Below are 115,343 nucleotides of genomic sequence, written 5' to 3' on the forward strand. Positions count from 1 at the left end.
CCTCTGGAGACCCGCGCTCACGCGTGTGACCCGCGCTCACGTCAGCGCACCGCGCTGGCACTACGGGAAGACGTCACTTGGGTTGACCCTGGAAACGCAGAACGCCCCTCGCGGTGGGCGAGGGGCGTTCGCGGTGAAGCTGGCGGAGAATGGGGGATTCGAACCCCCGAGGGCGTTAACCCAACACGCTTTCCAAGCGTGCGCCATAGGCCACTAGGCGAATTCTCCATGGCTGTTTGTGAAAAACGGCCAGATAGCAGCATACCTGGTTCCCGGACCGCCGCGCGCCACCCTGCCCCGCCGCCGCGCTCCGAGCCCGGCCGAGTACGAACGCCCGCGGTCGGACATCGGCTCGAGGCGCCGCTCGCGTCAGCTCGCAGCAGGCGGCCGCCAGTCCACACGTTGATCACGCCGCAGCACGAGCGACCGGGGGAGGACTGCCGCGAGCACGCGTTCGAGCGGCTGACTCGACGACCGCAGGGCCGCCTTCGCCTCAGCCAACGCTGCGTCGACCGAACCGGCGCTCGCCGCACCACCAGCGCTCGGCGCATAGCTCTCCCGCTCGACCGCCGCCACGAGCCGGTCGACGGCCGGCGACTCGATCCGGAACTGGCCGCGCAGCCGCGACGCGAACCCACGTGGTGACTCCGCCGACGTCACGGGGAAGCCGAGGTCGCGCGCGGTGTCGAGGAACTCCGCCCAGGCCCAGCCCGCCGAGGTCCCCTCGGCGAGTGCACGCCGACGCCCGACCGCACGCCGGAGACCCCGGGCGATCGACGGGGTGGCGAGCAGCATCAGCGCGCCGAGCAGGATCGCGAGCGGGACGAGGGCCGCGGTGAAGGCCCCACCGGACCGGGTCGAGGTCGGTCCGCCGAGCGCGTCCGCGGTGGGGGTGGGCGTCGACGCCGCGGTCGGAGCCGGACGGCTGTCGGGACTCACCGATCCGCTGCCGGGCGTCGCCGTGCTCGCGTCGCTGAACTGCGTCACGACCCCACGGCTGGCCGTCGGCTCGAAGGGTACCCAGCCCACACCCTCGAAGTACAGCTCCGGCCAGGCGTGCAACTGGTCCGAGGTGACGATGTAGGTGTCGCGGTTCGCCGGGGTGTTGTCGATCGTCGTGCCCGGCAGGTACCCGATGGCGATGCGCGCGGGGATGCCGAGGACGCGCGACATCACGGCCATCGCGGACGAGAAGTGGATGCAGTAGCCGGCCTTGCGCTCCAGGAATGTCGCGATGACCTCGGCTCCGCTGCCGTCGAAGCCCTCCTCGACGGGTGCCGACTCCGAGTACTCGAAGGTGCTGCGGAAGTAGCGCTGCAGGGCGATCGCGCGGTCGTAGTCGGTGGAGGCGGTCGCCGTGACGTCCGCAGCGGTGTCACGGATGATCTGCGGCAGGTCGTCGGGCAGCTCGAGGTACGGGGCGGCTGACGCCGGGTCGGCGACCGGCGGGACGTCGCGCATCTGCTGTGCGGTCGGCAGGATCGCGGTGCTCGTCGCCGTGTACGTCTGCCCGCGGGTGGATCCACGCTCCGCCATCGCCGTCAGCCCGGCGGCCTCGAACCGCCAGTCGCCGCGGAGCCCGTCGACCTTCTGCGTCGGGTACGGCAGCGGGAGCCACGGGCTCGACAGCGAGTCCACCGTGACCGTCGTCTCGAAGGTCTCCACCGGGATCGCCTCGCTGAGCCCGGCCGGCGCGGGGAAGGCGTCGAGCGTGTTGCCGTCGTTGTAGCCCGAATTGTCCGGTCCCCAGACCGTACCCGTGAAGTCGCGGAGGTCGGTGACCTTGAGGTAGGGGGCGTCGTCGGCGGTGGTCGTGTACTCGAGTGCAGTCGTGTTCGCGGGGCGCCGCAGACTCTGGCCGAGCGAGATGAGCGGGTTGATGCCGTTCACGAACGGACCGCTGCCACGGGCGCCGGCGGTCACGTCCCGGACGGCGAGGTCGGGCAGCACGGCCGGTGTGAGGAGGGCGACGACCACGGCCACGGCACTGACCAGGACGGCCGGGCCGAGGCCTCCGAAGCGACCGGCACCGGTCATCGCCGACGGGCCGGCGCCGCGTCCATCGCCGGCGGCCCTGGCCGAGGCGGATGCTCGCAGCAGCTCCCGGCGCCGGACGTCCTCACGGAGCAGCCAGAGGAAGGAGAGTGCGACGAACGCGAACACCCAGGGATCGAGGGGAAACGACACGGCGACCGTCGGCCCGGCGTACACGGCGAAGACCAGGACGGCCGCGAGCACCGGCGCGTGCCGGCCGAGCACGAGCCACGCGACCGCCAGCGCGACGAGGCCGCCGCCTGCGGCCATGACGAAGACCACGCCAGCGTCGGTGTCGAGCGGGGCCGAGCCGTCGTGGAAGGTCTGGAACCCGGCGTCACGCAACCGTTCGAAGGCGCCGAGCGTCGTCGGGGTCGGGGCGATGCCGATGATCGCCGTCTCACTGGCGAAGAACAGCGTGATCGTCAGCAGCCATGCGACGCCGGCGCCGAGCCACACGAACACCGCCGGCAATCTCGTGCGCCGGAGGAGGATCGCCGTGGCGAGGACGATCGCGATGACGAGGTTCGTGACGAACCACCAGTCGAGCGCGTCGAGCACCCGCCCGAATCCGAGGCCACCCGTCGCGAGGAGGAGGAAGGCGGCGAGGCCCAGACGCAGGTCGCCGACGTTCGCGGTGTCGCGTGGGTCGTCCCGGCGCCCGCCGGCGCTTCCCGACCACGACCCGCCGCTGGTTCCGCCACGGGACGGGCGTCGGGGGTTCGACGAGCCGGCACCAGGACGGACGGCCGAGGGCACCCCTCCGCGAGACGGCACACGGCCACGGGCGGCGGCCGCCGCGCGGCGTTCCTCAGCGACGGACATACGCACCTCCGGCACCCCGGCGGCCGCCCTGGCCGCCCCGACCACCACGGCCGGCCGACTGCGGAGCCAGCGTGGTGGTCGCCGGACCGCTCGTACCGGACCACAGCGCCTGGAACGATGCGCCGCGCTCGCCGACGTGGCAGCGCCAGCCCGCGGACTCCAGGAGCTCGATGGACCGACGCCGCGCGCCGGCCGGGAGGAGTGCGACGGGGAGTGGTGACAGGTGCGCGACCGCGGTCAGCTCGCCGAGGTCGCCCTCCTCGACGTCGCCGAGGATCGCGATGACCGGTTGCGACCGGCGCGCGGCGATGACGGGTGAGAGGTCGAGGAACCGATCGGGCCGGACCGACGGACGCAGGAGGGCCAGGTCGAGCAGGGCGGCGTCGAGGTCGTCCTCCTCGAGGTGCTGTCCGCCGCGGGCGAGTGCGTCGCCCATGTCGCCCACCGGACTGGACCGCAGTCCACCAGCCGCGGATCTCGCACTGATCTCGCGTGAGAGCTCCTCGGTGCCGGCACCGACCAGGTTGACCCGGTAGTCGGCGTCGACGAGGTGGGCGGTGATCGACGCCGCCAGCGACACGGCCTGCTCGAACGCCGGCAGGTACGACGGATCGTCGTCAGGCCAGGCCCAGTGGGCTGCGGCGGTGTCGAGGAGGACGGTCGCCTCGGGGTCGTTGCGCTGCTCCTCCTGCCGCACCATCAGCTCACCGTGGTGCGCGCTCGCCCGCCAGTGCAGTCGGCGGATCGCGTCCCCCGGCAGGTAGGGACGGGCGATGATGTCGTCCTCGCCGGCGCCGACGTGCAGCGACGACGGGCGCGTGGAACCGTCGCGGCTGGCCGTGAGCGCGGGGATCTCCGGCAGGACCACGACCTCCGGCAGGACGACGACCGCATGCGTCCCGCCCACGTCGCGACGACGGACGACGAGTCCGAACGGGTCGCTCACGGTCAGCCCGAGCGGGCCGAGGTCGTGTTGTCCTCGACGCAGCGCCGTCACGGTGTACTCGGCCGTCCGACGGCGCGATCCGATGCCCGCGACGCCGGTACTCGGCAGGGTCCCCTCGGCGCTGCCGGCGAGCCCGGCCGGCACGCGGTCCTTCCACTCCGTGTGGACGTGGGGGAGCGCGCTCGTCTCGGCGATCGTGACCTCGACGGAGATCCGGCCGCCGACCGCGACGAGGTCGGGCCGGGTGGTGCGATCGACCCGGAGCGACGGCCGCTCGAGGTAGACCGCGCCGAAACTGGCGGCGACGAGCGCGACGAGCAGGCCGGCCGCTGCGAGCAACTCCGGCGAGCCGATCCCGCGCGCGAAGATCAGGCACATGCCGGCCGCGATGAGCACGCCGACCGCGCGTCTCGTCAACGGCACGCGACGCTTCATGGGCTCAGGACCTCCGGTGCCGGATCACGGCGATCCGGCGGTCGCGGTGCGGGGCCATCGGATCAGGACCTCAGCTCGGTGCGTCCGGAGTGCGGCACGGGTGTCCGCTCCAGCAGCTCGACGAGCACCTCGGAGACCGCCTGGACGCCTGAGCGGTCGTGGGCGCTCACCGCGCGGCGGGTGGGGATGAGCCGGTGGGCGAGGACCGGTGCGAGCAGCTGGTCGATGTCGTCGGGCAGGACGAACTCGCGGCCGTCGAGCGCGGCGAGCACCTTGGCCGCGCGGACGAGCTGCAGGGTGGCGCGCGGGCTCGCGCCGAGCCGGAGTTCGGGGTGCACGCGGGTCGCCTGCACGAGCGAGACGCAGTACTGCTCGACGATCGGCGACACGAAGACACCGCGGGCCCAGGCGATGAGGCGCTCGACGTCGCCGCGTGAAGCGACCGGTCCGATGGTGTCGAGCGGGTTGACCGTGTCACGCTGGCGGAGCATCGCGAGTTCCGCTGACGCGTCGGGGTATCCCATCGAGATACGCGCCATGAACCGGTCGCGTTGGGCCTCCGGCAGGGCGTAGGTGCCCTCCATCTCGAGCGGGTTCTGCGTGGCGACGACCGTGAACGGCGACGGGAGGGCGTGCGTCTCGCCGTCGACCGTGACCTGACGCTCCTCCATCGATTCGAGCAGCGCCGACTGGGTCTTCGGCGAGGAGCGGTTGATCTCGTCGGCGATGACGATGTTCGCGAACACCGCTCCGGGCTTGAACTCGAACTCGCGGTCGACCTGGTTGAAGATCGAGACGCCGGTGACGTCCGACGGGAGCAGATCGGGCGTGAACTGGATGCGGCGGACGGTACTGCCGACGGAAGCGGCGAGGGCCTTCGCGAGGACCGTCTTGCCGACGCCGGGGACGTCCTCGATGAGCAGGTGACCCTCGGCGAGCATCACGATGAGGGCCATGCGGGCAGCGAACGGCTTGCCGTCGAGGACGCGCTCGACGTTGTCGAGGATGCGCTCGGCCAGTACCTGGAACTCCTCGGCGTTCAGCGCTGGCTTCAGCTCGGCGACGGTGTCCCGCGGGGCGCGGCTGGTGTTGCTCTGCTCGGTCATGGTCGGCTCCTGCGGTCGTGGTCGAGCATGCGCTTGAACAGCAGCGCGACGATGGTGGCGAAGCCGATCGTGATGAGGGTCGGGGCGAGCGCTCCGAGGAACTGCATCCAGAGGTAGTTGTCGGTCGGGCCGCTGTCGCCGACGAACCCGCGGTAGAGCAGGGTGAACGACTGCCACAGCCCCACACCGCCGCCGAGCGTGAGGACGACACCGACGATCCAGAGGACCCGTTCCCAGACGACGGCGCGGACCCGGTGGGCCTCGGCGGCGTCGAGGTACTCGTCGTACCGCTCCTGGTCGAGCTGGGTCTGCTGCGCGTCGGGACCCGCCACCCCAGGCTGATCGGCGGCCGCGGCGGTATCGCCGGTCCGGGCTTCAAACGGGTGGACGCGACGGTCGGTCTGTGAGGGCATGCCTCGGGACGGCTGGGCGCGCGGGCCGTCGTCGAACCGGTCGTCGGTCGGCGGGCGGACGGGGCGGCCGTCGGTGGGCGGCTGGATGAGCTGCGGGGCGATCTCCTCGAGCGAGGCGAGGTGGCTGCGGCGGCCGGTGTCGGAGGCGTTCGGGCGCGTGCCCTCGTCGGTGTGTCCGCGCTGGAACGCGGGGTCGTAGCGTTGGTCCATCATCGGCCTCCGTCGCGCTGCGTACATCGTCCGGGCCGGAACCCGTTGCCCGATCCTAAGACTGATAACGAACAGGTAACACCCCTGGACGTGTCGCCCACAGGAACTCCATATGTGCGCCAGGTTGCGCGCACACGATGCCGGTGCGGGTCAGGGAACTCTTCGGAGCCGTCGTGGGCATCGGTTGTGTGGACCCGAGCACTGAGCACGTACCCGGTCGGTGAGACGTTTTCCGGTCCCTGAAACCCTCTCCGGTCCCTGAAACCCTCTCCGGTCCCTGAGCTTGTCGAAGGGTGGGGTGTCCCGTGTGCACTTCGACAGGCTCAGTGACCGGTGTTCGTTGCCCGTCCCCGCTCAGGGACCGGACTGACTTACAGTGCCGCGAGCGCCTCGCGGATCGGGGTCTCGCCGCCGATGACCTCGAACTGGGTGCGGGACGCCGCGCCCGACTCGATGAGCGCGAACAGCACGGCGGCGACGTCGGCGCGTGGGATCGAGCCGCGGTCGGTGGTCGTCGCAGCGGTGATCGTGCCGGTCGGTGCGTCGTCCGTCAGGCCGCCCGGACGGACGATCGTCCAGTCGAGGTCGCGCCCGCGGAGGTCGGCGTCGGCCTCGGACTTCGCCCGCAGGTAGACCTGGAACACGTCGTCCGACTCCGGGTCGAAGTCGTCGGTGCTCATCGCCGACACCATGAGGTAGCGGGGGACCTTGGCGAGCTCGGCCGCCTCGGCGAGGAGGATGGCGCCGTCGCGGTCGAGGGTCAGCTTGCGGTCGGCGCCGCTGTTCGGCCCGGCTCCCGCCGCGAACACGACGACGTCGGCTCCGGCGAGTTCGTCGGCCAGTTCGGCTGCCGAGGAGTGCTCGAGGTCGAGGACGATGGCTCGGGAACCGATGCCCTGGAGTTCGCCGACCTGTTCGGGGTTGCGGATGATGCCGGCGGGGGAGTGTCCTGCTTCGGCGAGCAGTCGCTGCAGGTGCAGGGCGATCTGTCCGTGTCCTCCGGCGATGACGACGTCGGTCATGTGAGTCCTCTCGTTCGATGCGGTCCCGATCGGTGCGCCGTCCGTTCGTGGGGACGGTGGTCGATCGGTGGTCTGGATCCAGTGGTCCCAGATCCGCCAGTCAACGCCTCAACCGGTGCGTACGCAACCCGGTCGCGGCTCGGGTACACTGGGTGACGGCTCCCCGCGTGGCGCCATCCAGGCCAACTCCCCCAGGGCGGAAACGCAGCAAGGGTAACCGGGCTCTGGCGGGTGCGCGGGGAGTCTTTTCGTGCCCGCGGTGCCTGCTCCCGCTCCCTGCCCGCCCGCACCGCAGCAGGACATCCGCCCCACAGCAGGACATCCGGCGCCGCTTCCTCCTGCTCTCGCGCCGATCTCCTGCGCTCGCGCCCGTCCGCCAGAGCGCCACGACATTGTGCGCTTACCCAGCCCCCGCAGAGCCCGCCCCCGTAGGCTGGAAACCGTGGCGCGAAGCATTTACATCATCTCTGCCGAAGGACACTCCGGGAAGTCGACGGTGGCCCTCGGGGTCCTCGACACCCTGAGCCATCAGATCGAGCGGATCGGGGTGTTCCGCCCCATCGCACGGTCCACGACGAAACCCGACTACGTGCTGCAGCTGCTGCTCGAGCACGACGGCGTCGACCTCGCCTACGAGGACTGCATCGGCGTCAGCTACGACGACGTGCACACCGATCCCGAGGCGGCGCTCTCGCGCATCGTCCAGCGGTACAAGCACATCGAGGCGCAGTGCGACGCGGTCGTCATCCTCGGTTCCGACTACACCGACGTCGGCAGCCCGACGGAGCTCGGCTACAACGCGCGGATCGCCACCAACCTCGGCGCGCCCGTCCTGCTCGTGCTCGGCGGCCGCGCCGGCCAGGGTGCGGGGGAGCAGCTCGGCCAGTCCGTCGCCCGCACGCCCGACGACATGCGCAACATCGCCGAACTCGCGCTGGGCGAGCTCGCCGACGCCCACGCCCAGTTGCTCGCGGTCGTCGCGAACCGCGCCGATCCCGACAAGCTCCTCGAGATCACCGCAGCGATCAGCGACGCCATCCACCCGAACGGTTCCGCGAACGGTTCCGTCGTCGCCCCGGCCGGCCACGCCGCCGGTGCTGCGATGGTCCCCGTCTGGGCCATCCCTGAAGACACCTTCCTCATCGCCCCGACCATGGACAGCATCCTCGAGGCCGTCGACGGCACCCTCGTGAAGGGCAGCGAGGAGCTGCTCACCCGCGAGGCGCTCGGCGTCGTCGTGGCGGGCATGTCCATGGTGAACGTGCTCCCGCGCATCACCGAGGGATCCGTCATCGTGATCCCGGCCGACCGCACCGAAGTGCTGCTCGCCGCACTCATGGCCAACGCCTCCGGCACGTTCCCGTCGATCGCGGGCATCGTGCTCAACGGCGGGTTCCCGTTGCCCGAGGTCGTGGAGGAGCTCATCTCCGGTCTCGGCGAGATCCCGCCGATCGTCAGTACCGACCTCGGCACCTACGACACTGCGGTCCGCGTCATGAACACCCGTGGCCGTCTCGCCGCCGACTCGCAGCGCAAGTACGACACCGCGCTCGCGCTGTTCGAGCAGAACGTCGACGCACCGCTCCTGCTCGAGCTGCTCAACGTGGCGCGCGCCGACGTCGTGACGCCCCTCATGTTCGAGTACGGGCTGCTGGAGCGCGCGCGGTCGAACCGCAAGCACATCGTGCTGCCGGAGGGCGACGACGACCGCATCCTCCGCGCGGCCGGCACTCTGCTCGCTCGCGAGGTCGCCGACCTCACCATCCTCGGTGAGGAGATCGAGGTGCGCTCGCGGGCCATCGAGCTCGGCATCGACCTCAGCAAGGCGACCATCGTCAGCCCCTTCGACGCGGTGCTGCGCCTCAAGTTCGCGGAGGAGTACGCCAGGTTGCGGGCCCACAAGGGCGTCACGATCGACATGGCGAGCGACGCCGTCACCGACGTCTCCTACTTCGGCACGATGATGGTGCACCTCGGGCTCGCCGACGGCATGGTCTCGGGCGCCGCCCACACGACGGCGCACACCATCCGGCCGTCGTTCGAGATCATCAAGACGAAGCCCGGTGTCTCCGTGGTGTCGAGCGTGTTCCTCATGGCGCTCGCCGACCGCGTGCTCGTCTACGGCGACTGCGCGGTGAACCCCGACCCGACCGACGCCCAGCTCGCCGACATCGCGATCTCCTCGGCCGAGACGGCGGAGCAGTTCGGGATCGAGCAGCGCATCGCGATGCTGTCGTACTCCACCGGTGACTCGGGTGCGGGCGCCGATGTCGAGAAGGTCCGCTCAGCGACCCGGCAGGTGCGCGAGCGTCGGCCCGACCTTCTCGTCGAAGGTCCGATCCAGTACGACGCCGCTGCCGATGCCGCGGTGGCCGCGACGAAGATGCCCGACTCGCAGGTCGCCGGCCGCGCGACGGTGTTCATCTTCCCCGACCTCAACACCGGCAACAACACGTACAAGGCGGTGCAGCGTTCCGCGGGTGCCGTCGCGATCGGTCCGGTGCTGCAGGGGCTCAACAAGCCGATCAACGACCTGTCGCGCGGCGCGCTCGTGCAGGACATCGTCAACACCGTCGCGATCACCGCCATCCAGGCGCAGGAACAGGAATAGGTCCAGACACACATGCCCACCGTCCTCGTGGTGAACTCCGGTTCCTCGTCGTTCAAGTACCAGCTCATCGATGTCGAGACGGAGCGGACGCTCGCCAGCGGACTCGTCGAACGCATCGGCGACGCGACGGGTGCCGCCGAGCACCGGTCCTACCTCCCGGACGCCGCGGGTGCGACGACGCCGCCCATCGAGGAGCGCTGGGTCATCGAGCGTGAGATCCCCGACCACACGGCCGGGTTCCGGGTCATGCTCGATGCGTTCGCCGAGCACGGGCCGTCACTCGACGAGCATGCGCCGATCGCGGTCGGCCACCGGGTGGTGCACGGTGGGAAGCGCTTCTTCGAGCCGACCGTGGTGACGGACCTCGTGAAGATCAACATCGAGGACATCTCCGAGCTGGCGCCGCTGCACAACCCGGCGAACCTGCAGGGCATCAACGCGGCGCAGGTCGCGTTCCCCGACGTCCCGCACGTGGCGGTGTTCGACACGGCGTTCCACCAGACCATCCCGGCCGCGGCGTACACCTACGCGATCGATGCGGAACTCGCCGCGAAGCATCGCGTGCGTCGGTACGGCTTCCACGGCACCTCGCACAAGTTCGTGTCGGAGGCGGCTGCGGCGTTCCTCGATCGCCCGCTCGGCGAGCTGAAGCAGATCGTCTTCCACCTCGGCAACGGCGCGTCGGCGTGCGCGATCGACGGCGGCCGCTCGGTCGACACCTCGATGGGCATGACGCCCCTCGAAGGACTCGTCATGGGCACGCGCTCCGGCGACCTCGACCCCGCGGTGCTGTTCCACCTGCATCGCAAGGCGGGGCTCGGGTTCGACGAGCTCGACACGCTGCTCAACCGCCGCAGTGGTCTGCTGGGGCTGTCGGGTACCGGAGACATGCGCGACGTCACCGAGTCCGCGTCGAAGGGCGACGAAGCGGCGCAGCTCGCGCTCGACGTGACCGTCCATCGCCTACGGCACTACCTCGGGGCGTACCTCGCGGTCCTCGGTGGTCTCGACGTGGTGGTGTTCACCGCCGGTGTCGGTGAGAACGCACCGCTGATCCGTGCGGGTGCGGTGCAGGGGCTCGAGGGGCTCGGCATCATGCTCGACGAGGACCGCAACGCCGAGCGTGCGCGTGGCATCCGGGTGATCTCGACGGACGATTCCCCCGTGACCGTCCTCGTCGTCCCCACGAACGAGGAACTCGAGATCGCCCGTCAGACGGTCGCCGCCCTGGCGTAGCTATGAGTCGCCGACCCTTCGGTCCCTGAGCACCTCTGCCGGTCCCTGAGCACCTCTGCCGGTCCCTGAGCTTGTCGAAGGGCCCACGGGCGACCTGTCCGATCGGGGTTCCCCTGCGCGCACTTCGACAGGCTCAGCGACCGATGCCGCTGCTCGGACCCGCTCCGGCCCTGAGCACCTCTGCCGGTCCCTGAGCACCTCTGCCGGTCCCTGAGCACCTCTGCCGGTCCCTGAGCTTGTCGAAGGGCCCACGGGCGACCCTTGCTCCCATGTCCCCTCTGCGGAGGACAAAAGAATGAGTGGTTCCCCCTATTAACTTTCCCTGAGAATCCGCTTAGTCTCAGAAAACCAACAGGTACGTCGCGCCTGTCGGACCCCTAGACGAAAGTACTCACCTCAGTGAATTTGAAGACGTCACGCCGCACTGCGGCTCTCGCCACCGGCCTCGCAGTTGTCGCCGGATCCACCCTCCTCATCGCCGGACCCGCGTCCGCTGCGGAGATCCAGGTCACCGCAGACCAGATCGCTCCGGATGAGACGAACTACGCCGGCTGGCACGAGGGTGTCGCCACGCCTGGTGCCCCGGCCGTCCTGAGCGACACCGGTCTCACCATGACCGGTGACTCGCAGATCATCTACGGCTTCAACAACGACGGCGGTGTCCCGGTCGCTGCTGGCGGCTTCCTCGAGGCAGCGGCGAGCATCAGCTACGCGTCTGTCGAAGACGACCTGTACTTCCAGATCCCCGTTTTCGCCGACGGCACTTCCGACACCTTCACAACGCTGCGTCCTGTGGCGCCGGGTGTCGAGAACCTCGGTGGCGACTGGGTCGTCAGCCAGGACGTTCCGGGTCTCGCGACCGACGCGACCTACACGCCTGCAGAGCTCAGCGAAGCGCTCGGCGACTTCAACCTGCTCGCGTTCGGTGTCTTCGCCAACGCCGGCACGGTCGACACGCTGCAGTCGGTGACCTTCGGTGCTGACACGTACAACTTCGCCGCTCCGGTCGTCGCTCCGGTCTTCAACCCGGCGGTCTCCGTCGACCCCGACACGATCTACTTCTCCGACGTCCGCCCCGGCGGCGCCGGCTTCAGCGTGACCGTCACGGGCTTCACCCCGGGCGACACCCTGTCGTTCGCAGTGACCGACCCGAACGGTGAGATCTTCGGTTCCGCCGACGGCGCCAACACGGTCATCGCTGACGAGACCGGTGGCTTCGCAGCTTCGGGCCTCACCCTGCAGGGCGAGGGTATCCAGGTCGGTACCTACACGTTCACCGTGACCGACACCGCTGGCAACGCCCGCGCTGACTCCATCGCCGTCATCGCCGACCCGGTCGCCGCTGGCGCCCCGGCCGTCCCGACGCTGGCTGACACCGGTTCGGACTCGGGTGTCCTCGTCGGTGGCGCTGCCGCGCTGCTCCTCCTCGGTGCTGCCGGCATGCTGTTCGCAGCTGCTCGCCGCAAGGGCGCGCAGGTCACGGCCTAGTCTCAACCTTCGAAGCCCCGTCCTCGACTCCGGTCGAGGGCGGGGCTTCGTGCTGTCGTGGGGGCGTTCACACGTCGACAGGCTCAGTGACCGATAGCCCCCGTTCCCTGAGCTTGTCGAAGGGAAAGGTTTCTCGTGTGCATTTCGACAGGCTCAATGACCGGGTCTCCGGCCCCTGAGCCTGTCGAACCCGGTTCGTGCCCCGCGGGGGAGGAAGGCGGAGCGGCAGCTCCATTGCTGCACTCCGCCCGATCGCATGTGCCGGGACCGCTTGGCCCAGGCCATGCGCGCCGGCCATTTGCGCGTTCGGGTAACGAAAATGACCGGAACCCATACTTCGGAGCACCCCGCAGACCGGTTTGGGTCGGAATCGACGCCCGGACCCGGACCCGGAGCACCATGGAGTCGTCAGGCAGCGCGCAGCCTCGGCTTGCCGCCGCGTCGTGGAATGCGATGCGGATCGATGTGCGCGGGCGGGATGAACCAGGGCACGTGGTCGCGCACGATGACCTCCCACCCGTCGTTGTGGATGCGATGGTGATGGAAGCTGCAGAGCAGGATGCCGTTGGACAGGTCGGTCGGTCCGCCTCGTGACCACCAGACGAGGTGATGGGCCTCGGTATACGACGGTGGATGGGTACAGCCGGTCCAGGCGCAGCCGCCATCGCGCTCGGCGAGGGCCATCTTCTGCCCCTTGGTGAACAATCGTGTGCCAACTCCGAGATCGAGCACCTGGGACGGCCCGCCGAGCACCATGGGGATGATCCGGCCATCGGCCGCCATGCACCGTGCGGTGCCGGCGGAGATCGGTTCGGAGACGCCGTCGATGTAGGCCTTGCCGTCGGACCACTGGCCGTCATCGGCCAGATCGGGTTCGTCCATGCGGATGATGAGGGAGACGGGCGCGAGTTCCATGACCGCCGACTCGCAACCTGCGGCGTGACGGAAGACCCCGACGAGGGCTTCCACCCGGCGTTCGTCCATCGTGCGGGTGTCTGGCATCTCTGCGGCCGGAACGTAGGCGTCGTCGAGGGGATCCGCGGAGGGCAGCTCACTGCTGGTCACTGCCGCCGCGGCCGCTTCATCGGAGGGATCGACGAACCGGACCTGCCGCAGCTGCTTACCGACGACGGCGTCCATCGTCGCGCGGACCCATCCCGCGGCTTCGGGCGCGAGGAAGGCGCGGAGCTCGGTCATGCCGTCGGGGAGTTCGCGGAGCGTGCAGCGCTGCTGCTTCCGGAGCGCGATCTCGCGCGGCACGGGGCCGTCTTGGTCGAGGCTGGTGCGGACGAGCTTGGCGAGGCTGCTGACCTCGGCGAGCGGCGCGCCGTCGCAGTGCTCGATGCCGGCGCTGACGGTGCGGTGGATGCGCGCGTCGTCGACACCGGAGCCCACCAGCCGCAGTTCGCGCAGCAGGATGCCCGCGCCCTCGACGCTGAGTGCGGACCGGACGAAGCCGGACGGGGTGGTCGCTTCGTCGTGGTCGACCGTGCACGTCGGGTTGTCGCCTTCGGACAGCGGCAGGCAGGGGGCGGCGGCGGCGGGCCGGGGTTCGATGGCTGCGGCGATCTCGGGGCGGTCGCATTCGATGACGTCGCCGGTGAGGGCGCGCTTGGGGGTGATCGCCTGGGCGACCGAGGTGATCGTGGCGGCGCGTCCGCGCGGGATGCGCCACCGTTCCGAGAGCATGACGGCCGGCGTCGCATACCCGTGGCTGCGGGCCAACGGGTCGTGGCCGACGATGCCGCCGCGGGAACGCTCCGACACCGAGCCCATGACGCGCGCGGCCAGGACCTCGACCACGTGCTGCACGGCACCCAGCTGGTCGAGGACGCGGACCACGCCCGCGTCGTTCATGCCGGTGAGCTGCTCGATGGCGTCGTCGCCTGGTCGGATCGGGTCGAGCGCGCCCGACCACGTGCGGAGGAGCTCGGACACCGTCTCGCTCAGCGTGCCCAAGGGGTCGGTGGAGACCGGACCGAGGGGAACGCGTGGGCTGCTGGACATGGGACCATCCAAACATGAGCCACTGACATTCGAACCGAGACCGATTCTCGCGCTGATCTGGGATATTTAGCCAACATCTGTTGCGCGCGAGTGCCTCTCCAGGCCCTGCGAGCGGTGCGGGACTTCTCGCCTGGCCCGCGTACACTCTCCATATGCGCCCCCTCTCCGTCCGCGAGCGCGACCTCCTGGTCGCCATGGTCGCCCGTGGCACGGAGGACGGTGTTGATCGGGTGATCGCCGCCTCCGATCGGGAACGGTGGGCGGGACAACTCGCAGACATCTCGGTCCACGGGACGTGCGGTTGCGGCACCTGTCCCTCGATCGACCTTGTCCCTGAGAGCGACGACCGGCCCTCCACGGCGCGACAGACCGTCCTCGAAGCGAGTACCTCGACCGCGAGCCTGCTCCTCTTCATCGAGGGCGATTGTCTGACGTACCTGGAACTCGCCCCGTGGGGCGATGAGCCGATCACCGAGTTCCCGCTGGTGGCAGACGTCGAGTTCTGAGGTCGCACCTCGACGGGGGTCGCCGCCCTTCGACAAGCTTCAGGGACCGGGAAAGGTACTCAGAGACCGGGTGGGGTGCGCAGGGATCGGGAGGGGTGCTCGGGGACCGGGAAGGGTGCGCCGGGACCGGGTGGGGTGCGCAGGGATCGGGAGGGGTGCTCGGGGCCGGGAGCGGTGCTCAGGTACCGGGAGGGGTGCTCGGGGACCGGGAGCGGTGCTCGGGGACCGGGGAGGTGCTCGCGGCCGGGAGCGGTCCGTGGGGCCGGAGCGTTCGCATCCGTCTCAATCCGGAACGGTCCCTGAGCTTGTCGAAGGGCACCACCGCCCCGCTCAGTCCCGCGTGCCGAACAACCCTTCGCCGTGCTTCGTCAGCACCTCGTAGGCGTCGGCGTAGTTGTCCGGCAGCGGGGCGCCGGGTTCGTACTTCGCGAGGAGGATCCCGATGAGTCCGAGTGCCGGCGGCGGGAGTGGTCGCTTGCGGTCCTTGTCCTTGTCGGCACGGGCGTTCGCCTCGGGGTTGGGCGGCACGTAGGCGGGTGTCACCGTCGGCCACAGCACCGGTTGCCGTGGCGAGGTGAGGTTCACGGCGTTGAAGATGCTCGTGGCGGTGCGGTCGCGTTCGGTCAGCGGGTCGAGTCCGTGCAGTTCGGCGAGGGTCTTCATGAGTGAGCCGTGATGCATCTCCTCGTTGATGACGCTGCCGGCCTTCGTGTATGCGGAGATGACGATGGTCGGCACCCGCAGTCCGAGGCGGTCGAAGGTGAAGCCCATCTCGCCAGCCTCCGGCTCGCCTGACGGCGGGGTCGCCTTGGGTGGTGCGACGTGGTCGTAGATGCCGCCGTGTTCGTCGAAGGTGACGAGCATGACCGTGTTCATCGCGTTCGAGCCGGTGGTCGACGCCCCGTGCTTGATCGCCGTGTAGACCTCGCCGAGGAGTTGCTCGCCGGCGCGCATGTCGGAGTAGGCGGAGTCGAGCTCCGGGTCGACGTCGTCTCGGCTCGGGTTGTCGGGACGGACGACCGGCGGGTGCATGTCGTTGTGGTCGAACACCATGCGTGGTTCGACGAAGGCGTAGTCGGGCAGGCTGCCGTTCGCCGAGTCCTCGTGGAACTGCTCCATGCTGCGGAAGTTGCTCTTCCAGTACTGCTCGATCGACGGTGCGCTCAGGAGGCCGGTGAGGGAGACGACCTGTTGGGCGTCGTAGTAGACGCGCCAGGTCTTGCCGGCCTCCTCGAGGCGGTTGAACACGGTGGGGACGGCCGGTGCGCTCAGCCATTTGCCGATGCCGTCGCCCTCGATGTTGGTGACGTACCCGTGGGAGGTGCTCGCGTGGAAGAAGGAGCGGTTGCAGAAGGTCTGGGAGGGGACCGCCGCGTACCAGTGGTCGTAGACGCCGAAGTTCCTGGCGAGCGTGGACAGCACCGGCAGCATCTCGGGGGAGAAGCCGCCCATCACGGTGGAGTACTCCTCGGGCGTCGGCTTGCGTCCGCGTGCGAGCGTGGAGTTGACGATGTAGTCCTTGACGAAGCCGTCGTTCTTGGGGGAGGAGGTATCGGCCGGAAGGTTCCACGGTGGTTGCAGCGGATTGCGGAGGTCGCCGTTGCTCTCGGGGTCGATGGTGCCGAAGAGCTGCGTGTTGACGTGCGGGTAGAACTCGCCGGGGTCCGGGTCGGGCTGGGCCATGATCTGGTCGGTAGGGCCCGTGTAGACGTGGGCGGGGACGGCTTCGCCGGACTCACCGGGGTTGCTGTAGTCGCCCTGGGCGAGGCCGTCGAAGGTCTGGCCGGCCGGTTCGCCTCCGGCTGGGTACAGCCATCCGAGCATGTGGTCGAACGAGCGGTTCTCGAACATCACGACGACGACGTGGTCGAAGCCCGGTTCGCTGCGCTTGTGGAGCGGCGTGAAGCCGTAGTCCTCCTGCGGGTTGGACGCGGTGGCGGCTGCGATGCCCCCGGCGACCGCTCCTCCCGCTGCCAGCCCGGCGACGCCGAAGCCTGCGGCGCGGAAGAAGTCGCGGCGGGAGGTTGGGCGTGTGGGGTGGGGAGTGGCGTCGCCGGTCGGGCTCTGCTGACCCTCATGCTCACTCATCGACGCCTCCTCTTTCGATCCCAGCCCGACGCCCGCACTGGGGCGTCGCTCATGTGTTAAGACAGCGTAGGCGTGCGCACGTCCCGGAGCAGCGGGTGATGGGGGTTTCTGCGACACCCTTGCCGGACGTCATGCCCGCTTGTACTCGTGCACCCGCGCGCCGAAGAACGACGACATCACGCCGAGGCCGTTCATCAGTCGGTTGAACGATCGGGCGTGGAGACCTCGGACGCGGACCAGATCGATCACACTGAATGCGAGTCCGCTGACCGCCAGGTATCCGCCCTGCGCGAAGGTGATGGCGGCTCCACGTTTCGTCACGCCGATCCTCGCGAGGACGACCCCGTTCCGGAACGCGCGACGTGACACCCACCGGAGCGTCATGCGATCGGACGGTACCGGCTCGAAGACCTTTGCCGGTCGACAGAACTCGATGGTGATGCCTTCGCGGAGCAGATCGGCGAAAAGACGGGCGTCGCTGCCTCCGGTCGACGAGAAGGAACGGTCGAACCGCGGCGAACCTGCCCGTTTCCAGTCACTCCGCTTCAGCAGGGTGTTGTTGGTGGCCGCCGCCGTCAGGACCTCTCGATCCTCGTGGAACGGTCGCTGCATGAACTCGCCGCGGGTGACCCAGCGCGGAGTTCCGGCCGGGAAGATCGAGATGACGGGTCCCGTGAGTACTCCTGCGGAAGAGCGTTCCGCGGCACCGGCGAGTTCGGGGTACCAGCCGGGACCGACGTACTCGTCGTCGTCAACGAAGATGATCGCGTCGTAGCCTCTGTCCGCCTCATCGAAGACGTCCAACGACCGGTTCCGGGCTTCCGCAATGCCCGGCTGGGACTCGAGCACGTAGCGGACGTCTGGAAACCCCTGCACGGTCGCCTCTGCTGATCCTGCGGGATCATTGTCGACGACCAGGACGTCCATGGTGTGGTGGGACTTGTTGGACGGATCCATGAGCGAGTCGAGGAGGACGCGGAGGTCGTCCGGTCGACGGAAGCTGGCGATGGCGACGAGGGCGTGCATGGGGCCGTCCTAGGGTGTCGTGGGATGGGTCGAGCCGGAGGACCGTCGGGGGCCGGACCAGAGATCCAGTGGGAAAGCGTCGATCAACGGCTGCGCGTCCCAGGCCAACGGGTCAGGTGCCTGCGCGAGTGCTTCACGCAGATCGTGCGTCACCGGGAACGAATCCCGGCCGGTGCCGCCGTAGTAGTCCTCGTACTTGAACATCGATTCGGCGGCGGGGGCGATCAGTGTGGCCGGGATGCCCAGGCTCTCGGCCACGACGAGGCCATGGAGGGACGACCCGACGACACGCTCGCTCTGGGCGATCCGCTCGAGGATGCCAACCAGGTCTCCGGTCGGGTCGATCGTCGCCGGATGGGACGCCCACACCGGGTGATCATGCAGGTTCGGCACGATCGTCAGCGCGTGCGCCTTCTTCACGGAGAGTGCCGGGAGGTGGTCGAAGACGCGCGGTACCAGCAAACCGGGGTCGCCGAACACCCGCTCGGGTTCGAGGCCGCGAGCTTCGAGGAAGTCGAACGTCCTCGGCCCGCGGACCGCGCGGATGTCGAGCCTGTTGAAGGTGTGCTTCGATTCCGGCATCTTCCCGTTGACGCCAGTACCCCAGACGGTGTCGCCATCGTGTGCGAAATGCAGGATCGACCCGACGGCGACGAGGCGCTTGCCATCCTGCGGGAGTGCACGCAGCGTCGACTGATCTCCGACGCCTTGTTCGAGCAGGCGCCGGACGATGACTGGGCCGAGCAGGTCGCCGAAGTTGTTGCGACGCCGTCCGATGGGTAGCCGCGCTCCGATCCGTCCTGAGAATCGCGGCACGAACGGGTTCCAGTGTTCGACAGCGACGCCGTAGATGTTCTCCGTCACCATGCGCGGACCTCCCGGTACACCTTGGCGTGCGATTGGGCGATCAGCGACCACTCGCGGGACGACATGTCGATGCTGCCCATGAAGCCGTCGTCGGGGAGCTCCGCGACGGCTGCCGCGAGGGCGGCGCTCGTGAGTTCGCCGTCGAAGAGCTTCACGACATCGCTGCCGAATTCGGTCTGCAGGTCGCGGGTGATCGGATTCGCAGGAATGAGGACCGGGGTGTCGAGCGACAGCGCGAGCAGCACGGCGCCGCTGTTGTGCATGTTCTTATACGGGAGGACGACGAGCCTGGCGCGAGCGATCGCCGCCGCCAGGTCGGCATCCGGCACATATCGGAAGTCCGGCTCGATCCTGGGATCGTCGGCGATGAGCTGTTGAAGCGCTATGGAGACGCCCGACGGATCAGGCTTCCCGAGGATCCGCAGACGGAAGTGGCTGAGCGCTTCGGCGCCGGAGAACGCTGCGGCCAGGCTGTCGACGCCTTTGTACGACCGGACGAGCCCGAAGTAGAGGAGCTCAGGCGCGCCCGTTTCCGTGAGTGCCGGCACGCGATACCAATCGCGGTAGTGACCATGCGGGATCACCTGTCCTCGCGAACCCTCCGGCAGCGGTGTGTGCGCGTTCATCGTGATCCACGCGTCGGTCGCCCGATCGAAGGCGCTCAAGATGAGTCGCTCACCAGGCCACCCGGATTCGTGAGGAGCGAGGTTGTGTGCCGTGCGCACGATCCGCGTCCGCCTGATTCGCAGCCTCAGGAGGAGCAGCAGGCTGAGCATCAGTGAGGTCGCACGACGAATGCGGCTGGGCCCACGTGTCACCGCCTCCGGCCAGTGGATGTGGAACACGTCGTAGCGGGCGGTGAGCGCCCGGGGCCAGGAGAAGAATTCGACGGAGACCGTCGGGTCCGCTCGCAGGGCGTTGACCAACATCGTGACGAAGGGGTTGATCTTCGTCGCCGATTCGCGGACCGACAGGAGCACCGTCGTGACGTCTTGGGGCGAGCCGGACGGTGCCGGGCGCCCCTTCCTGCTATCGGGCAAGTCGGTACGAGTCCTTCATCGTGACGCGGCTGTCGACGCGGGGTGCACTGCCGATCAGGCCGAAGAGGGTCGCGGCCAGTACCGCGATGAGGAGGTAGAGCACGAGGCCCTGAGGGAACAGGAAGATCCGCCACATCTCGGCGAGTCCGTAGGCGACGACCGCCCCGGCCACGATGACGAGGGAACGGAATCGCGACGCATACCCGGCGAGCATGCTGGCGAGGAACACGGTCGCCAGAACATAGGCGAGTCCCCACCAGCCATAGTCGGCGTAGGTGTCCGCGAATGCGGAGTTCGTCGTGAGGTTCGGCGCGACCTGGACGAAGCTGTCGAACGACCCGTAGGAGCCGAATCGTTCCGGCCGCAGGAACGTCGGTACGACGATGGCCGCCGCCGACACCACGTCCACAGGTTTGGTGAATCCCCCGTTGGCGATGCCGTCCGCGACACCGAGAGACGCCTGGAACGGTGCTCCAAGGTACGCGGCCACCTGATAGAAGTTCATCGACACCGGATCCGTGATCCCGAGGTTCTCGTAGAAGCCGGCGTTGCGGTAGTAGTTGAATGCGACGAGGGCACCGAAGACCGCTGCACCGGCGATCGCCAGCGGTACCGTCTTGAACTTGATGTCGCGTCTCAGCGTGATCACGATGAAGATCAGCACGACGACGGCCATGATGAATGACAAGCGGCTCGAAAACAGAGCGCTCATGACGAGCAGGAGTACGTTCCAGATGGCCAGGCTCGCGCGTCCGTGCCGGAACCGCCACACGTAGAGCGCGACTGGAGCCGAGATAGCCGCGGTATAGCGGAGCGTCGCGATTCCCGCGGACCCACCGATGGACTCTTTCAGCTGGTTTCCCTGCGTCGCGGAGAGCGCGTCAAAGATGTTCGTCTGCTGCTGGACCAAGTACACGGAGTAGAGCACGCCGATCGTCGCGAACACCGTCAGCACGATCGAGAATCGTCGATCGAATCGCTCAGTGCTCGACGCCTCCACGATGCGCTCGCTCGGACCAGCCATGATGCCGAGACGGAATCCGGTCCAGACAAGAAACGCTGCGACCAGGTAGAAGCAGACGAGCAGGGTCCATCCCTCGAAGGAACCTTCCGCCCGCTGATCGAATCCGCGGAGCTGGTTCGACGTCCCGGGCACCGACCAGACGAGCGCGCTGACGATGACCGGGGCGAGAAGATAGAAGAGCGGGTTCGTGAGCAGTCGCTTGATCACGCCGGCCTCCTTCCTCACGCTGTCGGACACGGCTCCCGGCAACGCTACTGCACGCGTGTCGGTTGAGCGGTGGGCGGTCGGAATCCTCGATGCTGTCGTGGTCATGCGGCCCCGCCCGTTGCGAACCCGATGAGCGTGCGCGCCTTCTCCGACCACCCTGCCGCGGCTGCTGCCGCGCTTCCCGGGAGATTCGGGCTGGCGGACGCCGTGGCCACATGTATGGCGTCGGCCGCGCTGCGCGAGCGACCGTAGGAGACCACGCCCGTGTCCGGATCGTCGGTCAGTACGTCGGTCTCCCGGGTCACCACGGCTAGGCCCGATGCGAGGTATTCGTACAGCTTCATGGGACTCCGTCCGCGGTTCACTGGGGCATCCGACAGCGGGAGGAGTCCGATGCGCGCGTGTCGCAGGATCAGTGGGATGTCGTCGTAGCTGACCGGCCCGCGGAGCAGGACGTTTGCGGGCAAGGACTCAGGTGCAGCCTGGCCTGGTCCGAAGATGTCGAAGGTCCACTCCGGCAGGCGGAGTGCCATTTCCCGCACCGCGTTCCAGTCGAAACGGTCGTCAAGGGCCCCGATGTACACGGCGCGGTCCTCACGCACATCGTCCTCGGTGAGGATGAAGCGCTCGAGCTCGACCCCGTTCGGTAGGACGAGCGACGGCGTGGACGCAGGGACTCCCAGCGCTGTGAGCACCGCGCCTGACGTCGCCACCACACGATCGGCTGCCGCGACCGCTGCTCGCTGGAGTCTGGCCTTCACGCCATGCTCGTAGAGGTCCGTGGGGCGGTAGACGACGGTGGTCGCCAGCCGACGTAGCTCGTTGGACCAGAGTGTGGGCTGGTCCACGAACACGAGGTCGATGCTGGACGTTCGGAACGCCCTGGTGAAGATCGGCGCGAACGAGAGCGGTCCGATGCCGGCGGGTAGGAGGGTGCGCGGCACGAGGTGCATGACGCCGTCAGCGTCCGTCACGATTCCACGGCGAGAGGCCTCGTCTCGGGTCGGTTCTCCCCGCCTGAGGACCCGATGGACGAGCGACACCGGGGTGGACAGGTGCAGCACGCGGTGGCCGAAGCGAGCCAGCTCTCGTGCGAGGTGATGGCTGCCGACCCGGAACGTGCCGGAGGTGTCGGTGTGGCTGACGAACGCGATGGTCAGGGTCTCGGCCATCACTGACCCATCAACGTGCGTGACACGATCTCACCCGTGCGGTCCCAGCTGTACGTCGCCGCGAGCGACGTGGCGCGCGGCTGCTCAGAGAGCACAGTGTCCATCGCCTTCCCCCACGCGACATCGTCATGCGCGTCACCGACCGGGAACCCCTGTCCGCTCGAGATCTCCGCGATCGACTCGCAGCCCTCCCAGAAGATCACCGGGGTTCCGCAGGCGATGCTCTCGACCGCAGGAAGGCCGAAGCCTTCGACCAACGACGGGAAGACCGTGGCGACTGCACCGCGGTAGAGGTCGGCGAGCTCCGGGTCGGTCAGGCCACTCCGCACTTCCACGCGGTCTGCCACGCCGAGTTCGCCTGCACGACGCTCGGCGCCCTCACGGTCGTTCATGACGACGACGAGTTTCGCTTCGGGAACACGAGCCAAGGCGCGGAACACCACATCGACGTTCTTATGCGCCCGCAGATTGCCGACGTAGAGGAAATAGGGAGCGGAGTCTTGAGCAGTTGATGAATCGTCCGGGTGGAACGCCTCCGACAGTCCGTTGCCAGCGTTGACCACTCGGACGCGATCGTCGTCGACCCACTCCTCGATCGCGCGCTTCGACGTCTCCGACACGGTCAGCACCAGTCTGTTCCTGCGGATGATCGGGCGCAGGACAGCCGAATAGTGCGCGAGGTACACGGCACGACGATTGGTCGTCGGATGCAGATGGATCAGATCGTGGACGGTCACCACCTGTGGTGAGCGTGCGAGGAAGCCGTTGTACCCGGGGGAGTAGATCGCCTCGCCGCCGGGTGTCCGTCGCACGCGAAGGAAGTCCTGCGGATCGGACGGCTTGCCGCCCACCTCGAGCGGCGACCACTCGACGCTCAACCGCGGGAGTACCTCGGACGCGTAACGACCGATGCCGTGGACGCCGCTCCACCTGGTGTCGGCAAGGATCATGAGGCGAGGGTCCGATCGGTTCCGTCAGTGTGGGCGGCATGACCGACCCAGCCGGTGAGCTTGGTGGCGAACGCGGCGGAACCGAACAGAGCGTTGACGCGCTCCTGAGCCGGTGCCATGTCGACGAGCAGGGCGCGCTCGACCGCCTGGCGTAGCGTCGCGTCATCGAGCGCATCGACGACGACACCGCCGTCGATGGCGAGCACGCTCTCGGACGCGCCACCTTCGGACAACACGAGCGCGGGCGTACCGAGTGCCATCGCCTCGACGGGCATGATGCCGAAGTCCTCGACGGCCGCGAACACCAGGAGCGACGCCGCCTGGTAGAGCGCGAAGAGCAGCTCGTCGCTCGGCCTCGTCGTGATGATGACCGGCACCGTCGCGGCGTCTGCGAGTGCTTGCAACTCGGCGTGCTGCGGCCCGGCACCGGCAAGCACGACCGGCAGACCGGCGAGTTCGCCGGCGCGGATGGCGACGTCGAGTCGCTTGTAGTCGACGAAGCGGGAGGCGCCGAGGATGTACTCGGACGGCAGCGTCGAGAACAGGTAGGCGTCCTCGGCGCTCAGGCGTTCAGCCCAGGACGGCACGCTCTGGAGGTACTCGACGCGCACCGGCGGATGGATGACCTCGGCTTCGACGCCCCACGAGCGTTCCATCCGCTGGCGGATGTAGTCGCTGTTGGCGGCGAACGTCGCGCCGTCCTGCGCGCGCTTGCGGTCGACTCGACGGAGTGCGGGCGCGAGTGCGCGGGCAGCGACGTTACCGCCACGGACGTCCAGCTCGGGGGCCCAGAGGTATCGGGCAGGCGTGTGGACGTACACGAACCGCTGCGGTCCGTCGGCAGGCTGTCGCCCGCCGGCGTGATGCGCGAACGCATGCGAGCTGATGAGGACGAAGTCGGCGGCGGAGACGTCGGTCCTGGCCCAGGTGGCCGGCATGAACGGGAGCGCGGCCGCTTTGCTCTTCCGCAGGGGTGTGCGGGCGATCCAGGATTCGCTCACGGTGTGGCCGGGGAAGCGATCGGGTGCGTTGCTCCACAGGCAGTGGATGTCGGCGTCGGGATAAGCGGCGGCCATCGCATCGACGACGTTCTCGGAGCCGCCGTGCCGCTCGATCCACTCGTGGATGATCAGCCCCGGCATCAGTGGGCTTCCTTGCCCGGAGCCACAACGGCCCGGATCGTCCGCCAGAGGATGATGACGTCGCCCATGAGCGACCAGTTCTCGACGTAATACAGGTCCAGGCGGATCGCGTCCTCCCAGCTGAGTGCCGAGCGACCGCTGACCTGCCAGAGGCCCGTCATGCCAGGCTGCACGATGAGGCGACGCTTCGCCGCGGAGTCGTAGAGCGCGACCTCGCCCTCGCGCTGCGGGCGCGGACCGACCAGGCTCATGTCGCCGCGGAAGACGTTGATGAGCTGGGGGAACTCGTCAAGCGAGAACTTCCGCAAGGTGGCGCCGACGCGGGTCAAGCGTGGGTCGTTCTGCACCTTGAACAGCGGGCGGTCGCTGGTTCCCTGCTGAGCGAGCAGTGCAGCGAGTTCAGCGTCGGCGTTCACCCGCATGGAGCGGAACTTCAGCATGTTGAACGGTTCGCCGTTGAGGCCGATGCGCTCCTGGCGATACAGGACCGGGCCGGGGCTGGTGATTTTCACCAGGAGAGCGACCACCAGCAGGATGGGCGAGGCGACGAGCAGGATGAGTCCGGAACCGAGGATGTCGAATGCGCGCTTGGAGAAGCGCTTGCGACCCTCGTAGCGAGGCGTCTCCACGTGGATGAGCGGCAGGCCGGCCACTGGGCGGGTGTGAATGCGCGGGCCACCGACGTCGGTGAGGCTCGGCGCAACGATGAGGTGCTGGCGCCCCGGTTCGAGACTCCAGCTCAACTCGCGGACACGCACCGGCGTCAACTCGTCCGAGCTGGTGATGATGACCGTATCGGCCCGAGTCGCTGCGAGCGCCTCGATCACGGTGTCGACCGTTCCTGACACGGGGATGCCGGTGTCGCCGAGCGTTCCTCCGACCTTGCCCGTCGGGACGCAGGCACCGACCACTCGATAGCCGGCGTCCGTGTTGCGGGTGAGTTCTTTGGCGATGTGCTCGGCCGAATCAGCCGATCCCACGAGCAGCACCAGCGACGCATAGCGGCCGTGGGCGCGCTGCACGGACAGCCACTGGCGCCACATCCACCGTGAAAGCAGCAGGACCAGGATCCCCAGGGGAAAAGCGAGCAGGAAGTATCCGCGTGCGAGATCGAGCTTCACGAGGAACGCGATGATCGCGATGATGCCGAAGAGGCGGATACTCGCGTCGGCGATGAGCCGGTACTCCGCGTTCCCACTCCCGACCACTCGGTACTCCCGAGTGCCGAAGATGCGAAGCGTCACGAGCCAGGCGACGATGAGGGTGATCGAGATGACGGTGTAGTTCACGACAACGCGTGTCATGTCGAAACCGACCGAGGTCGTCTCCTGATCGAAGTCGAACCAGAACAGCTGGGTGCCGAAGACGATCCAGATGAGGACGATCGCATCGGTGACCGCGAGACGACGAGCGTAGACCCGGCGCCAATCGCGCGCGACAGCGCGAGCTGGGTCGGGGGGAGTGCTCGCAGGCGTCGTTGGCAGCGGCACGGAAGGCTGCGACAGCATGCGGTCTCCGTGGTGGAACGCGTAATTACTACGGGTGACGAGGGAAGAGCTTGGTGGTTCGATACGCGGATGTATCGGGACTGCTGCTGAGACTATCGGTGAAGATGCGCAACATCTGTCCTCCTTTTTGCGGGTGACCCCCGGATTGGTGACAAATGTAGGGATAACCCTAGCCCCAGGTGACGCCGCCGTCGCCCGAACGGAGAACGGTGTCGCCGACCCACAACCAGGCTCCAGTCCCGGCGATCGCGAGTGCGGCGGGCGCTGTGACGTCGGCGCCTTCGGCACAACCGACCAGAGATGCGTTCGCGAACGGAGCAGGGATGCCCGTCGTCGCAAGTGCACCAAGGCCGTTGCAGCCGGGCACGCCTCTGGCGACGAACATCAGTCGATCTCCCTCGGTGGCGAGGCCATGCACTCCGGCATAGGGCGTCGCCCCCCACGTTCCCGCGGCGGGATTCCACTCGGCGAGGACGGCGGCGCAGGCGGCCACGGTCCGTGTAGACGTCGAGCTGAGCACGTCCACTGCCGGGCAGGGCAGGCCGACACCCTGACCCGAGACGACGGCAGCGCTATCGTCCGGCGTCAGGTAGCCGACTTCGCCCGGCAACGCGGCATCAGGCGCCCAGGTGTCGCCGGCGTCCTCTGAGGAGAAGCCACCGACCGCGCAAGCGTCGCCGGTGGCTCCGATGATCTCGAGCTCCCCGTCCTCGCCAGTCGTGAGGGCGAGCACCTGGCGAAGGTCAAACGCGTTCGTCGCCAGTGGAGCCCAGCTCGCGCCGGCGTCGACACTCCGCTCGACGACAGCCGACGTGGACGCGCACGCGCCGGCTGTGGCGCGCCACAGCGTCTGGCCATCGATGGTGGTGATGAAACGCTTGCCGTCGACCGCCGTGGCGTCCGTCGGCTCGGCCGAGCCCCCAGGTGACGGCGCGGGCTGGGGCGTCGAGTTGAAGGTGACGAGGGGGCGCGGCGTACGATCGGCCGTCGGCGCCCGGTTGGCCGTGAGAGCGAGCCCGACGAGGATCACGTCGACGATGAGGAAGAGTGCGAGTCCGACGAGGACGAGGACCCGCTGACTGGAACTCAGCGAGTCGCGCCATCGTGGCCGAGCCGGAGCTGACCGATAGGTGGAACGTCCGCGCTTGGTGCTCATCGGCGGTCACCGGACCGCGCCAGGTGCGTGACGATGACCTCGATGAGCGCGTCGATCTGCGCCCCGACCCGTTCGTAGGTTTCGGCGCTGCGACGGTAGGGGTCCTCGATGTCGTCGTCGTCGGCGTTCGCGGGCGGTGGGACGAGACCGCGTTCCGCGGCCACCTCGGCGGCGAGCTCCCAGAGATCGGCGGCGGGCTCGGTCTCCGCGACCAAGCGAGCGAACTGCGGAACAGTGAACGTCACTCGTGAGGCGCGGGGGAGGAGACGGGCGACATCGCTCCGGTGCTCCCGCGTCGCAGTGAGGATGAGATCCGCGTCCGCGACGATGTCCCGATCCAGCTGCCGTGCGACGTGGCCGCTCGGATCTCCGCCGAACCGACGCGACTGCTCGACGACTTCAGGCGGCATGACGAGTTCGGGCTGCGCTCCCGTCCCGGCGCTCGACACGCGGATGAGGTGGCCACCCGCGGTGACGCCGGCAGCATCGAGCCGTGCCTTCAGGAGCTGTGCACCGAGCGCCGACCGGCAGATGTTCCCGGTGCAGACGAACAGCACGGAGAACGGACGGGTGTCCGCCGTCGTGGCGTCGGTCACGCCTTCACGTCCTCGGTGTACCCGTAACCGGCACCGTAGCCGTAACGTGCGTATCCGTAGGCGTCCGGGCCCTTGGTCGGGACCATCGTCATGACCAGACCGGCGACCGAGGCGTTCACGTGCACGAGCGCCTCAAGCGCACCCTTCAGCTGGTTCTTGTGGGTGCGTCCTGCGGCGACGACCACCAGTGCGCCGCCGGTGTGGCGAGCCAGCAGAGCACCATCCGTGACGGGCAGGAGTGGCGGCGCGTCGATGAGCACGTAGTCGAACTGCTTCTCGAGACCGGAGATGAGCTTCTGCATGACGCTCGAGCCGAGGAGCTCGCTCGGGTTCGGCGGGATCGCGCCGGCAGGGAGGACGGTGAGCGCACCGCGACCCCATGGCTGCATGGTGTCCTCGAGCGTCGCGCGACGGATGAGGACGTCGCTGAGGCCGACGGCCCCTTCAATGTCGAAATAAGTCGCGAGCTTGGGTCGACGGAGGTCGGCGTCGATGATGATGACGCGGTGGCCGGCGTCCGACAGAGCAATCGCGAGGTTCGCCGCCGTCGTGCTCTTGCCCTCGCTCTGGATCGATGAGGTGACGACGTAGCTGCGCGGCTGGTCGGTCACATCGAGGAACTGGAGGTTGGTCCGCAGGCTGCGGAAGGATTCGGCGCGCGGGCTCTTCGGATCGGCTTGGACGATCAGTGGGCGCTGCTTCGCCTTCGGGTCGAAGGCGATGCCGCCCATCAGCGGGATGTCGGTCACGGACTCGACATCACGCTCATTGCGGATGCGGGTGTCGAGCGTGGTGCGGAGGACCGCGAATGCCACTCCCAACGCCACGCCGAGGAGCGTTCCCATGGCCAGGTTCAGCGGGACGTTGGGGCTGCCTGGCTGGGTCGGGACGTTGGCCTCCTGCACCCGCGTGAGCTTCACCGGGCTGGAACCACCGTCCTCCGAGCTCTCGATCTTCGCGACGACTCCCGTGAGGCTCTCCGCGGTGGTGTTCGCGAGTTCGGCGGCGAGCACCGGATCCGCATTGGTCGCAGTGATCTGGATGATCGTGGTGTCCGCCGTCGAGGTAGCGGATACCTGCCCGGCCAGCTGGCCCGCGGTCATGTCGAGTTCGAGCGCCGCGATGACGGGCTGCAGAACGATAGGCGTACTCACGAGGTTGACGTAGGTCTTCACCCGCTGCTGCGAGTACGTGTTCCCCTGGGTCAGCTCGGACAGACTGTCGGTCGCCTGCGTCGAGACGAAGACCTTTGCCGACGAGCTGTATTCCGGCGTCCGCGACAGCGAGTACAGGGCGGAAGCGGCCAACCCCGTCAGCGCGAGCGCGAGGATGAGGACCCAGTACTTGCGGAGGATACGGAGATAGTCACTGAGCTCCACGCGGTGGCTTCCGTTCGATGAGGAGGAGAGCGGTTCACCCTGCTACCAAGGCGTGCCCCGAACAGGGCGTTGGGAGCCATGCTGCCACAAACCGACGCCTGTTCCCGAGCGACCGTGTCATGTGCGCGGCCGATTGCCGTAGTTTGCTCTCGTGACGATCCCAGACGAGACCACGCCGCGCGACGATCAACAGACGGCGCGGACGCGTCTCGTCATCGCGACGATCGGACTCGTCGCGACCGCCGTGATCGCGCTGGGGTTCCCAGGCGGAGTGCGGATCGTCGGGCCGTTCTCGCCGCTCGGTGGCTACCTACTCGTGTGGCTTCCACTCGTGCTGGCCTTCGTCATCGTCCTACTCGTCCCCAGTCTGCGCCCGACGGCTCCGACCGCTGTCCGGTGGACCATTCGCCCCATCGACCTTCTCTGGGGTGCGGCTGCCGGCCTCCTCCTGAGGATCATCGTGAGCTCGCTCGAGGTCCTCTCCTATGGCGGGCTTCCTGCCACAGCTGGGAACACTGTCCCCCTCGCGACCGCTGACGACGTGGTGTACGTCGTCGTCGCGTTGCTCTCGGTGATCCTCGTCGCGCCGGTGATCGAGGAGACCTTCTTCCGCGGACTCGTCCTCCCGTCGATCATCGGAATGCTCCGCGGCGGGCGATGGATCGCCGTCGCGATCAGTGCGTTGCTCTTCGCCGTCCTGCATCTCCTCGCCGTCACCACCGTCGCCCAGGCGATCGTCGTCGGGGTCGGAACCCTGCTCGTCGGGCTGGGCGCGGGAAGCCTCGCGGTCCTGACCGGTCGGCTCGGGCCCGCGATCGTGGCGCATGTCGTGTTCAATGCGTCGATCCTGGCGCTCGGTCTGTCCGCCGTAACCGGCGGCACCGGCGTCGTGATTGAATAACCCCCATGCCGGCACCCGAATCCGACAATCGTCGTTCGCCTTCCTCAAGCCCGTCGCGAACCTCCTCCAGGGGGTCCGGAAGCCGGGGAGCCACGAGCGCGCGCTCCCGCGCTCGACGACGGGAGAATGCGGACCCCGAGCGGCTGCGTGCTCGACGCCGGAGGACCGCACTCATCGTCTCCGGTGTGCTCGTGCTCTTGTTGGCGGCCGTCGCGTGGATCGGTGTACGCGCATTCCTCGCCAAGGGGGAGCTGGAAGCGGCGGTGCCTTTGGCCCAGCAGGTCCGCGAGCAAGTGCTCGGCGGAGACGCAGCTGCTGCGGGCAAGACCGCTCGTGAGCTCGCATCCCATGCGAGGGAGGCTGCCGCGCTGACGAGCGACCCGATCTGGCGCGCCGCCGAGATCGTGCCGTGGATCGGGCCGAACCTCGCCGCCGTCCGGAACTTGGCGGGCGCGACCGATGAGGTTGCAGTCGGAGCGATCGCTCCGCTGGTGAACCTCTCCGGATCGCTTCGCCCCGATCTGTTCAAGCCTGTTGACGGTGCGGTGCCGCTGCAGCCGATGATCGATGCTCAGCAGGACGTCCGCTCGGCCGACGATGCTCTCGAGGGCGCGGCCAAGCGCGTCCGAGGGATCGACCAGGCCAGCCTCATCAGCCAGGTGTCGTCGGCAGTCGACCAGCTCGGGCCGGTCCTCACCGAGACCGCCGACACGGTTGATGCGGCGCGACGCGCGATCGACCTGCTGCCGACGATGCTCGGCGCCGACGGGCCCCGCAACTACCTGATCATGTTCCAGAACCCGGCCGAGCCGCGTGCGAGCGGCGGCAACCCTGGCGCCCTGGCCCTGATCGGCACGGACGGGGGCCGCATCTCGCTCCTGCAGCAGGCGACATCAGGCGATTTCCCGCGGTTTCCAGAGCCAGTCCTGCCGCTGTCGACAGAGACCGCAGGGATCTACGGCAACATCACCGGCCGCTTCATCCAGGACGTCACGCTGACACCTCGGTTCGACGTGTCCGCAGAGCTTGCGGCGGAGATGTGGTCCCAACGCTTCGGGACCCGCGTCGATGGCGTGCTCAGCGTCGACCCGGTCGCCCTGGGATACCTGCTCGCGGCGACGGGACCGATCGACCTTCCCTCGGGTGATCAGCTCACGACCGAGAATGCCGCGGATCTCCTGCTGAACCAGGTGTACCAGCGCTACCCCGCCGGCGCCGAGCAGGATGCCTTCTTCGCGGCAGCGTCGGCATCGGTCTTCGACCGCATCTCGACCGGCAACTTCGACGCCACGAAGCTGGTGGCGGCACTCGCCAAGTCGGGCGACGAGCGACGGGTTCTGGTGTGGAACGCCGCTGAAGCGGAGCAGGTGCTCCTGGCCGGAACCACGTTGACCGACATGCTCCCGACCGAGGAGCAGCGGGCGGACGCCTTCGGCGTGTACATCAACGACACGACCGGCAGCAAGATGGGCTACTACCTCGATGTGGAGACCCAGAGCGGCCGAGCACAGTGCGGCGCCGGAGGACAGGTCTTGGGTTTGCGTCTGAAGATTACGAACACGGCTCCGGCCGACGCCGCAACCTCGCTGAGTGACTACATCACCGGTGGCGGCCTCTATGGCGTCACGCCTGGCAACTTCAACTTCAAGGTCGCGGTCTACTCTCCTCCAGGGGCGTACACCGAGGGAATCCAGCGCGATGGCGCGGATCTCCCGGTCCAACCAGCACTCGACGGCGATTTCCCACTGTCCCAGTTCCGACTCGAACTGGCGCCTGGTGAAAGCACGACGATCGACGTGGCGGTGTCGACATCCGGCGTGTCGAAACAACCTTTTGTCGTCTCGACCCCCAAACTTCATCTTTCTGAAACACAACAACTGGCGGTCACCTGCAAATTTGCCGTACAGTGATGCGTGTTGTCGGGTTTGAGCCGTTTTCGGGGGGTATCAGCGCCGGCGCAATATTCTTCGTCGCAACGCCGCTGGTTGCGACGGTAGCTACAGCTATGCCAGTACTGCACTGATCAACGACCAGTCTCCAAGGGGAACCCACATGCTCAAGAAAATCACCGCGGTCTTCGCGCTGGCCCTCGCTGGCCTGTTCATCGCCCCGGTCGCAGCGAACGCTTCGTACGTTCCCGGCGCCGACATCGTCGTCACCGGCGACGTCACCCCCGGCGGCACCTTCGTCGTGACCTTCACGGACGGCGCGTTCCAGCCGAACGAGGACGTCTCGCTCGCCCTGACCGGTGAGAACGCAACCGGCGCCACGCTCGCAGCCGTCGACACCAAGACGCTCGTCAAGACCGCCTCGGCCACCGGCTCGGTCTCCCTGACCGTCACGCTGCCCACCAACGCGACCGGCACCTACACGGTCACCGGAACCGGCCTCTCCTCGCAGATCATCGGCACCACCACCGTCACGGTGAAGGCTGCTGCTGCAGGTGGTGGCTCCGGCAACGGCGGCCTCGCCGACACCGGTTTCAACACCCCGGCCTTCCTCGTGTGGGGTGCTGCCGGCGCAGTCGTCCTCGGCGCAGCGCTCATCGCGGTCTTCGTGATGATCCGCCGCCAGCGCGCAGGCGTCGCAGCGTAACCACGACCTCTGGTCACAACCAACGAGCGGTCGGTGCTTCGGCACCGACCGCTCGTTCGTGTATGCCCCTGGGCGAATCGCCGCCGATGACGCGCGGACCAACGTCGTGGGGCCAGGCGATCCATGGCTCGCTGACTTCCCAGACCGGGATCGAGGCGCCTCTTGGGTCGTCTCACGCACCTTGAGGGGCGGAGCGCGACCTGTGGTCGCCTGCGTGCACTTCGAAGCCGTCGGCCGGCCGCTCTCTGAGACCTTCACCGGAGCACGCAGCTTGGCCTTCGTTGACTGCTGAGCACGAGGAGCGATGGTCTCGTCGATCGGATGCGGTCGAGGCGCACGAGAGCGGGCGCCGTGCGATCGGCACGTGTGCTCGATGAGCATTGCTGCGGGCTACCGTGAAGGTGACCTAGCGTCCGCGCGCCTCCCCGTCCGAAGGACTTCGCTTCAGCGAGCCGAGCTGTTCTCGGTCACTCGGCTGTGCGCGGGCGGTTCAGGAGACGTCTGACGATCGGACCGATGATCTGCCGGAGTACCGTTCGGTTCTCCGGTCCGGCGAACAACCAGACCAGCAGCGCGTACAGCAGCGACGCCACGATCCCGAGCGGCACAGCGAAGGTCCAGAACGCGTGGTCCCCACGCGCCCAGTCAGTCTGCTGGAGGAACGCCACCCCGACCACGATCGGAACCATCGCCGCGACACACCGGAACACCTGAGCGAGGTAGCGTCCGACGGGGAGGCCGATGAGCTTGTGCAGGATGTGGATTCGCACGGGCCAGGTGACGATCCGGGACCAACGGGACAGCGCGACCCCCCAGATGCCGAGCGGAACCAGGGCGAAGACGAGGGCCACGCCGACGATGTTCTGGAGGACGGCGACCCACAGTGCGACGTCCGCACGTCCGATAGCGAGGAACGCGCTTCGGTCGAAGTACATGACCGCTCCGAAGGCCCAGCCGCAGGCGAGGATCCACATCAGTGGAACCGTCTGGTCCCACCCCGGGCCGAACGCGAACGGAACGATCTGCACGGCGAACACCGCCACGAGCCCGAAGATCGGCACCCCGATGGCCGCGGACGCGAACGTCATCTGCAGGAAAATCCGGTTCAGTCGCGGCAGGTCGTCCTGGACTTTCGAGAAGGTGGTCAGCGTGACGCGGGACATGACCGTGGTGACGAGTTCGATGAGGATGGTGCCGATCCGCTGCGCGAGATAGTAGTAACCGAGGACCTCCGTGCTGAAGAACGCGCCCACGATCAGCTTGTCGATGTTCTGTTGCACAGCGTCCAGCAGCCCGATGCCGATGATCCGCAGCCCCATCGACCACATGGCCCGGAGCGATGTGAACGAGAACTCGAGACTCGGCCGCCACGAGGTCGCCGTCCAGAGGATCAGGACGGACGCCGCGCTCGTGACCAGGGTCTGAGCGACCAGTGCCCAGACGCCGCCTCCGCTGAAGGCGATGATCACCGCGACGGCGGCCCCGCAGATCGCGCCGCCGACCTGACGGATCGCCAGCGACTTGAAACCGAAGGAACGCTCCAGCAGGGCAGCCGGCACCTGCGCCAGAGACGAGACCGGAAGGCTGAGGCCGAGGACCCGCAGGACATCGACCAACTGGGGCTCGCCGAAGAGGCCTGCGAGAAGGGGAGCGGTGAAGAACAGCGCCGCGTACAGGAGGAGGCTGAGCGTGACCGACGTCCAGAACGCGGTCGACGTGTCCTTCTCTCCGAGCTCCTTCTTCTGCACCAGGACGGTGACGAAACCCGACTCCACGAAGACCTGCAGGATGGCGATGACCACCGTGGCCATCGACACCAGGCCGAAGTCGGCCGGGGAGAGGAGGCGCGTCAGAACCGCGATGACCACCAGGGTCAGGACGCGGGAACTCCACCGTTCCAGGACGATCCAGCCGATCGACTGGGTCGCCTTCTTCCGGAGACCGTCGCTTTCGCCTTCGCTCATCGTTTCAGCGCACGGACCAGTCGGTGGGCCACGCGGCCGCCGAGTCTCCTGACATCGTCGAAGACCGCCAGCGGGCCGAACGCGGACCACCAGGTCGACAGACGACCGCGGGACGGGGTGATGGCGAACTCGCGGATCATTCGAGCATCGAGCGGACGGGCGATGCCGGAGAGCGACTTGCCCGAGTGGTTCTCGCCGGTGTCCACGTGGTAGACCGCGCCGGGGTAGGGGAGGGGTTGGAGCGGATGACCGTGCTCCCGGTACCAGGATTCGGCGTTCCGGTGTGCTCCCATGATCTCCGAGAGTCGTTCCCCGTAGGCGTCGGCGATGTCCTCCTGAGACGCTTGCTCGGTCAGCTCGGCCGGTACTCCATAGGCCGCGAACGGCACGATGAAACACGTCCCGCACGTGCGGTTGAAGTCGGATCGGGCGACATACGCGTTGCGTGCCCGCGAGTACATCCATCCGTCGTGGATGACCCAGCCGCCGTGATCGGGATTCGCTTCGACCGTTGCGGCCAGGTCACGGTGGACGAAGTCGTCTGCATCGAAGATCATCACGTGGGTCGGATCGTGCCGTGCTGCGGCGATGAGACCGATTCCGAGCTTCGTCCCTTTGTCCCAGACGAAGGGTGCACGGGCGGTCTGAGCGCCGGTGGCAGGAGCCGGCGCTGCGAACTCGACCTGCACGAACTCGGTGCGCGCGGGGAGTTCGAACTGCGGACGCCGGTTGCCGACGATGACGACGACATACTCGTCCGAGGTCTGTTGCGTGATCGACCGGAGCGTCTCCTGCAACAGGAGTTCGACCCGTGCGTAGTCGACGGAGTTCTGCGGATGGCGCAGCGTGGTGATGAACGCGAGCATCAGCGGGTCGTCAGCTGCTGGACGATGGCCCGCGCCTCGGTCGTGTCGACGGCGTAGTTCGCGGTGGAGAATCGACCGGTGTAGTCGTCGAACACGGCGCCTATCTTGCGGTAGTTGTTGTCGAGTGCGACGTGGGGGATCCCGAGGAGCAGCGCCAGCACGTGCGCGTGCAGGCGGTCGACGACGACGACGTCGGCGGCCGCGTACCACCGGAGGGCGCCCGTGATGTTGATCTCGTTCAGTGACACGATCAGACGCTTGACCAGCCACTGCGGCAGCGTCGGCGTCCAGTGGAGTTTCCGACGGACACGGATGAGGAACTGGTGGAGTTTCATGACCCGACGGGCGACTCGGTAGCGGACGGCGAGCCAGCCTTCGCTGTGCCAATCGGTACTCGTGACGTGCAGGCCTGCGCCCCAGTCGTCGTCGACGTCGTGGAGCCCCGACATGGCCTCCTTGTCCTGGCGCGCGATGACCAGCAGATCGTGGCCACGTGCCGTGCGACGCACGTGTGGCGGATCGAACCCGAGAGCCATGTCCTGGCAGAAGACGGGCCGCAACGAGGGCAGCTGCTTCGCCGCTCGTTCCATGGAGAGTGAGTCGCGCAGCAGGAGGTGGAAGTCGGGATGCTTCCCGATGATCTCGTCTGCTTGAGCCGCGCGGGTTTCGGAAGCGAAGAAGATCGACTGGGACAGCTGCACGATCCGGTACTCGGGGAGCTTTTGGACGATGCGTTCGCGGTGATTCTGATGACCGGTCCACAGATCTCCGAAGTTGCCGCCACCGTGCAGGAGCACCACCCCCGACGGCATCGCTTTGCGCAGCGCCTCGGGATCGAACGAGGCGATGTCCGACACGTATCTGATCCGTAGACCGAGGCGACGGAAGTACGCCATCTCGCCGGCCCAGATGAGCGAGTCTCCGACATTGGTCTGGTTTGGAGCATCGAGCAGGGCCACATCGACGACATTCCCGATGGCGGCGCGGAGCGTGTCTTCCGTCGAAGCCCGCAGCGACCGCAGGTACTCGGAATCGGGGTGGCTCAGTCGCACGCTTTCCTCGTTTCGATGTCGTGACATCCGCGTGCGCGCCTGCTGCAGTCGATGAGCTGGTCCTCGACTGGGAGTCGCGGACGCTGCGATGCTGTCCCCTGGACGGGGCTGTTCCTTGCGGATGGAGACCCTCGCGATCATCCTACTGATAAGCCGTCAGACGTTGAACATCGCCGCGGGCACCGCGCGGAATGGTGCAGGGGCGTCGCCGAAGGTACTGCCCGGCGTCCGTGTCGGGCAGGGCGCAGCCGACCCGACCTGACAGACTCTCCCCACCAAACGTCAAGCTCCGCCTCACGGAAACGGCCATCACATGACCAACCTCAACGTCTGGTGCCTCAGCGGCCTCGGCAACCGTGTCCGGTCCCTCCTCGGTGCGCGGGAACTCTGCGAACGCCACGGCTGGGGGTTCTCCTACACCTGGGACGACCACTCCGCCGCGCTCTCCGCAGAGCTGGACGACCTGTGGGAACAGGATTTCGAGCGGACGTCGAGGACCGCGGCGACGCTCCGACGGTTGCCGCGACGAGACTTCCTCTCGGGTGACCAGCGGACCTGGCCGAGCGGCACCGAGGAACGGCGGTGGATCGACCTCAAGACCGGTGACTACATCGTCGACCGGGACGGTGAGCGGTTGGACTGGGGCAAGCAGCTCCGGGCGCTGCGGCCGTCCGCCGCGGTCGTGCAGCGGCTGCGGTCGGCGTCCGACGAGATGGGGACGCAGGAGTACGTCGGTGTGATGATCCGAGCGCACGAGGCTTCACACCCGAAGACCAAGGAGTTCTCCCCGGTCTCCTGGTACGAGCGTCGGATGCGCGAGCTGCTGGAAGCCAGGCCGAGCCTGCGCTTCTACCTCTCGTGCGACGTCCCTGAGGTCGCCGAAGCGCTCGTCGCACGCTTCCCTTCAGGCATGACCCAGCAGGACAAAGGTGGATACAACACCACGGTCGGGACGCAGGCCGCCGTGGCCGACGTCTACATGCTCGCCGCCTCGTCGGGGATCCTGCGACCGTTCTGGTCGAGCTTCACGACCATGTCGAGCGAACTCGCCGACCGGGCGTTGTTGCTCGAGGATTCGCAGTCGGACGAGACGCTGACGACGAAGACCCTGGTCCCCAGGGCCCCGGACGTCCTGCGGCCCTGGGAGCGCGAGCGGACCTGAGCCATCCCGGACGGCCTCCGGCCGCCGTTTCGTCGTTCCCGAACCCTACGCGTCGTCGCTCGGGTGGTCGGGGTCCTCTTCCTGGTTGAAGTTCGAGGCGTCGGGGTCGTGACCGACCGCGAGGCCGTCCTCGCTGTTGGGGATGGTCTGGTTCTCGCCCAGGCCGCCCGGCTTCGGCGTTCCCTCGCTGCTGTTCTGGTCGGTGTCGTTCGTGTCGTTCGTCATGGAGACAGATTAAGAGGTACGCGAGCGCGCGTGAGCAGGCTTGACAGGGTGCCTGGGCGACGGTTCTTGGCCCTTCGACAGGCTCAGGGACCGGGAGGAGGGCTCAAGGACCGAGGTTCGTGCGGAAAATGGACAGTCCGGGACATACCTCCCTTCCGGGGGACAGGTGGTGGGCAATACAGTTCCAGCAGCCTGGGTCCGGTCGTCGGACCCTCCACGACCGAAACGAGCATCATGGCTACGACCGCTGGTACCAAGACCGCCCCCACGCCGATCGTCATCTCCTTCTGGCTGTGGGTCGTCTCCGCCGTCCTCTCCGTCATCTCCGGCGTCACCGCCGCGATGTCGGCCGGAACCGTCGCCGAGGCCGCAGCCGAACAGTCGGCCTCGGGAGGCGTGCTCTCCTCGAGCGTGCTCCTGATCTCGACCGCCGTCGGCGCGTTCATCGTCGGCGCACTCCACGTGCTGTTCGCCTTCTTCATGCTCCGGGGTCGCAACTGGGCTCGGATCGTCCTCACCGTGGTCGGCATCCTCTCCGTCCTCGGCTCGATCACCGGGCTGATCGCCCTCAACCCGCTCTCCTTCATCTTCGTCATCGTGACCGTCGTCGCGATCGTCCAGATGTACGTGCCGGCAGCACGCGAGTACTTCGCCGCGAACAAGCGATGAGCGACCACTCCGCTGCACCGGCGGAGACCGCCCTGCGCCCGGGCTCGCGCCAGGAACGTGCCGAAGCCCGCCGCGCCGAGGCGCGCCTGCCCTACGCACCCTCGCCTGACACCCGGTGGGGTACCCCGACCGCGCTGGTGACCTTCGTCGCGATCATCGCGCTCCTCGTCGTCGTCGAACTCGCGCGGACCTTCGGCGTCCTGTCCGGCGAGGTCGGCACGATGATCATGTGGATCATCTTCGACGGCGGCATCCTCGTCGCCCTCGCGATCGTCTGCCGCACCTGGGGAAGCGGGTCCTGGGCGAAGGACTTCGGACTCCGCTTCCGCTGGTTCGACGTGTTCATCGGGCTCGGTTCCGCCGTCGGCATCCAGCTGATCGGCGGCATGATCGGCCAGTTCGTCATCGCCCTCACCGGCGAGACGCCCAAGTCGAACATCGCCCCGCCGTCGCCAGAGCTCGTCTGGGTGCTGGTGAACACCGTGTTCGTCACCGCGATCGTCGCCCCGTTCTGCGAGGAAGCGCTCTTCCGCGGGCTCCTGCTCCGCGGATTCCGGAACACGATCCTCCGCGGACGGACGACGAACGGCGTGCGCCGAGGTGCGGCGACGCCCTCGACCGCCCGACGTCGCACCGCGGCCATCGTCTCGGTGGGAGCGAGCGCACTGATCTTCGCCATCGTCCACCTCTATGAGGGCTGGGGCAGCCCGGTCACCATGGTGACGCTCGGACTCACCATCCTCGTGCTCGGCACGGTGAACGGTGTCTACGCCGCGTCGACCCGACGCCTCGGACCAGGCATCTGGACGCACGTGTGGTTCAACACCTTCACGGTGCTGCTGACGCTGGCACGCAGCGGCAGCTGAACCCGGGCACCGGTCCCGGGGCGAAGCGGGGAGCCCGTGGGCCCTTCGACAGGCTCAGGGACCGGCAGGGGCTCAGGGAGCCGCGGAGGCTCAGGGACCGGCGGAGGCTCAGGGACCGGCGGAGGCTCAGGGACAGGCGGGGACCGGCGGGTCAGGAGGCGGCGGGGCGGACGCGGCGCTCGTAGGCGGCGTCGGCCGCGAGGACCGCACGCACCCGGGCCAGGTCGAACTTCGGGTTGCGATCGAAGTCGTAGATGCCGTTCTGCTCCTGGAACGTGTCGGTGAGCTGCGTGTAGCAGTAGCCGAACATGTTCTCGTCGTCGGTCAGCACCCGGACGAGCCCCGCGAAGCGCTCATGGAACTCCTCGACCGACGCCACCCGCGCGCCATAGCCCCAGGAGTCACCACCGGTGTCCGCCGCCGCGAGCTCCGCGTTCCACCAGATACCGCCGAACTCCGAAACGAAGAACGGCTGCCCCTCGTACGGCAGGGAGATGGTGCGGCCGTCCTCGAGGTTCGTGAACGGCTCACCGTCTGCGATCCCACCCTGCTCGACGGCGAACGCCGCCGGGTCCTGCTCGTAGGAGTGCGCATCCCACACGTCCGTCTCCCGTACCCGGTGCGCGTAGCCCGAGGCGTCGATCACCGGGCGACTCGGGTCGATCAGCTTCGTCGCGAGGAACATGCCGCGCGTGACGTCGTCGAGGACGGTCACGCGGTCGTGCAGCGTCTGGTGCGTCTCGTTCAAGGGGCACCAGCCGATGATCGACGGATGGTTGACGTCGCGCTTCAATGCCTCGATCCACTGCGTGATGAACGACGCCGTCGGGCCCTGGTTGTGACCGACCGTGCCCGCGCCAGATACGCCCCAGTCGCCGAACTCGCCCCACACCAGATACCCGAGCCGGTCCGCGTGATAGAGGTACCGCTCCTCGAACACCTTCTGGTGGAGCCGCGCACCGTTGAACCCGGCGTCCAGCCCGAGCGTGATGTCGGCCACGAGCGCGTCGTCGTCCGGCGCGGTCATGAGTGAGGACGGCCAGTACCCCTGGTCGAGCACGAGCCGCTGGAAGACGTGCTCGCCGTTGATCAGCACCGCGGTGCCGTCGATCGCGATACTCCGCAGCCCGGCGTAGCTCGAGACGCGGTCGGTGACGTCGCCCGCACCATCGCGGATCTCGATGTCGAGGGTATAGAGGAACGGGTCGGCGGGACTCCATAGACGCTGCTGGTCCGCCGGGACCTCGAGCCGCACCGACGGCGACATCGTCGAGCCGAGCTGCGCGGTCTCGCTCGCGACGACGACATCGCCGGCGGAAAGGGTCACCGTCGCGGTCGCACCGGCGGCGTTGCGACTGGGGATGAGCGTGCAGTCGAAGCGCGCGGCGACCGCATCGGGGACCACCGTGAACCGACGCAGGTGCAGCTCGTCGACGGCCTCCACCCAGACCGTCTGCCAAATCCCCGTCGTGCGGGTGTAGTAGCAGTCGGTGTTGCCGTACCAGGTCGCCTGCTTCCCACCGGCCTTCGGCTCGTGACGGGTGTCGCGGGCGCGAACCACGATCTCCAGCTCCTGGCCCGGCTCGACCGCGCCGAGCGGCACGCGGATCGGCGTGAAGCCACCCCGATGCCGCATCGCCTCGACCCCGTCGACCCACACGGTCGTGTCGTGGTCGACGGCACCGAAGTGCAGCACGCCGTGCTTCCCCTGCCAGCCGGCCGGCACCGTGAACCGCGTGCGGTACCAGACGGCCTCCATGAAGTCGGTGTGCTCCACGCCTGACGCGGCCGACTCCGGCGCGAACGGGACGAGGATGCGGTCGGTCAGCTCGCGGCCGAGGAGCCCGCGCTCGAGCCCGCTGTCGCCAGCATCGATCTCGAACTCCCACAGGCCGTTGAGGTTGACCCAGCCATCACGGACGAGCTGCGGCCGGGGGTACTCCGGGCGCGGCTGCGGCGTGGAGTCGGCGCGGCCGCTCGGCAGCGGGGCGGGGAAGAGGAGAGGGTGCGTCATGGGTGTCGTTCCGATGCGTCGTGATGGGTGGAGGTGTCGTCGGGGCCCTTCGACAAGCTCAGGGACCGGGGGTGGGGCTCAGAGACCGAGGGCGGTTAGGCCCTTCGACAGGCTCAGGGACCGGGGGTGGGGCTCAGGGACCGGGAGCGAGCTCAGGGGTCGAGGGGGCTGAGCCTGTCGAAGGGCGGGGAGTTGCTACCGGGCGTCGTCGACGGCCTTCGTCAGCTCGGCGACGAAGGCTTCAGCGGCCTCCTTGGGCGTCGTCTTGCCGAACTGGACGTCCTGGTTGTAGCGGCCGAGGATCTTCTCGCTGTCGCCGCCACCGACGGGCGTGATCGCCGGCGGGGTGCCGGACTCCTCGCGCGCGGCGTCGACCACGCCGGCCACGATGCGGTCCGTCGGCGTCAGGTCGGGGTCGATCGCCTTCTGGAAGTCTGGGTTCGCGGGCATGCCGCGCTCGGTGCCGAATAGCTTCGCGACCTCGGTGTCCGTCGTGAGGAAGTCCACCAGCAACGCCGCCTCAGCGGGGTGCTCGGACTTCGACGAGACCGACCAGTACATCGACGGCTTCAGGTACTGGAATCCCTTGGATGAGTCCTTCGCCGCCGGGAACGGCAGCAGGTCGAGCTGGTGGTCGGGCGCAGCGGCCTGGAAGGCGGTGAGCACCGACGACGGCTGGAAGGTCATCGCGACCTTGCCCGTACTCATGTCCATGAGGTCGATCGCCACACCGTTGCCCTCGGCCAGCTGCGAGGCGCTCGGGGCCGCGCCGCTCTCGATCTGGTCGAGCGCGTACTGCCAGTAGCTCTCGACGACCTCGGGCTTCAGGATGACCTTGCCGTCCTTGTCGTAGATGTCGTTGCCGTGCTGCCGGGCCCACAGGGTGAGGGTCGGCATGTCGCCGCCGAAGGGGGACATCCCGTGGACGGCACCGCCCGAGGCTTCGGTCACCTGCAGGGCGACCTCGTTGAGCTCGTCCCAGGTCCAGGTCGTCGCGTCGGGTAGCTGGATCCCGTACTGCTCGAAGATGGACCGGTTGACCATGAGACCGACGGTGCCGACACCGATCGGCACGCCGTACAGCTCGTCCTTCACCTTGCCCTGGTCGAGCACCTCGGCACTGAGGTCGGAGGTGTCGAGGAACTCGTCGAGCGCACCGAGGTCGGCGAGGGCACCGCGCTGGGCGTACGAGGCGAGGTAGAGCTGGTCGAACTGCATGACGTCGGGGGCGTCTCCGCCGGCGACCGTGGTGGCGAGCTTGTCCCAGTAGCCGCCCCACTCGGTGGACTGACCCTTCACGGTGATGTTCGGGTACTTCTTCTCGAAGAGGTCGATGGCCGCGCGGGTGCGCTCGTCGCGGGCCGTGGCACCCCACCAGTTGAAGGTGATGGTGACGTCCTCGTCGCTGAGGGCCGCGTCGCCGTTCCCACCGCCGACGGCGCAGCCGCTGAGGGCGAGCGCCGAGATGGCGGTTGCGGCTGCGAAGCCGAGGAGACGGGACCGGGATCGTGGTTGGCGTTGCATGATGCTCCTTTGCATGGGTGGATCGGTTGGGAGGGGCTCAGCTCGCGGCGCTGATCGCCGTACGGAGTTCGTCGATGTAGGCCTTCGCGGCCTCGGCCGTGGTCTTCCTGCCGAACTGGACGTCCTGGTTGTAGCGGGCGAGCATGGACTCCGCGTCCTCGGCACCGACCGGCGTGATGCCGGGTGCATCGCCCGACAGTGCGGTCGCGGACTCGATCGCATCGGCGACGATCTGATCGCCGGGCGTGAGGTCCGGCGCTACCGCCTCCTGGAAGGTGGGTGTGGCCGGCATGCCGCGCTCCGTGCCGAACAGTTTGGCGACGGCCGGCTCCGACGTCAGGAAGTCGATGAGCAGCGCCGCCTCGGCAGGGTGCTCGGACTGCGACGAGACCGTCCAGTACATGGACGGGCGGACGTACATGTAGCCGTCCGTCGCGTCCGCATCCGCCGGGATGGGGACGAGGTCGAAGGCGCTGTCGGGCGCGGCGGCCTGGTACGCGGTGACGAGCGCGGACGGCGCGAAGGTGAACGCGGTCTTCCCCGTCGCGATGTCGGAGAGGTCGAGCGCCGAACCGGCCTGCTCGGCCAGTTGCGATGCGGTCGGTGCGGCACCGCTGTCGATCTGCGCGAGCGCGTAGTCCCAGTAGTCGGTGAGGACCGACTCCTCCAGGATGAGCTCGCCCTCGGTGTCGTAGACGTCGTTACCGTGCTGCCTGGCCCACAGGGTGAGCGTCGGCATGTCCCCGCCGAAGGGGGTGATGCCGTGCACCGCGCCACCGGATGCTTCCGTCACGGCGAGTGCCGTCGCCGTGAGGTCGTCCCAGGTCCACGTCGTGGGATCGGGGAGGTCGACGCCGTACTGCGCGAGGACGCTCGTGTTCACGAGGACGCCCGTCGACCCCACGCCGGCCGGGACGCCGTGCAGCTTGCCGTCGACCCTGCCCTGATCGAGGAGCGGCTCGGGGAACTCCGAAGTGTCGAGGACGTCGGCGTACTCGTCGACATCGGCGAGTGCTCCGCGCTGCGCGTAGGAGGAGAGGTGCGTCTGGTCGAACTGCATCACGTCGGGTGCGTTGCCGCCGGCGGCGGTCGTGGCGAGCTTGTCCCAATACCCACCCCACTCGGTGGACTGGGGCTTCACCGTGATGTTCGGGTACTGCTCCTCGAAGAGGTCGATCGTAGCGCGCGTGCGCTCATCGCGCGCACTCGCGCCCCACCACGCGAACGAGATGGTGACGTCCTCGTCGCTGAGGGACGCGTCGCCGTTCCCCCCGCCCACGGCGCAGCCGGTGAGGGCGAGCGCGGAGACGGCGGTGGCGGCCGTGAAGCCGAGGATGCGGGAGCGGGACCGTGGGTGGCGTCGCATGGTTCTCCTTCGAGAGGGATGGAACGGATTGGGGATGGGCCCTTCGACAGGCTCGGGGACCAAGTGCAGCTCGGGGGCTATTTGCCTCCGGTGGTCGCGATGCCTCGCAGGAGGAAGCGCTGACCGAACAGGAAGGCGAGGAACACCGGCAACAGGGTGACGACGCTCATGGCGAAGAGGGCGCCGTAGTCCGATTGCGACTGGGTGTCGACGAACGATCGCAAGGCGACCGACGAGGTGTACTTGTCGGGGTCCGTCACGAAGATCAGCTGGCCGAAGAAGTCGTTCCACGTCCAGATGAAGGTGAAGATCGCCGTCGTCGCGAGAGCCGGGGTCATGAGCGGGAGCATGATCTGCACGAAGATCCGCAGGTGGCCGGCTCCGTCGATGCGCGCCGCTTCGTCGAGCTCCCGGGGGATGCCGCGGATGAACTGCACCATGAGGAAGATGAAGAACGCGTCCGTCGCGAGGAACTTCGGCACGATGAGCGGCAGGTAGGTGTTGATCCAGTCGAGCTGAGCGAAGATGACGTACTGCGGGATGATCAGCACGTGGATCGGCAACATCATCGTGAGCAGCATCGCCGCGAAGGCGAAGCGCTTGAACCGGAACCGCAGCCGGGCGAAGCCGTACGCGGCGAGCGAGCAGGTGAGCAGGTTGCCGATGATCGACCCGACGACCACGATCGCCGAGTTCGCCAGGTAGCTGCCGAACGGTTGCGCCAGAGCGTTCCAGCCGTTCGTGTAGTTCGACGCCTCGAAGGTGTCGAGCACGAGGCCCGGGTTGTCGAAGATGTACCCGTTCGGGCGGAGTGACGACACCACCATCCACAGCACGGGGTAGAGCATCAGCAGCCCGAGCAGGATCAACAGCGCGTGCTTGCCGATGCTCGAGATCCGCTGACGGCGCAGGAGCTTGGCGCGTTGTGCGTCGCCCCGCTCGCGACGGGCTGCCGCATCGGGCGAGAGGCCGTCCTCGGACGAGGGGCGGGTCTTGAGATCAGTCATCGTAGAACACCCAATACTTCGAGGCCCAGAAGTTGATGGCCGTGGCGGCGGCGATGATGATGAGCAGGAGCCACGCGATCGCCGACGCGTACCCCATCTGGAAGCTGCCGAAGCCCTTCTGGTACAGGTAGAGCGTGATGAACAGCGTCGAGTCGGACGGCCCGCCCGATCCGTTCGACACCACGTAGGCCTGCGTGAACGACTGGAACGCGCCGATGATGCCGAGCACGAGGTTGAAGAAGATGATCGGGCTGAGCAGCGGAAGCGTGATCGACCGGAACTGCGTCCACCGCCCGGCACCGTCCGTCGACGCCGCCTCGTAGTACTGCCGCGGGATCTGGCGGAGCCCGGCGAGGAAGATCACCATCGGAGCACCGAACGTCCACACGTGCAGGATGATCAGCGTCGAGAGCGCGGTGTCGGGTTCCGAGATCCAACCGGGGCCCTGGATACCGAAGACGGCGAGCAAGGCGTTGACGAGGCCGCTCGAACCGAAGACGAGGCGCCAGAGGACGGCGATCGCGACGCTGCCGCCGAGCAGTGACGGCAGGTACAGCACCGACCGGTAGAACGAGAGTCCGCGCAGGCCGCGGTCCAGGAGGACCGCGATCGCCAGGGCGACCATGAGCTGCAACGGCACCGAGACCAGGACGTAGGTGATGGTCACCCCGAGGGACTGGTGCAGGCGGGGGTCCTCGACCATCCGCTGCGCATTCTCCAGCCCGGTGAAGTTCGGGTTCTGGAGGAGGTTGTAGTCGGTGAACGACAGGTAGAGCGAGACGAGCACCGGCCCGAGCGTGATGACGAGGAAGCCGACGATCCAGGGGCCCAGGAAGAGGAGCGCCGCGCGGTTGTCGCGGAACTCGGAGGCGTCGCGATGCTTGATCGCCCCCTTCGGCGTCCGCAGCGCGCGCAGCTCGTTGAGCGCGCTCATGAGGCGGCTCGGGTGATGGGTGGTGGGCTCTCGAACATGCTGCGCATCTCCTTCGACTCGCTGCGACCGTGCTGACAGGGAGACACGCTAACCGCTTGTGCTACGTAGCACAAGACGGATTTGGAAATCGGTTTCCGTTGGTATCCGGCGGTCGTGGAGTCGGTACGCTTGCGTCAGTACCGGCGCACGGTGGAGCGCGCGCGACCGACGGGGAGGCACGGATGGCAGTGACCGCACGGGATGTCGCGCAGGCGGCCGGCGTCTCCCAGCGCACGGTGTCGGACGTCGTGAACCTGCCGGGACGGGTCGGTGCCGAAACCCGAAAACGCGTGCAGGCGGTCATCGACGAGCTCGGCTATCGGCCCAATCCGCACGCGAGAGGACTCCGGAACAACCGCAGCGGACTCATCGCTCTCGTCGTCCCCGAGCTCGACGTTCCGTACTTCTCCGACCTGGCCCGCTGCCTCATCCCCGAACTCACGAAGCGCTCGCTCACCCTTGTCGTCGACCAGACGAACGGCGACCCTGAACGCGAGCGCGCCGTGCTCACCGGGGGAGCGGTGTCCTCGACCTTCGACGGCGTGCTGCTCAACGCGCTCAACCTCACGGCCGCCGACGTCGAAGCAGCCGCCGCGACCCAGCCGATCGTCCTGCTCGGCGAGCGCGACTACGGCGCAAGTGCTGACCACGTCGCCATCGACGGGACCGAGGCGGCCTACCTGGCGACCAGGCACCTGATTGAACGGGGATGCACCCGCATCGGCGCCATCGGTCGGCAGGCCCATTCCACGGGCACCGCGAAGCAGCGCGTGGACGGGTTCACGAGGGCGATGCACGAGGCCGGACTCGACCCGAACCGGTATATGGCCGAAGGGGAATACGATCGCGCGAGCGGAGCGGCGGTCATGGGGCGCATGCTCGACGCCGGCGATCCTCCCGACGGCGTGTTCTGCTTCAACGACCTCATGGCGCTCGGCGCGATGCGTGCCGCGTGGGATCGCGGCGTCGACATCCCGCGCGACCTGGCGGTGGTCGGCTTCGACGACATCGAGGACGGCCGGTACGCGATGCGGTCACTGACGACGGTGGCGCCAGACAAGGAGGCGATCGCCCGCGAGGCGGTCGCGATGCTCGTCGAACGCGTGGCCGGGCACGTCGGCCCGGGTCGGCGGGTGCGCGCGGGCTTCGAGCTCGTCGTGCGGGAGTCGTCGGCCGGGTGATGCGGCGGGCTCGCTACGGGACGACCGCGCAGGCGCCGTTCGTTCCGAGCGCGTTCGAGGTGCCGCTCACGACCCGGTACGGCGAGGACCAGCTCGTGGACGGCATGGTGAGTCGGGCTCCGATGTAGACGTTGGAGCCGAGGAGACCTCCGAGCAGTCCGAGGCTGAATGTCGAGGTGACCGTCGTGGTGCCACTCGTCGAGGTCGGTGTGATGACCGAGTTGGGGGTGAAGGATGCGTTCGCCGAGTAGGCGTAATTGATCGTGTACCCCGCCGGGATCGTGTAGACGACGGTGTAGGAGGAGAGCAGTCCGACGGCGTTCGGATTGAAGGTGCAACTCGAGAACGTCGGCGTCGGCACGGTGGCCGCGGTGAAGCTGCCCGTCCCGAATTCGGGATCGGCCCATGCCGCGTCGACCGGCGCCGGTGCGGGGTGCGCGAGGAGGAGTCCCATCGCGACGGCGACTGTCGCGGCGGTCTGGCGGTGCCACGGGAGGACACGGCCGCCGTCCTCACCCCGCTGTCGCATCATCGGCCCGCAGGATCGCCGTGGTCCTCGCGGAGCGCGAGTGCTGACGCAGCGCGCCGAACCACGCGCCGACGAGACCGATCAGGATCGCGCCCGCAGCCGTCCACACGGCGAACTCGATGCTCGCGCCGGTGCGGGGGAGCGTGGTGATCGGGCCGGGCGAGACCGACACGTCGTCGCCGATGCCCTCGGCCGTGACCGTGAGGGCGACCGAGGCGTCCACCACGGCTGCACCGGACGGCATCCGGACGTCGAACTTCAGCCACCACGCCTCCGAGCTGCGCATCGAGAGGACCGCACGCTCCACGCCGTCGACGGGCACCGCCATCTCGTCGAACAGGTGGGTGACGGTGCCGAGGCAGCCGGCCGCGGTCCAGCGGACGGAGCAGGCGTCGACCACCATGACGAGCCCGAGTTCCGATGAGCCGGAGCCGACCATGGACACGTCGATGGAGCCCGGTGTGGCTTCGGGCTTGGTGCTGATGCCCACCTCCCAAGGCGTCGACCGACCGGGGGTGAGGGACCGCATGGCCGACGGGTCGCCGATCGAGGTGAGGACGACCGCCTCACCGGCGATGACGTCAACCATCGGTTCGGCGTGCGCGGGAGCTGCGCCGCCGATCGCGAGACCGGCTCCGAGGAGCAGGGCGACCGGTGAGCAGCGGAGCGCGGCGTGGCGGGCCGGTCGCGGTCCGGTTCCGTCGGCGCCCGCCGTCGAGGAGCGGCGTCGGGAAGCCGCGCGACCGCCGCCACCCGTTCCTCCCGAGCCACCTGGCGGGCGCCTGCGGTCGGAGCGCGGCCAGAACGCCCACATGACGAGGGCCGAACAGCTGAGCGTCAATCCGGCCAGGACCCACGGGTTGGACAGCCACACGACGAGGTACGCGAGCCCTGGCACCGAGGCGAGCACGATGCGGACCGTCGAGACGGTGTATGGCTCGGGGTCCTCCGACAGGTTCGCGTCTCCCTGCATGGTGATCGTCCGCTGTGGGCCTGCGGTGTCGACACCGCCGGTCACCGAGGTGACGCGGTGGGTGACCGGCAGCTGACCAGCGCGATCCACCGTCACCACATCGCCGACCGCGATGTCGGACGCAGGGATCTCGCGGACGAGCGCGAGTGAGCCGGTGGGGATCGTCGGGTTCATGGAACCGGTCTTGAACATGATGAGGGTGATGTTGAAGCAGGTCGCGAGGATGACGAGCACGATGCAGACCACCCCGCCGACGGCGGCGAGGTTCAGCAGGGTGCTGCCGACGATCGACGCCACCGAGCGGCGGGGGTGCTGCCGCTCGGTGGCGTCGATCGCTTCCGTGGAGGGTCGGGTCACGGTGCTCCGATCAGGAACTGGAGGTGCTGGTGATCTGCCACGTCGCCGACGCCGTCCCGCCCTGGAAGCTGGAGGCGGTGCCGGCCTTCACCCGCACGTCGAAGCAGAAGCGCACGGTGGAGTTGCCCGCCGCGGTGAGCGCGCCGGTCGCGGTCGGCGGAGCCGTGCCCGTCGAGAGCGACGCGGTGTACGCGGGGACGGTCGCCGAGGTGAACGCGGCGGCGTTGCACGCCGTGCCCGCCGCCGTCGTGACCACGCGGTACTCGAGCTGCGGCAGGAGGGTGCCCGTCGCAGCCGAGACCGCGGACAGCGCCGCCGTCCCGCCGATGTTCGTCGCGGCGGTCGTGCGGATGTCGATGTAGGCGAACTGGGAGAGCCCTGGCGACATGGCGGTGGCGTTGAAGACCAGCGTGGCGGGGTTCGCCGCCTCGTGCGCTGCCCAGGTCGACGACGAGGTCTGCGACTCCACGGCGAAGGTGCTCGCCGCGAAGGTCGCCGTTCCGAACTCGTCGTCGCTCCAGGCCGCGAGGGTGAGCGAGGTGCCGACTCCCAGCACGAGCGCTGCTGCGAGGGCCGCTCTGGCCTTCGTGTATCGCGACGCGCCCCGTCGTCGATCGGTGCGGTGGTGTCTGCCTGCCGCCGGCGTGTGCCGTCCCATGATCGCCGTCCCGCCGCGGGTTACGGCAGCGGGGTGGTGGACTCGGCCGCGAACTCCCAGACCACGGTGCCGCTCGGCGATGACTGCGGCAGTGTCGCGGCCGGGGTGACCTCGAAGCAGAGGAACACGGGCGTGGTGACGGCGCCGAGCGTGAAGATGTCCGCTGCCGTGCTCGACGTCGTGGCGGCATCCGTCACGAGCGGGTCGCCGGCGGCGAAGCTCGCGGCGTCGCAGCCGAAGGTGGTGGTCTCCACGACGGAGTAGCTGAGCGAGGAGGCGATGGCGGCGCCACTCGTGGCGGTGATGTCGACCGTGCCGGCGTACGTCGACGCGGCGGTCAGCTGGACGGCGAAGCCGGCGTAGACGGGCTCCTCGGGTGCCAGGTTGTCGGCTTCGACCGCGAAGGTGAGCGGGGCGGCCGCAGCCTCGGTCGGGTGCTCGGTGAACGCGGTGCCGTCCGTGCTGCCTTCGATACCGAACCCACCACCGGCGAAGATCCCGGTCGCGAACTCGGAGTCGTTCCAGGCAGCGAGCGTGATGGCCGCACCGACGCCGAGCACCAGGCCGCCGGCGAGGATCGCCTTCGCCCGCTTGCTGCGCTGGCCGCGGACGGGCGCGTCGGTGCCGGTGGCCGCTGAGGCCTCGGTGCTGGTGTCGATGGTCATGGAAGCCCCCTGGAGTCCGCCGGTGACGGCTCGCGTCACCACAGGTGTCGGGCGTGCGGAGACGACCTCCGCGCGTCTCACGACACCCTCAGGACGATAGGCAGCAGGCTGACGGTTGTAACCAGTAGTGGGGTACTGGGATCGCCGGACGCTACCGAGAAAACTGCTGAACCGCGCTGCGTCGCCCGCTCAGGGGATCAGGCCTGACGCTGCGAGGACTGCGCGACCAGGCGGCCGAGGTCGCGCCGTCTCCCCGCGCCCAGCTTCGTCCGTGCTTGGAGCACGTGCGACTCGACGGTGCGGACGCTGAGGAAGAGCCGCGTCGCGATCTCCTGATTGCTCAGTCCTTGCGCGATGAGCAGGGCGACCTCCAGCTCCCGCCGGGTGAGGGCGCTCAGGTCGGCTGCGGCGGCCTCCTGGCCGGTGTCCGTCTGTCCGCGGGAGAGGTAGGCCAGGGGTGCGTGCGTCGAGTGCGGCTCGACCGGGACGGTGTGCTCGACCGGCGCGGTCTCCTCGGTCGTCTCCGCCCGGTAGGTGGCGAACACGGGCGACGGAGACACGACCGAGGTCCATCGGGCCTCCGTATCCGCAGCGGCGCCTGGCGTGGGACCCACGAGTTCTGCGGCCCGCTCCGCGCAACGGCGGGCGTGCTGCAGTCGCCCCTGGGCGTCGTGGAGTCGTTCTGCGAGCAGATGGGCCCCGATCGCCCGATGCCGCGCTCCGACCTCCTCGAGCGAACAGGCGGCCTCCTCGGCGCGGCTCGCGTCGCCGGCGGCGCCGGCCTCGAGGAGCAGCATGAGCGACGCCTGCAGGGGCGTGAGCTCCTGCGATCGGGCGTCCACGACCCAGGACAGGGTCTCGGACAGGTCGGCGCCGGCCGCGGCGGCCAGGCTGGCGGAGTAGATCCGCTGGGTCAGCGGCTTCCGGATGTCCTGCGCGAGCCGGCGCAGGTGTTCCCGTGCCTCCAGGACGCGACCGCCTGCCATCAGCAGGCCGAAGTCGGCGATGTCCGCCAGGTAGGAGAGGACCGTGGAGGCTGCGATGAGGCGTTCGTCCTCGGCAGCTCGCCGTTCCATCGCCTCCTCGAGCTCGCCGGTCTGAGCAAGAGCGCCGACGAGGAGCAGAGCGGTCTGCGTGTGCACCTCGGGCGGAACGGTCGAGTCGAGGAGCCGCTCGACGACCCGGAGGTCGGCCACGGTGCGGTCCGGGCGGCCGTCGAAGAACGCCAACTGGGCTCCGAGGATCCCGACGATGCACTGGTCCGTCGTCGCCAGGCGCCCGGTTCCGCGCTCGGCGCGAGCGACGAACTCGTCGATGTAGCGCGCGAAGCCGGCCCAGGAGAGTCCGGTGAGCAGGCGGATGGTGCCGGCCGACAGGACGTACATGGCGCTCGCGTCGCGCAGGGCGTGCGACAACGGCCGCGCGGCGCTGTAGGGCACCGACCGGTAGACGGCGTCACCCAGCTGGAGCAGCTCCCGCAGCTCGGACGGTGGCAGCCTGAGGCCGAGCCTGGTCACGAGCGCAGCGGCGGCATACAGTCGCGAGGACTGCGCGGCGTCGACGTCGCGCAGGACCTTCCAGAAGACGGCATCGCTCTCGGACGGACCCTGCCGATCCTGGTCGCGCCAGGTCTCGACCATCAGGATCCGCTGGGACAGCACGCGGCTGTGCTCCTCCTGCTCCGTCAGCTCCTGCGCGCAGGTGCGTTCGGACCAGCGGTCGAGGGTCGCCCGCCAACTCAAGACCTCCGCCTGCATGTCCTCGTCGGAATCGGCCGCGGGATCGACTTCGAGGACCCGCTGAGCCCCGTCACCGTCGCCCAGCATGGCGAGCGACCGTGACCACTGGAGCGCCGCTGCCACGGACGGGCGCCAGGTGTACGCGCGTTCGGCGAGCAGACGACCGTCCTCGGCGAGGCCGGAGACGTTCGCGACGTGCGCCGCCTCGAGGAAGGTGCGGGCCATCGTGAGGGACTCGAACCCCTCGTCCAGCTCGGTGTGCGGAGCCGTCAGCCAGTACCGGCCGAGGATGAAGGACTCGTTCGGCGTGAGACGGGCACCGCCACGCAGGTCCGAGATGAGCGTCCGCTGGACGCGGTCGTGGCGGTGCAGTCGTCCGCTGTGGCGCCACTCCGCGAGTGCCGACCACGCGTGCAGTTCGTCGGCGACGATGCGGTCCTGGCCTGAGCCGTCGTGCCGCGCGAGTCCGAGCCGGAGGAGCGCGTGCAACTGGTGCTCGCCGAGCAGGCGGATCGCGCGCGAGTAGGGGACCGGGCCGAGCTTCGCCAACATGACCAAGGCGTACCGGCCCTCGTCCTCGAGCCGGGAGAGCTGGGGTTCCGTGAGGTCGTGCACTCGCGGTGAGACCCCCGCGACCCCGAGCGAGAGGATGCTGCGCGGCAGGTAGAACTCCCCACCCGTCTCGAGCGCGTCCTTGGTGAGCTCATGCACGAGCCGTGGCGAGCCGTTGCTCAACCGCACGATGACGGCCTTGGCCATGTCGTCGAGGACCGCGTCGTCGGCGGCTTCGTCCACCATCGCCGAGGCTTCGAACCCGTCGAGCGCCGGGAGGTCGATCCGTGTGAGCGACCCGGTCCGCCAGACGGCGAGGAGCCGATCGGCGGACTCGTCGCCGCGCCCCTGCAGTCCGGCGAGCTCCTGCTCCAGCGTCACCAGGGCGACCTGCTCACGCGACCGCGAGAGTTCGATGATGTCGGCGAGGCTCGCCGGGTGGAGGTTCGCCCCGTCGTCGACGATGAAGACGGCACCGCTCGGTACCGTGCGCCAGTCGCTCAGCGTGTGCGAGGCGTCCCGTGACGCACCCGACACGTGGATGACCGGGCGTCCGTCCTCGTGCATCCGACGTCCGATCGCGTCCGCGGTGAAGGTCTTGCCGTAGCCGTGTGGTCCGACGAGGAGCGTGCTGGTCCGGTTCGCGATGAGCGCCGTCATCCGGGCGATCGCGGCCGCTCGACCGCTCGGTTGGGCGGGAGCGCGGGTGGCGGATTGGCGGAACTCGCCGGAGCGACGGGTGGGCGACGCGGCGGACCGCGCGCCGCCACTGAACCGATGCGCACCCGGGTTCATGGGATGACCTGCTCGGCCGACCTCGGATGTGGCTTTCGCTCCACTGCCGTCGCAACCGGTTCTTCCATATCGCAGCCCCCTCAAGCTCCGTCAGGACGACGGGATCCGCATCACTAGGGACGCTGCGAATACTCCGTCGGATGCCCCATTATCCGTAATCCCTGAGTGCTCCCGCAGCCCTAAGAGAGCGTTCTCAGTAGAAACTACGCACCCCAGTCGGGGGTAAACCCCCGGCCAGTGCGGGTTATCTCTCAACCGTCATCGATGACATGGCACGGATGGATCCGATTGCACTGGAGCCCCGCTACCGATGATGCGTCGGAGGGTCTCCGGGACCGATCGAAACCCGGCGTCGCGCGGCGCCGCAGCGCACTGCGGAGGCCAGTACCGGTTTTCCATCCGGCACTACGGAGGTTGGGGTCCCTCCTCTGGGGGACAGGGAAGCCCGCCCATAGATTGGCCGGGATCGACGCCAGTCGCGGGTTCGCCCGTGCACCGAAGAAAGGGTTCCACCGTGGGGGAACAGCAGCGAAGCATCCTCGGCCGAGGCCGTGCGTGGAAGGTCGCGGCCATGGCCGTGGTCGGCACGGTCATCGCCATGGGATCGACGACGGCGGCCACAGCGGCCCCGTCCGACGTGTCCGACGGCTTCGGCCGCTTCCTCGGTGGACAGGCGGCCGGGATCAACCTCGACGCCCTCGCCGCCGTCGCCGGTGCTCGCGCCGAGAACCCGAGCGGGGTGCACCCGGTCGCCGCGAACCCGCTGTCGGCCGAGGTGCTCAACACCCTCGGCGTCGACCTCGGCAGCTCGCTCCAACTGTTCGGTGCCAATGGCGTCATCGAGCTCGGTGCCGTCGCTCAGTACGGGTCCGCCGCCGACAACGGCGACGCGATCGCCGGCTCAGGCGCGGTCACCGACCAGGGTGGCGTCTCGATCGGTGGACCCGATGCTCCGCCGGCGGACGCCGAACTCGACCTCACCGGTCTGCTCGGCCGGGTCGGGACGCCCACCGGCGGGATCCTCAGCGACCTCTCCCTCAGCCTCGGCGCCCTCGCCTCCACGATCTCGCAGACGGGCGGCACCACGGCTGTTCCCGACTACCAGATCTCCGGTGCGACGCTCACGCTCCAGAGCCCGCTCGTGCAGAACGTCGGGACGCAGGTGACGGGCCTCCTCCCGCCGCTGCAGACCACGCTCAACGGGCTGACGTCGGCGCTCAACACGGCGCTGAACGCGAACCTCATCGGCGTGCTCCGAGTGGCTGCGACGGGGACGGTCACCCCGCCGAACCTGTCGACCGTGGTCAACACGATCCTCACCACCCAGGCGTCGCAGTCGGCGGCGACGGGGGTCTCCGTCAACCTCCTCACGGGCGCCGTGACCGTCGACCTCGCGACCCTGCTCGCGAACGACCCGACGCTGCCCGACCTCAACGACCTGCCGCCGAACACCTCGTTGCTCTCTGGCCCGATCGGTGCCGCCATCGCCGCCGCGATCACGTCTGCGGTCACCGCTCAGGTCACGGCCGTGTCCGCCGGCCTGCAGGCGGCCGTGAACAATACGCGCATTCAGGTCACCGGCAACGTCACGACGAACGTCGTCGTCACGCAGGTCCCGGTCATCTCCCTGTCGCTCGACTCGACGCTCGGCGCCGTCCAGAACGGCACTGCCGCCTTCACCTCGGCCGGGCTCCTCCCGAACGTGCTGAACCCGATCCTCGCGACCCTCGGACTCACGCTGGACGGCGTGGTCAACCTCGTCCTCAACCTCGTCAAGGGCGTCGTCGGAACCGCGTTCACCGGTCTGAACACGCTCAACACCGGTCTCAACGGGATCACCGGCGGCCTGGCGGCGAACGTCGTCGGCCCCATCCTGAACATCGTGCGACTCGTCGCCGACGTGACCGCCAACGTGCAACCGGCCACCGGCGACCTCGGGGCAGGATCGGCGACCGTCCGAGCCGTGCAGATCTCCCTCGTCCCGGCGATCTCGCTTGCGACGGTCAACCTCGCGTCGTCCTCCGTGCGCGGCACGCTCGTCGTGTACGACACGGCCATCACCGCCACGCCCGCGACGGTCAACCCCGGCCAGGCCACCGTGATCGACGGCACCGGCTTCGCGGCGAACGAGCAGGTCACCATCACCGCGCCCGGACTCGACCCGGTCACCACGACGTCGGATGCCGCCGGTGTGATCAGCCAGAGCGTCGCGATCCCCGCCGGCTTCACCCCGGCGACGCTGACGTTCACCGCCACCGGCGCGACCTCCGACACCCCGGCCACCACCGACCTCGTCGTCGCACCCTTCGTGACGGCCATCACCGCCGACCCGGCGACGATCGCGCCCGGCGGCAGCACCACGATCACCGGCACCGGGTTCCTGCCCGGCGAGTCGGTGTCGATCACCGTCCCCGGCCTCACCGACCCGGTCGTCACCACCGCGACGGGCACCGGCACGATCTCCACCAGCCTCACGCTCCCGGCGGACTTCCCGCTCGGCCCCGTGACGGTCACGGCGACCGGCGCCTCCTCGGCCAGCCCCGCGACCACGACGGTCACCGTCGAGGCGACGCAGTACGTCACCGCGATCACCGCCGACCCGGCCAGTGTCGTCGCCGGTGGGACCACGACGATCACCGGCACCGGCTTCGCCTCGGGCGAGACCGTCTCCGTCTCGATCCCCGGCGTCGACCCGGTCACCACGACGGCCACCGGAACCGGCACGATCTCGGTCGAGCTCGACGTCCCGGCCGACTACGCGGCAGGCCCGGTCGTCGTGACCGCGCTCGGCGAGACGTCCGACACCCCGGCCACCACCAACCTCACCGTGGTCTACGAGACCTCGATCGTCGCCGTCCCGGCCACGGTCGCGGGTGGCACGACCACGATCATCAACGGCGCAGGCTTCGCGCCCGGCGAGGACGTCGTCGTGACGTTCCCCGGCCTCGATCCGATCACCGTCACCGCCACCGCACTCGGCGCGATCGGCACCCCCGTCGCGGTCCCGCAGAACTTCGCGGTCGGTGACGTCACGGTCACCGCCCTCGGCGCCGTGTCCGCGACCGAAGCGACCACCGTCGTCACCGTCACCGCGACGGTCTACGACACCGCCATCACGCTCGACCCGACGTCGCTCATCCCTGGGAACACCACGACCGTGACCGGCACCGGCTTCCTGCCCGGTGAGACGGTCACCGTCGGCTACCCGGGCGGCACCCCGGTGACCGTCGATGCGGACGGCGACGGCGGCTTCACCGTCGACCTGCCCGTCCCCGACGGCACGCCGGCCGGCACGCTCGTCGTCACCGCGACCGGCGAGACCTCCGCAACCCCGGCGACCGCCGACCTCGAGGTGTTGCCGTACGACACGGCCATCACCGCCGACCCGGCCTCCCTCCTCCCCGGCAACTCGACCACCATCACCGGCACCGGCTTCGCCGCGAACGAGTCGGTCTCCGTCTCCTACCCGGACGGCACGCCCGTCGTCGTGACGGCTGACGGCGATGGCGGCTTCACGGCGGTCCTGCCGATCCCCTCCGGCACGCCCGCCGGCCAGCTCACGGTCACCGCCACCGGCGCGGTCTCCGCCACGCCGGCCGAGACGGTCATCACCGTCGAGGCGTACGACACCGCGATCGCGCTCGACCCACAGACGGTCGCACCTGGCGGCAGCACGGTCGTCACCGGTTCGGGCTTCGTCCCTCAGGAGACCGTCACGATCACCATCCCCGGCCTCGCCACGCCCGTGACGACCACGGCGAACGGCGACGGTGAGATCACGGTCAGTGTCACGCTCCCTGCGGACTTCCCGCTCGGCGACGTCACGGTCACCGCCACCGGCGCCGTCTCGGCCACCCCAGCCACGGCGACGCTCACCGTCGAAGCGACCACCTACGTCACGGCCATCACGGTCGACCCGACGACCGTCGTCGCGGGGGAGAGCACGCTCGTCACCGGTACCGGCTTCGAGCCCGACGAGACCGTCACGGTCTCCATCCCCGGTGCGCCCGCGGTGACCACGCAGGCCTCGGCGACCGGAACCATCTCCGTCTCGCTGCCGGTCCCGGCGGACTACGCGGAGGGCACGGTCGTCGTGACCGCGCTCGGTGAGGTCTCCGAGACCCCGGCCACCACGAACCTCACGGTCGACGTCGTCTACACCCCGACGATCACCGCCGACCCGGCCACGGTCCCCGGCGGCACCAGCACCGAGATCTCAGGCTCCGGCTTCGCGCCGAGCGAGAGCGTCACAGTCACCTTCCCGGGCCTCGACCCGATCACCGGCACGTCGAACGCAGCGGGCGAGATCACGACCACCATCGACGTCCCGCAGGACTTCGCGGTCGGTCCGGTCACGGTCACGGCCCTCGGCGTCGTCTCCGCGACCGAGGCGGCGACCACGGTCACGGTCGAGGCGACGGTCTACGACACGGCGATCACCGCGGACCCCGACACGCTCCTCCCCGGCGGCAGCACCACCGTCACCGGAACGGGCTTCCTGCCCGGCGAGTCCGTCTCCGTCTCCATCCCCGGCGGCACGCCCGTCGTGGTGGAGGCCGGCCCGGACGGCGACATCACCGCCATCCTGCCGATCCTGCCCGGCACCCCCGCCGGCCCCGTCGTCGTCACGGCCGTCGGAGCCGTGTCGAACACACCCGCCACTGCGACGATCACCGTCGAGGCGTTCGAGACGACGCTCACGGCCACGCCGTCCACGCTGAACCCCGGTGACTCGACGATCCTGTCCGGCACCGGCTACGTCGCGAACGAGTCGGTGACCATCTCGGCTCCCGGCTTCGACGACGTCGTGACCACGGCGAACGGGCTCGGCGAGATCAGCCAGGTGGTCGCCTTCCCCGCGGACTTCGTCCCCGCGACCGTGACGTTCACGGCCACGGGCGCCCTGTCGCTCACGCCGGCGCAGACCTCGGTCCTCGTCGAAGCGGTCGTGTACGACACGGCGATCACGGTGGACCCGACGACGGCCAACCCGGGTGGAACCACCACCGTCACGGGCACCGGCTTCGCGCCGAACGAGACCGTCACCATCACGATCCCGGGCGGCGACCCCGTCACGGTGACGACGAACGGCGACGGCGACTTCACGCAGCCCGTGACGATCCCGGTGGGAACACCCGCGGGTCCGCTGACGATCACCGCGACCGGTGACACGTCGAACACGCCCGCCGACGCCGACGTGACCGTGGTGCCCTACGAGACCGCGATCACCGCGGACCCGGACACGCTGCTCCCCGGCACCTCGACGACGATCACCGGTACCGGGTTCGCACCGAACGAGTCCGTCTCGGTCTCCATCCCCGGTGGCACACCGGTCGTCGTGACGGCGAACGGCGACGGCGGCTTCACCGCCGCCCTGCCGATCCCGTCGGGCACCACCGCAGGGGAGCTCATCGTCACGGCGACCGGTGTCCTCTCGGCGACCGACGCGACGACCACCGTCACGGTGCTCGCCTACGAGACGGCGATCGCCCTCGATCCCGCGACCATCGCACCGGGTGGCAGCACGACCGTCACCGGCGCGGGCTTCGCCCCGAACGAGAGCGTGAGTGTCACGGTCCCGGGCATCGTCGACCCGTTCCCGACCACGGCGAACGCCGACGGCGAGATCTCCGTGAGCGTCACGCTCCCCCCGGACTTCCCGATCGGTGACGTCACGGTCACCGCCACCGGTGCCGTCTCGGCGACCCCCGCCACGGCGACGCTCACCGTCGAGGCCACGACCTACGTCACAGCCATCACCGCCGACCCGACCACGGTCGTCGCCGGTGCCAGCACCCTCGTCACCGGCACCGGCTTCGCACCGACCGAGAGCGTCACGGTCTCGATCCCCGGCGCCGACCCGGTGACCACCACGGCGACGGCGACCGGCACCATCTCCGTGTCGCTGCCCGTGCCGGCCGACTACGCCGAGGGCACGGTCGTCGTGACCGCGCTCGGTGCGACGTCCGACACCCCTGCGACGACGAACCTCACGGTCGACGTGGTCTACACGCCGACGATCACTGCCGACCCGGCGACGGTCCCCGGCGGCACCTCGACGGAGATCACGGGCACCGGTTTCGCGCCGACCGAGAGCGTCACGGTCACCTTCCCCGGCCTCGCGCCGGTGACGGTCACCTCGAACGCCGACGGTGAGATCACCACGACGTTCGCCGTCCCGCAGGGCTTCGCGACCGGTCCGGTCACGGTCACCGCACTCGGCGTCGTCTCGGCGACCGAGGCAATCACCACCGTCACGGTCGAGGCCACGGTCTACGACACGGCGATCACCCTCACACCGGACACGGTGAACCCGGGCCAGACCACCACGGTCACCGGTACCGGCTTCCAGCCGAACGAGTCGGTCAGCGTCTCGATCCCCGGCGGCGACCCCGTCGTCGTGACGGCCGACGGCGACGGCGGCTTCACCGCGACCCTGCCGGTGCCGCCCGGAACGCCCGTCGGGCCGGTCACGGTGACCGCGGTCGGCGAGACCTCGGCGACGCCCGCCGAGGCGGAGCTCACGGTCGAGGCCTACGAGACGGCGATCACCGCCGACCCGAGCACGGTCGCGGCCGGCGGAGCGACGCTCGTCACGGGCACCGGTTTCGCGCCGAACGAGTCCGTCACGGTCACGGTGCCCGGTGGCACCGCCGTCCCAGCGACGACGAACGGCGCCGGTGAGTTCTCGGTCGGGATCACGGTCCCGGCGAACGCGCCCGTCGGCCCGCTGGTCGTCACGGCGGAGGGAGCGGTGTCGCAGACGCCGGCCACCGCGACCGTCACGGTCACCGCCATCGTGTTCTCGCCCGTCATCACCGCCTCCCCGGACGCGCTGATCGCCGGCAACACGACGGTCATCACTGGATCGGGCTTCGCAGCCAACGAGACGGTCACGGTGTCGATCCCCGGCGCCCCGGTCGTCACGCAGGTGACGAATGCCGGCGGCGGCTTCACGGTGACCCTGCCGGTCCCCGACGGCTACGCACTCGGCGACGTCACGGTGACGGCACTCGGTGCAGCATCGGACGAACCGGCGACGACGATCATCGAGATCCTCGCGTACGACACGGCCATCACGGTCGACCCGTCCTCGGCGCTGCCGGGTGAGACGGTCACGGTCGACGGGACGGGCTTCGCCGGTGGCGAGACGGTCACGGTGTCCATCCCGGGCGCACCGTCCGTCACCGTGGTGACGAACCCTGACGGTTCCTTCACCGTGGACCTGCCGATCCCGGACGACTACACGCCCGGACCGGTCACGGTGACCGCCGAGGGCGATGTCTCCGAGACGCCGGCCGAGGCTGACGTCACCATCGAGGACGGAGCGGTCGACGTCGACACCGACGCAGCTGCGGTCGATGTGGACGCTGCTGCTGACGTGGACGCCGACGTGGATGCCGCCGCTGATGTGGACGTGGACGTCGATGCCGCCGCTGATGTGGATGCTGCTGCAGACGTGGACGCTGCGGCTGATGTGGATGCTGCGGCTGACACGGACGCTGCGACTGATGTGGATGCTGCCGCTGACGTCGACGCTGCCGCTGACGTCGACGCTGCGGCTGATGTGGATGCTGCGGCTGACACGGACGCTGCGACTGATGTGGATGCTGCGGCTGACGTGGACGCTGCCGCCGACACCGACACTGCTGCCGATGTGGATGCTGCCGCAGACGTAGACGCTGCTGCCGATGTGGACGCTGCGGCTGACACGGACGCTGCCGCAGACGTGGACGCTGCCGCCGACACGGATGCTGCTGCTGACACGGATGCTGCGGCCGATGTGGATGCTGCCGCTGACGTAGACGCTGCCGCTGACGTAGACGCTGCTGCCGATGTGGACGCTGCGGCTGACACGGACGCTGCCGCAGACGTGGACGCTGCTGCCGACACGGATGCTGCGGCCGATGTGGATGCTGCGGCTGACACGGATGCTGCGGCCGATGTGGATGCTGCGGCTGACACGGATGCTGCTGCCGATACGGATGCTGCTGCTGACGTCGATGCTGCGGCTGATGTCGACACGGATGCTGCTGCTGACGTGGACGCCGCTGCCGACACCGATGCTGCTGCTGACACGGACGCTGCTGCTGACACGGATGCTGCGGCCGATGTGGATGCCGCCGCTGACGTCGATGCTGCTGCCGACACTGACGCCGCTGCCGACACCGACGTTGCAGCTGACGTGGACGCTGCTGCCGACACCGCCGCTGACGCCGATGGCGACACCGACGCCGGCGACGAGCGTCAGGCGACCGTCAAGTACTCGACGATCGTCCGCGACACGGGTGTGATCCAGGAGGTCTACGCCACCGGCTTCGAGCCCGGCGAGACCATCTCGGCGACCGTCTTCTCGACGCCGTTCGCACTGACGCCCGTCATCGCAGACGCCTCCGGTAACGCCACGTTCACCTTCCCGATCGACTCGTCGCTCGAGCTGGGTGCCCACCGCGTGGAGCTCTCCGGATCCGTGACCGGCGCCCTGCCGCTCGATCGTGAGGCCACCGCCTTCACGGTCACCGCGGTGGCCGCCACCGCACCGGGGTCACTCCCCGGTCTGCCGAGCACCGGCTTCGACGGCCTGTGGCTCGGGGGGCTCGGCGCCATGATGCTCCTCCTCGGAGGCGCCTTCGTGGCCACGCGACGGGCGCGTATGGAGTGACCTCGCCGAGCAGGCCGTGCCGCATTCGGGTCGGCACGGCCTGCTCCTTCTCCCGCGGAGACACCGCCGAACCGGTGCCCCGCGGTTTCATCACCACCCAGCACCAAGGAGGAACCGTGACTCCGATCACACGCACACCCGTCGGGGGTCGTTCTGACACCCTTCGACAAGCTCAGGGACCGGAAGGGGCTCAGGGACCGGGAGGGGCTCAGGGACCGGAAGGGGCTCAGGGACCGGACGGCGCCGAGGAACCGGACGGCGATCAGGCACCGGCGTCCGGTCGGCAGGACCGGGGAGCGGGATCGTCTCGGGACGAAACCGCTCCGCCGAAGCGGGCCGCGCGCATCGCCGCCGCGGTCTCGATCGCCCTCGTCGGCGTCTACGTCGCGGGCACCCTCGTCATCGTCTCACCGACCACACCCGTCCGTGGTGCCGTCGTCGCCGCAGCCGGCCCGTACTTCACGCAGAAGTGGAACGTCTTCGCGCCGAGCATCATGAAGACGAACATCACCTTCTCCGTCCAGGCCCAGTGGCGCGACGCCGACGGGACGCTCGTGAAGTCCGACTGGGTCAACGTCACGAAGCTCGAGCAGCAGGCGGTCCCGGGCCACGCCGAGCCGTCGCGGATCCAGAAGTCCTCGTGGAACGCGATGCTCGCCTACAACGCCCGCTACCTCGCCCTCGATGCCCAGCAGCGTGAGATCGTCCGCGACACCTTCATCCAGCGAGCCGACGGTGGCGGGTATCGCGCCCAGTCGGCCGAGTCGCTCATCGCCGACCTCGACGCCGTCAGCACGACGCCGGGCTCGGGGCAGGGCGACGTCGTCCGGTTCCTCCGCTACGACTACATGCTCAAGGAGTACGCGACCGCGTTCTCCACGGCGTACTTCGACCAGGACGTCGAGCGCGTCCGGTGGCGGATCGACCGCACCCGCCCGAACGACTTCGAGTACCGCTTCTCCGAGGAGCAGCAGTTCGACGACACCGCCGTCACCTTCGGCTGGCGGCACGTCGACGACGTCATCGACCCGGAGACCCTCGCCGTCTACCGCGACGTCGTCACCCGCTACGGAGGTGCACGATGAACGCCGTCCGCGCATCGTTCGACCGGTTCGCCGGCTGGGTGACGGGTGCCAAGCACGCCGGCTACAGCCTCTCCGCCCTGCGGATCCTCTACGGTGTCGCGATCGTCAGCTTCCTGTTCACGAGCCTCGCCGACCGCCACTACCTCTGGGGCGTCGCGTCGAAGTGGGTCGACCCGGAGGCGAACCGTCGAGCGTGGTTCCCGCTGTTCGAGCTCGTCTTCACGAAGGACAGCGCCTTCGTCTTCGACCTCGCCTACGGGGTGCTCATCGTGCTCGGGCTGCTCTTCCTCGTCGGTTGGCAGACCCGGTTCGTCACGCCAGTCCTGCTCGTGTTCTGGGTGGGGCTCGCGACCAACAGCACGGTGCTGACCAATGGCGGCGACACGATCATCCGCATCACGCTGCTGTTCCTGGTGTTCGCGGACCTGTCGCGTCACTGGTCGGTCGACGCCTGGCTCACCAAGCGGCGGGGTCGAGCGCTGCGGCCGATCCTGCGCGGTCGGTTCGCGATCCCGGCCTGGCTCGCGAACGCCGCCAACAACACCGCGGTCCTCCTCTGCGCGTACCAGATCATGCTCGTCTACGTGAACTCCGGCATCTACAAGCTCATGGGTCCCGAGTGGCGGGAGGGCACGGCGTTCTACTACTCGCTCGTCCTCGACGTGTTCCGGCCGTTCCCCGCTCTGAGCGACCTCGCCTGGCAGGTCGGTCCGTTCGTCTGGGTCGCCACGTTCCTGTCGGTCTGGGTGCAGCTGCTGTTCCCGGTGCTGATCCTGTGGCGGCCGACGCGGATCCTCGCGCTCGGCTTCACGATCCTGATGCACCTCGGCATCGGCCTCTTCCTCGGGCTGTGGCCGTTCTCGCTCGCGATGATCGCCCTCGACCTGCTCTTCGTCCGCGACCGCAGTTGGGTCGCCGTCGGTCGGTGGGCGTCGCACGCCGGGGGAGTGCTCCGCCAGCTGCTGCCGGAGCGCCAGAGGACCGAAAGACCCGTCACGACGTCGGCCGGTTCGCCGTCGTGACCACAGCCGTCTCGCGCGTTCGGGTGCGAGACGAACCGGCGGTCGGCGCCACGGTTGCGCCGACCGCCACCCGTTCCATCCCAGCCGGCGCGGGCGTCGCGGAACCCGTCATCCCATGTCCATCGCCCACGACCTAGGCTGGAGCGATGGTGGATGCGGTCGTCGTCGGCAGCGGGCCGAACGGTCTCGCCGCTGCAGTCACCCTCGCGCGCGCCGGCCTCGAGGTCGAGGTGCATGAGGCAGCCGACACCATCGGCGGCGGTCTGCGGACGCAGGAGCTGACCGAACCGGGCTTCCGTCACGACGTCTGCTCGGCGATCCACCCGATGGTCCTGACCTCACCGTTCTTCCGAGCGTGGAAGGCGACGGAGCGCGTCGACTACCTGATCCCGGAGGCCTCCTACGGGCACCCGCTCGATCGCGGCCGCGCCGGAATCGCCTACCGCGACCTCGACCGGACGGTGGGCACGCTCGGCGTCGACGGCATCGCGTGGCGGGAGCTGCTGCAGCCCGTCGTCGACCGCATGGAGGCCGTGACCGAGTTCACGCTGAACCCGCTGCTGCCCATCCCGAAGCGGCTGTTCGACGTCGTCCCGTTCGGCCTCCGGGTGCTCGAACAGGGATCCCCGGCCTGGCTGCGCCGCTTCGAGGGGACGGTCGCGCCCGGCATGCTCACGGGGGTCATGGCGCACACGATCACGAAGCTCCCCGGGCTCCCGGCGGCGGGCGCCGGACTCGTCCTCGCCGCGAACGCGCACGCCGACGGCTGGCCGCTGCCCATGGGCGGAGCGCAGTCGCTCGCCGACGCCATGGTGGCCGACCTCGAGGCGCACGGCGGCCGCGTCGTCACCGGACACCGGGTCACCGCCGTCTCGGATCTGCCCCTGTCCGCAGCGGTCCTGTTCGACACCAGCCCGCGGGACATGGTCGCGGCGGTCGGGTCCCGGCTCCCCACCGACTACGTCCGTGCGCTCGATCGGTTCCGCTACGGCAACGCCGTCTTCAAGCTGGACCTCGCGGTCTCGGAGCCGATCCCCTGGACCAACCGGGCACTGCTCGACGCCCCCACCGTGCACCTCGGTGGGACAGCCGAGGAGATCGCCGCCTCCGAGAACGCGGTGGCCGCGGGTCGCCATCCGGATCGACCGTACGTGCTGCTGTCGCAGCCCTCGCTGTTCGATGCGAGTCGCGCGCCGGTGGGGAAGCACACGGTGTGGGCGTACTGCCACGTGCCGAAGGGGTCCCGGGTGGACATGTCGGAGGCGATCGTCGATCAGATCGAACGGTTCGCGCCGGGCTTCCGCGACACGATCATCGCTCAGGCGGGCCGCGACACCGTCGTCGTCGAACGCGAGAACCCCAACGACATCGGTGGCGACATCTCCGGGGGCGAGCCGTCGCTGCGTCAGCTGCTGCGGCGCCCGGTGGTGCGTCGCGAACCGTGGCGGACGCCCGCGGCCGGGGTGTACCTCTGCTCGAGCTCGGCCGCGCCGGGGATGGGCGTGCACGGGATGGCGGGGTTCCTGGCCGCGGAGTCCGCCCTGCGGCACACCTTCCGCCTGCCGGTCCCGTCCCTCGCACCCTGACCCGCTGCCGACCCGCCCACCGGACCGGTCACTGAGCGACCTCCCTGACCGGTCACGGAGCGACCTCCCTGATCGGTCACTGAGCGACCTCCCTGATCGGTCACGGAGCGACCTCCCTGATCGGTCACTGAGCCTGTCGAAGTGCGCCCTTCGACAAGCTCAGGGACCGGGGATGGTTGCGCCCTGCGACAAGCTCAGGGACCGGGAAAGACATAGATCTGTGTTTCTCTGTGTTTGTGTGATACTTTCTTCGCACTGCAAGCCTGCAACACCGGAAACGAAGGTCAAGGACGACGCATGTACGCGACGGAGCGGCACGAGCACATCACCAGCCGGGTGAAGACGAGCGGACGGGTCTCCGTCGCCGACGTCTCCCGCGAGCTGGGCGTCACCGCTGAGACGATCCGTCGCGACCTCGACCAGCTCGAAACCTCCGGCGTCCTGCGCCGCGTCCACGGCGGCGCCGTCTCCGCAGCACGTGCCTCCGTCGCCGAGGCCAGCCTCGCCGATCGCCAGGGCCAGCGGAGCGACGCGAAGGCCACGATCGCCCGTGCGGCCCTCCGGCTCATCCCGGCCACGTTCAGTGGCTCGATCGTCATCGACGCCGGCACGACCACAGCCCACCTCGCCGACCTCCTCGTCACCTGGCGCCCGGCCACCGCCGGCCAGACGCTCACGGTCATCACCAACTCCGTGCCGATCGCCGCGACGCTCCACCACTGCGACCACGTCGAACTGCACCTCCTCGGCGGCCGCGTCCGTGGCATCACGAGCGCGGCGGTCGGCAGCACGACCGTCGACGAGCTCGGTCGCTTCCGTCCCGACATCGCCTTCGTCGGAGCCAACGGGGTCAGCGCCGACTTCGGCCTCAGCACGCCCGACGAACTCGAGGGCGCCGTGAAGTCGGCGATCGTCCGCGGTTCGCGACGGGCCGTCGTCCTCGCCGACGCCGCCAAGCTCGGTGAGGAAGCGCTCATCCGCTTCGCCGCCCTCGACGAGATCGACACCGTCATCACCGACGAGGTCGTTCCGACGACGCTCGGGGACGCCCTCGAGGCTGCGGGTGTCGAGGTGGTCGTCGCATGATCATCACCCTGACCGCCAACCCCTCGCTCGACCACACGGTGGAGCTCCCCGGCATCGTCGAGCGCGGCGAGGTCCTCCGCGCCCTCGCCAGCCGCGAGCAGCCGGGCGGCAAGGGCGTCAACGTGTCCCGGGCGATCGCCGCCGCCGAGTTGGCGACCATCGCCGTCCTCCCCGGCGAATCGACCGACCCGATGATCGAGTCGCTCCGCGCGCAGGGCATCGACGTCCTCGCCGTCCCGACCGGGCAGCCCGTGCGCCGCAACATCACGCTGACCGAGCCCGACGGCACCACCACCAAGATCAACGAGCCGGGTCCGCTCCTCACCGAGGACGACGCTGCACGCCTCGTCGACGCGACCGCCCGTGCCGCCGCGAGTGCCGAGTGGCTGGTCATCGCCGGCTCGCTGCCGCCCGGACTGCCCGCCGACTTCTACGCACGGATCGTCCGGGCCGCTCGCGCCCTCACCGACGGCACTCGCCCGCTCGTCGCCGTCGACAGCTCGGGGGAGCCGCTCGCCGCCCTCCTCGCCGCCTTCGCCGTCACCGGGGAACGCGTCGACCTCATCAAGCCGAACGGTGCCGAACTCGCCGAACTCACCGGCACGGCGTCCGGCGACGAGATCGAGGCCGACCCGGCGCTCGCCGCGTCCGTCGCCGCCACGCTCATCGGCACCACGGACCGACCCGGCCCGGTCGCCGCCGTCCTCGTCACGCTCGGCTCCCGAGGCGCCGTGCTGGTGGAGGGTGACACCGCCTGGTCGGCCCGGGCCCCGAAGATCGTCGCGCGCAGCACCGTCGGTGCGGGGGACTCCTCCCTCGCCGGCTACCTGATCGCCCGAACCGCAGGTCACGCACCTGCAGCACGCCTCGCGCAGGCCGTCGCCCACGGAGCCGCAGCCGCGGCACTCCCGGGCAGCGACGTGCCGGCGCTCAGCGGGACGGACGCCGCCGCCATCGACGTCGCCCAGCTCCCGCAGCGGATCCCCTCCGCCCCCTGACCGCCCACCCCGGTCCCTGACCGCCCACCCCGGTCCCTGAGCTTGTCGAAGGGCCGCCCCGACCACCCGAAGCACCAGCATCCGTTTCGAAGGAGAACCCAGATGTCCACCCCACTCATCACCCCAGGGCTCGTCGCCCTCGACGCCGACCTCGGCACCGATCGCGCGGGTGTCATCCGCGCGCTCGCCGAGCTCGTCGTCCGCGCCGGCCGTGCCACCGATACCGAGGCCCTCTTCGCCGATGCCTGGGCGCGGGAGAGCAAGACCGACACCGGCATCCCCGGCGGCATCGCGATCCCGCACTGCCGTTCGGCCGCCGTCACCGAGCCGACGCTCGCGATGGCCCGCGTCTCGCCGCTCGTCGACTTCGGTTCCGACGACGGCCCGGCCGACCTCCTCTTCTTCATCGCGGCTCCGGACGGCGCCGACCAGGCGCACCTCGCCCTCCTGTCGAAGCTCGCCCGCTCGCTCATCAAGCCCGAGTTCGTGACGTCGCTGCGTGAGGCGCCCGACGCCGCCGCGGTGGTCGCCCTCGTCGATGGTGCACTCAGCGATGCACCCAAGCCGGCGTCGGCTCCCGCAGCCGAGCGCGCCGCGACGGCGCCCGTCGAGGCCGGCGACCAGGCCGCACGGCCCGTGCTCATCGCGGTCACCTCGTGTGCAACGGGCATCGCCCACACCTACATGGCAGCCGACTCGCTCGCCGCCACCGCCAAGCGCCTCGGAGTCGAGCTGCACGTCGAGACGCAGGGCGCCTCCGGTGCGACCCCGCTGCCCGCCGACGTCGTCGCGAAGGCGCAGGCGGTCATCTTCGCCGTCGACGTGGACGTCCGCGACGTCACCCGCTTCGCCGGCAAGCCCGTCATCAAGGCTCCCGTGAAGCGTGGCATCGACGCCCCGGAACAGCTCATCAACGACGCGGTCGCCGCGATCGCGAACCCGAACGCCCCGCGGGTCGCCGCAGCGGCCGGTGACGCCTCCGCGTCGACGTCGGACAAGAAAGACGCCAACGTCGGTCAGTCGATCAAGCGCTGGCTGCTCACCGGCGTCAGCTACATGATCCCGTTCGTCGCGGGTGGCGGTCTGCTCATCGCCCTCGGCTTCCTCCTCGGTGGATACAACATCACCGAGAACGCCGGCAAGATCATCGTCGAGAACAGCCTCGTGAACCTCCCGGCGGGCGGCCTCGGCACCTACCTGGGTGCGGTCGCGTTCTCGATCGGTGCCGCGTCGATGGGCTTCCTCGTCCCGGCCCTCGCGGGCTTCATCGCCTTCGCGATCGCCGACCGACCGGGCATCGCGCCCGGGTTCGTCGCCGGCGCCGTCGCCCTCCTCATGAGCGCCGGCTTCCTCGGCGGACTCGTCGGTGGTCTGCTCGCCGGTGGCGTCGCCTACGGCCTCGGCCGACTCAACGTGCCCCGCTGGTTGCGCGGCCTGATGCCCGTCGTGATCATCCCGCTCCTCGGATCGATCGTCGCCTCCGGCCTGATGATCCTCGTCCTCGGCGGCCCGATCGCCGCGCTCATGAACGGCCTCAACTCGTGGCTGTCCGGTCTCACCGGCGTCTCCGCCATCCTGCTCGGGGTCATCCTCGGCACGATGATGGCGTTCGACCTCGGCGGTCCGGTCAACAAGGTCGCGTACTCGTTCGCCGTCGCCGGTCTCGGTGCGGGCACGCTCGCCAACCAGGCACCGTGGCAGATCATGGCCGCCGTGATGGCCGCCGGCATGGTGCCGCCGCTCGCGATGGCACTCGCCTCGACCGTCCTCAGCCGTCGTTCGTTCACCGCGGTCGAGCGGGAGAACGGTAAGGCAGCCTGGCTGCTCGGCGCCGCGTTCATCAGCGAGGGTGCGATCCCGTTCGCCGCGGCCGACCTGTTCCGCGTCATCCCGGCGTCGATCCTCGGTGGTGCCGCCACCGGTGCGCTCATCATGGCGACCGGCGTCACCTCGCAGGCACCGCACGGTGGCATCTTCGTGTTCTTCGCCATCGGCAACATCGGGATGTTCATCCTGTCGGTCGCCGTCGGCACGGTCATCACCGCCGTCGCCGTCATCCTGCTCAAGCGGTTCGCCCGTCGTCGCCCGGTGGACGGCGCCGACACGGCGGCCCCCGCGGTCGCCACCGAGCCCGCTGCCGTCTGATCCGTACCCGTCCGATCCACAGCCTGACCTGATCCACTGGTCCGGCCGGCACCAACCGAACCGCAGAAGGAGCATCATCATGGCCGAACGCCAAGCCACCATCGCCAGCCGCGTCGGGCTGCACGCCCGCCCCGCCAAGCTCTTCATCGAGACGGTCAAGCGCCAGCCGGTGCCCGTCACGATCGAGCTGGGCGACTCGGGCCCGCTCGACGCCTCGAGCATCCTCACGATCATGAGCCTCGGCGCCACCAACGGCGACGTCGTCACCCTCCGCGCTGAGGGCGAGGGCGCCGACGAGGCGCTCGCCGAGCTCGCCGGTCTCCTCGAGACGGACCTCGACGCCGAGTAGTCACCCCGCACCACGAAGCCCCGCCGCCCGAGTCATTTCGGACGGCGGGGCTTCCTCGTGGGCCCTTCGACAGGCTCAGGGAGCGTGGAACCGTTCCGGTCGCTGAGCTTGTCGAAGTGTCCTCGGGGAACCGTGTCGTGTCGGGTGTGGTTGCTCGTGGGCCCTTCGACAGGCTCAGGGAGCGTGGAACCGTTCCGGTCACTGAGCTTGTCGAAGTGCCCTCGGGGAACCGCGCGTCTGCTGACACGCGACGAACCCCGCCACCCGCGACGACGGGTGACGGGGTTCATCAGCAGTGACCTACTCTGCGGTGCGACGGCGACGCGCGAGCAGCACCGAGGCGAAGCCGACGAGGCCGAGGAGCAGCGCGACGAGCCCGATGCTCGACACGTCCACACCCGTGCGCGACAGCGAGTCGGCGCCGGTGGCCGAACCGCCCGAGGGCGAGCTCGTGCCGTCACCACCGCCGACCGCGCCGCCGCCGGAGCCCGTGCCGGGACCGGTCCCGGGGTTCGTCCCCGGGTCGGTGCCGGGATCGGTCCCGGGGTCCACCGCGGCAGCGAGCACCGTCACCGGTGTGGACGTCGTCTCGACCGGTGCGAAGCCATCGGCCGAGACTGTGACACGCACCGCGAGCGCGGCACCAGCACTGCCGGTGGGCGGCGTGAACGTCGCCGTGTCAGCTCCGTCCACGACCTCGTCGTCGAGCAGCCACGCGTAGACGACGGCCGCGTCCTCCGGGTCCACGACGACTGCCGCGGTCGTCGGCACGCCCTCGCGGGCCACGCTCGACAGCGTCGCGGTCGCGACCGCCGTCCGGGCGAAGGTGATGGTCGTCGACTGCGTGGTCACGCCGTCAGCCGCCGTCACCGTGATGACGACACCGTCGGTCGCGTCAGCCGCAGCGCGAGCGTCAGCCGCCGGTGCCGCTTCGAGCGGCTCGATCGTCACCGTCGCGTCGCGGTCGGCCGGGACGGCGTCGACCACCGGATCGGCGGACCCTGCCAGCGGCACCTCGTACTCGAGGACGCCTGCATCGAAGCCCTCGACCGGTGTGCCGTTCACCCGCAGCGCGGCGAGGCTCGCCTCGGTCGCCACCGACGGTGCGAGCGCGTAGATCTCGACCTCCGAGACGACCAGGTGGGTGTTCGCGTACGCCGTCATCACGATGCGCACCGCACTCGTCGTGACGCCACCGAGGTCGACGTCGACGACCGGAGCCGTCCCATCGGTCGGGACCGGCACGGCGACCGCCCCACCCGGAGCGTCGATCCACGCGCCGTCGGCGTCGCGGACCTGCACGGTCAGTGCACTCGGCCAGCTGTTGGTGCTCCCGTCCTTGTAGGCGTAGAAGGTGACGTGCTCGATCGTGTGCTCACCGCCGAGCTCGTAGCTCAGCGTGTCGCTCGCCGGCTTGTTCGACGAACGCCAGTTCGACCAGCCCTTGTCGTTCCGCACACCGTTCTTCGTGTTGCTCGCGGGATAGCCGGACTCGGTGGACGTCGCGCTCGCGACGGTCGTGGCGTCCGGTGCGATGTTCCGCTCGCCGGGCGCCGTGACGATGATCGACAGGAGTGCGTCGATCGGTGCCGCGGCCGGGTCGTTCGACGCAGCCGCGCCGCGCACCTGCACCACACCGGTGTCGGCGAGGTCGGCGTCGTCGAGGGTGCTGAAGTCCCACGTGACGGGCGTGTCGAAGCGGTTGACGCTCGCCCCGATCTGCGCCGGGACCGTCGTCGGTGCCGCAGCGATGACGGCGCTCGCCGGGGACCCTGCGGCGACCGTCAGGGAGACCGGTTCGGTGGTCGTGAAGCCGCCGATGTCGACGGTGGCCTGTGCGGTGAACGCCGCACCCCACCCGTCGGTGCCGGAACCGTTCACGACGATCGTGCCCGGCGTGTTCCAGTCCACGGCCGAGGTGTCCCAGGTGACCGGCACCGGCGCGCCCTGGACCGCGCCGTACAGCGGCACCACGGTCGCGGGCAGCGCCGCCGGAACGCCGGCGACGGTCTGCACCGTGACCGGCTGCACACCCGTGAGTGCGGTGTCGACGAAGTTCCAGGTCTGGTTCGCGCCGTTGTTCGACTGGTAGACGCCGACGGCGGCGCCCGTCGTGGTGGACTGCCCGCCGACCTCGAGGGCCTGGCTGGTGCCGACGTTCACGAGGCTCCATTCGGAGCCGTTGGTCGTCGTCGGGATCCACTGCAGCGATGGGTCGGCCGCAGCCTGTTCCCGCGTCGCAGCGACGAGCGAGGTGCCGGCGGAGTTCGCGGAGAGGAGTGCCCCGGACGAGCTGCGGACGGCGTAGCGGTCGGTGTTCGTGCCGCCGCCCGAGAGTCGCTCGGCGGTCCACACCTGTGCGGCACCGGTCGTGGCGTCGGAGGCACGCGGGGTGATCGTGCCGGCCGGGACGGTCCCGGTCGTGGCTGCGGCGGTGAACGCCTTCGCGCTCTGCTTGCCGACGAGCTGGTAGGCGTGTCCGTCCTGGAACGGTGCCGCGTCGGCTGCGACACCGGTCGCACCGTCGACGAGGAAGGTGGTGACCGACTTCGCCGGGACCGTGAGCGTCGCCTGCTTGGTCACCGGGTCGATCGACACGGCGTCGCCCTGCACGAGTGCGTTGGCGGTGACGTCGTCCGCGGGGGACTCCGTCGTCACGATCGGCGTGACCGTCGCGCCGGGAGCGATGTCCGCGAACTTCGACAGGTCGATCGTGATCGTCCGAGCGGAGGTCGACGGGTTGGCGTGCACGAGGGTCGCACCGGTGCCGTCGGCACGGAGCGCCGTGGTGGTCTGCGCGTCGGTGGACGGGATGAGGCGATCACCGGGCTGCACGTAGTGGGTGAAGTTGCGGAGCGTGTTGTACTTCGCGTTCGTCTTCACGGAGCAGCTCGGGTCGGCGTCGCCGTCGGCGATGCGTCGCTCGGAGTCGCCCTCGGCGTTGCAGTCGAAGTCGATGAGGACGCTGCCCCAGTTGAGCTTCTCGACCTTCTCCATGTTGTAGAGGTCCTCGACGGGCTGCCAGAGCACCCACGCGGTCGGCTCCAGGTTGCGGAGGTCGTCGATGAGGTGCGTCGCCATACCGATGCCGTTGTCGATGTTCGTGAGGTTGTGCTTGCCGCTGGAGTCCCAGTTGCCCTCGACCTCGCTCATCCACAGCGGCTTCCCGGCGGTCTTCGCGATGTCGCGCGCGACGACGCTGCCGCCCTGGCCGTAGCTGTGGACGTTGAGCTGCGTGACGAGGTCCTTGGCGGTCTGCGACCAGCCGTTCCAGTTCGTCGCGAAGATGCCGGGGTTGGTCTCGTCCATGGCCGCGATGACGGCCTCGGTCGAGGTGCCTTCGGCGGCGAGGCGCTCGGCGAGGGTCTTGATGACGGTGTCCTGCATGGCCGGGCCGATGTGTGCGCCCTCCTGGCGTCCGCCCTTCGGCCAACCGGTGGCCTCGTCGATCTGGGTGCCCCAGTAGTTGGTGTTCGGCTCGTTGAAGGGGTCGATGGTGTCGAAGTCGATGCCCGTGTCGGCCTCGAGGTGGTCGACGACCGTGGTGAGGTACGCGACGAAGTCGTCGACGCTCTCCGGCTTCAGCTGCTCGTCGGCGGCGTTGAAGTTGCCCGAGGCGTAACCGCTCTCGGTCATGAAGTACGGCGGGGAGTTGCTGAACGCCTCCCACTTGGTGATCTTGTCCTTGAGCGCCGTGAGCCACCAGCGCTGGGTCTCATCGGCGTCGAAGTCGTAGGAGGCCGGGTCGTCGGCGTCCCAGGCGGCGGCGTAGCGGTCGCGGTCGGCGTAGTCGGAGGTGATGGGGCCGTCGGCGTCGCTCGCGGCGAGGTCCGGGTTCCACCAGCCGTCGACCGCGCCGCCGGCCCGCAGGTAGGGCGGGACGTCGCTCGCGTTGCCGCCACCGATGTTGTAGCGCGCGATGTTGAGGTTGAGGCCGTCCTCGCCGAACACCTTGTCGAACAGGTCCTGGCGGACGTCAGCGGGGTAGTCGCCGGTTGCGTTGGCGAACCAGACGAGGCTCGTGCCCCAGCCCTCGAACGCCTCGTTCTGGTAGGCGGGGTTGGGGGTGATGGTGAGGGGCGTGCTCTCCGCGGCGGCCGCAGATGCGGCGTCCACGGTGGCGAGTGCTGGTGCGATCGCGGCGATGCCAAGGGCGACGGCGACCGTCGCTCCGATCGTTCGTCGGCGGACTGGTGACGGCAGTGTCATCGGTGGTTCCTTCGTTGGAGGCCGTGGTGCAGGGGATGTTCACGTGAACATTCAGCGGCGTCGAACCACCGTGTTCACGTCAACATTTCCGACGAGTATGGGCGACCCCTCGCTCGGGTGTCAAGGCGGGTCCGGTCATTGCGGCCCCATTCCGGTCCGTTCCGGCTGAGGCCCCTGCGCAGGTCACTGGGACCCCTACGCCGGTCACTGGGGCCCCTACGCCGGTCACTGAGCCTGTCGAAGTGCGGAGGTGGGCATTTCGACAGGCTCAATGACCGGGGATTCGTTCGCCGAGCTGGTCGAGGTGTCGCCGTGGGCATTTCGACAGGCTCAATGATCGGATCAGAAGCCCGGCAGGCTCAGACCGCGGGCGGGGGAGCCGTGCTCGCGCGGACGACGAGGGACGTCGGCGTGAGGGGCTCGGTGGAGAGCTGCGGGCCCTCCTCGATCTCGCGGAGGAGCGTGGTGATCGCCCGGCGTCCGATCTCGTCGAAGTCCTGGTGTACCGTCGTGAGCGGCGGCCAGAACGAGTCCGATTCCGGGGTGTCGTCGAAGCCGACGACGCTGATCGACTCCGGCACGGCACGGCCGCGCTCGTGCAGGGCGCGGAGGAGTCCGAGCGCCATCTGGTCGTTCGAGGCGAACACTGCGGTGATCTCGGGGCGCTCGGCGATCTCGAGGCCGATCTCGTACCCCGAGGTCGTCGACCAGTCGCCACGGAACGCGGGCGGCGGCGTGATGCCGGCCTCGCGCAGCGTGTCGGCCCAGCTCTGCTCGCGACGAGCCGCCGAGTACGAGGTGCGGGGGCCGGCGATGTGCCAGACGCCCTGGTGCCCGAGGTCGAGGAGGTGCTGAGTGGCGAGCGCCGCGCCCTGCGCCTGGTCGTTGTCGACGACCGGGTAGTCGGTGCGTGCCGCGGAGTCGATGACGACGACCGGGAGACCTGCGGGGAGTTCGACGTCGGCGCCGTCGACGATGTGCGACTCGATGACGATGATGAGGCCGTCGACGTCCTGCTCGCGGAGGCTGTCGAGTGCGACCGCGACGTCGCGTTGCGTCGGGTACTCGACGGGGACGACCGTCACTGAGTAGCCGGCCCGTGCGGCCTGGACCGTGATCGCGTCGAGGGTGCGCATGTTGCCGTAGGAGGAGAGCGTGAACATCGTGATCCCGATGCTGCGGGTTCGCCCGGATCGCAGGGCGCGAGCGGCCTTGTTCGGGCGGTAGCCGAGCTCGTTCATGGCCTCCAGCACGCGGTCGCGGGTGCCGTCGTCGACGTTGGTCAGCCCGTTCGCGACGCGGGAGACGGTCTGGGAGGAGACGCCGGCGTGCGCCGCGACGTCCGCCATCGACGGTGCTCGCCTGGCGCGGCCAGGCGCTCTCCGGGTGGTGTCCGTCATGGTCTCCCTATCGTCGCATCCATCCTTGCATGTTGACGTGAACATGCTATGGTACCGATCAGATGTTGACGTAAACATCCACCGCAATCCCACCCCCGCACGGCTCCACCGCACGACGGTTCCGCCCGAATCCCAGCAAGGAAGCTGCCCATGACCACCACGACCGCTCGCACCGGCCGGCCACCAGCGGTCCGTGTCCACCGACGCGACCGCCGGGATTGGAAGGGCTGGGCGTTCATCGCCCCCTTCATGATCGTCTTCGCGCTGATGATCATCGCGCCGCTCGTCTATGCGCTGTACCTCAGCTTCTTCCAGGAGAAGCTCATCGGCGGCAACGCCTTCGTCGGTTTCGAGAACTACGCCCAGGTGCTCCAGGACCCGAAGTTCTGGGAGCCGTTCGGTCGCGTCGCACTGTTCTTCGTCGTGCAGGTGCCGATCATGCTCGCCCTGTCGCTCACCGCCGCGCTCGCGCTCGACAGCGCCAGGCTCCACGGCGCCGCCTTCTTCCGCATCGCGCTCTTCCTGCCGTACGCCGTCCCGGGCGTCGTCGCGGCGCTCATCTGGGGCTTCATCTACGGCGACCAGTTCGGTCTCGCCGGCAGCTTCAACGACCTCGTCGGTGCCCAGATCCTCGAGCCGTTCAGCTCCCAGGCCGTTCTCGCCTCCATCGGCAACATCGTGACGTGGGAGTTCATGGGCTACAACATGCTCATCTTCTACGCCGCCCTCCGCGTCGTGCCCGGTGAGATCTACGAGGCGGCCGAGATCGACGGGGCCGGACAGTTCCGCACCGTCTTCAGCATCAAGATCCCCGCCCTCCGCGGAGCGCTCGTCATCGCGACGATCTTCTCCGTCATCGGGTCCTTCCAGCTCTTCAACGAGCCGAACCTGCTGAAGAACCTCGCGCCCAACGTGATCACGAGCAACTTCACCCCGAACATGTACGCCTACAACCTGTCCTTCGCCGGCCAGCAGTTCAACCTCGCGGCGACGGTCGCGATCATCATGGGCGTCATCACCGCCGTCATCGCCTACGTCGTGCAGGTGCGCGGCTCCCGACAGGAGAACAGCTGATGGCCACCGTCTCGAACCCGACCGTCCGCCCGCAGACCGTGTCGACCCGGACCGCCCGCAACCCGCGCGCCTTCGACCGGCCCACCCGGAAGCGCCATGACCCGCGCCGCAAGCGCTCGATCGTCCTCACGATCGTCATGGCCGTCTTCCTCATCTACTCGGTCGTCCCGATCCTGTGGCTCGTCATCAACGCGACGAAGTCCCAGCCCGACCTCTTCACCTCCTTCGGCCTCTGGTTCGGCGACGGCGGGTTCAACCTCTGGCAGAACATCGTCGACACGCTCACCTACCGCGACGGGCAGTTCGTCGGCTGGTTCGGCAACACACTGCTCTACGTGGTGGTCGGTGCCGGTGGGGCGACGCTCCTCGCGACGATCGGCGGCTACGGCCTCGCCAAGTTCCGGTTCCCCGGCAAGCGCGCCGTGTTCGCGATCATCCTCGGCTCCATCGCGGTGCCGGGCACGGCCCTCGCCGTCCCGACCTTCCTGATGTTCAGCCAACTCGGCCTCACGAACACGCCGTGGGCGGTCATCCTGCCCTCGCTCGTCAGCCCGTTCGGTCTGTACCTCATCTGGACGTACGCGGTGGACGCGGTCCCGACCGAGCTGCTCGAGGCCGCCCGCATGGACGGCGCGGGGGAGTTCCGCACCTTCTTCACGATCTCGCTGCGACTCCTCGGCCCCGGTATCGTCACGGTGCTCCTCTTCGCGATCGTCGCGACCTGGAACAACTACTTCCTGCCGCTGATCATGCTGTCCGAACCCACCTGGTATCCGCTCACCGTCGGCCTCAGCCAGTGGAGCGCCCAGGCCACCGGTGTCGCCGCTCAGCCGATCTTCAACCTCGTGATCACCGGATCGCTCCTGACCATCGTCCCGATCGTCATCGCGTTCCTCTTCCTGCAGCGCTTCTGGCAGTCCGGCCTGAGTGCCGGCAGCGTCAAGGGCTGATCCCGCCGTTCCCAACCCGCACCACCCGCATCACCTCCTCCTCCCAACGCAGTGAAAGGAAACACCCATGAAGCGCATCTCACCGTCTCGCACGGTTCTGCGCCGCGCGGCCACGGCGGCCGTCGCGTCCGCGATGATCGGAGCCTCGCTCGTCGCCTGCTCGTCCGGCGGCGGCAGCACCGCCTCTGGCGACGCCAAGGACATCGAATCCGCCCTCGAAGCCGGTGGCGAGATCACCTACTGGTCCTGGACGCCCTCCGCCGAGGCGCAGGTCGCCGCGTTCGAGAAGGCCTACCCCAAGGTCAAGGTCAACCTCGTCAACGCCGGCACCAACACCACCGAGTACACGAAGCTGCAGAACGCGATCAAGGCCGGTAAGGGTGCCCCCGACGTCGCGCAGGTCGAGTACTACGCCATCCCGCAGTTCGCGCTCAGCGACTCCCTCGTCGACCTCAACGCCTACGGCTTCGGCGACCTGAAGGACGACTACAGCCCCGGCCCGTGGAGCTCCGTCAACATCGGCGACGGCCTCTACGCCCTCCCGCAGGACTCCGGCCCCATGGCCATGTTCTACAACAAGACGGTGTTCGATCAGTACGGCATCGCCGTGCCGACCACCTGGGACGAGTACATCGCGGCAGCGGCCCAGCTGCACACGGCCGACCCGTCGAAGTACATCACCAACGACTCCGGTGACTCCGGCTTCGCGACCAGCATGATCTGGCAGGCCGGTGGACGTCCGTTCACCGCCGACGGCACCAAGGTGAGCGTCAACCTCGCCGACGAGGGCTCCAAGAAGTGGGCCGACACCTGGAACCAGCTCGTCGACGGCGACCTCCTCTCCGAGGTCCCGGGATGGAGTGACGACTGGTACAAGTCGCTCGGCAACGGCAGCATCGCGACGCTCATCACGGGCGCCTGGATGCCCGGTGTGCTCGAGTCGTCCGTCGCCGAGGCCTCCGGTCAGTGGCGCGTCGCACCGATCCCGACCTACGACGGCAAGCCCGCCAACGCCGAGAACGGTGGCGGTGGCCAGGTCGTGCTGAAGCAGAGCAAGAACCCGGCGCTCGCCGCGGGCTTCCTCAAGTGGCTGAACAACGACGAGGACAGCGTCAAGGTCTTCCTCGACAACGGCGGCTTCCCGGCGACGACCGCCGACCTCAACTCCGACGAGTTCCTCTCCGCAGCTCCCGAGTACTTCGGTGGCCAGAAGATCAACGAGGTCCTCGTGCAGGGCGCGAAGGACGTGTCGACCGGTTGGCAGTACCTGCCGTACCAGGTCTACGCGAACAGCATCTTCGCCGACACCGTCGGACAGTCCTACGCGAACAAGGCCGACCTGAACGACGGTCTCGCCGACTGGCAGAAGCAGCTCGTCGAGTACGGCAACACGCAGGGCTTCACGGTCACCGAGAAGTAGTCGAACGGCACCTGCACCACCAGCACCATCGACCGCGGCCGGTCGGAGGGTCCTCCGGGATCCGCTCCGGCCGGCCGTGGTCGCTCCATCCGCACCCCTTCATCACGGAGCCCCAGCATGCCCACCTTCTCCATCGGCGACGACGACTTCTTGCTCGACGGTCAGCCGTTCCGGATCATCTCCGGAGCCCTCCACTACTTCCGGGTGCACCCCGAGCAGTGGGCGGACCGCATCGCGAAGGCGAAGCTCATGGGGCTCAACACCATCGAGACCTACGTCGCGTGGAACCAGCACAGCCCCGAGCGCGGCGTGTTCGACACCACGGGCGTGAACGACCTCGAACGCTTCCTCGGCCTCGTCGCCGACGCCGGCATGTACGCGATCGTGCGTCCCGGCCCCTACATCTGCGCCGAGTGGGACAACGGCGGCCTCCCCGGCTGGCTGCTGCACGACCCCGAGCTCGGCCTCCGTCGCAGCGAACCGCGCTACCTGGCCGCCGTCCGCGAGTACTTCGAGGCGCTGTTGCCGATCGTCGCCCCGCTGCAGATCGACCATGACGGTCCCGTCATCCTCGTGCAGGTCGAGAACGAGTACGGCGCCTACGGCGACGACCACGCCTACCTTCGCACGCTGACCGACTGGACCCGCGAGCTCGGCATCACCGTGCCGCTGACGACCGTCGACCAGCCCACGGCCCAGATGCTCGAGGACGGCAGCATCCCCGAACTCCACAAGACCGGCTCGTTCGGCAGCCGCTCGCTCGAACGCCTCGCGACCCTGCGTGAGCACCAGCCGACCGGGCCGCTCATGTGCTCCGAGTTCTGGGACGGCTGGTTCGACCACTGGGGCGAGCACCACCACACGACGCCCATCGCCGAGACGACGGCGGACTTCGACGCCCTCCTCGCTGCCGGCGCGTCCGTGAACATCTACATGTTCCACGGCGGCACGAACTTCGGGTTCACCGGTGGCGCGAACGACAAGGGCCAGTACCGCTCGCACGTCACCTCCTACGACTACGACGCGCCCCTCGACGAGGCCGGCCACCCGACGGACAAGTTCTTCGCCTTCCGCGACGTGATCGCGAAGTACGCCGAGGTGCCGACGGAGATCCCACCGGCGGCGACGGACGCCCCGGCGTTCACCGCGTCCTTCGAGCAGGAGGTCCCGTTCGCAGACGTGGCCGACGAGATCGCGCCGCTCCAGGCGTTCGACCGGATCCCGACGATGGACGAACTCGGAGCGTTCAGCGGTCTGGCGCGGTACCGGGCGTCGCTCGGTGGACGCGGCGGGGTGCTCCGGTTCGCCGAGGTGCGCGACCGCGTGGTCGTCTCCGTCGATGGCGTTCCGGTCGGTGCACTCACCCGCGAGTTCAAGGAGCGGTCCATCGTGATCCCGCCGGGTGAGACGCTCGAACTCCTCCTCGAGAACCAGGGCCGCGTCAACTACGGCAAGCGCCTGGGGGAGCCGAAGGGGATCATCGGGCCCGTGTCGCTCGACGGCGTGGAACTCACGTCGTGGGGCATCGCGCCCGTGGCCCTCGACCGGCTCGATGCCGTCGTCGACGCCGCAGCCACGCGCACGTCCGGCGCCACGATCAGCGGTGCCGGGCCGGTCGTCCTCACCGCCACCGTCACGCTCGACGCGCCCACCGACCTGTTCCTCGACACCGCAGCCTGGGGCAAGGGGCTCGTCTGGGTGAACGGCTTCCTGCTCGGCCGCTACTGGTCGCGGGGGCCGCAGCACACGCTGTACGTCCCCGGCGGCCAGCTCCGTGCCGGGGAGAACCGCTTCACGGTGTTCGAGTTCCATGCGCTCACGACGCCGACGCTCTCCTTCCTCGCCCGCCCCTCGCTCGGCCCGACCGAGTTCTAGCCGCCCACGATCCGGTCGGCGTCGCCCGCACAGACGCGGCGCCGACCGCACCACCCGGTCCCTGACCCCTGTCCCGGTCCCTGACCTCAACCCCGGTCCCTGAGCTTGTCGAAGGGCCGCAGCACCTGAGCACCACCTCCGCAGCACCCCACGATGACGTGAAAGGACGCCGCAGCATGCGACGAGCGACGAGACGACCCGACCGATCGACACCGGATGGAGGTGCCGCCGTCCTGCGGCGGGGTGGTCTCGCCGCCGGGCTCCTGGCGGTCGCCATCGTCGGCACCACTGCCCTGACAGCCGGGAGCGCGGCCGCTGCCGAGGCGCCCGCGGCGACCCTGCTCAGCTGGGGCGACCCGGCGGCTCCCGCGGAGCTCGTCGGCACTCCGGTCACCGGTGTCGCCGCCGGTCTCGGCCACGCCGTCGCGCTCGGTGCGGACGGCACCGTACTCGCGTGGGGCGCCGACGGCTTCGGTCAGGCGACCGTCCCGAGCCTCACGGGGACGATCACCCAGGTCGCGGCCGGCACGAACCACTCGCTTGCGCTCGCCGCCGACGGCACCGTCACCGCCTGGGGCCGCGACGCCGACGGCCAGGCCACGGTCCCGGCAGGACTCGACCGGGTCCTCCGCATCGCCGCCGGCGGACCGAACTCGGCCGCCGTCCGCGCCGACGGCACGCTCGCGCTCTGGGGTGACGACGCGTTCGGACAGAACGACCTCCCGACCGCGCTCGACGGTGCACGCGTGACCGACGTCGCGATCGGATCCGGCTTCACCGTCGCCCTCACCGCCGACGGTGACGTCGTCCCCTGGGGGCGGAGCGACGCCGGGCAGCTCGAGCTCCCGACGGCTCTCGCCGACGAGGACGTCGTGCAGCTCGCGGCCGGTACCGACCACACGCTCGCCCTCGCCGCCGACGGCACCGTCCTCGCCTGGGGCGCGGACGACTCCGGCCAGAGCGAGGTGCCGGCGTCCCTCGACGGGGTCGACGTCGTCCGTGTCTTCGCGGGTCCGTACCTGTCCGGGGCGATCGCCGCCGACGGATCGGTCACCGTCTGGGGTGCCGCCGATGCCCGTGCGGCACTGCCTGACGGTCTGCTCGCGGCGGGTGTCGCGCTCGGCGAGACGGGTGCCGTCGCCGCGGCCGGTGCGGTCCCCGTCGCCGGTGGCACGAACGGCGGCCCTGGCAACACCGTCGATTCCCTGCCCGGCGGCACCGATCCCGGAACCGGGCCGGGCGGCGAGCCCGGGGCGGCCCCGGGGGTCGGTCAGCCGGGCTCGGGCACGAATGCGGGCGGTGCCGGTGGGCTCGCCGTGTCGGGTGTCTCGATCGCCGCCGCGGTGGTCGTTGCTGCGGTGCTCCTGCTCGCGGGTGCACTGCTCATCCTCCGCCGTCGTCGGGTCGTGGCCTCGAGCGCCGCCGAGGACGCCTCCTCCAGCGGCGGTGTCGGGCGCAGTGGCGTCGCGGGCGCGGTCGTCCTCGCGCTCGGGCTCTCCGGCGCCCTCGTCACGGCGGACGCACCACGCGCCGAGGCTGCACCGAGCTACCCGAGCCCGACGGTCGACGAACTCGTCGCCAACGACTTCGTCCTCTACTTCGCGAACGCCGGCAGCACGGTGACCGACGCGGTCTCCGCCGGCGACCACATCGGGCTGTACCAGTCACGCACCGACCAGTCCTACGGGGTCGACGCCGCCACCGGCGCGTCCTGGGGATTCGTCGCCGACGCGAACAGCAACCCGACGGCGAACAGCTCCTCCGGGACCGAGAAGACCGCCTCCCTCCGGTACGACGCACCGCCCGCGGGCAGCTCCCTCCCGACGCGGTCGGTCGACTACGCCTTCGACCTCCCGGCCGGCAAGTACGAGGTCACCCTCGGGTTCAACCTGCCGAGCGGTTGGGCGGCACGACCGCTCGACCTCAAGGCCGAGGGCGAGACGCTCGCCCAGGTCACCGCGCCGGCCGGTGCGCTCCTCGAGCAGCAGCTCACGGTGAGCGTCGACGACGGCACCCTCGACCTCGAGGTCCACAGCCCGGCGGGTCGGACCAACACCTACACCGACCCCGCGGTGAACTACCTCGTCATCCGAGCGCCGCACACGGCGTCCACCGAGGTGCTCGCGGCGAAGATCCGAGCCGTCACGCTCGACGAGGGGCAGCGCGCCGGCTACGTCGCCGACTCGCTCGCCGTCCTCGACGCGGCGATCGCCGACGCCCAGGCGCTCGTGGACGCCGGGTCGACCGACACCGCGGCACTCACCGCCGCCTACGACGCGCTCGGTGCCGCACGCACCGCACTCCGGCCGATCGTCACCTACGACTCGTTCCGCCCGGGCCAGGCCTGGGTCGACGATCAGGGCAACCCGATCCAGGCGCACGGCGGGCAGGTCGTGCCGTCGACGGACGCCGACGGCCAGCCGATCTACTACTGGTACGGCGAAGACCGGTGGAACGGCTACGCGAGCAGCCGCGGGGTGCACGTGTACTCCTCGCGCGACCTCTACAACTGGACCGACGAAGGTCTGGCGTTGCAGGCCCTGTCGACCGTCGACCAGCTCACGACCGATCCTGCCGCAGCCGAGCTGTACGCCGACTACACGGCCCGGCAACGCGCGGCGGTCGTCCGCGACCTCCTGACGGTCCCGAGCGACCCGGCCGTCCCCGCAGCGATCCTCGAGCGGCCGAAGGTCATGTACAACGCCGCAACCGAACAGTGGGTCATGTGGATCCACACCGACGGCCCGAGCGCGACGTCCGACGCGCAGTACGCGAAGGCGACCGCCGGCGTCGCGGTCTCCGACTCACCGACCGGCCCGTTCCGCTTCGTGGACAGCTACCGCCTGAACGTCGCGCCGGAGGGCGAGCCCAACTACCAGCCCGACAGCCCCGGCATGGCCCGCGACATGAACCTCTTCACCGACGTCGACGGCACCGGCTACATCATCTACGCGAGCGAGGAGAACCTGACCCTCTTCATCTCCAAGCTGTCGTCGAACTTCATGTTCCTGTCGGCACCCGTCGACCGCGCCGTGAGGGGCGAGGACTTCACCCGCACCTACATCGGTGGGCAGCGCGAGGCCCCGGCGGTGTTCGTCTACGACGGCACGTACTACCTCATCACCTCGGGCGCGACCGGCTGGAACCCCAACCCGGCCAAGTACGCCACCGCCGACTCGATGCTGGGGGAGTGGACCGACCACGGTAACCCGGTGAGCGGCTCCGGTGCGTCGACGACCCACGGCAGCCAGAGCACGTCCGTGATCCCCATCGACGCGGCCGCCGGCAAGTTCATCTACATGGGTGACCGCTGGACGCCGTCCGACCTCCGCAACGCGCCGGCCGTCTGGCTCCCGCTCGAGTTCGGCGACGACGGATCCCTGTCCCTGAAGTGGTACGACGAGTGGACGCTCGCGGACCTCGAGGGGAAGGGCAAGGTCGCGGTCGACGTCGACGTGCCGGCGACCGTCCGGCTCGGCGATGCGAGCACCCTGCCGACCGAGGCGCAGGTCACGGAGGGTGGCACGACGACCACGCGAGCGATCACCTGGGACACCGCGGCGCTCGCCGTCCCCGGCCCGGTCTCGCTCACCGGCATGGTCGAGGGCGTGTCCCGCCCGGTGACCCGGCAGGTGACGGTCGTCCCGAAGGGCCTCGTCTACCTCGTCGACGCCGGGGGATCGGCGTCGCCCGAGTACGACGCGATCCGCTCGGTGGCGGACGCCGACGGCACCCTGCTCAACTCGACGTCCGACCGGACGCTCGGGGCCGACGCGGCCACCGGCGCGAACTGGGGCGTCGTCGGCGCGGAGACGGGCACGACCGACGGGCCGTTCTCGGAGTCGCTCCGCTACGTCGCGAGTTCCGCGACCGACCGCACCCTGGAGTACGCGTTCGACTCCCTCGACGCGGGGAGCTACGACGTGTACGTCGGGCTGTACGACCCGTGGTCGCAGTGGGCGGACAACCGGCGCGCGGACATCGGGGCGAACGGTGCGACGCTGCTCAGCGCGCAACCGATCACCGGCACTCCGACCGTGGCGACGCTGTCGTCCGTGCAGCCGGACGCGGACGGCCGCCTGTCGATCACCCTCGATCCGGTCGGTTCGGGCGGCGGCACCGACGTGCAGCTCTCCTGGATCATGATCGTCCGACGCTGACTCCACGTCCCCTCGCCCGTGCCCGGGCGAGGGGACGAACGTCCGCCATCCGGCCACGGGGCGGTTCAGCGGGGCGGTTCCTCCCACTGGAAGGTGTGGATGATCGCGTCGACGAGCGTCACGAGCACCTCGACCGTCGACGGCGGGAGGCGTTCGTCGCCGACCCGGCCGAGCACCGTCGCGCTGACGATGAGCGCGAGCTCGCGTTCGCGTTCGGGCGAGACCGGGATGAAGTAGTCGACTCGGATGAGGTCGGCGGTCGTGCCGGCTTCGTCGGTCTGTTCCCGGCGCACCCGGAGGTGGCGGGTCACGGGCAGCTCGCCGATGAGGTCGGCGCGGCGTTCGGAGCGATCAGCGCCTCCTTCCGCCGACGCCCATCCGGTGGGGAGCCCGCCGGATGCGTACTCCGACCGTTCCTCGGCACCGGGCCGTGCGATCACGATGTTCGCCGGGATGATGGCGCCGGCACGAGGGGCGACCGGCAGCAGGATGTCGACGCCGCCGCTCGCGACAGTTCGACCGCGGAGTGATCGTAACTGTTGGCGGAGGACGGGGCGGAGCTTGGCGAGGGCGGCCCGTCCGGCGGTGGGTCCGTCGTCCGGAACCAGTCTGGCGACGGCGGCCTCCACGCTCTCCGAAGCAGCCAGATACCCCCAACCGGCCGGGAGGACGAACCGGTAGCGACGAGCAACGCTCACGAGACCACCCCGCGGTGACGAGCGGCCGAGCGCTCGGCGAGGTACGCGAACCCCTGGCCGACGACCATGCACCCGATGCCGATCCAGACCGCCGTGCTGAGGTCGTGCGGCCATGCGGCGTCGAGCGGGCGTGCGTCCGCGACCCTCAGGCAGATGAGGATCGCCGCCAGCTGCAGGCCACTGATCACGCTTGCGAACGCTTGAGCCGTGCGTCGGTGTCGAGCCCACCAGGACAACTCGATCGAGGCCACGAGGAACAGGACGGGCACGACCAGGTACCAGACCGGCGACGGCGTCCAGGGGACGGACCCCGCGCTGGAGAACGCGAGCGGCACGACGCAGCCGACGAGCCAGCCGACGATCGTCAGGCCGAGGACGGCGAGGGCGAGCTGTGTCCGCCGCGGAACCGCTCGGACGCCCGCACCGCTCGGATGGGAGGGTCGCGTCGAACTCACGAGTCGACGACCTGCTCGTCGACCTGCAACGCCCGTGCCAGCGCATCGAACTCGGGCCGCAGGCGCTCCATCAACCCGAGGTCGAAGTCGGCGTAGTACATCGACACCCAGCAGGTGGGGAGGGTCCAGCCGTACGAGCGCACTGCGGAGAGCGTCCGGTCGGTGTTCCGCTGGTGCATGATCGCCGTGATGCCCTCGCCGAGGTGGGGCGACACGAACGGTTCGACGACCGGTGGGCCCTCGAGACCCGGGGTGTCGAGCTGCATGAACTGCTCGAGACTCCGGTACGTCCCCACGCGGCTGTCGTGCACCTCGATGCGGGCGATGCGCGCCGGGCGGCTGAGGTCCGGGGCGTAGGCGACCGTCCAATGAGCGCCGACGCTGTCCCGGCTCCTCGACATCTCGATGAGGTCGTCGCGGAGCGCGGCTCGTTTCACGAAGGCGAACCCTGACCGGCGTGCGACACGCTTCGCCGCGGCGTCCGCCCAGCCCCGCGGGTCGGTGAACCCCTCGTAGGGCCAGGCGTGCGGAACCCAGATCCAGCGGTCGAGGTCGACGCCGTCGAGGCGGACGGTGATCACGGACGGGGTCGGCGCGGTCATCCCTGACCGTCCGTGCCCGTGCCCGTGCCAGTGCCGGTGTCCGGCACGGTCGGGTTCGCCGGGCCGTAGGTCTGACCGCCGGGGACGACCGGCGAGGAGCCCGGCAGGGTGAGCGGGTACGGGCTGACCGTCGGCGGCGGCTGTACACCGGTCCCATTGCCGCCACCACCGAACACGGTCGACGGCGTGCCGAAGTCGGGCACCAACGGGTCGAGGCGGTACTCGTCCGGCGGCACGTACTGCGAGTCGCCGGGGTGCCATCCCTCCTGGTGGGCGTTCGGCGCCTGGTCGTTCGGGGTGAGGTCGGGCAGCAGGGACGGCGTTCCCGCGGTGATGTTCTGACCTGCCTCCAGCCCGACCGAGGCGAAGATGTCCACCTGGTTGTCGAGGTAGAACTCGACGGCGGCCTTCTGCGTCTCGCCACCACGCCCGGCGGCGTCGATGAAGCGGTTGGTGGTCGGCGTCGTGCCGGAGATGCGGGGCGCGCCGGCGAGCGAGCCTGGCCCGGTCGCCGGCAGGTCCATGTTCCGCAGCACCTTCGCGATCGGGCCCTTGAGGAACTTCGAGAAGGGCAGCAACCCGATCGCGTCCCACATGAGCTGGTTCTCCAAGCCCTTCTCGCCCGACAGCATCGCACCGCCCGTCATCAGGCCCATGAGGGCGGCGATGCCCACACCGGCAGCGGCGACGACCCCGACGGCGGCGACGACGGCGGCCGGAAGCGCGATACCGGCGGTACCGATCGTCGCGAGGACGAGGCCGACGATCGCGACGACGGCGACGACTCCGACGATGACCATGCCGACCACCGAGAGGACGTCGTAGAGGCCCTTCCCCCAGTCGTCCCACCAGGTGTCGTTCATGCCGTCGCCGTCGACGGCCGTGGTGATCATCGAGGCGGCGGTGCGTCCGGCGTTCTCGGCGCGGATCTGGGCGTTCTCGAGGTCCACCTGGGCCTGCCCCTGCGCGATGCGGGCCTCTTCCAATCGGTACCAGGCGGCGTCGGAGGCGGTCCTCGTCTCCGCGGCGTCGGTCGCAGCCGGATCGTGGGCCGCCGTGTCCGCGGCCTCCCACTTCGTCAGGTAGTCGCTGTTCGCGCTCGCGTGCTCGGTCTCCGCGGCCTCCGCGGCGGCGATCGCGTCGCGCTCGGTCTGCTGGGCTGCCTCGAGCTCGTCGGCGTAGAACGTGAGCGCCTCGTGGACCGCGCGGTAGCGGGGCTCTGTGAGCGCGATGTTCTCCCCGAGGTACTGCGCGTTGTCGTGGTACTCGATGACCGCGATGCTCGTCTGTTCGCCCAGTTCCAGCGACTGCAGCTGCGAGGAGGCCTCGACGATGGTGTCGGCGATCCCGCCGTAGGTGGTCGCCCAGGTGCGGATGGAACCGGGGTCGCCGGGGATCGGGCTCATCCTTCGTCTCCGTCTCCGCCGGCGGCTGCGGCCTGGTCGGCCTCCCAGCCTTCGAAGTGGTCGGCGATCGCCGTGCCCATCCCGTTCAGGGTGGTGATCGCCTCCGAGAACTCCGAGCGCCTGGTGTCCCAGCCGCTCGAGAACTCCTGGAGGGTCCGGGCGAGGAGCTCGTGGGGGATCACGTCGGCGGCCGACGCGGTGTGCTTCTCCGCGGCGTCGAACTCGCTCTGGATGACGGTGAGGTTGGCTGTCGTGTCCCTGATGAGGGCCGTGTCGACCGTGAACTGTTCCATCTGGTCCTCTCTGGTGGCGCTGACCATTCTAGGAAGCGACGGGGACGGCCTCGATGGGGAGAACTCCCCACCGTGCGGGGCCGACCGGTCCTGCCGGGAAGCCGGCTCCGATGTCGGGGGCGGCGGCTACCATTGGTGGGTGGTCACAGCTCTGTATCGCCGGTATCGGCCCGAGACGTTCGCCGACTTGATCGGTCAGGCGCAGGTGACCGATCCCCTCATGACGGCCCTGCGCACCAACCGCGTCAACCACGCGTATTTGTTCAGCGGTCCACGCGGTTGCGGCAAGACGACGTCCGCTCGCATCCTCGCCCGCTGCCTCAACTGCGCCGAGGGCCCGACCGACACCCCGTGCGGCGTCTGCGCGAGCTGCGTCGACCTCTCCCGCGACGGCTCCGGCTCGCTCGACGTCGTCGAGATCGACGCGGCCAGCCACAACGGTGTCGACGACGCCCGCGACCTCCGCGAGCGCGCGATCTTCGCGCCCGCGCGCGACCGCTACAAGATCTTCATCCTCGACGAGGCGCACATGGTCACCCCGCAGGGGTTCAACGCCCTGCTGAAGATCGTCGAGGAGCCACCGGAGCACGTGAAGTTCATCTTCGCGACGACCGAGCCCGACAAGGTGATCGGCACGATCCGCTCCCGCACCCACCACTACCCCTTCCGGCTCATCCCGCCGGCGCAGATGCTCGACTACGTCCAGCAGCTGTGCGAGAGCGAGCACGTGGGTGTCGAGGCCGGCGTGCTGCCGCTCGTCGTCCGGGCCGGTGGCGGTTCCGCCCGCGACACCCTGTCCCTGCTCGACCAGCTGATGGCCGGCTCCGAGGGCGACTCCGTCGACTACGAGCGCGCGGTCGCCCTGCTCGGCTACACCCACACGGCACTGCTCGACGAAGTGGTCGACGCCCTGGCCGCCCGCGACTCCGGTGCCGCCTTCAGCACCGTCGACCGCGTCATCCAGACCGGCCAAGACCCACGCCGCTTCGTCGACGACCTGCTCGAGCGACTCCGCGACCTCATCGTCGTGGCCGCCACGGGCGAGAACGCGGCGGCGGTCCTCCGCGGGCTCCCGCAGGACGAACTCGACAAGATGCTCGCCCAGGCGCGGGCGTTCGGCATCGCCGAGCTGTCCCGCACGGCCGACGTCGTGAACGAGGCGCTCACCCAGATGACGGGCGCGACGTCGCCCCGGCTCCACCTCGAGCTCATGATGGCGCGCATCCTCGTGCCCGCAGCCGACGACTCCGCTCGGGGTGCATTGGCCCGGGTGGAGCGGCTCGAGCGTCGCATCGGCGTCGAGGGTGCTGCCATCGAGGGCGGCCAGGCCGCGGTCTCGGCGCAGCCCGCGGTCCCGACGCAGCCCGTGGTCGCCGACCGCGCTGCAGCCTCTGCCGGCGCTCCGGTCTCTGCCGGTGCTGTCCCCGCGAGCACGGCGGCGAGCTCCACCCCTGCTCCCGCCCCGGCCGCTGCCTCGACAGCATCCGCGGCCCCCGACCGTCGACCGGCGCAGGAACCTGACCACGCGCAGACCGCCGTACCGACCCCCGCCGCCCCGCGGGTCGGCCCGGTCACCCTGCAGCACATCCGCGATGCGTGGCCCGAGATCGTGGCGCGCGTCGAGAAGGCCGACCGCAAGGCCTGGATGATCGTCGTCAACACCCAGGTCGGCGGGTACTCGGACGACGACGTCCTCACGCTCGTCTTCGCGAACAACAGCGACCTCAACGACTTCAAGGCACGTCACGCCCCCGGCACCGGTGTCGCGGAAGTCCTGCGCACGGCGGTCCTCGACGTCCTCGGCGTGCGGGTGAAGTACCTCGCCAAGGTCGCCGGTGCCGACGAGCCGCCGGCACCGCGGGCCACTGCGCCCGCCACCGGCGCTCCCTCGTCGGAGTCGTCCGCCTGGTCGACCCCGAGCCTGCCGCAGACCGTCCCCGCCCCCGCCGCCCCGGAGTTGTCCGCCGGCAGCGGCGGGTCAGGATCCCGCTCCTCGTGGCCCACCGTCGCACCAGCCGGAGGCGAGCCCGCCTCCGCTGCGCCGGCCGACGCCGCGCCGTCAGCTGTTGCGCCATCGGCACCCGCGTCGTCGGTCGCCGCCCCGGTAGAGGAGCAGACCTCCGTCTCCGCCTCCTCGTGGGCGACGGTCGCGCCGCCGGCCGACGAGCCCGAGCCGGTCGACGGACCCGACTCGTCTTCGGTGTCTGCCCCGGCGACCCGCCCGTCCTCGGTCCCTGAACCTGTCGAAGGGCCCACGTCGTCTGCTGCGACTGCCTCGTCGACCCAGCCGTCCCCGGCCCCTGAGCCTGTCGAAGGGCCCACGTCATCGCCCGCGCCCGCTTCGTCGACGCAGCCGTCTCCGGTCCCTGAGCCTGTCGAAGGGCAGCCCGGGCGACCCGCCGGATCCGGGGCACCTGAGACGCCGGCCAGCTCACCCGCGCAGCGCCAGCCGTCGACCCCGCCGCGCCAGCAGGCACCCGCCCGAGGCCCGTCCAACGGTGACGCGCTCGGCTCGCGCACCGTCACCTGGGACGTCGTCTCGATCCCGTCCGACGACGACGCACCGCCGCCGGATGACGAGCCGCCCTACCCCGACCCGTTCGAGTCGTCGGCCCCTGCTCCATCCCCAGCGGCCGTCGCGCCATCCGCAGCTCCTGCAGGCTCCCCGCAGGCCGCACCGCCTGCGGCCCCGGTCGCCGAGCAGCGCCCGCAGCCCCCGGTCCGGATGCGCCAGGCGCCCCCGGTGCCGACGTCCCACCCCGCGGGCGACAACCGGTACGGCGAGAGCGTCGTCCGCGAGCTTCTCGGCGCCACATTCATCGAGGAGCAGCCGCACGAGCCGCGCTCCGGAGGGCGGTAGGCCATGTACGAGGGAATCGTCCAAGATCTGATCGACGAGTTCGGGCGGCTGCCCGGTATCGGTCCGAAGTCGGCGCAGCGCATCGCGTTCCACATCCTCCAGACGGAGTCGTTCGACGTGTCGAAGCTCGCCGAGCTGCTCACCGTCGTCCGCGAGAAGGTCAAGTTCTGTGAGATCTGCGGCAACATCTCCGAGCAGAACCTCTGCAGCGTGTGCCGCGACCCGCGTCGCAACCCGGCCCTGATCTGCGTCGTCGAAGAACCGAAGGACGTCGTCGCCATCGAGCGCACGCGTGAGTTCCGCGGCTTCTACCACGTGCTCGGCGGCGCCATCAGCCCGATCGACGGTGTCGGTCCCGACGACCTGAACATCCGTCGTCTCATGCAGCGCCTCGCCGACGGCACCGTCACCGAAGTCATCATCGCGACCGACCCGAACCTCGAGGGGGAGGCGACCGCCACCTACCTCAGTCGGCTGCTCCTCCCGATGGGGATCCGCATCACGCGCCTCGCCTCCGGCCTCCCCGTCGGCGGCGACCTCGAGTACGCCGACGAGGTCACCCTCGGTCGTGCCTTCGAGGGTCGCACCGTCGTCAGCGGCTGACACCCCGCCCCGTCGTCCGCCCCTCCACCCCTTTTTTGCCATCGGTCCTTTCTCAGGAGTCGGCCGGTGTGTCGCGGCTGGTGGGTTCCGCCGTGCCGAGGGACTCCTGAGTTGGGGCAGCCGGGCGCGCCTCAGGCGTCGGCGGAGGGCGCCGGCCACTCGGCGACCACCGGCCGGGCCGACAGCTGTCGGCCGATCGCGGAGAAGCCGAGCTTGCGGGCGACGGCGCGTGAGCCGGGGTTCGTGTCGGCGGCCCGCCACTGGGGGAGGAGTCCGGCCGCGAGGGCGTGCTCGACCGCGGTCGAGGCCAGACGGGTCGCGAGACCGGTCCCGCGAGCCTCCGGGGCGGTCAACGCGGTCACGTGCGCGACGCCCAACGGCCACGACCGGTAGCCGGCGACGGCGAGGACCCGTCCGTGCTCGCGCACCGAGAACAGCGGCGAGGTGATGCCGAAGATCCCGCTCTCCGAGGCTTCGTCGTCGCCCACCTTCGACAGCAGCGACTCGATGGCGGGGTCACTCGCCTTGCTCGCCACGACGTCGATCTCCTCGGCCGGTCGGAACCGCCCGGGCAGCAGGTAGTCGAGGGTCGCCGGCCCGAGCACCTCGGCGACCTGCACCCGCGAGCGGAGGAACTCGACCGTTCCGACGCTCCTCGGTGACTCGTCCTCGATGGCGAGCCGCCTGGCGGTGTCCTCGTCGGGCACGATCGCGAGGGCGCTCCCGTCGATCTCGACGACGCCGATCCATCCGGGCGGGCACGCCATCGAGCCGGCGTTCACGACGACGGCGACCCGGCCGGCGGAGAACCGCGCGGTCGGCGAGGCGAGCCCCTGCCAGAGGCGTCGCACCGTCGCGAGCACCCGCGCGTCTTCCTGCTGCATAGGCCAACCCTACCGAGGCCCACCCGTCTCCCCACCGCAGGAAATCGGCCCGACAGCAGGACCGGACGGGCCGAAGCGTCCTGCTGCGGGGCGGATCTCCTGCCCCGGAGCGGGTGAGGGTGCCCTTCGTCACATGAACGGCGCGGAATGCCCGGATGGGTAGGATGATCGCTGGGCCGCTCGTGCCCGCACCGACTTCCCCAGGAGATCCGATGGCATTGATCGTGCAGAAGTTCGGCGGGTCCTCCGTCGCGGACGCCGAGAGCATCAAGCGCGTGGCGAAGCGCATCGTGGAGACCCGCAAGGCGGGCAACGAGGTCGTCGTCGCCGTCTCGGCGATGGGCGACACGACCGACGAACTGCTCGACCTCGCCCACGAGGTGACGCCCATCCCGGCGCCCCGCGAGCTCGACATGCTGCTGTCCAGCGGCGAGCGCATCTCGATGGCGCTCCTCGCGATGGCGATCAGCAGCATGGGCTACGTCGCACGCTCCTTCACCGGCAGCCAGGCCGGCATGATCACCGACGCCCAGCACGGCGCCGCGCGCATCGTCGACGTCACCCCCGTGCGCCTGCGCGAGGCCCTCGACGACGGCGCCATCGTCATCGTCGCCGGCTTCCAGGGCTTCAACCGCGACACCCGCGACATCACCACGCTCGGTCGTGGCGGCTCAGACACCACGGCCGTCGCGCTCGCCGCCGCCCTCGACGCCGACGTCTGCGAGATCTACACCGACGTCGACGGCATCTTCACCTCCGACCCCCGCGTCGTCCCGAAAGCCCGGAAGATCGACCGCATCTCCAGCGAGGAGATGCTGGAGCTCGCGGCCTCGGGCGCCAAGGTCCTCTACATCCGCGCCGTCGAGTACGCACGCCGCCACGGCGTGACGCTCCACGTCCGGTCGTCCTTCAACAACAACGAAGGCACGCTCGTCCTCAACGACGCGAGCCGCAACAACCCAGGAGCAGGTGAGGCACCCATGGAGCAGCCCATCGTCGCCGGAGTCGCGACCGACCTCAGCGAAGCCAAGATCACCGTCGTCGGTGTCCCCGACCTGCCGGGCAAGGCGGCGGAGATCTTCACGATCGTCGCGAAGTCGGGCGGCAACGTCGACATGATCGTCCAGAACGTGTCGACCGCCGTCTCCGGCGTCACCGACATCTCGTTCACCCTGCCGAAGCCCGAAGCGCAGCAGGTCCTCCGCGCGCTCGCGGCCGAGCAGGAGCGGGTGGGATTCTCGGCCATCCAGCACGACGACCAGATCGGCAAGCTCGCCCTCGTCGGGGCCGGCATGCGCACGAACACCGGCGTCTCGGCGAAACTCTTCGAGGCGCTGAGCGCAGCGGGCATCAACATCGAGATGATCTCCACCAGCGAGATCCGCATCTCGGTCGTGACGCGTGCCGACACCCTCAACAAGGCCGCCAACGTGGTCCACTCCGCGTTCGGTCTCGACGGCGAGGACGAAGCCGTCGTCCACGGCGGCACCGGCCGCTGAGCAGGCTCGTCCACAGGCTCCGGAACCAAGCCGACCACGGACCGACGGGCGGGATCCCGCCGATCCTGATGCAAGATGGTTCACAACAACCCCCTGAAACCAGAGGAATCCCCATGAGCAACGGTGTACGTGTCGGTGTCGTCGGAGCGACCGGTCAGGTCGGCAAGGTCATGCGCCGCCTGCTGGAGGAACGCGAGTTCCCGATCAGCGAGATCCGCTTCTTCGCGACGGCTCGCTCGGCGGGCACGACGCTCCCGTTCCGTGGCCAGGACATCGTGGTCGAGGACGTCGAGACGGCCGACCCGAGCGGCATCGACATCGCCCTGTTCTCGGCCGGCGCGACCGGCTCCCGCACGCAGGCTCCGCGGTTCGCCGCTGCGGGTGCGCTCGTCATCGACAACTCGAGCGCCTGGCGGATGGACCCCGAGGTCCCGCTCGTCGTCAGCGAAGTGAACCCGCACGCCATCAAGGACGCGGTCAAGGGCATCGTCGCGAACCCCAACTGCACGACCATGGCGGCCATGCCGGTCCTCAAGGTCCTCGACGCCGAGGCCGGGCTCACCCGCCTCATCGTCAACACCTACCAGGCCGTCTCCGGGTCCGGGCTCGCCGGCGCGGCTGAACTCGCCGGCCAGATCGAGGCCGCGGTCGCCCAGGGCGACCTCACCCGACTCGTCCACGACGGTTCGGCGATCGACTTCCCGGCTCCCGAGAAGTACGTCGCCCCGATCGCCTTCGACGTCATCCCGCTCGCCGGTTCGATCGTCGACGACGGCCTGGGCGAGACCGACGAGGAGAAGAAGCTCCGCAACGAGAGCCGGAAGATCCTCGAGCTCCCCGAGCTGCTCGTGTCGGGCACCTGCGTGCGCGTGCCCGTGTTCACGGGCCACTCGCTGTCGATCAACGCCGAGTTCTCGCGCGACCTGTCGCCGGAACGCGCGATCGAACTGCTCAGCGACGCCCCGGGCGTCCAGCTGTCGGACGTGCCGACGCCGCTCGAGGCCGCCGGTGCAGACCCGTCGTTCGTGGGGCGCATCCGTCCGGACCAGAGCGCGCCGGCCGGCAAGGGTCTCGCCCTGTTCATCTCGAACGACAACCTCCGCAAGGGCGCCGCCCTCAACGCGGTGCAGATCGCCGAGATCGTCGCCGCCGAGCTGCTCGCACAGCCCGCCGCGGTCTGACCGGCCCTCCCTCCACCCGATCGGGGACGACGACATGGCTCGCCAGCGACCACGCCTGCGCCGACGGTGGTTGGCCGCGTTCATCGCGGCGGCCATCGCCGTCACCGCGGTGATCACCGTGAGCGGCCTGCGTGCCGACGTCCAGCAGACGACGGTCGCCCGCGCCGACACCTCCGGGTCCGAGGTCGCCGTCGGACCACTCGTCGCGTTCTACGGCGACTCGTACACGAAGGGCTCGGCAGCGTCGTCGCCCGCCGCGCGCTGGTCTTCGCTCGTCGCGAAGGCTGAAGGCTGGACGGAGTACAACGCCGGCTACCCGGGTCTCGGCTTCGTCCGCAAGCGCGACAAGGTCGGTGACGTCACGGCCGACGTCATCGCGCAGCACCCCGAGGTCCTCATCGTCGCGCTCGGCATCAACGACAACTTCGAGTGGACCGGCAACGAGCAGGCGATCCAGGACGCGATCCTGCCGGAGTTCCAGCGGCTGCGCGACGGGCTGCCGGGCACCCGCATCATCGTGGTGGAGCCCTGGTGGTACACCGCCGAGCGACCGGCCTCCGTCGAGCAGATCATCGGGTGGGTGCACGACGCCGCCGACACCATCGGGGCCGACTACATCTCCGGGGCGTCGCACTGGCTGGATGAGGACCCGGCGACGTGGATCTCCGCCGACGGCCTCCACCCGAGCGACGCCGGGTACGCGCACCTCGCGCAGCGCATGCTCGAGGAGCTCGACGCCCTCACCCCCGCGCTCCCCGGACGCTGAGTCCGCGTCACCGCAGGCGGCCCGAAGTGTCTCGACATCGAGCGATCTCACGGCACGCGATCAGCGACAGCACGCGGGTGGAGAGCTCGGGCCTCGCCGCGACTAGACTGCTCTGGTGACCGAAACCATCGACGTAGCCCTCATTGGTGGTGGCATCATGAGCGCCACGCTCGCCGCCCTCATCCACCAGGTGCAGCCTGACTGGAAGGTCGAGGTGTACGAGCGCCTGAGCGACGTCGCACTCGAGAGCTCCAACCCCTGGAACAACGCCGGGACGGGCCACGCCGCGCTGTGCGAGCTCAACTACATGCCGCAGGACGCCCACGGCCACGTCGACCCGGCGAAGGCCATCGGCATCAACGAGCAGTTCCAGCTCAGCCGCCAGTTCTGGTCCCACCTCGTCGAGGAGGGCCTGCTCGGCGCCCCCGACACCTTCATCAACCCGACCCCGCACATGACGTTCGTGCGCGGCGAGAAGGACGTCGAATACCTGCGGAAGCGCTACGAGGCGCTGAAGGATCAGCCGCTCTTCGCCGGCATCGAGTTCTCGGAGGACCCGGCCGTCATCGCCGAATGGGCTCCGCTCCTCATCAACCGTCGTGCCGTCGGCGAACGCATCGCGGCCACCCGGATCACCGCGGGCACCGACGTCGACTTCGGTTCGCTCACGCACAAGCTCTTCGGTGCAGCACCGAACACGCACGTCCGCACCAACCACGAGGTCCGGTCGCTCAAGCGGTTGAAGGACGGCACATGGCGCATCCGTGGCCGCCAGACCCTCGGACGATCACCGATGGAGATCAACGCCCGCTTCGTCTTCGTCGGTGCCGGCGGATGGGCGCTCAAGCTGTTGCAGAAGTCCGGCATCCCCGAGATCAAGGGCTACGGCGTCTTCCCCATCGGCGGGCAGTTCCTCCGCACCGACAACCCCGCGGTGGTCTCGAAGCACCAGGCCAAGGTCTACAGCCAGGCCTCGGTCGGCGCCCCGCCGATGTCGGTCCCGCACCTCGACACCCGTGTCGTCGACGGTCAGGCGAGTCTCCTCTTCGGCCCGTACGCGACGTTCAGCCCGAAGTTCCTCAAGCGAGGATCGATGCTCGACCTCGTCACCCAGGTGCGCCCGCACAACCTCCTCCCGATGCTGGCGGTCGCGAAGGACAACCCGAGTCTCATCACGTACCTCGTCGGGCAGCTCCTGCAGTCCCGGAAGCAGAAGATGGACAGCCTCCGCGAGTTCCTGCCGACGGCCAAGGACGAGGACTGGTACCTCATCGAGGCCGGGCAGCGCGCGCAGGTGATGAAGAAGGACAAGGCCAAGGGTGGCGTCCTACAGTTCGGCACCGAGGTCATCACGGGTGCGGACGGCACGATCGCGGGACTGCTCGGCGCTTCTCCCGGCGCTTCGACGGCCGTACCGATCATGCTCGACGTCCTGCGCAAATGCTTCCCCGACCGGATGACCGCGTGGGAGCCGAGGCTCCGCGAGATGATCCCGACCTACGGTTCGACGCTGAACGACGTCCCCGCGACGGCCGCGAAGGTCCTCGAGAGCACCGCCGAGGCCCTCGACATCTCGCTGTAGCCGCCCCACGGGCGCTCGCCCGGTCCGTCGTCGGATGCGACAGGTGAAGCTTGGGACCCTAAGCTTGCCTGGTGGCGAAACTGTACTTCCGATACGGGGCGATGAACTCCGGCAAGAGCACCGCTTTGCTCCAGGCGGCGTTCAACTACGAGGAGCGCGGCCACCGCGTCCTCCTCGCCAAGCCGTCCCTCGACACGAAGGGCGACGCCGCCATCGTCAGTCGCCTCGGCGTGACCCGCGACGCCGACTTCCTGCTCGGTCCTGACGACGACGCCGTCCGGGTGTTCGCAGAGCACCGTCGCCGGGTCGTGCAGGAGACCGGCCAGGACGTCAGCTGCCTGCTCGTCGACGAGGCCCAGTTCCTCCACGGGGAGCAGGTCGACGACCTCCTGCGCATCGCGTTGCTCGAGGGCATCCCGGTGCTCGCCTACGGCATCCGGACCGACTTCCAGACCGTCGCGTTCCCCGGGAGCCGGCGTCTCCTCGAAGTCGCCCACAGCCTCGAAGAACTCAAGACGATCTGCCGGTGCGGTCGGAAGGCGATCTTCAACGGCCGCCGGTTCGGCGACACCTTCGTGTTCGACGGCGACCAGGTCGCCATCGACGGCACCACCGTCACCTACGAATCGCTCTGCGGCGTCTGCTACCTGCAGGAGTCCGGCGGTCGACTGTCCAGCACACCCACCGTTCGTCCCATCAGCGAAGGATCACACGCATGAAGCTCTCCGTCATCGGCTGCGGCTACCTCGGGGCCGTGCACGCGGCCGCCATGGCGTCGATCGGGCACGAGGTCGTCGGTATCGACGTCGACCCGGCCAAGATCGAGGCGCTCGCCGCCGGACGCTCGCCGATCTTCGAGCCCGGTCTGCCGGAGCTGCTGCTGGCCGGCGTCGAGTCGGGCCGCCTGCGCTTCAGCACGGACATGGCCGACGCGGCCGGGGCGACCATGCACTTCGTCGCAGTCGGTACGCCGCAGAAGGCCGGCTCCAACGCGGCCGACCTGCGCTACGTGGACGCTGCGGTGACGGCCCTCCTGCCGTACCTGTCGGCTGGTGACGTCGTCGTCGGGAAGTCGACCGTCCCCGTCGGCACCGCTGCGCGCCTTGCGGAACTCGTCGCCCCCACCGGCGCCGTGCTCGCCTGGAACCCGGAGTTCCTGCGGGAAGGCTTCGCCGTGCAGGACACCATCGCGCCCGACCGACTCGTGTACGGGCTGCCGCCGGCTCCCGAGGACGCCGCCGTCGCGCGAGCCGCCTTCGACGAGGTCTACGCCCAGGCGCTCTCGACCGGCACGCCGCTCGTCGCCACCGGCTACTCGACCGCGGAGCTCGTGAAGGTCGCGGCGAACGCGTTCCTCGCCACGAAGATCTCCTTCATCAACGCGATGGCGGAGATCGCCGAGGTCACGGACGCCGACGTCACGGAGCTCGCCGACGCGATCGGCTACGACGCCCGGATCGGCCGCCGCTTCCTCAACGCCGGTGTCGGGTTCGGCGGCGGATGCCTGCCGAAGGACATCCGGGCTTTCACCGCTCGAGCCGAGGAGCTCGGTCGTGGCGAGTCGGTGGCGTTCCTCAAGGAGGTCGACGCGATCAACCTGCGTCGCCGTCAGCGCGTCATCGACCTCGTCGTCGAGGAGCTCGGCGGGAGCGCCTACCGGAAGCGGGTCGCGGTGCTCGGGCTCGCCTTCAAGCCCGACAGCGACGACGTCCGCGACTCGCCGGCCCTCGACGTCGCCGTCGGCCTCAACGGCCTGGGTGCGGAGGTGCTCGCCTTCGATCCGGAAGCGGTCCCCAACGCGCGTCGACTCCACCCGCAGCTGACGTTCGCAGACTCGGCCGAGCAGGCCGTGACGGACGCGGACATCGTCGTCGTCGTGACCGAGTGGAAGGCGTTCCGCGCTCTGGACCCCTCGGCCGTCGCCGAGCTGACCGCGGGCAAGACGATCGTGGACGGACGCAACTGCCTCGACGTGGACACCTGGCGGGGCGCCGGGTGGCGTTACGTCGGTCTCGGTCGCCCGTGACCGGCGACGAGTAGCCGGACGACGAGCACGATCGTCGCGCCGAGCAGCCCTCCGGCCGCATTGGCGTAGACGTCGGCGATGGTCGCTACGCGCTCGGGGAGCAGGGTCTGTCCGAGTTCGATCGCGACCGAGAACAGGGTCGTCGTCAGCGGTGCGATCCACCAGAGCCGCAGGGGCAGCTCCAGGGCGAGCAGGGCGCCGAGTGGGATGAACAGCACGACGTTCGCGGCGGATTCGACGAAGCGGTAGTCGAACCAGGCCGGGGCACCGGCGGCCTGCAACCGGTCGAGGATCGCGAGCAGCGTCGTCCGGCCGTCGGCGTCGACGGGCGTCGGCCAGAATGCGATGCCGAGCATGACGCACAGGCAGAGCAGCAGCAGGATCCCGATCACGATGCGCGGCGTGCGGGTCATCTGCGGTGCGGCTCCGGATCGGTCGACAAGGGTGCTGACAGCACCCCGTAATCGTAGGCCATGAGCGGCCGTGAACCCGGTTGTCGCGTGCGCCGTCCACCCCTGAAAGGGGGCGTGCACCGACCCTCGGAGGCCGTCACCCGGCGGTTAGGCTGTGCCTACCCGAACAAGGAGCACTCTTGGCTGACCCACGCCCGGCGACGGCCGGCATCCGCCTGCCCGGCCGTCGGCGTTCGCGACTGTGGTGGATCGCACTCGCCGTCCTCCTCGTCGTCCTCGCGCTCGGAGCATGGCTCGGCGTCCGGGCGTCCCTGGCGAAGAACGCGCTCGAAGCCGCCCAGTCGGAGGCGAAGTCGCTCCAGTCGGCCGTGCTCGCGGGCGACGCGAGCGGCACCGAGGCCACGCAGCGAGCACTCACCAAGCACACCGGCGAGGCGGTGTCCCTGACGAGTGATCCCGTCTGGCGGGCGGCCGAGGCGGTCCCCTTCCTCGGCGTGAACTTCTCCGCGGTGCGACAGGCTGCCGCCGCGACCGACGACGTGGCGGTCGATGTCGTGCCGAAGGTCGTCGAGATCGCCGATCAGGTCAACCTGTCGTCCCTGCTCCCCGGGGACGGCTCGATCGCGACGGAGCCGCTCCGCGCCGTCGCGCCGACCGCGGCCGAGGCGGCTGCAGCGGCTGACACCATCGCCGGGCGCGTGGACACGATCGGCACGGACGGCGCGCTGCCGGTGGTCGCCGACGCCGTCGAGAAGCTCACCCGCACGATCACCGGTGCCTCCACGATGCTGGACACCGCGGCGCGGGCCACGGCCCTCCTGCCGGACATGGCGGGTGGGGCCGGGCCCCGGAACATCATGGTGATGATCCAGAACAACGCGGAGCTGCGCTCGAGTGGCGGCATCGCCGGGGCGGTGGCCCTCATCCACGCGGAGAACGGCGTCATCTCCTTCGCCGGCACCCGGGGGAGCGACGACTTCTCCGGATTCCCCGCCCCCGTGCTGCCACTCACCCCGTTCGAGCAGAACGTCTACACCGACAACCTCGGTCGGTACATCCAGGACACCAACCTCACGGTCGACTTCAGCCGCACCGGGGAGCTCGCCGCAGCCATGGGGACCCAGGTGTTCGGCGTGCCCATCGACACCGTGGTCGCCGTCGACCCCTACGTCCTCGCACACCTGCTGGAGGCGACCGGACCCGTCGCCCTTCCGGACGGCACCGAGCTCACCGCCGACAATGCCGCGAAGACGCTGCTGAGCGACGTCTACGCCCGGTTCCCCGACCGGCTCGTCCAGGACGCGTTCTTCGCCGCGGTCTCGGGTGCGGTGTTCGAGGGCATGATCTCCCGCTCGCCCGACCCCGGGGCGCTCGTCCAGGCCCTGTCCGAGTCCGGCGCGGAGAACCGTCTCCACGTGTGGAGTGCGGTCCCCGCCGAACAGGCGTTGATCGCCCAGACGAGCCTCGCCGGGATCCCACCGGCCACCGATGACGCGGCCGTGTACACCGGGGTCTACCTCGAGGACCTGACCCGCGCGAAGATGGACTACTACCTGGAGACGAAGGTCGACATCCGCGACGCCCGGTGCACGAAGCAGGGCGCCGAGTACGTCGTCGCCGTGACCCTGACGTCCACCGCGCCGGCGGATGCCGCGACTTCGCTGCCGGACTACGTGACCGCGGGCGGGCGCTTCGGCACCCCCGCGGGAGACATCGCGACGCGCGTCGTGATCCACGGTCCGCTGGGCGCAACCCTGCTCGGTGCGAGCGACGGCGAGGACCTGCCGGTCAAGGCCGTGACCGACCCGAACGGTCGTCTCTACGCCCAGACCGACGTGACCCTCACTCCGGGGGCGACAACGGAACTCGTCTTCACGGTGCTCGCTCCGAAGGCCTCCGACGTACCCCCAAACCTGGTCACAACCCCCGGAATCACGGGCAAAACGACCATTTCAGCCTTCCCTCGGTGCGGCTCCTGACATAGCATGACAACACCTCAGGAAGCCACGCACCCGAATTCGTGACCCTGAGGAACCTCGCGCGGACGCCCACCCGAAATCGGCGGACGCAGGGGGTATTCGACGTTCCTTGGGGATATCAACATGAAGCGCACCCTTGCCCTAGCATCGCTCTGCCTCCTGGCAGTCTTCGCGGCCCCGACCGCCGCGAGTGCAGCGACCGACTCGTCCACCTACGGCCCTGCCGGCTGTGCGACCCTCACACCGGTGTCGGTGACCCAGGGGGAGTCGACCGTCTTCCGCTGCGACGGCACCTTCGACCCCGGCACTCCGGTGACGGTCACCGTCGCCGGGCCCGGCTGCAGCATTCCCGCTGCGAAGCCGAACACCGCCGGCGCGACCGAGCAGGCCGCCGAACAGAGCGCCGTGCCGACGTCCGGCACGTTCAGCGCCGACGCCGCCCGTGCGTTCGCGGTGACGATCGAGACCAGCAAGACCGCCTCCGGCACCTGCATGGTGACCGCGACCCAGGGCGCGACCACGGAGAGCGCCTCGTTCCAGGTCTCGGAGCGTGAGTTCGCCTCGACCGGCTTCGACGGTGGAGCCCTGCCGTGGATCGGCGGAGGCCTCCTCGTCGTCGGTGCCGGCGTCGTCGGCGCGATGGCGATCCGTCGCCGCAAGACGGCCTGATCCGTCGTTCGGGATCCGTGGGGCGAGCGGTCGTCCGCGCGGCCCACGACCTGACACCGTCCTCGCCCGGCTTGGCGTCAGACGGACAGGCCGTACCCCCAAAGGTGGTCACACCCGCGGAATTCCGCGGTTTTCCAGCCCTGGTGAGATGACGGCTCCCCTAGCATGATGACGGCCATGGAGGCCACGAGTGAACAGCGCTCGGCTCCAGGCCCTGTCCGCATGTCGCATCACGCAGCGCATGCGCCATCCGCACACCTAGGGGCCCGCACATGAAACGAACTCTCTCCGCCGCCGCACTCGTCCTCCTCGCCGTCGTCGCGCTGCCCACCGCAGCCAACGCGCTCGAGGGCGACAGCTACGGTCCAGGCAGCTGCAACTCGATCACGCCGGCGAGCGTCGCGCGCGGCGCGGCGGTCTCGTACTCGTGCTCGGACTTCTGGGCCGCGAACCAGACGGTGTCGATCACCATCGACTCCTCCGCAGCCGGTGTCTCCGCGCGCACGCTGTCGACCGTCGCCGACGCGGCCGGGGACATCCAGGTCTCCATCGACACGGCTGCGGACCCCGCAGGCACCTACACGCTGACCGCGACCCAGGGTGCCGTGACCGACTCGTCGGACTTCACCGTCCTGGACCCCGCGGACGCCGCTGCGGCCGCCGCATCGGCCTCCGACCCGTCTGCCGGGGGCAATGCCCTCGCCGACACCGGGTTCGCCGGAACCGCCCTCCCGTGGGTCGCCGGCGGGCTCCTCGCCGTCGGTGCCGCCGCGCTCGGTACCGTGGTCGTGCGTCGCCGCCAGCAGGTGTGAGAACACGGGTCGGCCGGGCGGCGATGGCGGCGCCCGGCTGATCCGGTCCGGGATCCACCGATTCCAGGAAGTGGCGAACAGCCGCTGAAAAATCGGCTATCCTAGACAAGGCCTTCGGGCCATCGGGGTGTGGCGCAGTTTGGTAGCGCGCTTCGTTCGGGACGAAGAGGTCGTGGGTTCAAATCCCGCTACCCCGACAGTACAAGCCCGGCAGATACGCAAGTATCCGCCGGGCTTCTCTGTTTCCCAGGGCTGGCGGTCCGCTGGGCTGGCGGGTTGCACATCCCGCTACCCCGACAGCAAAGCCCGGTCAGACGAGAAATCGTCTGGCCGGGCTTCTCTGTTTCCCCGGGCTGGCGGTCTGCTGGGCTGGCGGGTTGCACATCCCGCTACCCCGACAGCAAAGCCCGGAGATTCCCGGTCCCTGAGCCTGTCGAAGGGCAGCACTTCGACAAGCTCAGTGACCGGCGGAGGGCGCTCGGGACCAGCGGACGGTGCTCGGTACCGGCGGAGGGTGCTCGGTCCAGAGGGTCCTGGTCCCTGAGCCTGTCGAAGGGCGCACTTCGACAAGCTCAGTGACCGGCGGAGGGTGCTCAGTGACCGGCGGAGGGCGCTCAGTGACCGGCGGAGGGTGCTCGGTTCCCGGGGGTCCCGGTCCCTGAGCCTGTCGAAGGGCAGTCGGCCCCGGTCAGACCACCGTGCGGCGGGGGAGGAGCGTCACGAGCGACGCCTCCGGCCGGCAGGCGAAGCGTACGGGCGCATAGATGGACGTCCCGACACCCGCCGAGACGTTCAGGTACGCCGAGCGGAGGGCATGACGCCAGACGCTGAGCCCCTTCACCTGCTTGCGAGGGATGTCGCAGTTCGTCACGAGCGCGCCGTAGCCCGGCACGCAGACCTGGCCACCGTGGGTGTGCCCCGCGAAGATGAACTGCGCCCCCTGCGTCACGAACGCGTCGAGCACGCGCCGATACGGAGCGTGCATCACGCCCACGGTCACGGTGTGCGCCAGCGACGGGTCGTCGGTCTCCAACGTCTCCGCGTCCAACCGTTCGTCGATGAGCGCCGTGAGCGTGTCCAGGCGGTCGAAGTGCTTGTGCGGGTCGTCGACGCCGAACAGGTCGAGGCGGGTCCCGCCGACCGAGATCTCACCGACCGCGTTGTTGAGGTCGATCCAGCCGAGTTCGTCCATGAAGAACCGCTCGAGCGCGCCAGTGTCGAGGGTCGTCGGGGAGACGTGCTTCGAGGAGGTCTGTGTGAAGTACTTGAAGGGGTTCTTCGCAGACGGCCCGTAGTAGTCGTTCGAGCCGTGCACGAACGCCCCCGGAATCCCGGCGAACACCGAGAGCGCAGCCCGGATCCCGTCGATGCCCTGCTCGTGTCCCAGATTGTCGCCCGTGTTGATCACGACGTCCGGCCGGAGATCCGCCAGCGACCGCAGCCAGGCCTGCTTCCGCCGCTGCCAGGGCGCCATGTGGAGGTCGGACAGGTGCAGCACGGTGATCGGCTCGGCGTCGGGTGGGAGGACCGGGGCGGTCACCCGGCGCAGCGTGAACGCGTTGCGCTCGATGACCGACGCGTACCCGAAGGTGAGGGCCCCGAGGCCTGCCACGACGGCCGCTGCCGTTCCGAGTTTGCCGCCGGTGCTCATGGGTGCCGCCATCGAATTCTCCTCCTCGGTCGCCGAGAGGTGCCGACCGTCCCACGAGCGTACCTGCTGGCCCCTCTGAAGACGCCCGGAGCGGACCCCGCGCAGACGACGGAGGGCCCGATCGAATCCGATCGGGCCCTCCGTGCTGGCGTCAGGACGCTAACAGCTGGTCTTGGAGACCGTCACCGTCACCTTGCCGTCCTTGCGCGCCGCCGTACCGGCCGGTGGATCGACGCCGGTCACCTTCGGGGTCGTCGCCGCGGGATCGACCGCACACTTCTGGCCCACGTTCGCGAACCCGGCACCCTGCAGGGCCGCCTTCGCCTCGTCGTAGCTCGCCGCGCCACTCACGTCGGGGACGGTCGCCAGGAGGCCGTTGCTGGTGTAGACGGTCACGATGGAGCCCTTCGGCACCGTACCCGAGGGGTTCGTGCTGGCGGCCTGGCCTGCCGGCAGCGCAGAGTCGCCGGCGCCGCCGTTCGCGAAGCCGAAGCCGGCGTCCTCGAGGAGCTTCTGGGCCTCCTCGATGGTCTTCCCGGCGACGTCGGGCACCTGGACCGACTGACCGTTGATGAGCGACGGATCGGGGTCGCCGAACTCATCACCGCCGAACTTGGCGTTCGCCACCTTCATGATGCTGGGCCAGATCGAGTGTCGAAGGACGGCGACCTGTGTACCGTCGAAATACGTGCGTCGGAGGTTGACGTGGCCGGTCGCGTTGAACACACCGACGATGGTCGCGGCTTTCGTACTCGCGCCACTCATCCAGGTCGCCTCGTTGTTGTCCGTGGTTCCGGTCTTGCCGATGAGCGGGATGCCGTCGCGCGTGTTCGAGGAGCTCGTCGTGCCGCCTTGGAAGGTCGACTTGAGCGCCACGTTCGCGGTCGCAGCGACGTTGGCCTCGAGCCCGACACGACAGTTCGCGGACGGGACCGGGACCTCGGTGCCGTCGGGCTTCACGACCCGGTCGATCGCGATCGGGTCGCAGGTGGTGCCGCCGGCCGCGAATGTCGCGAAGGCGGTCGCCATGCTGAGCGGAGCGACCTCGTTGGTGCCGAGGACCGTCGCGGGTGACTGCAACAGCGGCCCGCCGTCGGCGCGGTGTACTCCCATCGACTCGGCGGTCTTGCGGATGCCGCAGAGGTCGAGCTGCTTCGCCATGGCGATGAAGCCGGTGTTGATGGACTGCTTCGTGGACTGGATTGCGGTGTACTGGCCGCCGTTGCCGCCCTCGTCGTTGCCGGGGTTCCAGTCGGAACCGGCGTACACGGTGCCACCATCGGCGCAGGAGTCCTTGAACGTGCCCCAGGGGGAGCGTTTGCGGCCGTCGACGCCCTCGTTCAGGCCGTGGCCCTCCTTGAGCCATTCGGCGAGGGTGAAGGTCTTGTACGTCGATCCGGGTTGGAAGCCGGTCGATCCGCCGTAGTCGAAGTCCGTGTTGTAGTTGACCGCGGAGAAGTTGGCTCCCGTGGCCAAGACGTCGGGGTCGTTCGAGTAGTCCTTGTTCTGCGCCATCGCAAGGATGCGACCCGTTCCGGGTTGAACCGTGACGGCGACCGCACCGACATCGAGCTGCTCACTGCTGTGAGGGATGTATGCGTCGAGCGCCGTCTGGGCGGCGTACTGGACGTCGAGGTCGAGCGTCGTGAACACGCTGTACCCACCGCGGTTGAACGCGGCCCAGCGCTCGTCTTCGGTGGCACCGAAGATCGGGTTGTTCTGGAACACCCGGGTGACGTAGTCGCAGAAGTACCCCGCGCCGGGGCTGACGTTGACGGCCGTCTGGCAACCGGTGCTCGCCGGGTTGATCGTGGGCGTGATGGCCGTTGCGATGGCGACGTCGTACTGCTCCTGCGTGATCTTGCCCTCCTTGATCATCTGATCGAGGACGTAGTTCCGCCGGTCGAGGGTGAGCGCGTACCCGTTCGCGGCACCGTTGGTCTCACTCTCGGGACGGTCGAGACGCAGGGTCTCCGGGTTGTTGACGATCGCCATGAGCGTCGCGGCCTGCTCGAGGTTGAGATTGGCGGCGGAGGTCGCGAAGTAGTAGTTGGCCGCGGCCTCGATGCCGTAGGTGCGGCCGCCGAAGCCGGCGATGTTGAGGTAGCCGCGCAGGATGTCCTGCTTGCCGTAGCGCTTCTCGAGGCCGATGGCCATGCGCATCTCCTTGAGCTTGCGCTCAGGGGTCGCCTTGGTCGCCTCTTCGTATGCGGCCTTCATCTTGGCCTGGTCGGTGATCGCTTCGGCCTTCTGCACGAGCACGTTCTTCACGTACTGCTGGGTGATGGACGAACCACCCTGCAGGTCGCGGCCGGTCGCGCTGATCGCGACGGCGCGGATGGTACCCGTGAGGTCGACGCCACCGTGCTCGTAGAAGCGCGGGTCTTCAGCGGACACCGCTGCGTCCTTGACGAACTGGTTGATCTGGTCCCAGCCGACCTCGATCCGGTTCTGCTGGTAGAACGACGCGAGCAGCTGCGGGTTGCCGGCGCTGTCGGTCGCGTAGATGGAGGACTTCTGCGCCAGCTCGTCGAGGGCCAGGTAGTCGGGCAGGCCGTCGAACACGTTGATCGTGCTGTTGGTCGCCATCCCCGTGACGGCGAGGGCCGGGGTGACCGTGGCGGTGACGAGGACACCCGCTGCGACGCTCAGGCCGAGAAAGCCGAGGAAGCCGCCGAGCACACCGGTGGCCGTGCGATGTTGTTGAGGCATGGATCGATGCTAAGCGACAATCCTGAAAAAGGCCCGCTCAGCGCCGCGTTGAAACCGGATCGTTGCCGCCGCGCGATGGTCTGCGGCTGCCGGCGACGAAGTGTCCGGCAGCCGCATCCGATCATCCGGGCGAGCCGTTGCCGTTCCCGTTCCCGGCACCGCCGCCGTTCCCATTGCCGTTGCCGGGGGCTGCTGGGCCGCCGTTCTCTCCAGTCCCGTCGGTGTCCCCGCCGTCGCCCGGCGCCGGTGTCGGTGCCTCGCTCGGGGCTTGCGTCGGGTCGGTCGTCGGCGTCGGAGCGGGGGTCGAGTCTTCGCCGCTGCCACCAGAACCATCGCCCTGCAGTGTGGCGCGGTCGGCCTCGGGGAAGTCACCGCCCGGGTACTTGGCGAGCGCGGCCGACATGACCTCCGGCCAGATGTAGTGCCGCATGGACGCCACCTGGGTGCCGTCGATGTAGGTGTCGCGGAGGTTGACGTGTCCGCTGACGTTGAAGGTGCCGACGACCGTCGCGACCGTCGTGCTCGCACCGCTCATCCAGGTCGCCTCGGCGTTGTCCGTGGTCCCGGTCTTGCCGATCAGCTCACCGACCCCGTCGGTGCGGGCGCCCGAGGCGGAAGCGGTACCACTCGACACGACACCCTGGAGCACGTCGTCAGCGGCCGCCGCAACCTTCGCATCGACGGATTGACGGCAGTTGGCGGAAGGGACCTCGGCGGTGGAGCCGTCGGGCTTCGTGATCGAGTCGATCGCGATCGGGTCGCACGTCTTGCCGCCGGCGGCGAGCGTCGCGAAGGCGGTCGCCATGCTCAGCGGAGCGACCTCGTTGGTGCCGAGCACGGTCGCGGGGGAGTTGTTCAGTGGCGCGCCGTCGGCACGGTGCACGCCCATCGACTCGGCGGTCTTGCTGATGTCGCAGAGGTCGAGTTCCTGTGCCATCGCGATGAACGCGGTGTTGATCGACTGCTGCGTGGCGCGTCTCACGGTGTATGACCCCGACTCGCCCTCGTCGTTCCGCGGACTCCACCCGGCCTCGGCCTGTTCCGTCCCGCCCGGCACACAACTGTTGGTGAAGGTGCCCCAGTCGGATCTCCGGTTGGCGTTGATCGACTCATTGACGCCCTTGCCCGACTTCAGCCAGTCCGTCAGCGTGAAGATCTTGTACGTCGAACCGGGCTGGAAGCCACCCGAACCGCCGTACGCCTGATCGGTGTTGTAGTTGATCGCGCTGTAGTTGGCGCCGGTCGCGAGGACGTCGGGGTCCTGCGAGTAGTCCTTGTTCTGGGCCATCGCGAGGATCCGCCCGCTCCCCGGTTGCACGCTTACCGAAACGGCACCGAGGTCGAGCTCCGTCGTGGTCTTCGGCACGTACTCGTCGATCGCGGCCTGCGAGGCGTTCTGGAGGTCGAGGTCGAGGGTCGTGAAGACGCTGTACCCGCCACGCTTGAAGTTCGTCCACCGTTCGTCCTGCGTCGCGCCGAAGATCTCGTTGTTCTGCAGCACCTGGGTCACGTAGTCGCAGAAGTAGGCGGACGACCCGGCCGCGGAACAGCCGGTGATGGGAGGCACGATCGTCGGGGTGATCGGGATCGCCACCGCGGCGTCATGCTGCTCCTGGGAGATCTTCTGCTCCTTGAGCATCTGATCGAGCACGTAGTCGCGTCGCGCCTTCGTCAGGGCGTAGCCGTTCGCCGCGCCGTTGTCGGCGCTGTCGGGCTTGTCGATCCTGAGGTTCTCGGGGTTGTTGACGATGGCCAGCAGCGTCGCAGCCTGCTCCAGCGTGAGGTTCGCCGCCGTGGTGTTGAAGTAGTAGTTGGACGCGGCCTCGATGCCGTAGACGCGTCCCCCGAAGCCGGAGATGTTGAGGTAGCCGCGGAGGATGTCCTCCTTGCCGTAGGTCTTCTCGAGCCCGATCGCGAGCCGCATCTCCTTGAGCTTGCGCTCCGGGGTCGTCGCGGTCGCCTCCTCGTAGGCCGCGTCGCTCTCCTTCTTGTCGGGGATCGCCTCGGCCTTCTGCACCAGGACGTTCTTCACGTACTGCTGGGTGATTGAGGAGCCACCCTGCGTCGATCCTCCGGCGGCGTTGTTGACGACCGCGCGGACGGTGCCCGCGAGGTCGATGCCACCGTGCTCGAAGAAGCGGGGGTCCTCAGCCGAGACCGCCGCGTCCTTGGCGAACTGGGAGATCTGGTCCCAGCTGTCCTCGATGCGGTTCTGGTCGTAGAAGGACGCGAGCAGCACCGGGTTGCCGGCGGAGTCCTTGGCGTAGATGCTCGACTTCTGCGCGAGCGAGTCGAGTTGGAGGTAGTCGGGGAGGCCGTCGAAGACGGAGATGCCCGTGGAAGTGGCGAGACCGGTCATCGCGATGGCAGGGGTGACCGCGGCGGTGGCGAGCACACCGGCGGCGACGCTCAAGCCGACGAAGCCGAGGACGCTCTGCGCGACCGTCTTCGCGGGGGTACGTGGTTCAGGCATAGGATCGAAGGTAAGCGGGGAAACTGTGAGCGAGCTTCACTTGGGGCTCGCCATGAAGATCCCCTGCGCCTCCGCCTCTCCGTGCGGAGCGCCCGATCGAGGAGAGACATGACCCGCTGGGAGTACCTCACCACGCCGTTGATGATCCACAACACGGCTGCCATCCTGAACAACTGGGGCGGGGAGGGCTGGGAGCTCGTCCAGGTCGTCACCGGTCCGGAGGGTGGGCTCGTCGCCTACCTCAAGCGCCCCATCGCCGACTGACCCGACGTCCCGGAGGAACCCCCATGTCCCAGATCGCCGACCGACTCGCCGAGCTCGGTATCACCCTGCCCACCGTCGTCCCGCCCGTCGCCGCCTACATCCCCGCGGTGGTCTCCGGCGAGCACGTCTTCACCTCGGGCCAGCTGCCCATGACCGACGGCAAGCTCCCCGCCACCGGCAAGGTGGGTGAGGGCGACGGACTCGTCTCGCCTGCGGACGCCAAGACCTACGCCCGGACGTGCGCCCTCAACGCGCTCGCCGCGGTGGAGAGCCAGATCGGTTCGCTCGACCGCGTCACCCGCATCGTGAAGGTCGTCGGCTTCGTCGCCTCCGACCCGGCGTTCACCGGCCAGCCCGGCGTCATCAATGGTGCGTCAGAGGTCCTCGGCGAGATCTTCGGCGACCTCGGCGTGCACGCCAGATCCGCCGTCGGCGTCGCCGTGCTCCCGCTCGACTCGCCCGTCGAGGTGGAGCTCATCGTCGAGTTCGCCTAGCGCGCGGCGCCACAACAGGAGATCCGCTCCGCAGCAGGAGAACGTAACCGCGTTCATCCTGCTGCGGAGCGGATCTCCTGCGTTCACCACTGATGCCTGCCTTGCGCGATCGCGTCTGAGATCTCGCGCTCGACGAGTGTCCACTGGTGCATGACCTGCCGGTAACTGAACCGGAGGACGGTGTGGCCGGATAGCGCGAGACGGCGATCCTGCGCGAGATCGCGGCTCCGTTGTGACGCATCCTGATGAGGAGCGTGTCCATCGAACTGCAGGATGAGGCGTTCGCCGATGAGTCCGTCGACCCGGTGACCGTCGACCACGACCTGCTGGCGCATCTGGATGCCGATCCGCGCGAGACGGATGCGCGGTATCGACTCGATGCCTGAGTCGGAGAGGTGGCTGACGCGGTCGATCACTCTTCTGAACCGTCGGGAACGGATCGGCATGAGTCTGAGCCGGTCGAGGTCGGCATCTCCGACGCGGACAGCCGATTCGAAGACCGCGAGCGCGCGTTCGAACGGTTGGCACTCGGCGAGGTGGACGAGCGCATTCACCGGTGGCTGCACCAGCGTGCGGGTGGACACCGGCGCCGGTCTCGCGCTCCAATGGAGCCGCAGCCCTGATTCAGTCGTCGCCGCAGACGTCGAAGGGACGGAGAGATGGACGAACCCGTCAGCCAGGTTCCACCAGCCGCGACGACCGGCGATCGTCAGACACGTCAATCGTCCTCCGCGCGTCGCCGCGAAGAGGAGTTGAGGATCACACGCTGCGGTCACGAGCCAGTTACGTCTCACGACTCGGACCGAGCCTGATTGCTTTGCTCGTTCGATGCCGTGCTTGGTCGCTCCGGCATCGAGCGCGTCGAGACGATGCACGATCCCGTCGCGCCGGTCGATCCACGGGGTGAGGTCCATCACCTCAGCTTCGCGGGCCGGGCGCGGCCACATGCCCCACTCAGGAGTGCTGGGGATGAGGCGCCCGCGAGTCTGCCCTGTGGAGCACAGGAGATCCGCCCCGCAGCAGGACCAACGTGACTACGTTCTCCTGCTGCGGGGCGGATCTCCTGCTGCGACGCTGCGAGGACTTACGTGCTCTTCACCATCTTGTCGGTGATGATCTGCATGACCGTGGTGTCGGCGAGCGTCGTGGTGTCGCCCACCTCGCGGCCCTCGGCCACGTCGCGCAGGAGACGGCGCATGATCTTGCCCGAGCGCGTCTTCGGCAGTTCGTTCACGAGGTAGACCTCGCGTGGGCGGGCGATCGGACCGATCTGTTCGCCGACCCAGCTGCGGAGCGCCCCGGTGATGTCCGCGAGTCCGGACGCCTGCTCGAGGTGGGACTCCTTGATGATGACGAACGCGACGACCGCCTGCCCGGTGGTCTCGTCGGCCGCACCGACCACGGCGGACTCGGCCACCATCTCGTTGGCGACGAGTGCCGACTCGATCTCAGCGGTCGAGAGTCGGTGCCCGGAGACGTTCATGACGTCGTCGACGCGGCCGAGCAGCCAGACGTCGCGGTCCGAGTCAAGTCGGGCGCCGTCGCCGGCGAAGTAGAACGGGCCACCCTCGACGTCCCAGAACTTCTCCCAGTAGGTCTCCTTGAAGCGCTCGGGGTCGCCCCAGATGCCGCGGAGCATCGACGGCCAGGGCTCGGTCACGACGAGGAGTCCGCCGCCGCCGGCGCCGACCGCGTCACCGGCGTCGTCGACGACGTCGATGGCGATGCCCGGGATCGGGACCTGCGCGCTACCGGGCTTCGTCGACGTGACACCGGGAAGGGCCGACACCATGATCGCCCCGGTCTCCGTCTGCCACCAGGTGTCGACGATCGGCGCGACCTTGTTGCCGATGATCTTGCGGTACCACATCCACGCCTCGGGGTTGATGGGCTCACCCACCGAGCCGAGCAGGCGGAGTGACGACAGGTCGAACTGCTTCGGGATCTTCCGCCCGAGCTTCATGAAGGAGCGGATCGCCGTCGGAGCCGTGTAGAAGATGCTCACGCCGTACTTCTCGATGATCTCCCACCAGCGTCCCGGGTGCGGGGCGTCCGGCGTGCCCTCGTAGAGCACCTGCGTCGCGCCGTTCGCGAGGGGTCCGTAGGTGACGTAGCTGTGACCGGTGATCCAGCCGATGTCGGCCGTGCACCAGTACACGTCGGTCTCGGGGTGCAGGTCGAAGACGTTCTTGTGGGTGAACGCCGTCTGCGTCAGGTAGCCGCCCGAGGTGTGCAGGATGCCCTTCGGCTTCCCGGTGGTGCCGGAGGTGTAGAGGATGAAGAGCGGTTGCTCGGCGGGGAACGGCTGCGCGTCGTGCTCGGGTTCGGCGTCGGCGATGGCCTCGTGCCACCAGAGGTCGCGTCCGGCCGTCCAATCGACCTCGTTCTCGCCGCGACGGACGACGAGCACGTGGTCCACGGTCGCCTGCTCGGGCAGTTCGCCGCGGCTCGCGAGCGCCGCGTCGACGGCGGGCTTGAGCGCGGAGACCTTGCCCTTGCGGTAGCCGCCGTCGGCGGTGATGACGAGCTTGGCCTCCGCGTCGTCGATGCGGGAGCGCAGGCTGTCCGCGCTGAACCCGCCGAAGACGACCGAGTGGACCGCGCCGATGCGCGCGACGGCGAGCATCGAGACGATCGCCTCAGGGATCATCGGCAGGTAGATGGCGACCCGGTCGCCGGCTTCGACGCCGAGGCTGGTGAACAGGTTGGCCGCGCGCTTGACCTCGGCCGTGAGCTCGGCGTAGGTGATCGTGCGGGTGTCGCCGGGCTCGCCCTCCCAGTGGAGGGCGACGCGGTCGCCGTTGCCGGCCTCGACGTGCCGGTCGAGGCAGTTGTACGCGACGTTCAGCTCGCCGTCGTCGAACCAGGTCGCGAAGGGTGGGTTCGACCAGTCGAGGGTCTTCGTGAACGGCTTGCTCCACGTGAGCAGCTCGCGGGACTGCTCGGCCCAGAAGGCGAGCCGGTCACTCGACGCCCGCTCGTAGAGCTCGGCGCTGGCGATCGCCTGCGCGGCGAACTCCTCCGACGGTGGGAATCGTCGGTCTTCGTGCAGCAGGCTGTCGATCTGAGTGCTCATCGTGTGTGTCTCGCTCCCTTGCGAATCCGCGTTCCTGACTCGACCTGCCGAGGCGGGTCGAGTCCGTGCCATGCACGAGCGTAGCGCGTTCTCGGTTGCGGATTTGTCACTCATCCGAACAAACTCGTGGGGCCAGTCTGTGAATGATCTGGGCATGGTAGGGAAACCACTCGATCTGGGGTCGTCTGAGTGCTTGTATTCCCCGTTCACTGGCGTACACTTGGACCCGGCCGAATACACATTCGTGCATGCAGTGCCAGCGATTCCCCCCAATCCGGCACTGTAGAGGCGGCACCC

At 69.2% G+C, this 115,343-nt stretch carries 83 protein-coding genes, 2 tRNA genes and 1 other RNA gene; 39 read left to right on the top strand and 47 right to left on the bottom strand.

From position 1 onward, the window contains the following. Positions 1–140: 140 nt before the first annotated feature. The 6 genes from ACQG07_RS06750 to ACQG07_RS06775 all read right to left on the bottom strand — a co-directional run bounded on the left by ACQG07_RS06750 (position 141) and on the right by ACQG07_RS06775 (position 6,991). Positions 141–228: transfer RNA gene (locus ACQG07_RS06750), tRNA-Ser, on the bottom strand. A gap of 141 nt (positions 229–369) precedes the next feature. Continuing rightward, a complete protein-coding gene (locus tag ACQG07_RS06755; RefSeq protein WP_426737826.1) occupies positions 370–2,859 on the bottom strand; it encodes a transglutaminaseTgpA domain-containing protein in 2,490 nt (829 codons plus the stop codon). Continuing rightward, positions 2,846–4,240 (bottom strand): DUF58 domain-containing protein, encoded by a 1,395-nt coding sequence (locus ACQG07_RS06760; protein WP_426737827.1) that lies wholly within the window; start codon positions 4,238–4,240, stop codon positions 2,846–2,848. The genes ACQG07_RS06755 and ACQG07_RS06760 overlap by 14 nt, the downstream gene beginning before the upstream one ends. 62 nt (positions 4,241–4,302) lie before the next feature. Further along, positions 4,303–5,346, bottom strand: coding sequence for an AAA family ATPase (locus tag ACQG07_RS06765; RefSeq protein ID WP_086475010.1), 1,044 nt, complete (start codon positions 5,344–5,346; stop codon positions 4,303–4,305). After that, positions 5,343–5,972, bottom strand: coding sequence for a hypothetical protein (locus ACQG07_RS06770; protein WP_426737828.1), 630 nt, complete (start codon positions 5,970–5,972; stop codon positions 5,343–5,345). Before ACQG07_RS06770 ends, ACQG07_RS06765 begins: the two co-directional genes overlap by 4 nt. A 368-nt stretch (positions 5,973–6,340) precedes the next feature. Beyond that, positions 6,341–6,991, bottom strand: coding sequence for an SDR family oxidoreductase (locus ACQG07_RS06775; protein WP_086475012.1), 651 nt, complete (start codon positions 6,989–6,991; stop codon positions 6,341–6,343). Positions 6,992–7,145: 154 nt separating this feature from the next. Between ACQG07_RS06775 and ffs the strand changes: the two genes are divergently transcribed. The 4 genes from ffs (at position 7,146) to ACQG07_RS06795 (ending at position 12,326) form a co-directional block, all read left to right on the top strand. Further along, positions 7,146–7,242, top strand: an RNA gene (gene ffs / locus ACQG07_RS06780) — signal recognition particle sRNA small type. 191 nt (positions 7,243–7,433) lie between these two features. Continuing rightward, the gene (pta, locus tag ACQG07_RS06785) at positions 7,434–9,602 is read left to right on the top strand and encodes a phosphate acetyltransferase (RefSeq protein WP_064296374.1); all 2,169 of its coding nucleotides are present in this window, start codon (positions 7,434–7,436) and stop codon (positions 9,600–9,602) included. A gap of 12 nt (positions 9,603–9,614) precedes the next feature. After that, a complete protein-coding gene (locus ACQG07_RS06790) occupies positions 9,615–10,838 on the top strand; it encodes an acetate/propionate family kinase (RefSeq protein WP_426737829.1) in 1,224 nt (407 codons plus the stop codon). A gap of 399 nt (positions 10,839–11,237) precedes the next feature. Further along, the gene (locus ACQG07_RS06795) at positions 11,238–12,326 is read left to right on the top strand and encodes a hypothetical protein (RefSeq protein ID WP_426737830.1); all 1,089 of its coding nucleotides are present in this window, start codon (positions 11,238–11,240) and stop codon (positions 12,324–12,326) included. Between the two features lie 408 nt (positions 12,327–12,734). On the opposite strand, the gene ACQG07_RS06800 is transcribed toward ACQG07_RS06795, so the two are convergent. After that, positions 12,735–14,333: a DUF222 domain-containing protein gene (locus ACQG07_RS06800; RefSeq protein ID WP_426737831.1), complete on the bottom strand. Its 1,599-nt coding sequence runs from the start codon at positions 14,331–14,333 to the stop codon at positions 12,735–12,737. A gap of 152 nt (positions 14,334–14,485) precedes the next feature. Here ACQG07_RS06800 and ACQG07_RS06805 point away from each other — a divergent pair, with 152 nt between their 5' ends. After that, entirely contained in the window at positions 14,486–14,839 is a 354-nt protein-coding gene (locus tag ACQG07_RS06805; RefSeq protein ID WP_426737832.1) for a hypothetical protein, read from the top strand. 330 nt (positions 14,840–15,169) lie between these two features. Here the strand turns inward: ACQG07_RS06805 and ACQG07_RS06810 are convergent, their stop codons facing one another. From ACQG07_RS06810 to ACQG07_RS06865, 12 genes are all read right to left on the bottom strand, one after another. Then, positions 15,170–16,927 carry an alkaline phosphatase family protein gene (locus ACQG07_RS06810; RefSeq protein ID WP_426737833.1) on the bottom strand — a complete coding sequence of 586 codons (1,758 nt, stop codon included), beginning with the start codon at positions 16,925–16,927 and terminating at the stop codon, positions 15,170–15,172. 129 nt (positions 16,928–17,056) lie between these two features. Next, positions 17,057–17,953: a glycosyltransferase family 2 protein gene (locus ACQG07_RS06815; protein WP_426737834.1), complete on the bottom strand. Its 897-nt coding sequence runs from the start codon at positions 17,951–17,953 to the stop codon at positions 17,057–17,059. 9 nt (positions 17,954–17,962) lie between these two features. Next, on the bottom strand, positions 17,963–18,820 hold the full coding sequence (locus tag ACQG07_RS06820; RefSeq protein ID WP_426737835.1) for a polysaccharide pyruvyl transferase family protein: 858 nt from the start codon (positions 18,818–18,820) through the stop codon (positions 17,963–17,965). Further along, positions 18,814–19,860 carry a glycosyl transferase gene (locus tag ACQG07_RS06825; protein WP_426737836.1) on the bottom strand — a complete coding sequence of 349 codons (1,047 nt, stop codon included), beginning with the start codon at positions 19,858–19,860 and terminating at the stop codon, positions 18,814–18,816. Before ACQG07_RS06825 ends, ACQG07_RS06820 begins: the two co-directional genes overlap by 7 nt. After that, positions 19,850–21,091, bottom strand: a complete 1,242-nt coding sequence (locus ACQG07_RS06830; protein WP_370581954.1) for an O-antigen polymerase — start codon at positions 21,089–21,091, stop codon at positions 19,850–19,852. The genes ACQG07_RS06825 and ACQG07_RS06830 overlap by 11 nt, the downstream gene beginning before the upstream one ends. A gap of 101 nt (positions 21,092–21,192) precedes the next feature. Further along, entirely contained in the window at positions 21,193–22,263 is a 1,071-nt protein-coding gene (locus ACQG07_RS06835) for a glycosyltransferase (RefSeq protein ID WP_426737837.1), read from the bottom strand. Further along, positions 22,263–23,213 (bottom strand): glycosyltransferase family 4 protein, encoded by a 951-nt coding sequence (locus tag ACQG07_RS06840; RefSeq protein WP_426737838.1) that lies wholly within the window; start codon positions 23,211–23,213, stop codon positions 22,263–22,265. The genes ACQG07_RS06835 and ACQG07_RS06840 overlap by 1 nt, the downstream gene beginning before the upstream one ends. After that, entirely contained in the window at positions 23,210–24,355 is a 1,146-nt protein-coding gene (locus tag ACQG07_RS06845; protein ID WP_426737839.1) for a glycosyltransferase, read from the bottom strand. The genes ACQG07_RS06840 and ACQG07_RS06845 overlap by 4 nt, the downstream gene beginning before the upstream one ends. Continuing rightward, positions 24,355–25,863: a sugar transferase gene (locus ACQG07_RS06850; protein WP_426737840.1), complete on the bottom strand. Its 1,509-nt coding sequence runs from the start codon at positions 25,861–25,863 to the stop codon at positions 24,355–24,357. The genes ACQG07_RS06845 and ACQG07_RS06850 overlap by 1 nt, the downstream gene beginning before the upstream one ends. Positions 25,864–26,032: 169 nt before the next feature. Further along, the gene (locus ACQG07_RS06855) at positions 26,033–27,019 is read right to left on the bottom strand and encodes a hypothetical protein (RefSeq protein ID WP_426737841.1); all 987 of its coding nucleotides are present in this window, start codon (positions 27,017–27,019) and stop codon (positions 26,033–26,035) included. Continuing rightward, positions 27,016–27,615: a low molecular weight phosphatase family protein gene (locus ACQG07_RS06860; RefSeq protein WP_426737842.1), complete on the bottom strand. Its 600-nt coding sequence runs from the start codon at positions 27,613–27,615 to the stop codon at positions 27,016–27,018. The genes ACQG07_RS06855 and ACQG07_RS06860 overlap by 4 nt, the downstream gene beginning before the upstream one ends. Then, a complete protein-coding gene (locus ACQG07_RS06865) occupies positions 27,612–28,994 on the bottom strand; it encodes a polysaccharide biosynthesis tyrosine autokinase (RefSeq protein WP_426737843.1) in 1,383 nt (460 codons plus the stop codon). Before ACQG07_RS06865 ends, ACQG07_RS06860 begins: the two co-directional genes overlap by 4 nt. A 151-nt stretch (positions 28,995–29,145) precedes the next feature. Between ACQG07_RS06865 and ACQG07_RS06870 the strand changes: the two genes are divergently transcribed. The 3 genes from ACQG07_RS06870 to ACQG07_RS06880 all read left to right on the top strand — a co-directional run bounded on the left by ACQG07_RS06870 (position 29,146) and on the right by ACQG07_RS06880 (position 32,490). Beyond that, on the top strand, positions 29,146–29,895 hold the full coding sequence (locus ACQG07_RS06870) for a CPBP family intramembrane glutamic endopeptidase (protein WP_426737844.1): 750 nt from the start codon (positions 29,146–29,148) through the stop codon (positions 29,893–29,895). Positions 29,896–30,080: 185 nt separating this feature from the next. Next, the gene (locus ACQG07_RS06875) at positions 30,081–31,805 is read left to right on the top strand and encodes a DUF4012 domain-containing protein (protein ID WP_426737845.1); all 1,725 of its coding nucleotides are present in this window, start codon (positions 30,081–30,083) and stop codon (positions 31,803–31,805) included. 142 nt (positions 31,806–31,947) lie between these two features. Continuing rightward, a complete protein-coding gene (locus tag ACQG07_RS06880; RefSeq protein ID WP_194604046.1) occupies positions 31,948–32,490 on the top strand; it encodes a hypothetical protein in 543 nt (180 codons plus the stop codon). 467 nt (positions 32,491–32,957) lie between these two features. On the opposite strand, the gene ACQG07_RS06885 is transcribed toward ACQG07_RS06880, so the two are convergent. Genes ACQG07_RS06885 through ACQG07_RS06895 form a run of 3 tightly spaced genes read right to left on the bottom strand, consistent with a single transcriptional unit; the run spans position 32,958 to position 36,372 of the window. After that, positions 32,958–34,454, bottom strand: coding sequence for a lipopolysaccharide biosynthesis protein (locus ACQG07_RS06885; protein ID WP_426737846.1), 1,497 nt, complete (start codon positions 34,452–34,454; stop codon positions 32,958–32,960). Next, complete coding sequence (locus ACQG07_RS06890) at positions 34,451–35,320, bottom strand: hypothetical protein (RefSeq protein WP_426737847.1); 870 nt, start codon at positions 35,318–35,320, stop codon at positions 34,451–34,453. The genes ACQG07_RS06885 and ACQG07_RS06890 overlap by 4 nt, the downstream gene beginning before the upstream one ends. After that, positions 35,320–36,372: a polysaccharide pyruvyl transferase family protein gene (locus ACQG07_RS06895; protein WP_426737848.1), complete on the bottom strand. Its 1,053-nt coding sequence runs from the start codon at positions 36,370–36,372 to the stop codon at positions 35,320–35,322. Before ACQG07_RS06895 ends, ACQG07_RS06890 begins: the two co-directional genes overlap by 1 nt. 313 nt (positions 36,373–36,685) lie before the next feature. Here ACQG07_RS06895 and ACQG07_RS06900 point away from each other — a divergent pair, with 313 nt between their 5' ends. Further along, a complete protein-coding gene (locus tag ACQG07_RS06900) occupies positions 36,686–37,534 on the top strand; it encodes a hypothetical protein (RefSeq protein ID WP_426737849.1) in 849 nt (282 codons plus the stop codon). Between the two features lie 45 nt (positions 37,535–37,579). Here ACQG07_RS06900 and ACQG07_RS06905 read toward each other — a convergent pair whose 3' ends face one another. Further along, the gene (locus ACQG07_RS06905) at positions 37,580–37,759 is read right to left on the bottom strand and encodes a hypothetical protein (RefSeq protein ID WP_064296076.1); all 180 of its coding nucleotides are present in this window, start codon (positions 37,757–37,759) and stop codon (positions 37,580–37,582) included. 234 nt (positions 37,760–37,993) lie between these two features. On the opposite strand from ACQG07_RS06905, the gene ACQG07_RS06910 reads away from it, so the two are divergent. Both ACQG07_RS06910 and ACQG07_RS06915 read left to right on the top strand, forming a co-directional pair. After that, the gene (locus ACQG07_RS06910) at positions 37,994–38,428 is read left to right on the top strand and encodes a hypothetical protein (RefSeq protein WP_079706833.1); all 435 of its coding nucleotides are present in this window, start codon (positions 37,994–37,996) and stop codon (positions 38,426–38,428) included. Continuing rightward, positions 38,425–39,294, top strand: coding sequence for a type II CAAX endopeptidase family protein (locus ACQG07_RS06915; protein ID WP_191941669.1), 870 nt, complete (start codon positions 38,425–38,427; stop codon positions 39,292–39,294). Before ACQG07_RS06910 ends, ACQG07_RS06915 begins: the two co-directional genes overlap by 4 nt. A gap of 151 nt (positions 39,295–39,445) precedes the next feature. On the opposite strand, the gene ACQG07_RS06920 is transcribed toward ACQG07_RS06915, so the two are convergent. The 5 genes from ACQG07_RS06920 to ACQG07_RS06940 form a co-directional block, all read right to left on the bottom strand. After that, complete coding sequence (locus ACQG07_RS06920) at positions 39,446–41,308, bottom strand: glycoside hydrolase family 2 protein (RefSeq protein ID WP_426737850.1); 1,863 nt, start codon at positions 41,306–41,308, stop codon at positions 39,446–39,448. A 195-nt stretch (positions 41,309–41,503) separates the two neighbouring features. Further along, on the bottom strand, positions 41,504–42,832 hold the full coding sequence (locus ACQG07_RS06925) for an ABC transporter substrate-binding protein (RefSeq protein ID WP_426737851.1): 1,329 nt from the start codon (positions 42,830–42,832) through the stop codon (positions 41,504–41,506). A 37-nt stretch (positions 42,833–42,869) separates the two neighbouring features. Beyond that, positions 42,870–44,198, bottom strand: coding sequence for an ABC transporter substrate-binding protein (locus ACQG07_RS06930; RefSeq protein WP_426737852.1), 1,329 nt, complete (start codon positions 44,196–44,198; stop codon positions 42,870–42,872). A gap of 77 nt (positions 44,199–44,275) precedes the next feature. Then, positions 44,276–45,205 carry a carbohydrate ABC transporter permease gene (locus ACQG07_RS06935; protein WP_085512504.1) on the bottom strand — a complete coding sequence of 310 codons (930 nt, stop codon included), beginning with the start codon at positions 45,203–45,205 and terminating at the stop codon, positions 44,276–44,278. After that, entirely contained in the window at positions 45,198–46,139 is a 942-nt protein-coding gene (locus ACQG07_RS06940) for a carbohydrate ABC transporter permease (protein WP_426737853.1), read from the bottom strand. Before ACQG07_RS06940 ends, ACQG07_RS06935 begins: the two co-directional genes overlap by 8 nt. A gap of 221 nt (positions 46,140–46,360) precedes the next feature. Here ACQG07_RS06940 and ACQG07_RS06945 point away from each other — a divergent pair, with 221 nt between their 5' ends. Next, complete coding sequence (locus tag ACQG07_RS06945) at positions 46,361–47,359, top strand: LacI family DNA-binding transcriptional regulator (RefSeq protein WP_192005654.1); 999 nt, start codon at positions 46,361–46,363, stop codon at positions 47,357–47,359. A gap of 13 nt (positions 47,360–47,372) precedes the next feature. On the opposite strand, the gene ACQG07_RS06950 is transcribed toward ACQG07_RS06945, so the two are convergent. The 5 genes from ACQG07_RS06950 to ACQG07_RS06970 all read right to left on the bottom strand — a co-directional run bounded on the left by ACQG07_RS06950 (position 47,373) and on the right by ACQG07_RS06970 (position 53,627). After that, on the bottom strand, positions 47,373–47,891 hold the full coding sequence (locus ACQG07_RS06950) for a hypothetical protein (RefSeq protein WP_426737959.1): 519 nt from the start codon (positions 47,889–47,891) through the stop codon (positions 47,373–47,375). Further along, entirely contained in the window at positions 47,872–49,218 is a 1,347-nt protein-coding gene (locus tag ACQG07_RS06955; protein WP_426737854.1) for a signal peptidase I, read from the bottom strand. Before ACQG07_RS06955 ends, ACQG07_RS06950 begins: the two co-directional genes overlap by 20 nt. Before the next feature lie 10 nt (positions 49,219–49,228). Beyond that, positions 49,229–49,876, bottom strand: a complete 648-nt coding sequence (locus tag ACQG07_RS06960; RefSeq protein WP_426737855.1) for a SipW-dependent-type signal peptide-containing protein — start codon at positions 49,874–49,876, stop codon at positions 49,229–49,231. A 20-nt stretch (positions 49,877–49,896) separates the two neighbouring features. Next, positions 49,897–50,541 carry a SipW-dependent-type signal peptide-containing protein gene (locus ACQG07_RS06965; RefSeq protein WP_426737856.1) on the bottom strand — a complete coding sequence of 215 codons (645 nt, stop codon included), beginning with the start codon at positions 50,539–50,541 and terminating at the stop codon, positions 49,897–49,899. Between the two features lie 197 nt (positions 50,542–50,738). Then, on the bottom strand, positions 50,739–53,627 hold the full coding sequence (locus ACQG07_RS06970; protein ID WP_426737857.1) for a helix-turn-helix transcriptional regulator: 2,889 nt from the start codon (positions 53,625–53,627) through the stop codon (positions 50,739–50,741). Positions 53,628–54,141: 514 nt separating this feature from the next. On the opposite strand from ACQG07_RS06970, the gene ACQG07_RS06975 reads away from it, so the two are divergent. The 8 genes from ACQG07_RS06975 (at position 54,142) to ACQG07_RS07010 (ending at position 70,560) form a co-directional block, all read left to right on the top strand. Continuing rightward, a complete protein-coding gene (locus tag ACQG07_RS06975; RefSeq protein ID WP_426737858.1) occupies positions 54,142–62,289 on the top strand; it encodes a choice-of-anchor G family protein in 8,148 nt (2,715 codons plus the stop codon). Between the two features lie 116 nt (positions 62,290–62,405). Next, the gene (locus ACQG07_RS06980) at positions 62,406–63,374 is read left to right on the top strand and encodes a DUF5819 family protein (RefSeq protein WP_426737859.1); all 969 of its coding nucleotides are present in this window, start codon (positions 62,406–62,408) and stop codon (positions 63,372–63,374) included. Continuing rightward, positions 63,371–64,396, top strand: a complete 1,026-nt coding sequence (locus ACQG07_RS06985; RefSeq protein ID WP_137243732.1) for an HTTM domain-containing protein — start codon at positions 63,371–63,373, stop codon at positions 64,394–64,396. The genes ACQG07_RS06980 and ACQG07_RS06985 overlap by 4 nt, the downstream gene beginning before the upstream one ends. A 146-nt stretch (positions 64,397–64,542) precedes the next feature. Next, positions 64,543–65,982: a phytoene desaturase family protein gene (locus tag ACQG07_RS06990; RefSeq protein ID WP_426737860.1), complete on the top strand. Its 1,440-nt coding sequence runs from the start codon at positions 64,543–64,545 to the stop codon at positions 65,980–65,982. A 297-nt stretch (positions 65,983–66,279) separates the two neighbouring features. Then, positions 66,280–67,068 carry a DeoR/GlpR family DNA-binding transcription regulator gene (locus ACQG07_RS06995; RefSeq protein ID WP_085512485.1) on the top strand — a complete coding sequence of 263 codons (789 nt, stop codon included), beginning with the start codon at positions 66,280–66,282 and terminating at the stop codon, positions 67,066–67,068. Further along, positions 67,065–68,066 (top strand): 1-phosphofructokinase family hexose kinase, encoded by a 1,002-nt coding sequence (locus tag ACQG07_RS07000; RefSeq protein WP_426737861.1) that lies wholly within the window; start codon positions 67,065–67,067, stop codon positions 68,064–68,066. The genes ACQG07_RS06995 and ACQG07_RS07000 overlap by 4 nt, the downstream gene beginning before the upstream one ends. A 102-nt stretch (positions 68,067–68,168) precedes the next feature. Then, entirely contained in the window at positions 68,169–70,211 is a 2,043-nt protein-coding gene (locus ACQG07_RS07005) for a PTS fructose transporter subunit IIABC (RefSeq protein ID WP_274500507.1), read from the top strand. Between the two features lie 79 nt (positions 70,212–70,290). Beyond that, positions 70,291–70,560 (top strand): HPr family phosphocarrier protein, encoded by a 270-nt coding sequence (locus tag ACQG07_RS07010; protein WP_056014456.1) that lies wholly within the window; start codon positions 70,291–70,293, stop codon positions 70,558–70,560. Between the two features lie 300 nt (positions 70,561–70,860). Here the strand turns inward: ACQG07_RS07010 and ACQG07_RS07015 are convergent, their stop codons facing one another. Together ACQG07_RS07015 and ACQG07_RS07020 are read right to left on the bottom strand one after the other, a co-directional pair. Next, positions 70,861–74,769 carry a glycoside hydrolase gene (locus ACQG07_RS07015; RefSeq protein WP_426737862.1) on the bottom strand — a complete coding sequence of 1,303 codons (3,909 nt, stop codon included), beginning with the start codon at positions 74,767–74,769 and terminating at the stop codon, positions 70,861–70,863. Between the two features lie 359 nt (positions 74,770–75,128). After that, positions 75,129–76,169, bottom strand: coding sequence for a LacI family DNA-binding transcriptional regulator (locus ACQG07_RS07020; protein ID WP_249404833.1), 1,041 nt, complete (start codon positions 76,167–76,169; stop codon positions 75,129–75,131). A 150-nt stretch (positions 76,170–76,319) separates the two neighbouring features. On the opposite strand from ACQG07_RS07020, the gene ACQG07_RS07025 reads away from it, so the two are divergent. The 5 genes from ACQG07_RS07025 to ACQG07_RS07045 all read left to right on the top strand — a co-directional run bounded on the left by ACQG07_RS07025 (position 76,320) and on the right by ACQG07_RS07045 (position 85,648). Beyond that, a complete protein-coding gene (locus tag ACQG07_RS07025) occupies positions 76,320–77,243 on the top strand; it encodes a carbohydrate ABC transporter permease (RefSeq protein ID WP_064296050.1) in 924 nt (307 codons plus the stop codon). Beyond that, the gene (locus tag ACQG07_RS07030) at positions 77,243–78,193 is read left to right on the top strand and encodes a carbohydrate ABC transporter permease (RefSeq protein ID WP_064296051.1); all 951 of its coding nucleotides are present in this window, start codon (positions 77,243–77,245) and stop codon (positions 78,191–78,193) included. The genes ACQG07_RS07025 and ACQG07_RS07030 overlap by 1 nt, the downstream gene beginning before the upstream one ends. Positions 78,194–78,260: 67 nt before the next feature. Further along, positions 78,261–79,613: an ABC transporter substrate-binding protein gene (locus ACQG07_RS07035; protein WP_426737863.1), complete on the top strand. Its 1,353-nt coding sequence runs from the start codon at positions 78,261–78,263 to the stop codon at positions 79,611–79,613. A gap of 117 nt (positions 79,614–79,730) precedes the next feature. Then, positions 79,731–81,488 carry a glycoside hydrolase family 35 protein gene (locus ACQG07_RS07040; RefSeq protein ID WP_426737864.1) on the top strand — a complete coding sequence of 586 codons (1,758 nt, stop codon included), beginning with the start codon at positions 79,731–79,733 and terminating at the stop codon, positions 81,486–81,488. Positions 81,489–81,664: 176 nt separating this feature from the next. Beyond that, complete coding sequence (locus ACQG07_RS07045) at positions 81,665–85,648, top strand: family 43 glycosylhydrolase (RefSeq protein ID WP_426737865.1); 3,984 nt, start codon at positions 81,665–81,667, stop codon at positions 85,646–85,648. Positions 85,649–85,713: 65 nt separating this feature from the next. Here the strand turns inward: ACQG07_RS07045 and ACQG07_RS07050 are convergent, their stop codons facing one another. From ACQG07_RS07050 to ACQG07_RS07070, 5 genes are read right to left on the bottom strand one after another with little or no spacing between them, the layout of a single operon-like run. Beyond that, entirely contained in the window at positions 85,714–86,346 is a 633-nt protein-coding gene (locus tag ACQG07_RS07050) for a hypothetical protein (RefSeq protein ID WP_139382532.1), read from the bottom strand. Beyond that, positions 86,343–86,801 carry a hypothetical protein gene (locus ACQG07_RS07055; protein ID WP_426737866.1) on the bottom strand — a complete coding sequence of 153 codons (459 nt, stop codon included), beginning with the start codon at positions 86,799–86,801 and terminating at the stop codon, positions 86,343–86,345. Before ACQG07_RS07055 ends, ACQG07_RS07050 begins: the two co-directional genes overlap by 4 nt. Next, the gene (locus ACQG07_RS07060; protein WP_426737867.1) at positions 86,798–87,403 is read right to left on the bottom strand and encodes a hypothetical protein; all 606 of its coding nucleotides are present in this window, start codon (positions 87,401–87,403) and stop codon (positions 86,798–86,800) included. Before ACQG07_RS07060 ends, ACQG07_RS07055 begins: the two co-directional genes overlap by 4 nt. Further along, entirely contained in the window at positions 87,400–88,809 is a 1,410-nt protein-coding gene (locus ACQG07_RS07065) for a hypothetical protein (RefSeq protein ID WP_192005624.1), read from the bottom strand. The genes ACQG07_RS07060 and ACQG07_RS07065 overlap by 4 nt, the downstream gene beginning before the upstream one ends. Then, positions 88,806–89,102 (bottom strand): hypothetical protein, encoded by a 297-nt coding sequence (locus tag ACQG07_RS07070; RefSeq protein ID WP_124769903.1) that lies wholly within the window; start codon positions 89,100–89,102, stop codon positions 88,806–88,808. Before ACQG07_RS07070 ends, ACQG07_RS07065 begins: the two co-directional genes overlap by 4 nt. 139 nt (positions 89,103–89,241) lie before the next feature. On the opposite strand from ACQG07_RS07070, the gene ACQG07_RS07075 reads away from it, so the two are divergent. Together ACQG07_RS07075 and recR are read left to right on the top strand one after the other, a co-directional pair. After that, the gene (locus ACQG07_RS07075) at positions 89,242–91,962 is read left to right on the top strand and encodes a DNA polymerase III subunit gamma and tau (protein WP_426737868.1); all 2,721 of its coding nucleotides are present in this window, start codon (positions 89,242–89,244) and stop codon (positions 91,960–91,962) included. A gap of 3 nt (positions 91,963–91,965) precedes the next feature. Beyond that, the gene (gene recR / locus ACQG07_RS07080) at positions 91,966–92,565 is read left to right on the top strand and encodes a recombination mediator RecR (RefSeq protein WP_056014479.1); all 600 of its coding nucleotides are present in this window, start codon (positions 91,966–91,968) and stop codon (positions 92,563–92,565) included. A 131-nt stretch (positions 92,566–92,696) separates the two neighbouring features. On the opposite strand, the gene ACQG07_RS07085 is transcribed toward recR, so the two are convergent. Further along, on the bottom strand, positions 92,697–93,449 hold the full coding sequence (locus ACQG07_RS07085) for a GNAT family N-acetyltransferase (protein WP_064296091.1): 753 nt from the start codon (positions 93,447–93,449) through the stop codon (positions 92,697–92,699). Positions 93,450–93,661: 212 nt separating this feature from the next. On the opposite strand from ACQG07_RS07085, the gene ACQG07_RS07090 reads away from it, so the two are divergent. From ACQG07_RS07090 to ACQG07_RS07115, 6 genes are all read left to right on the top strand, one after another. Next, entirely contained in the window at positions 93,662–94,948 is a 1,287-nt protein-coding gene (locus ACQG07_RS07090) for an aspartate kinase (protein ID WP_079706865.1), read from the top strand. A 113-nt stretch (positions 94,949–95,061) separates the two neighbouring features. Beyond that, positions 95,062–96,129, top strand: a complete 1,068-nt coding sequence (locus ACQG07_RS07095; protein ID WP_192005618.1) for an aspartate-semialdehyde dehydrogenase — start codon at positions 95,062–95,064, stop codon at positions 96,127–96,129. Positions 96,130–96,163: 34 nt separating this feature from the next. Further along, entirely contained in the window at positions 96,164–96,895 is a 732-nt protein-coding gene (locus tag ACQG07_RS07100) for an SGNH/GDSL hydrolase family protein (protein ID WP_426737869.1), read from the top strand. 115 nt (positions 96,896–97,010) lie between these two features. Further along, positions 97,011–98,477, top strand: coding sequence for a malate:quinone oxidoreductase (locus ACQG07_RS07105; RefSeq protein ID WP_426737870.1), 1,467 nt, complete (start codon positions 97,011–97,013; stop codon positions 98,475–98,477). 71 nt (positions 98,478–98,548) lie between these two features. Continuing rightward, positions 98,549–99,196: a thymidine kinase gene (locus ACQG07_RS07110; protein WP_079706869.1), complete on the top strand. Its 648-nt coding sequence runs from the start codon at positions 98,549–98,551 to the stop codon at positions 99,194–99,196. Then, positions 99,193–100,503, top strand: a complete 1,311-nt coding sequence (locus ACQG07_RS07115) for a UDP-glucose dehydrogenase family protein (RefSeq protein ID WP_202939335.1) — start codon at positions 99,193–99,195, stop codon at positions 100,501–100,503. Before ACQG07_RS07110 ends, ACQG07_RS07115 begins: the two co-directional genes overlap by 4 nt. On the opposite strand, the gene ACQG07_RS07120 is transcribed toward ACQG07_RS07115, so the two are convergent. Further along, positions 100,479–100,916, bottom strand: a complete 438-nt coding sequence (locus tag ACQG07_RS07120) for a VanZ family protein (RefSeq protein ID WP_274500520.1) — start codon at positions 100,914–100,916, stop codon at positions 100,479–100,481. The genes ACQG07_RS07115 and ACQG07_RS07120 overlap by 25 nt on opposite strands. A 179-nt stretch (positions 100,917–101,095) precedes the next feature. Here ACQG07_RS07120 and ACQG07_RS07125 point away from each other — a divergent pair, with 179 nt between their 5' ends. The 4 genes from ACQG07_RS07125 (at position 101,096) to ACQG07_RS07140 (ending at position 104,573) form a co-directional block, all read left to right on the top strand. After that, positions 101,096–102,895 carry a DUF4012 domain-containing protein gene (locus tag ACQG07_RS07125; RefSeq protein WP_426737871.1) on the top strand — a complete coding sequence of 600 codons (1,800 nt, stop codon included), beginning with the start codon at positions 101,096–101,098 and terminating at the stop codon, positions 102,893–102,895. Positions 102,896–103,018: 123 nt separating this feature from the next. Continuing rightward, positions 103,019–103,564: a hypothetical protein gene (locus ACQG07_RS07130; RefSeq protein ID WP_064296099.1), complete on the top strand. Its 546-nt coding sequence runs from the start codon at positions 103,019–103,021 to the stop codon at positions 103,562–103,564. 272 nt (positions 103,565–103,836) lie between these two features. Then, entirely contained in the window at positions 103,837–104,376 is a 540-nt protein-coding gene (locus tag ACQG07_RS07135; RefSeq protein WP_426737872.1) for a hypothetical protein, read from the top strand. Positions 104,377–104,499: 123 nt separating this feature from the next. After that, positions 104,500–104,573 (top strand) — tRNA-Pro (locus ACQG07_RS07140). Between the two features lie 491 nt (positions 104,574–105,064). Here the strand turns inward: ACQG07_RS07140 and ACQG07_RS07145 are convergent. From ACQG07_RS07145 to ACQG07_RS07155, 3 genes are all read right to left on the bottom strand, one after another. Further along, positions 105,065–106,039 carry a metallophosphoesterase gene (locus ACQG07_RS07145; RefSeq protein ID WP_274500522.1) on the bottom strand — a complete coding sequence of 325 codons (975 nt, stop codon included), beginning with the start codon at positions 106,037–106,039 and terminating at the stop codon, positions 105,065–105,067. 147 nt (positions 106,040–106,186) lie between these two features. Then, on the bottom strand, positions 106,187–108,739 hold the full coding sequence (locus ACQG07_RS07150) for a transglycosylase domain-containing protein (protein ID WP_274500523.1): 2,553 nt from the start codon (positions 108,737–108,739) through the stop codon (positions 106,187–106,189). Between the two features lie 121 nt (positions 108,740–108,860). Further along, positions 108,861–111,212 (bottom strand): transglycosylase domain-containing protein, encoded by a 2,352-nt coding sequence (locus ACQG07_RS07155; RefSeq protein WP_426737873.1) that lies wholly within the window; start codon positions 111,210–111,212, stop codon positions 108,861–108,863. Positions 111,213–111,320: 108 nt separating this feature from the next. Here ACQG07_RS07155 and ACQG07_RS07160 point away from each other — a divergent pair, with 108 nt between their 5' ends. Together ACQG07_RS07160 and ACQG07_RS07165 are read left to right on the top strand one after the other, a co-directional pair. Beyond that, a complete protein-coding gene (locus ACQG07_RS07160; protein WP_162852301.1) occupies positions 111,321–111,476 on the top strand; it encodes a hypothetical protein in 156 nt (51 codons plus the stop codon). Between the two features lie 23 nt (positions 111,477–111,499). Next, positions 111,500–111,970 carry a RidA family protein gene (locus ACQG07_RS07165; protein ID WP_079706877.1) on the top strand — a complete coding sequence of 157 codons (471 nt, stop codon included), beginning with the start codon at positions 111,500–111,502 and terminating at the stop codon, positions 111,968–111,970. 83 nt (positions 111,971–112,053) lie between these two features. Here the strand turns inward: ACQG07_RS07165 and ACQG07_RS07170 are convergent, their stop codons facing one another. Then, positions 112,054–112,554 carry an endonuclease domain-containing protein gene (locus ACQG07_RS07170; protein ID WP_426737874.1) on the bottom strand — a complete coding sequence of 167 codons (501 nt, stop codon included), beginning with the start codon at positions 112,552–112,554 and terminating at the stop codon, positions 112,054–112,056. A 500-nt stretch (positions 112,555–113,054) separates the two neighbouring features. Continuing rightward, complete coding sequence (gene acs / locus ACQG07_RS07175) at positions 113,055–115,046, bottom strand: acetate--CoA ligase (protein ID WP_192005598.1); 1,992 nt, start codon at positions 115,044–115,046, stop codon at positions 113,055–113,057. Between the last annotated feature and the right edge of the window lie 297 nt (positions 115,047–115,343).

This window comes from Plantibacter sp. 2H11-2 (assembly GCF_050031945.1).
Classification (GTDB): Bacteria; Actinomycetota; Actinomycetes; order Actinomycetales; family Microbacteriaceae; genus Plantibacter; species Plantibacter auratus.

Bases quoted from the DNA above. Each gene is read 5' to 3' on its own strand.
- ACQG07_RS06770 (WP_426737828.1), bottom strand. From the start codon at position 5,972: ATGATGGACCAACGCTACGACCCCGCGTTCCAGCGCGGACACACCGAC.
- ACQG07_RS07030 (WP_064296051.1), top strand. From the start codon at position 77,243: ATGGCCACCGTCTCGAACCCGACCGTCCGCCCGCAGACCGTGTCGACC.
- ACQG07_RS06920 (WP_426737850.1), bottom strand. From the start codon at position 41,308: ATGACGCACCCTCTCCTCTTCCCCGCCCCGCTGCCGAGCGGCCGCGCC.
- ACQG07_RS06910 (WP_079706833.1), top strand. From the start codon at position 37,994: ATGGCTACGACCGCTGGTACCAAGACCGCCCCCACGCCGATCGTCATC.
- ACQG07_RS06905 (WP_064296076.1), bottom strand. From the start codon at position 37,759: ATGACGAACGACACGAACGACACCGACCAGAACAGCAGCGAGGGAACG.
- ACQG07_RS06890 (WP_426737847.1), bottom strand. From the start codon at position 35,320: ATGCTCGCGTTCATCACCACGCTGCGCCATCCGCAGAACTCCGTCGAC.
- ACQG07_RS06815 (WP_426737834.1), bottom strand. From the start codon at position 17,953: ATGCACGCCCTCGTCGCCATCGCCAGCTTCCGTCGACCGGACGACCTC.
- ACQG07_RS07010 (WP_056014456.1), top strand. From the start codon at position 70,291: ATGGCCGAACGCCAAGCCACCATCGCCAGCCGCGTCGGGCTGCACGCC.
- ACQG07_RS06885 (WP_426737846.1), bottom strand. From the start codon at position 34,454: ATGAGCGAAGGCGAAAGCGACGGTCTCCGGAAGAAGGCGACCCAGTCG.
- ACQG07_RS06800 (WP_426737831.1), bottom strand. From the start codon at position 14,333: ATGTCCAGCAGCCCACGCGTTCCCCTCGGTCCGGTCTCCACCGACCCC.
- ACQG07_RS06760 (WP_426737827.1), bottom strand. From the start codon at position 4,240: ATGAAGCGTCGCGTGCCGTTGACGAGACGCGCGGTCGGCGTGCTCATC.
- ACQG07_RS06775 (WP_086475012.1), bottom strand. From the start codon at position 6,991: ATGACCGACGTCGTCATCGCCGGAGGACACGGACAGATCGCCCTGCAC.
- ACQG07_RS06755 (WP_426737826.1), bottom strand. From the start codon at position 2,859: ATGTCCGTCGCTGAGGAACGCCGCGCGGCGGCCGCCGCCCGTGGCCGT.
- ACQG07_RS06915 (WP_191941669.1), top strand. From the start codon at position 38,425: ATGAGCGACCACTCCGCTGCACCGGCGGAGACCGCCCTGCGCCCGGGC.
- ACQG07_RS06925 (WP_426737851.1), bottom strand. From the start codon at position 42,832: ATGCAACGCCAACCACGATCCCGGTCCCGTCTCCTCGGCTTCGCAGCC.
- ACQG07_RS06930 (WP_426737852.1), bottom strand. From the start codon at position 44,198: ATGCGACGCCACCCACGGTCCCGCTCCCGCATCCTCGGCTTCACGGCC.
- ACQG07_RS07160 (WP_162852301.1), top strand. From the start codon at position 111,321: ATGACCCGCTGGGAGTACCTCACCACGCCGTTGATGATCCACAACACG.
- ACQG07_RS06950 (WP_426737959.1), bottom strand. From the start codon at position 47,891: ATGATGCGACAGCGGGGTGAGGACGGCGGCCGTGTCCTCCCGTGGCAC.
- ACQG07_RS06850 (WP_426737840.1), bottom strand. From the start codon at position 25,863: ATGCTGTCGCAGCCTTCCGTGCCGCTGCCAACGACGCCTGCGAGCACT.
- ACQG07_RS06835 (WP_426737837.1), bottom strand. From the start codon at position 22,263: ATGGCCGAGACCCTGACCATCGCGTTCGTCAGCCACACCGACACCTCC.
- ACQG07_RS06965 (WP_426737856.1), bottom strand. From the start codon at position 50,541: ATGACCATCGACACCAGCACCGAGGCCTCAGCGGCCACCGGCACCGAC.
- ACQG07_RS06990 (WP_426737860.1), top strand. From the start codon at position 64,543: ATGGTGGATGCGGTCGTCGTCGGCAGCGGGCCGAACGGTCTCGCCGCT.
- ACQG07_RS07045 (WP_426737865.1), top strand. From the start codon at position 81,665: ATGCGACGAGCGACGAGACGACCCGACCGATCGACACCGGATGGAGGT.
- ACQG07_RS06945 (WP_192005654.1), top strand. From the start codon at position 46,361: ATGGCAGTGACCGCACGGGATGTCGCGCAGGCGGCCGGCGTCTCCCAG.
- ACQG07_RS07060 (WP_426737867.1), bottom strand. From the start codon at position 87,403: ATGACCGCGCCGACCCCGTCCGTGATCACCGTCCGCCTCGACGGCGTC.
- ACQG07_RS06790 (WP_426737829.1), top strand. From the start codon at position 9,615: ATGCCCACCGTCCTCGTGGTGAACTCCGGTTCCTCGTCGTTCAAGTAC.
- ACQG07_RS06845 (WP_426737839.1), bottom strand. From the start codon at position 24,355: ATGCCGGGGCTGATCATCCACGAGTGGATCGAGCGGCACGGCGGCTCC.
- ACQG07_RS07005 (WP_274500507.1), top strand. From the start codon at position 68,169: ATGTCCACCCCACTCATCACCCCAGGGCTCGTCGCCCTCGACGCCGAC.
- ACQG07_RS07090 (WP_079706865.1), top strand. From the start codon at position 93,662: ATGGCATTGATCGTGCAGAAGTTCGGCGGGTCCTCCGTCGCGGACGCC.
- ACQG07_RS06970 (WP_426737857.1), bottom strand. From the start codon at position 53,627: ATGAACCCGGGTGCGCATCGGTTCAGTGGCGGCGCGCGGTCCGCCGCG.
- ACQG07_RS07130 (WP_064296099.1), top strand. From the start codon at position 103,019: ATGAAGCGCACCCTTGCCCTAGCATCGCTCTGCCTCCTGGCAGTCTTC.
- ACQG07_RS06995 (WP_085512485.1), top strand. From the start codon at position 66,280: ATGTACGCGACGGAGCGGCACGAGCACATCACCAGCCGGGTGAAGACG.
- ACQG07_RS06765 (WP_086475010.1), bottom strand. From the start codon at position 5,346: ATGACCGAGCAGAGCAACACCAGCCGCGCCCCGCGGGACACCGTCGCC.
- ACQG07_RS07035 (WP_426737863.1), top strand. From the start codon at position 78,261: ATGAAGCGCATCTCACCGTCTCGCACGGTTCTGCGCCGCGCGGCCACG.
- ACQG07_RS06820 (WP_426737835.1), bottom strand. From the start codon at position 18,820: ATGGTGACGGAGAACATCTACGGCGTCGCTGTCGAACACTGGAACCCG.
- ACQG07_RS07135 (WP_426737872.1), top strand. From the start codon at position 103,837: ATGAAACGAACTCTCTCCGCCGCCGCACTCGTCCTCCTCGCCGTCGTC.
- ACQG07_RS07145 (WP_274500522.1), bottom strand. From the start codon at position 106,039: ATGGCGGCACCCATGAGCACCGGCGGCAAACTCGGAACGGCAGCGGCC.
- ACQG07_RS07120 (WP_274500520.1), bottom strand. From the start codon at position 100,916: ATGACCCGCACGCCGCGCATCGTGATCGGGATCCTGCTGCTGCTCTGC.
- ACQG07_RS07150 (WP_274500523.1), bottom strand. From the start codon at position 108,739: ATGCCTCAACAACATCGCACGGCCACCGGTGTGCTCGGCGGCTTCCTC.
- ACQG07_RS06810 (WP_426737833.1), bottom strand. From the start codon at position 16,927: ATGAGTGAGCATGAGGGTCAGCAGAGCCCGACCGGCGACGCCACTCCC.
- ACQG07_RS07165 (WP_079706877.1), top strand. From the start codon at position 111,500: ATGTCCCAGATCGCCGACCGACTCGCCGAGCTCGGTATCACCCTGCCC.
- ACQG07_RS07065 (WP_192005624.1), bottom strand. From the start codon at position 88,809: ATGAGCCCGATCCCCGGCGACCCCGGTTCCATCCGCACCTGGGCGACC.
- ACQG07_RS07155 (WP_426737873.1), bottom strand. From the start codon at position 111,212: ATGCCTGAACCACGTACCCCCGCGAAGACGGTCGCGCAGAGCGTCCTC.
- ACQG07_RS06855 (WP_426737841.1), bottom strand. From the start codon at position 27,019: ATGAGCACCAAGCGCGGACGTTCCACCTATCGGTCAGCTCCGGCTCGG.
- ACQG07_RS07040 (WP_426737864.1), top strand. From the start codon at position 79,731: ATGCCCACCTTCTCCATCGGCGACGACGACTTCTTGCTCGACGGTCAG.
- ACQG07_RS06805 (WP_426737832.1), top strand. From the start codon at position 14,486: ATGCGCCCCCTCTCCGTCCGCGAGCGCGACCTCCTGGTCGCCATGGTC.
- ACQG07_RS06985 (WP_137243732.1), top strand. From the start codon at position 63,371: ATGAACGCCGTCCGCGCATCGTTCGACCGGTTCGCCGGCTGGGTGACG.
- ACQG07_RS06840 (WP_426737838.1), bottom strand. From the start codon at position 23,213: ATGATCCTTGCCGACACCAGGTGGAGCGGCGTCCACGGCATCGGTCGT.
- ACQG07_RS07020 (WP_249404833.1), bottom strand. From the start codon at position 76,169: ATGACGGACACCACCCGGAGAGCGCCTGGCCGCGCCAGGCGAGCACCG.
- ACQG07_RS07025 (WP_064296050.1), top strand. From the start codon at position 76,320: ATGACCACCACGACCGCTCGCACCGGCCGGCCACCAGCGGTCCGTGTC.
- ACQG07_RS06960 (WP_426737855.1), bottom strand. From the start codon at position 49,876: ATGGGACGGCACACGCCGGCGGCAGGCAGACACCACCGCACCGATCGA.
- ACQG07_RS07095 (WP_192005618.1), top strand. From the start codon at position 95,062: ATGAGCAACGGTGTACGTGTCGGTGTCGTCGGAGCGACCGGTCAGGTC.
- ACQG07_RS06935 (WP_085512504.1), bottom strand. From the start codon at position 45,205: ATGACTGATCTCAAGACCCGCCCCTCGTCCGAGGACGGCCTCTCGCCC.
- ACQG07_RS06880 (WP_194604046.1), top strand. From the start codon at position 31,948: ATGCTCAAGAAAATCACCGCGGTCTTCGCGCTGGCCCTCGCTGGCCTG.
- ACQG07_RS07100 (WP_426737869.1), top strand. From the start codon at position 96,164: ATGGCTCGCCAGCGACCACGCCTGCGCCGACGGTGGTTGGCCGCGTTC.
- ACQG07_RS07015 (WP_426737862.1), bottom strand. From the start codon at position 74,769: ATGACACTGCCGTCACCAGTCCGCCGACGAACGATCGGAGCGACGGTC.
- ACQG07_RS06900 (WP_426737849.1), top strand. From the start codon at position 36,686: ATGACCAACCTCAACGTCTGGTGCCTCAGCGGCCTCGGCAACCGTGTC.
- ACQG07_RS07115 (WP_202939335.1), top strand. From the start codon at position 99,193: ATGAAGCTCTCCGTCATCGGCTGCGGCTACCTCGGGGCCGTGCACGCG.
- ACQG07_RS07085 (WP_064296091.1), bottom strand. From the start codon at position 93,449: ATGCAGCAGGAAGACGCGCGGGTGCTCGCGACGGTGCGACGCCTCTGG.
- recR (WP_056014479.1), top strand. From the start codon at position 91,966: ATGTACGAGGGAATCGTCCAAGATCTGATCGACGAGTTCGGGCGGCTG.
- ACQG07_RS06940 (WP_426737853.1), bottom strand. From the start codon at position 46,139: ATGAGCGCGCTCAACGAGCTGCGCGCGCTGCGGACGCCGAAGGGGGCG.
- ACQG07_RS07000 (WP_426737861.1), top strand. From the start codon at position 67,065: ATGATCATCACCCTGACCGCCAACCCCTCGCTCGACCACACGGTGGAG.
- acs (WP_192005598.1), bottom strand. From the start codon at position 115,046: ATGAGCACTCAGATCGACAGCCTGCTGCACGAAGACCGACGATTCCCA.
- ACQG07_RS07070 (WP_124769903.1), bottom strand. From the start codon at position 89,102: ATGGAACAGTTCACGGTCGACACGGCCCTCATCAGGGACACGACAGCC.